This window comes from Nocardia shimofusensis NBRC 100134, from assembly GCF_001613125.1.
In the GTDB taxonomy this organism is placed as follows: domain Bacteria; phylum Actinomycetota; class Actinomycetes; order Mycobacteriales; family Mycobacteriaceae; genus Nocardia; species Nocardia shimofusensis.
The window spans coordinates 397853-480128 of the sequence record NZ_BDBT01000001.1 but is presented as its reverse complement, the minus strand read 5'-3'; the positions used below and the strand labels follow the sequence as shown (position 1 = coordinate 480128).

General features: G+C 68.9%; 79 protein-coding genes and 1 pseudogene (1 of these 80 only partly in view). 30 read left to right on the top strand and 50 right to left on the bottom strand.

Annotated features, from left to right (window positions below; all coding sequences use genetic code 11):
* Both NS3_RS02230 and NS3_RS02225 read right to left on the bottom strand, forming a co-directional pair.
* Window positions 1-309 (bottom strand): annotated as a pseudogene (locus NS3_RS02230) (SDR family NAD(P)-dependent oxidoreductase); the annotation flags it as partial.
* On the bottom strand, window positions 296-1072 hold the full coding sequence (locus NS3_RS02225) for a 2OG-Fe(II) oxygenase (protein ID WP_084494957.1): 777 nt from the start codon (window positions 1070-1072) through the stop codon (window positions 296-298). The gene NS3_RS02225 and the pseudogene NS3_RS02230, both read right to left, overlap by 14 nt.
* 82 nt (window positions 1073-1154) lie before the next feature.
* Here NS3_RS02225 and NS3_RS02220 point away from each other — a divergent pair, with 82 nt between their 5' ends.
* Window positions 1155-1760, top strand: a complete 606-nt coding sequence (locus NS3_RS02220) for a GDSL-type esterase/lipase family protein (RefSeq protein WP_067852692.1) — start codon at window positions 1155-1157, stop codon at window positions 1758-1760.
* Between the two features lie 57 nt (window positions 1761-1817).
* The gene (locus tag NS3_RS02215) at window positions 1818-2822 is read left to right on the top strand and encodes a DUF5996 family protein (protein WP_067852690.1); all 1005 of its coding nucleotides are present in this window, start codon (window positions 1818-1820) and stop codon (window positions 2820-2822) included.
* A 6-nt stretch (window positions 2823-2828) separates the two neighbouring features.
* Here the strand turns inward: NS3_RS02215 and NS3_RS02210 are convergent, their stop codons facing one another.
* From NS3_RS02210 to NS3_RS02195, 4 genes are all read right to left on the bottom strand, one after another.
* Window positions 2829-3947: an NAD(P)H-dependent flavin oxidoreductase gene (locus tag NS3_RS02210; RefSeq protein WP_067852688.1), complete on the bottom strand. Its 1119-nt coding sequence runs from the start codon at window positions 3945-3947 to the stop codon at window positions 2829-2831.
* Between the two features lie 268 nt (window positions 3948-4215).
* A complete protein-coding gene (locus NS3_RS02205) occupies window positions 4216-4839 on the bottom strand; it encodes a class I SAM-dependent methyltransferase (RefSeq protein ID WP_067852686.1) in 624 nt (207 codons plus the stop codon).
* Window positions 4840-5051: 212 nt separating this feature from the next.
* Window positions 5052-6869, bottom strand: coding sequence for a cutinase family protein (locus NS3_RS02200; protein WP_067852684.1), 1818 nt, complete (start codon window positions 6867-6869; stop codon window positions 5052-5054).
* Between the two features lie 230 nt (window positions 6870-7099).
* Entirely contained in the window at window positions 7100-7768 is a 669-nt protein-coding gene (locus NS3_RS02195; protein WP_084494978.1) for a TetR/AcrR family transcriptional regulator, read from the bottom strand.
* A 210-nt stretch (window positions 7769-7978) separates the two neighbouring features.
* On the opposite strand from NS3_RS02195, the gene NS3_RS02190 reads away from it, so the two are divergent.
* The 3 genes from NS3_RS02190 (at window position 7979) to NS3_RS02180 (ending at window position 12231) form a co-directional block, all read left to right on the top strand.
* Window positions 7979-8599, top strand: coding sequence for a hypothetical protein (locus NS3_RS02190; protein ID WP_067852832.1), 621 nt, complete (start codon window positions 7979-7981; stop codon window positions 8597-8599).
* A complete protein-coding gene (locus tag NS3_RS02185; protein ID WP_067852680.1) occupies window positions 8596-9405 on the top strand; it encodes an SDR family oxidoreductase in 810 nt (269 codons plus the stop codon). The genes NS3_RS02190 and NS3_RS02185 overlap by 4 nt, the downstream gene beginning before the upstream one ends.
* Before the next feature lie 93 nt (window positions 9406-9498).
* Window positions 9499-12231 (top strand): HAD-IC family P-type ATPase, encoded by a 2733-nt coding sequence (locus NS3_RS02180; protein ID WP_067852678.1) that lies wholly within the window; start codon window positions 9499-9501, stop codon window positions 12229-12231.
* Between the two features lie 39 nt (window positions 12232-12270).
* Here the strand turns inward: NS3_RS02180 and puuE are convergent, their stop codons facing one another.
* From puuE to NS3_RS02165, 3 genes are all read right to left on the bottom strand, one after another.
* On the bottom strand, window positions 12271-13206 hold the full coding sequence (puuE, locus tag NS3_RS02175; RefSeq protein ID WP_067852831.1) for an allantoinase PuuE: 936 nt from the start codon (window positions 13204-13206) through the stop codon (window positions 12271-12273).
* Window positions 13203-14219 carry an allantoicase gene (gene alc, locus NS3_RS02170; RefSeq protein WP_067852676.1) on the bottom strand — a complete coding sequence of 339 codons (1017 nt, stop codon included), beginning with the start codon at window positions 14217-14219 and terminating at the stop codon, window positions 13203-13205. Before alc ends, puuE begins: the two co-directional genes overlap by 4 nt.
* Before the next feature lie 99 nt (window positions 14220-14318).
* On the bottom strand, window positions 14319-15251 hold the full coding sequence (locus NS3_RS02165; protein ID WP_067852674.1) for an AraC family transcriptional regulator: 933 nt from the start codon (window positions 15249-15251) through the stop codon (window positions 14319-14321).
* 129 nt (window positions 15252-15380) lie between these two features.
* Between NS3_RS02165 and NS3_RS02160 the strand changes: the two genes are divergently transcribed.
* Both NS3_RS02160 and NS3_RS02155 read left to right on the top strand, forming a co-directional pair.
* The gene (locus tag NS3_RS02160; protein ID WP_245649424.1) at window positions 15381-16073 is read left to right on the top strand and encodes an NAD(P)H oxidoreductase; all 693 of its coding nucleotides are present in this window, start codon (window positions 15381-15383) and stop codon (window positions 16071-16073) included.
* Between the two features lie 107 nt (window positions 16074-16180).
* Window positions 16181-17170, top strand: a complete 990-nt coding sequence (locus NS3_RS02155) for an NYN domain-containing protein (protein WP_084494956.1) — start codon at window positions 16181-16183, stop codon at window positions 17168-17170.
* Window positions 17171-17327: 157 nt separating this feature from the next.
* Here the strand turns inward: NS3_RS02155 and NS3_RS28805 are convergent, their stop codons facing one another.
* From NS3_RS28805 to NS3_RS02125, 8 genes are all read right to left on the bottom strand, one after another.
* Window positions 17328-17885 carry a hypothetical protein gene (locus NS3_RS28805; protein ID WP_157101113.1) on the bottom strand — a complete coding sequence of 186 codons (558 nt, stop codon included), beginning with the start codon at window positions 17883-17885 and terminating at the stop codon, window positions 17328-17330.
* Window positions 17882-18415 carry a hypothetical protein gene (locus tag NS3_RS28800; protein WP_157101112.1) on the bottom strand — a complete coding sequence of 178 codons (534 nt, stop codon included), beginning with the start codon at window positions 18413-18415 and terminating at the stop codon, window positions 17882-17884. The genes NS3_RS28805 and NS3_RS28800 overlap by 4 nt, the downstream gene beginning before the upstream one ends.
* Before the next feature lie 82 nt (window positions 18416-18497).
* Window positions 18498-18965, bottom strand: a complete 468-nt coding sequence (locus tag NS3_RS02150) for a DinB family protein (RefSeq protein WP_174550417.1) — start codon at window positions 18963-18965, stop codon at window positions 18498-18500.
* Between the two features lie 126 nt (window positions 18966-19091).
* The gene (locus NS3_RS02145) at window positions 19092-19505 is read right to left on the bottom strand and encodes an arsenate reductase ArsC (RefSeq protein ID WP_067852668.1); all 414 of its coding nucleotides are present in this window, start codon (window positions 19503-19505) and stop codon (window positions 19092-19094) included.
* 14 nt (window positions 19506-19519) lie between these two features.
* A complete protein-coding gene (locus NS3_RS02140) occupies window positions 19520-20191 on the bottom strand; it encodes an arsenate reductase ArsC (RefSeq protein ID WP_067852666.1) in 672 nt (223 codons plus the stop codon).
* A gap of 39 nt (window positions 20192-20230) precedes the next feature.
* Window positions 20231-20653, bottom strand: coding sequence for an arsenate-mycothiol transferase ArsC (locus NS3_RS02135; protein ID WP_067852664.1), 423 nt, complete (start codon window positions 20651-20653; stop codon window positions 20231-20233).
* Window positions 20650-21717: an ACR3 family arsenite efflux transporter gene (gene arsB, locus NS3_RS02130; RefSeq protein ID WP_174550424.1), complete on the bottom strand. Its 1068-nt coding sequence runs from the start codon at window positions 21715-21717 to the stop codon at window positions 20650-20652. The genes NS3_RS02135 and arsB overlap by 4 nt, the downstream gene beginning before the upstream one ends.
* A 35-nt stretch (window positions 21718-21752) precedes the next feature.
* Window positions 21753-22160 (bottom strand): ArsR/SmtB family transcription factor, encoded by a 408-nt coding sequence (locus NS3_RS02125; protein WP_067852660.1) that lies wholly within the window; start codon window positions 22158-22160, stop codon window positions 21753-21755.
* Between the two features lie 63 nt (window positions 22161-22223).
* Between NS3_RS02125 and arsD the strand changes: the two genes are divergently transcribed.
* Both arsD and arsA read left to right on the top strand, forming a co-directional pair.
* A complete protein-coding gene (gene arsD, locus NS3_RS02120; RefSeq protein ID WP_067852658.1) occupies window positions 22224-22622 on the top strand; it encodes an arsenite efflux transporter metallochaperone ArsD in 399 nt (132 codons plus the stop codon).
* A gap of 52 nt (window positions 22623-22674) precedes the next feature.
* The gene (arsA, locus tag NS3_RS02115; protein ID WP_067852656.1) at window positions 22675-24471 is read left to right on the top strand and encodes an arsenical pump-driving ATPase; all 1797 of its coding nucleotides are present in this window, start codon (window positions 22675-22677) and stop codon (window positions 24469-24471) included.
* Window positions 24472-24919: 448 nt separating this feature from the next.
* Here arsA and NS3_RS02110 read toward each other — a convergent pair whose 3' ends face one another.
* The 7 genes from NS3_RS02110 to rpsF all read right to left on the bottom strand — a co-directional run bounded on the left by NS3_RS02110 (window position 24920) and on the right by rpsF (window position 30997).
* Complete coding sequence (locus NS3_RS02110) at window positions 24920-25450, bottom strand: hypothetical protein (protein ID WP_067852827.1); 531 nt, start codon at window positions 25448-25450, stop codon at window positions 24920-24922.
* A gap of 54 nt (window positions 25451-25504) precedes the next feature.
* Window positions 25505-25894, bottom strand: a complete 390-nt coding sequence (locus NS3_RS02105) for a hypothetical protein (protein ID WP_067852655.1) — start codon at window positions 25892-25894, stop codon at window positions 25505-25507.
* 65 nt (window positions 25895-25959) lie between these two features.
* Window positions 25960-28620, bottom strand: a complete 2661-nt coding sequence (locus NS3_RS02100) for a replicative DNA helicase (protein ID WP_067852653.1) — start codon at window positions 28618-28620, stop codon at window positions 25960-25962.
* Window positions 28621-29270: 650 nt separating this feature from the next.
* The gene (rplI, locus tag NS3_RS02095) at window positions 29271-29726 is read right to left on the bottom strand and encodes a 50S ribosomal protein L9 (protein WP_067852651.1); all 456 of its coding nucleotides are present in this window, start codon (window positions 29724-29726) and stop codon (window positions 29271-29273) included.
* A gap of 17 nt (window positions 29727-29743) precedes the next feature.
* Window positions 29744-29995: a 30S ribosomal protein S18 gene (rpsR, locus tag NS3_RS02090; RefSeq protein ID WP_067852649.1), complete on the bottom strand. Its 252-nt coding sequence runs from the start codon at window positions 29993-29995 to the stop codon at window positions 29744-29746.
* Window positions 29996-30062: 67 nt separating this feature from the next.
* Entirely contained in the window at window positions 30063-30605 is a 543-nt protein-coding gene (locus tag NS3_RS02085) for a single-stranded DNA-binding protein (RefSeq protein ID WP_067852647.1), read from the bottom strand.
* Between the two features lie 104 nt (window positions 30606-30709).
* Window positions 30710-30997 carry a 30S ribosomal protein S6 gene (gene rpsF / locus NS3_RS02080; protein ID WP_067852645.1) on the bottom strand — a complete coding sequence of 96 codons (288 nt, stop codon included), beginning with the start codon at window positions 30995-30997 and terminating at the stop codon, window positions 30710-30712.
* A 242-nt stretch (window positions 30998-31239) separates the two neighbouring features.
* Here rpsF and NS3_RS02075 point away from each other — a divergent pair, with 242 nt between their 5' ends.
* Together NS3_RS02075 and NS3_RS02070 are read left to right on the top strand one after the other, a co-directional pair.
* A complete protein-coding gene (locus tag NS3_RS02075; protein ID WP_084494977.1) occupies window positions 31240-32664 on the top strand; it encodes a glycosyltransferase family protein in 1425 nt (474 codons plus the stop codon).
* A 59-nt stretch (window positions 32665-32723) separates the two neighbouring features.
* Window positions 32724-33686, top strand: coding sequence for a DUF389 domain-containing protein (locus NS3_RS02070; RefSeq protein WP_067852643.1), 963 nt, complete (start codon window positions 32724-32726; stop codon window positions 33684-33686).
* 71 nt (window positions 33687-33757) lie between these two features.
* Here NS3_RS02070 and NS3_RS02065 read toward each other — a convergent pair whose 3' ends face one another.
* Complete coding sequence (locus tag NS3_RS02065; RefSeq protein ID WP_067852825.1) at window positions 33758-34876, bottom strand: DUF475 domain-containing protein; 1119 nt, start codon at window positions 34874-34876, stop codon at window positions 33758-33760.
* 183 nt (window positions 34877-35059) lie between these two features.
* Window positions 35060-35635 carry a TerD family protein gene (locus tag NS3_RS02060; protein WP_067852641.1) on the bottom strand — a complete coding sequence of 192 codons (576 nt, stop codon included), beginning with the start codon at window positions 35633-35635 and terminating at the stop codon, window positions 35060-35062.
* Between the two features lie 144 nt (window positions 35636-35779).
* On the opposite strand from NS3_RS02060, the gene NS3_RS02055 reads away from it, so the two are divergent.
* From NS3_RS02055 to NS3_RS02040, 4 genes are all read left to right on the top strand, one after another.
* A complete protein-coding gene (locus NS3_RS02055) occupies window positions 35780-37000 on the top strand; it encodes a hypothetical protein (RefSeq protein ID WP_245649422.1) in 1221 nt (406 codons plus the stop codon).
* 60 nt (window positions 37001-37060) lie between these two features.
* Window positions 37061-38272, top strand: a complete 1212-nt coding sequence (locus NS3_RS02050; RefSeq protein ID WP_174550416.1) for an HpcH/HpaI aldolase/citrate lyase family protein — start codon at window positions 37061-37063, stop codon at window positions 38270-38272.
* Entirely contained in the window at window positions 38269-40971 is a 2703-nt protein-coding gene (locus NS3_RS02045) for a phosphoribosyltransferase (RefSeq protein ID WP_084494954.1), read from the top strand. The genes NS3_RS02050 and NS3_RS02045 overlap by 4 nt, the downstream gene beginning before the upstream one ends.
* Before the next feature lie 65 nt (window positions 40972-41036).
* A complete protein-coding gene (locus NS3_RS02040) occupies window positions 41037-41834 on the top strand; it encodes an HAD family hydrolase (protein WP_067852817.1) in 798 nt (265 codons plus the stop codon).
* A gap of 49 nt (window positions 41835-41883) precedes the next feature.
* Here the strand turns inward: NS3_RS02040 and NS3_RS02035 are convergent, their stop codons facing one another.
* Genes NS3_RS02035 through NS3_RS02025 form a run of 3 tightly spaced genes read right to left on the bottom strand, consistent with a single transcriptional unit; the run spans window position 41884 to window position 43979 of the window.
* Window positions 41884-42645 (bottom strand): AIM24 family protein, encoded by a 762-nt coding sequence (locus tag NS3_RS02035; RefSeq protein ID WP_067852640.1) that lies wholly within the window; start codon window positions 42643-42645, stop codon window positions 41884-41886.
* A gap of 4 nt (window positions 42646-42649) precedes the next feature.
* A complete protein-coding gene (locus NS3_RS02030; RefSeq protein WP_067852638.1) occupies window positions 42650-43345 on the bottom strand; it encodes an AIM24 family protein in 696 nt (231 codons plus the stop codon).
* A gap of 10 nt (window positions 43346-43355) precedes the next feature.
* Window positions 43356-43979, bottom strand: a complete 624-nt coding sequence (locus tag NS3_RS02025; protein WP_067852636.1) for an AIM24 family protein — start codon at window positions 43977-43979, stop codon at window positions 43356-43358.
* 207 nt (window positions 43980-44186) lie between these two features.
* Here NS3_RS02025 and NS3_RS02020 point away from each other — a divergent pair, with 207 nt between their 5' ends.
* Window positions 44187-45482 (top strand): TerD family protein, encoded by a 1296-nt coding sequence (locus tag NS3_RS02020; protein ID WP_067852634.1) that lies wholly within the window; start codon window positions 44187-44189, stop codon window positions 45480-45482.
* Between the two features lie 28 nt (window positions 45483-45510).
* Window positions 45511-47046, top strand: a complete 1536-nt coding sequence (locus NS3_RS02015; RefSeq protein WP_245649420.1) for a TerD family protein — start codon at window positions 45511-45513, stop codon at window positions 47044-47046.
* A gap of 13 nt (window positions 47047-47059) precedes the next feature.
* Here the strand turns inward: NS3_RS02015 and NS3_RS02010 are convergent, their stop codons facing one another.
* The 3 genes from NS3_RS02010 to NS3_RS02000 all read right to left on the bottom strand — a co-directional run bounded on the left by NS3_RS02010 (window position 47060) and on the right by NS3_RS02000 (window position 52324).
* Complete coding sequence (locus NS3_RS02010) at window positions 47060-48775, bottom strand: glycosyltransferase family 87 protein (RefSeq protein WP_067852813.1); 1716 nt, start codon at window positions 48773-48775, stop codon at window positions 47060-47062.
* Between the two features lie 96 nt (window positions 48776-48871).
* Window positions 48872-51322, bottom strand: a complete 2451-nt coding sequence (locus NS3_RS02005) for a transglycosylase domain-containing protein (RefSeq protein WP_373865271.1) — start codon at window positions 51320-51322, stop codon at window positions 48872-48874.
* Window positions 51323-51904: 582 nt separating this feature from the next.
* Window positions 51905-52324 carry a DUF5318 domain-containing protein gene (locus tag NS3_RS02000; protein WP_169811580.1) on the bottom strand — a complete coding sequence of 140 codons (420 nt, stop codon included), beginning with the start codon at window positions 52322-52324 and terminating at the stop codon, window positions 51905-51907.
* 180 nt (window positions 52325-52504) lie between these two features.
* On the opposite strand from NS3_RS02000, the gene NS3_RS01995 reads away from it, so the two are divergent.
* Window positions 52505-53062 (top strand): PadR family transcriptional regulator, encoded by a 558-nt coding sequence (locus NS3_RS01995; protein ID WP_067852807.1) that lies wholly within the window; start codon window positions 52505-52507, stop codon window positions 53060-53062.
* On the top strand, window positions 53055-54152 hold the full coding sequence (locus NS3_RS01990; RefSeq protein WP_067852632.1) for an inositol-3-phosphate synthase: 1098 nt from the start codon (window positions 53055-53057) through the stop codon (window positions 54150-54152). The genes NS3_RS01995 and NS3_RS01990 overlap by 8 nt, the downstream gene beginning before the upstream one ends.
* Before the next feature lie 202 nt (window positions 54153-54354).
* On the opposite strand, the gene NS3_RS01985 is transcribed toward NS3_RS01990, so the two are convergent.
* From NS3_RS01985 to NS3_RS01960, 6 genes are all read right to left on the bottom strand, one after another.
* Complete coding sequence (locus NS3_RS01985) at window positions 54355-54780, bottom strand: GyrI-like domain-containing protein (protein ID WP_067852630.1); 426 nt, start codon at window positions 54778-54780, stop codon at window positions 54355-54357.
* A gap of 9 nt (window positions 54781-54789) precedes the next feature.
* Entirely contained in the window at window positions 54790-55248 is a 459-nt protein-coding gene (locus NS3_RS01980) for a GyrI-like domain-containing protein (protein ID WP_067852629.1), read from the bottom strand.
* Between the two features lie 203 nt (window positions 55249-55451).
* Window positions 55452-57815 (bottom strand): transglycosylase domain-containing protein, encoded by a 2364-nt coding sequence (locus NS3_RS01975; protein WP_067852628.1) that lies wholly within the window; start codon window positions 57813-57815, stop codon window positions 55452-55454.
* Between the two features lie 108 nt (window positions 57816-57923).
* Window positions 57924-58829 (bottom strand): carbohydrate ABC transporter permease, encoded by a 906-nt coding sequence (locus tag NS3_RS01970; RefSeq protein ID WP_245649416.1) that lies wholly within the window; start codon window positions 58827-58829, stop codon window positions 57924-57926.
* Window positions 58829-59776, bottom strand: coding sequence for a carbohydrate ABC transporter permease (locus tag NS3_RS01965; RefSeq protein ID WP_067852805.1), 948 nt, complete (start codon window positions 59774-59776; stop codon window positions 58829-58831). Before NS3_RS01965 ends, NS3_RS01970 begins: the two co-directional genes overlap by 1 nt.
* 125 nt (window positions 59777-59901) lie before the next feature.
* A complete protein-coding gene (locus tag NS3_RS01960; RefSeq protein ID WP_067852627.1) occupies window positions 59902-61203 on the bottom strand; it encodes an ABC transporter substrate-binding protein in 1302 nt (433 codons plus the stop codon).
* A gap of 203 nt (window positions 61204-61406) precedes the next feature.
* Between NS3_RS01960 and NS3_RS01955 the strand changes: the two genes are divergently transcribed.
* On the top strand, window positions 61407-62276 hold the full coding sequence (locus tag NS3_RS01955; RefSeq protein ID WP_245649414.1) for a DUF2786 domain-containing protein: 870 nt from the start codon (window positions 61407-61409) through the stop codon (window positions 62274-62276).
* 87 nt (window positions 62277-62363) lie between these two features.
* A complete protein-coding gene (locus NS3_RS01950) occupies window positions 62364-62876 on the top strand; it encodes a TIGR04338 family metallohydrolase (protein WP_067852625.1) in 513 nt (170 codons plus the stop codon).
* Between the two features lie 78 nt (window positions 62877-62954).
* Here the strand turns inward: NS3_RS01950 and NS3_RS01945 are convergent, their stop codons facing one another.
* On the bottom strand, window positions 62955-63926 hold the full coding sequence (locus tag NS3_RS01945; protein ID WP_067852624.1) for an o-succinylbenzoate synthase: 972 nt from the start codon (window positions 63924-63926) through the stop codon (window positions 62955-62957).
* A 116-nt stretch (window positions 63927-64042) separates the two neighbouring features.
* On the opposite strand from NS3_RS01945, the gene NS3_RS01940 reads away from it, so the two are divergent.
* Both NS3_RS01940 and NS3_RS01935 read left to right on the top strand, forming a co-directional pair.
* Complete coding sequence (locus tag NS3_RS01940; protein WP_067852799.1) at window positions 64043-65083, top strand: magnesium and cobalt transport protein CorA; 1041 nt, start codon at window positions 64043-64045, stop codon at window positions 65081-65083.
* 67 nt (window positions 65084-65150) lie between these two features.
* The gene (locus NS3_RS01935) at window positions 65151-65555 is read left to right on the top strand and encodes a hypothetical protein (RefSeq protein ID WP_157101110.1); all 405 of its coding nucleotides are present in this window, start codon (window positions 65151-65153) and stop codon (window positions 65553-65555) included.
* Window positions 65556-65652: 97 nt separating this feature from the next.
* Here the strand turns inward: NS3_RS01935 and NS3_RS01930 are convergent, their stop codons facing one another.
* Window positions 65653-66822 (bottom strand): thiolase family protein, encoded by a 1170-nt coding sequence (locus tag NS3_RS01930; protein WP_067852620.1) that lies wholly within the window; start codon window positions 66820-66822, stop codon window positions 65653-65655.
* Between the two features lie 101 nt (window positions 66823-66923).
* Between NS3_RS01930 and NS3_RS01925 the strand changes: the two genes are divergently transcribed.
* Complete coding sequence (locus NS3_RS01925) at window positions 66924-67433, top strand: winged helix-turn-helix transcriptional regulator (protein WP_067852618.1); 510 nt, start codon at window positions 66924-66926, stop codon at window positions 67431-67433.
* A gap of 62 nt (window positions 67434-67495) precedes the next feature.
* Here the strand turns inward: NS3_RS01925 and NS3_RS01920 are convergent, their stop codons facing one another.
* The 3 genes from NS3_RS01920 to NS3_RS01915 form a co-directional block, all read right to left on the bottom strand.
* Window positions 67496-68119 carry a hypothetical protein gene (locus NS3_RS01920; RefSeq protein ID WP_157101109.1) on the bottom strand — a complete coding sequence of 208 codons (624 nt, stop codon included), beginning with the start codon at window positions 68117-68119 and terminating at the stop codon, window positions 67496-67498.
* Window positions 68116-68370, bottom strand: coding sequence for a hypothetical protein (locus tag NS3_RS29880; protein ID WP_084494950.1), 255 nt, complete (start codon window positions 68368-68370; stop codon window positions 68116-68118). The genes NS3_RS01920 and NS3_RS29880 overlap by 4 nt, the downstream gene beginning before the upstream one ends.
* 270 nt (window positions 68371-68640) lie before the next feature.
* Entirely contained in the window at window positions 68641-69711 is a 1071-nt protein-coding gene (locus NS3_RS01915) for an ABC transporter ATP-binding protein (protein WP_067852614.1), read from the bottom strand.
* A 190-nt stretch (window positions 69712-69901) separates the two neighbouring features.
* Here NS3_RS01915 and NS3_RS01910 point away from each other — a divergent pair, with 190 nt between their 5' ends.
* Complete coding sequence (locus tag NS3_RS01910; RefSeq protein ID WP_067852797.1) at window positions 69902-70345, top strand: nuclear transport factor 2 family protein; 444 nt, start codon at window positions 69902-69904, stop codon at window positions 70343-70345.
* 11 nt (window positions 70346-70356) lie between these two features.
* Here NS3_RS01910 and NS3_RS01905 read toward each other — a convergent pair whose 3' ends face one another.
* Together NS3_RS01905 and NS3_RS01900 are read right to left on the bottom strand one after the other, a co-directional pair.
* Window positions 70357-71208, bottom strand: coding sequence for an alpha/beta fold hydrolase (locus tag NS3_RS01905; RefSeq protein WP_067852612.1), 852 nt, complete (start codon window positions 71206-71208; stop codon window positions 70357-70359).
* Between the two features lie 88 nt (window positions 71209-71296).
* The gene (locus NS3_RS01900) at window positions 71297-71749 is read right to left on the bottom strand and encodes a hypothetical protein (RefSeq protein ID WP_067852795.1); all 453 of its coding nucleotides are present in this window, start codon (window positions 71747-71749) and stop codon (window positions 71297-71299) included.
* A gap of 94 nt (window positions 71750-71843) precedes the next feature.
* Here NS3_RS01900 and NS3_RS01895 point away from each other — a divergent pair, with 94 nt between their 5' ends.
* Window positions 71844-72638: an LLM class F420-dependent oxidoreductase gene (locus NS3_RS01895; protein ID WP_067852609.1), complete on the top strand. Its 795-nt coding sequence runs from the start codon at window positions 71844-71846 to the stop codon at window positions 72636-72638.
* 99 nt (window positions 72639-72737) lie between these two features.
* Here the strand turns inward: NS3_RS01895 and NS3_RS01890 are convergent, their stop codons facing one another.
* On the bottom strand, window positions 72738-73130 hold the full coding sequence (locus NS3_RS01890) for a MerR family transcriptional regulator (protein WP_218018179.1): 393 nt from the start codon (window positions 73128-73130) through the stop codon (window positions 72738-72740).
* 25 nt (window positions 73131-73155) lie between these two features.
* On the opposite strand from NS3_RS01890, the gene NS3_RS01885 reads away from it, so the two are divergent.
* A complete protein-coding gene (locus tag NS3_RS01885) occupies window positions 73156-73959 on the top strand; it encodes an aminotransferase class IV family protein (protein ID WP_067852607.1) in 804 nt (267 codons plus the stop codon).
* 31 nt (window positions 73960-73990) lie between these two features.
* Here the strand turns inward: NS3_RS01885 and NS3_RS01880 are convergent, their stop codons facing one another.
* From NS3_RS01880 to NS3_RS01865, 4 genes are all read right to left on the bottom strand, one after another.
* On the bottom strand, window positions 73991-75247 hold the full coding sequence (locus tag NS3_RS01880; RefSeq protein WP_067852605.1) for a CHAT domain-containing protein: 1257 nt from the start codon (window positions 75245-75247) through the stop codon (window positions 73991-73993).
* The gene (locus tag NS3_RS01875; RefSeq protein ID WP_067852603.1) at window positions 75244-76767 is read right to left on the bottom strand and encodes a tetratricopeptide repeat protein; all 1524 of its coding nucleotides are present in this window, start codon (window positions 76765-76767) and stop codon (window positions 75244-75246) included. Before NS3_RS01875 ends, NS3_RS01880 begins: the two co-directional genes overlap by 4 nt.
* 243 nt (window positions 76768-77010) lie before the next feature.
* Window positions 77011-78108: a hypothetical protein gene (locus NS3_RS01870; protein ID WP_174550415.1), complete on the bottom strand. Its 1098-nt coding sequence runs from the start codon at window positions 78106-78108 to the stop codon at window positions 77011-77013.
* Window positions 78108-79673: a hypothetical protein gene (locus NS3_RS01865; protein ID WP_067852600.1), complete on the bottom strand. Its 1566-nt coding sequence runs from the start codon at window positions 79671-79673 to the stop codon at window positions 78108-78110. The genes NS3_RS01870 and NS3_RS01865 overlap by 1 nt, the downstream gene beginning before the upstream one ends.
* A gap of 172 nt (window positions 79674-79845) precedes the next feature.
* Here NS3_RS01865 and NS3_RS01860 point away from each other — a divergent pair, with 172 nt between their 5' ends.
* From NS3_RS01860 to NS3_RS01850, 3 genes are all read left to right on the top strand, one after another.
* Window positions 79846-80379, top strand: a complete 534-nt coding sequence (locus tag NS3_RS01860; RefSeq protein WP_067852598.1) for a lipoprotein LpqH — start codon at window positions 79846-79848, stop codon at window positions 80377-80379.
* A gap of 114 nt (window positions 80380-80493) precedes the next feature.
* Window positions 80494-81315 carry a hypothetical protein gene (locus NS3_RS01855; RefSeq protein WP_067852597.1) on the top strand — a complete coding sequence of 274 codons (822 nt, stop codon included), beginning with the start codon at window positions 80494-80496 and terminating at the stop codon, window positions 81313-81315.
* A 206-nt stretch (window positions 81316-81521) separates the two neighbouring features.
* Window positions 81522-82276, top strand: partial view of an MFS transporter gene (locus NS3_RS01850; protein ID WP_067852791.1) — the 5' portion only. 517 nt of this gene lie beyond the right edge of the window; 755 of the gene's 1272 nt are visible here — the first part of the coding sequence; its start codon is at window positions 81522-81524; the stop codon falls past the right edge of the window.

Below are 82276 nucleotides of genomic sequence, written 5' to 3'. Positions count from 1 at the left end.
GGCCGTGGCGGCGTTGACCAGCAGGTCCACCCCACCGAACCGGGCCGCGGCCAGATCGGCCACCCGCTCCGCCTCACCGGGGATCGTGAGGTCGGCGTGCAGCACATAGACCGGGAAGGCGTTCTCCGGCAACGCGGCGCGCGGTGCGAACGGGTCGACGAACCACTCGTGCTGCGAGGGTGCGGCGGGCGTGCGGTCGCGGCACACGGCCACGATGTCGTAGCGGCTGCGCAGGGCCTGGCAGAACGTGTCACCGAGCGCGCCGCCGGCTCCTGTCAGCAGACAGACCCGCCGGTCACCGTCGGCCATGCTCGTCTCCTTCTGTGTCGTGTGGGCGGCCTGTCTCATCCGGGCGGTGCAGATACATCAGCACGCTGTCGCGCGCGCTGCTGTTGCCGCCGAGGTAGCGGTGCCGGGTGTAGGGGGTGCATTCGAACAGCACCAGCGAATTGCCCAGCGGCGGAACGAGAGCGGGCGTTCGGTCACCCGCGACCGGATACAGCGCGGTCTCGCCGCCGTCCCCGCGTCGCCACTGCTCCGGTCCCAGATGGAACAGCAGGGCCGACGTGCGGATCGTCACCCGGCCCTGCGCCGTCGCGGCGATCGCGGCCGCGCCGGACCGTTCCGCGGCGTCGCCGGGTATGTTCCGAACCGCGCCGACCTGGTGGCCTGCTGCCTCGTCGAGCGTGTCGCCCGGTTCGCCGTGCGCCGGAAACACCGTGCGCCGCAGCCCGGTACGCGGCTGCTGTCCTGGGCTGTTCACGGGGTGATGCCGCAGGTGGCCGGTGATGTCCCCGGTCACCGGCAGCTCGGTGAGCCCGGCGAGCAGATCGTGCCACTCCCGCGAGGTGAACAGCGCCAGCGGCCCGTCCCGCAGCGCCCACAGCGAGATGTCGTCGGTGGTGCCCGCGCGCACCCGCACGGCCTCGGCGCGCAGATGCTCGTAGAACGCGGTCGTGAACACCTCGCGCGCGTAGATGTGCGGAAATGGTTCGGTGCGGCGAATCCAGCGCCGATGCGCGAACAATTGGACGAACCAGGCAGGCGCGGGACGCGCCGTTTCCCCTGACAAGACGACTCCCTCCCGATCGACCTTCCCGATCCTATTGCGCCGCCGGTCACCCGCGAACGGCCCGGATGCAAGGATCGGCCCCATGGTCGAGGATCTGCGTCTGTGTTTCGCCGGGGACTCTTTCGTCGCCGGGGTGGGTGACCCGCACCGGCTCGGCTGGGCCGGACGGCTGGCCGCGGCCGTCAGCCCGGCGATCCCGTTGACGGTCTACAACCTGGGCATCCGCGGCCAGACCGCCCCCGAGATCGAGGACCGCCTGATCACCGAATGCGCACCGCGGCTGCCCGAGTGGGCCACCGCCGCGGTGGTGCTCTCCTTCGGCGCCAACGACACCGCGTGGGCCGCCGGGGAACCTCGTGTCGCTGCGGCGGAATCGGCGGCGGCGCTGACCAGGATGCTCGACGCGGTGGCCGCGAGGGGGTGGGCCGCGCTGATGGTCGGCCCGCCCCCGGTGGCCGACGCCGAGCACAACGAACGCCTCGGCGACCTCGACGCCGAGTATGCCCGGCGCTGTACGGCGGCCGCGGTCCCGTACGTGCCGGTCCTGCCCGCGCTGTCGGTCGACGAGGTGTGGATGCGCGAGGTCGCCGAGGGCGACGGCGCGCACCCCGGCGCGGCCGGGTACGAGGCGATGGCCGCGCTGATCGCGCCGGCCTGGGAGACCTGGTTCGGCGCTCTCGCCCGGTAGCCGCGCGATTCGGCCGAGGTGCTGGCATACCCCGCGCACCGGTCGTACCGTGGCCCTATGACCGAGTCGGCAGTACCCGAGTCACCCGCCGTCGATACCGCGGAGCTGCTGCCCGCGATCCCGCTGGACTCCTGGCGACCGACGAAAGAGACGCTGCACCGGTTCGCCCAGGTCGTCGGCAAGGTCGCGCTGGCCAAGGGCATCCGCCGCAACCACTGGTGGCATATGACCTTCCGCCTGACCGCGCGCGGCTGGACCACCGTTCCCCTCGGCGACCCCCGCGTCGGACCGGTGTTCACCTGCGCGTTCGACTTCTTCGACCATGTGCTGCGCATCGCCACCGACGAGGGCGTCCAGGTCGAGTTCGACCTGCCGGGCAAGTCCGTCGCGACCTTCTACACCGATGTGATGGGCGGCCTCGGCGACCTCGGCATCGACCTGGTGATGCATCAGCCGCATCCCTTCGACCTGCCCGACGCGGCCCGCTGGTTCGAAGAGGACACCGAGCACGCCGACTACGACCCGGACAAGGTGTGCCGGGCCTTCACGGTGCAGAGCCGGGTCGGCCGCATCCTCGAGGAGTTCAGCGCCGGCTTCTCGGGCAAGGTCAGTCCGGTCCACCTGTTCTGGCACACCTTCGACCTGGCCGTCCAGCGGTTCTCCGCGCGCCGCATCGACATGCCTGCCACCGTCGACCCGGTGACTCGGGAGGCCTATTCCCGCGAGGTCATCAGCGCCGGGTTCTGGTTCGGCGACGACAAGGTCCCCGAACCCACCTTCTACTCCTATGTCGCGCCCGAGCCCGCGGGCCTCACCGCCCGCCCCCTGCGGCCCGAGGGCGCCCGCTGGGTGCCTTCGGGTTCCGGGCATTCGGCGTACTACTCCTACGACGCCGCCCGCGCGACCGGCGACCCGGTCGGCGCGGCCCTCGAGTTCTTCGAAACGGTCTACACCGAGGGCAGCGCACTGGCCGGGTGGGATGCCGACGCGCTGGCCTGTCGTGGCGGCATCACCGATCCGGTGCTCGAGCAGCGGATGCCCGAGCACCGGCGGGAGTCGTGACCCGACTCAGCTGTTCAGCTTGTTGAGCCGCTCGCACGCCTCGACGTACTGGTTGACCAGCCGTTCCATCACATCGGCGGAACGCTCGACCTTCTGCATCATCCCGACCACCTGACCGACCGGGTTGAAGTTGACGTCCTTGGCGGCCTCCGGGTACCGGTGCCCGCGCTTGACGCCGTCGAGCGCGACCATCATCTGCAGCGGCATCGGCAGCGGATCGGGGTTCTCGGGCTGCTCCCACGCCTCGGTCCACTCGTTGCGCAGCATGCGCGCCGGCTTGCCGGTCCACGCCCGCGAGCGCACGGTGTCGTGGCTGGAGGCGTCGATGAGCGTCTGCATCTGCGCGGGCGGCACATTGGCCTCCTCGACGGTCAGCCAGATCGAGCCCGTCCACGCGCCCGCCGCGCCCATCGCCATCGCCGCAGCGATCTGACGCCCGTCGCCGATGCCGCCTGCCGCCAGCACCGGCAGGTCGCCGACCGCGTCGATCACCTGCGGCCACAGCACCATCGAGGACACCTCGCCGCAGTGGCCGCCACCCTCGGTGCCCTGGCAGACCACGAAATCCAGCCCGGCTTCCTTGTGCTTGAGCGCGTGCTTGACCGAACCGCACAGCGCGCCGATCAGCCGCCCGGAATCCTTGATCTGCTCGACGACATCCTCGGGCGGGGTGCCGAGCGCGTTGGCGACCAGCTTGGCCTTCGGGTGCTTCAGGATCACCTCGACCTGCGGACCCGCAGTGGTCGCGGTCCAGCCGAGCAGCTGATTGTGGTGTTCGCCCTCGGGCAGCTTCGGTACCCCGTGATCGGCGAGGATCTTCTCGGCGAAGTCGCGGTGGCCCTGCGGGACCATCTCGGCGAGCTTGGCCTCGAGCTCTTCGGGGCTCAGCCCGTCGATGCCCTTGCCCTCGTACTTGGAGGGGATCACCAGGTCGACGCCGTAGACGCCGTTGACGTGCTCGTCGAGCCAGGCCAGTTCCACTTCCAGCTGTTCGGCGGTGAAGCCGACCGCGCCGAGCACGCCGAGGCCACCGGCATTGCTGACCGCGGCGGCCACATCGCGGCAATGGGTGAAGGCGAAAATGGGGAACTCGATCCCCAGCCGCTCGCAGATTTCGGTACGCATCGGGTGCTGGTCTCCCTTACCTGTCTCGCGAACAGCTCACGCGGCCCGCGAATGCTCTAGAACGGGTTGCATAGTCGCCGTCTCGTGTTCCCGTGGAAAACGGCTCGATGACACCGGAAACGACCGATTCCCCCGCATACCGCGAGCATCGCCTCGCCTGTGCGGCGCGGGGAACGGCCGGTGAGTGCACCATGTTATGACAGTAACACGTTCTAGTTTTGTCGCGGGATACCCAATTTCTCTTCCCTCAGGTCGCGAGGCGGCGGCCTCACGCGACGCGGACCAGCTTGCGCAGCAACAGGCTCGCCTGATCGAACCGTTCGCCCGGCCGCGGCGCCCGCACCATCCGCATCAGGACCTCGAACCCCGCCGCCTCCGCCGCTGCACCGAGCCGCTCCGGCCACCATCGGTACGCCTCGACGACCGCGTGGTCGAAGGCGACCGGATCACCGTCGGCCCCGGCGGCCTGGAATCCCAGCAGTGCGTGCCCGCCGTCGCGAAGCACCCGGGCGAACTCCGTCAGCGCGTCCGGCACGCGCTCCGGTGGCAGATGGATCAGCGAATACCAGGCCACCAGACCGGCGAGCGTCCCGGACGGCAGCCCGGTGTGTACCAGCGAGCCCACGTCGAACCGCACACCCGGATGCCCCGCGCGCGCCAGCTCGATCATGCGCGGCGAGAGATCGATGCCGGACACGTCCAGTCCGGCCTTCGCCAGATATCCGGTGATCCGGCCCTCCCCGCAGCCCAGGTCCGCGACCGGACCCGCGTCCACGCACTCGGCGAACACGTCGAGCGGCGCGCGCTCGAACGGGTTGCCCGCCAACGCGCCGCGCGCGAATTCGGCGTATTCCCCGGCCATTCCGTCATAGGCATCGCGGACTGCATCCATGAGCACGATCCTGCCAGCGGGTGCGCCGCCCGGTGTGGACAGCGTTCGGCATGCGGTCGCACACCTGCTCGTTCGGTCGGTTGTCGACCACAAGTGTCGGCACGGCCCCCCCACGACCTGGGCCGCAGCTGTCCACCTCGTCCTCGAACGCCGGACGGCCCCCGCCTCCACTACCTGGGTAGTGATGGCGAGGGCCGTCGGTGCGCGAAGGGCTAACGGTGGGCGCCCGGCTCCTCGGTGGGAGTGGGGACGGGCGTCGTGGTCGTGACCTGGGCGCTGTCTGCGGCGGTGGGCCGCACGGCCGGCGGCGCGACAGCATCGTTGGTCGTCGGTACCGGGGCCTGGGCCGGCTCGGGCGCCGCCGGAGCGATCTCCGTCGGCTCGAGCGCGGTCGGTTCCTGAGTGGCCGACTCGGGAGCGGTCGCTTCCGGCGTGGTGCTCGGCGCCTCGGTGGTGGTGCCCGGCGCCGTGGTGGTCGCGGCGATCTCTTCGGCCGTGCTGGAAGGGCTCGTCGTCGGCGCACCGCTGGTGGTGGTCGGCGCGGGCGACTTCGTGGTCGACGGCTGGGTCGACGTCGCGGCGGCCGCCAGGTAGGCGTTGCGCTCGCGCTCGACCTCGGTGACGTTGACCTTCATCTCTTCGTAGGCCACGGCCAGTTCGGCGGGCTCCGGGGCGACCTGGGTGTTCACCGGCTCACCTGCCTGGGCCTGCTTGGCCAGGTGGGTCAGCCACGCCGCGGCGTACTCCGCCGAGGTCAGCGGCTTGCCGGCGGAGGTGTCGGCGTCGTCCCAGTAGTCGAAGTGGTGACCGCTGTGGTTGGGGCCGAGGGTGAGGTTGTACGGATCGCTCATGATCACCGGAATGGTGTTCTGGTTGGTCACCAGCAGGCCGACGACCTCGTTGAGCAGCTTCTGCGGCAGGTAGGCCAGCGGGGAGATCTCCTCGGTCTCGATCGAGTCGGCCACCGGCGCGGGCTGATGCTCGCCCGGCACGTACTCGGGGTCGGAGACCCGCAGCAGCACCTCGAGGAACGTCTCGTCACTGGCCATCCAGTTCGGCTGCGAGGCGATGTCGGAGAAGGCCGCCAGCGCGATCTGCCCGAGCACCATCGCGACGTCGCCGCCGGTCGCCGGGGTGAGTCCCTCGCGTTCGAGGGTGTCCACATTGAGCTGCCTGCCCACGTTCACGACCAATTGCAGCAGCGAGATGTTCTCCGGCGCCGCGCAGGTCAGGTCGCCTTCGGAGCAGAAGGAGGCGATGCGGCCGTTCAGCGCGCCGAAGTCGCCGCCGGTGCCGGGCAGCGCGCCCTGACCGGGTGTGCCCTGCGAGATGTTCTGGTACTGCCGGTCGAAGCCGTCGGGATTGGCGAACGGATCCTCGGCGCCGATGAACGGGCCCTCGCCGGCTCCGCGACCCGAATCGGCCAGGATCACCACACCCACGACGTTGTTCGGATCGACCACGTCGTAGCCGTCCGCGGACTCGTCGTTGCCGATGCCCATCGCGACCCGGCGCACCACATCGGCGCCCTCGCTGTAGCCGACGATGGCGAAACGGGTGTCCGGGCAGGCCTGCGAGATCTCTCGCATGACTTGCTGGGTGTTTGCCACACCGGTGTTCACGGCCTGTTCGTAGGACTCCATATTCGCCGGGTAGGCGATGTACACAGCCCGGTACGAGTCCGGATCGACCGCGCCGTCGGGGGCGTTGACGACCGGATCGAGCCACTCGCTGTTGTGATCACCGGCCATCGCGGCCGGCAGCGGGTTGCCGTTGGCATCGACGAGCATGAGGGTGGAGCCCTCGCGCGGGGTGTCGTTGCGCCCCGCCACCGAGATCGCCACCATGTCGTGACACTCCGTCACCGAGGCCTTGAGTTCGGTGTCGACGCTGGTAGGCGGCGAAGTCAGCGCCCACGTCGCGCCGACCACGACCGCGGTGCCGACAATCAGCGGTGCGGCTGCGGTGGAGACGATCTTGTGGCGGGCGGCGAAGGCTTTCTGTCGGACGAACAACTCTCGAAGAGCCATGTCCCGTTCCCCAATCCATGTGCAAACGAGCTGGAAGGACTGGCCCCCCGACGGGCCGTCTGTCACCTAGCACGTCGGAACCGGCATCAAGATCGTTACCGCCGTGCAAACGAGATCACAGTCTCATTCCGGCCCGGCCGTACCCCTCGGCGATCCCGCTCTCGGTGCTCCGCCGATAGCGCGCCCCGGCGCGCGGAATCCCACCCTTCGCCGGAGGCGATGTCCGCGATCTATTCGGCGCTGTCGCGTTCGGCGAGTCGGCGGCCTGCCAGTTCGGCGGCGCCCTGGTCGAGGATGAGCCACAGGGCGGTGATGTCGTCGACGAGCCGGTCGCGATCGACCGCGAGATCGCCGGTGGCCCAGGAGAGGATGGCCTGAACGGTTCCGCCGATGACGAAGGCGGGGGCGGTCGCGGCGAGGGAGTCCTGTTCCAGCGCCACATCGTGGGTGGTGCGGGCGTGCGCGATCAGGGCGGCCGTCAGTCCGGTGATGACCGCGGTGCGCTTGTCGTGCGTGGCCGGGGCCGCCGGGACGCCGCCGAGCAGGACGAGGGCTTTGCGTGGGTCGTCGCCCAGGACGTCGACCACGGCGGCGATGGCGGCGCGGGCCTGGGCTTCGACGGGCTCGCCGAGCAGTGGGAGATAGGCGCCGACCGCGGCTGCGGTGAGCTCGTTCGCGATGGTCTCGACGACCGCGTCGGCGAGAGCGTCGAGAGTGGGGAAGCTTTCGTAGAAGTAGCGCTTGTTGAGCTTGGCCGCCCGGCACAGCGAATCCACTGTGGCGGTGCGCCAGAGCTTGCCCGCCATGGTCGTCAGGGCGGTGTCGATCAGGGTCGCGCGCCGACGCTGGATGCGCGTGGCGGCGGAATCTCCCGCGTAGTTGCGCTCGGCCGACGACACGCACGCCATTCTCGCACCCGCGCCACGCGGCTGTTGACACCGCCGCAGCATTTCTGGCACGGTTCTGTACCAGATCAAACTGGTGCGAAGTGGTACCAGATAGGAGTCGGAGATGGTTCGGAGGCGGCAATGGTGACGAAAGCGACGAGGTCGACGGAGGCGGCATCGGTGACAGACACACAAGCGGCGAACACGGAATCGGCGCCCCTGATGATGCTGGCGGAACTGCGCGCGCACGCACGGGCGCAACCCGTGTCGGCGCGTGCGACGGCATGGGCGTATCTGACCGAGCTGGGAGCTCGGAACGACTACGCCGCGCTGGCGGAGCTCTTCGCCGAGGGCACGGCGCCGGACGGGCCGGACGGGAAGATGGAGGGGTTGATCATCGGCGACCTGTTCGGTATTCCGGAGGCGCGCCTGGCGAACCCGCTGATGCGGATCGACCCGACCTGGCGTGGGAAGACGTTCGACCGGGCGGCCGGAACCGGCTGGAACAGGCTGTCGCCACTCGCCCGGTACGTGATGCCGATCGTGACGGCAGGCTACTTCGGGCTGCGGCGCGTGGGCGCGGAGATGGAGGGATTCGACTTCACCCATGCCGTGGAGCCGGGCCTGCTCGAGCCGCGGCGGATGGTGCGAGCACTGAACTACGGCGTGCCCGAACACCGCAATCCGAGTGTGCGCACCTTCCCGATCGCGCGTACCAGGGACGAGGTGGTCGAGCTGATCCCCGGGGTGTATCTGGGCAGGGCGCTGCTGCGGATGCCCGACGGGGAGATCCGGCTGATCGCCTACTTCGGCCTGCGCGAGCCGATCGGCAGCCCGCTGTGATCGAGGTGCGCGGCGCGCGGGTGTGCGTGACCGGTGGCGCGCGCGGGATCGGACGCGCCACCGCCGAGGCGCTCGTGGCCCGAGGCGCGCGGGTGTGGATCGGCGATCGCGATATGCCCGCCGCCGAGCGAACAGCCGCCGAGATCGGGGCGGTGGCGCATCCACTGGACGTGACCGACGAGGCGAGTTTTCGTGCCTTCCTCGCCGCGGCCGAAGCGGACGGCCCGCTGGACATGCTGGTCAACAACGCCGGCATCCAGCTGATGGGCGGCTTCGCCGATCAGGATCTGTTGTCGCTGCACCGGGAGCTGGCCGTCAACCTGGGCGCGGTGGTCACCGGCATGCACCTCGTGATCCCTGGTATGCGGCTGCGCGGGCGCGGGCACATCGTGAACGTCGCCTCGATGGCGGGAAAGGTCACCACTCCGGGCATCGCCACCTACTGCGCCTCCAAATTCGGGGTGGTCGCGTTGTCGCGCGCGGTGCGGGCCGAACTCGCGGGCACGGGTGTCACGGTGACCGCGGTGCTGCCCGCGGCCACCCACACCGAACTCACCTCCGGAGTGCGATTGCGACTGCAACCCACGTTGGAGCCCGAACAGGTGGCCGCGGCGATCGTCGACAGCGCCCGGCACGAACGCGGCGAAGTGACCGTGCCCCGCTGGCTCGCACCCGTGGGCCTGGCCGAGGAGCTGCTGCCCGCGCCGCTGTTGTGGCGGCTCAAACGCTTCGTCGGTGGCGCCGAGTACGGCGGATACGACCAGGCGCGACGCCGGGCCTATCTCGACAGAGTGTCCTCGCCGTGAGCGCGTTCACAGCGGGCGCGGTTGTGCTCGGACGGCATTGTCCTACGGTGGGGAGGTGATCGACGGCTCTGCCTCGACGCCGAGAGGACAACGATGACCGTGCAGGTCGGTTCCACGACGCGAAACACCCATCACGACCTGACAGCACACGAGGTCGTGTTGCTGCACGAGACCGACGCACACCGCGGCCTCACCGCCGCCGAAGCCGAATCGCGGTTGCGGCGTTACGGTCCCAACGTGCTACCCCCGTCGTCGGGGAACGGTCTGGCGCGGCGGATTCTGCGCCAGTTCAACAGTCCGCTCATCTATGTGCTGATGGCGGCCGCCCTGGTCACCCTGTGGCTCGGGGACTACGTCGACTCGACCGTGATCGCACTGGTGGTGCTGATCAATGCCGTCGTCGGGTTCGTCCAGGAGTCCAGGGCAGAGGCGGCGCTGGACGCGCTGCGCTCGCTGGTGCGCACCCAGGCCACGGTGATCCGCGACGGGCGTCGACGCTCCCTGCCCTCCGACGATCTGGTGCCCGGCGACCTGGTCGTACTGGAGGCAGGTGAGAAGATTCCCGCCGACCTGCGCCTGGTACGCGTGACCGAGTTGCAGGTCGACGAATCCGCGCTCACCGGCGAATCCGTTCCCGTCGTCAAGGACGAGGTGGTGCTGCCCCAGCCGACCGCTGTGGCGGATCGCCGCAACATGGTGCACTCGGGCACCTTGGTGACCGCGGGGGCGGGCGCCGGGATCGCCGTCGCGACCGGTGACCGGACCGAACTCGGCGAGATCCACCGCCTGGTCGGTTCGGCCGATGTGCTGGCCACCCCGCTGACCGCCGAACTGGCCGCGTTCAGCCGGATGCTGACGGTCGCCATCCTCGCCCTCGCCGCGGTCACCTTCGGCATCGGGCTCGCCCGCGGACAGGAGGCCGCCGAGACCTTCACCGCCGCGGTGGCGCTCGCCGTCGGCGCGATCCCGGAGGGCCTGCCCGCGGTCGTCACCATCACCATGGCCATCGGCGTGACCCGGATGGCCAAGCGGCGCGCGGTGATCCGGCGGCTGCCCGCCGTCGAAACCCTCGGCAGCACCACCGTCATCTGCTCGGACAAGACCGGCACCCTCACCACCAACCAGATGACGGTGCGCGAACTGTGGACCCCGCAGGACCGCTATCCGGTGTCGGGTTCGGGCTACGCCCCCGACGGCGCGGTCCGTGACTCCGCGGGGAGCATCGCCGAACTCGGCTCCGATCGTGCCCTGGAGTGGACGCTGCTGGCGGGCGTCGGCTGCAACGACGCGCATCTGGACCGGGTCGACGGGCGCTGGTCCATCGTCGGCGATCCCACCGAGGCCGCGATGCTGGTCGTGGCGAGAAAGGCGGGTCTCGACCTCGACGAGCTGCGCGTCCAGCGTCGCCGTGTGGGCACCATCGCGTTCAGCTCCGAGCGCCAGTTCATGGCGACCTTGCATGTGCACGAGGGGACCGGGGAGCGGGTCGCGCTGGTCAAAGGCGCGGTCGAACGCGTCGTCGACCGGTGCGCGCACTGTATGGACGCCGATGGGCAGCATCGTCCGCTGGACCGCGGCGCGGTGCTCCGCGCCACCGAGGAACTCGCCGGACAGGGGTTGCGCGTGCTGGCGACCGCGATGCGCCCGGTCGACAGCGACACCGAATTCGATCTCGCCGTGATCGACGAGCTGGTGTTCACCGGCTTGCACGCGATGCTCGATCCACCCCGCGCGGCCGCCGCCGACGCGGTGCGCGCCTGCCACGTCGCCGGAATCCAGGTGCGGATGATCACCGGCGACCACGGTGCCACCGCCGCCGCTATCGCCGAGCAGCTGAACCTGATCGGGGAACACGACGGCGAACTCGTCCTCACCGGCCGAGACCTGGACACGATCCCCGAAGACGAGCTCGCCGACGCGGTCGATCGGGCTCGCGTCTTCGCCCGGGTCTCGCCCGAGCAGAAACTCCGCCTCGTCGAGGCGCTGCAAACCCGCGGCCACGTCGTCGCGATGACCGGCGACGGCGTCAACGACGCGCCCGCGCTGCGCAGAGCCGATATCGGCATCGCGATGGGCGAGGGCGGCACCGAGGTGGCCAAGGAAGCCTCGGACATGGTCCTCACCGACGACGACTTCGCCACCATCGAAGCCGCCGTGGAGGAAGGCCGCGGTGTTTTCGACAACCTGACCAAGTATCTGGTGTGGGTCCTGCCGACGAGCCTCGGTCAGGGCCTGATCATCCTGGCCGCCATCGTGTTCGGCGCGACTCTGCCGATCCTGCCCACCCAGATCCTGTGGATCAACATGACCACCGCGGTGGTCCTCGGCCTGACGTTGGCCTTCGAACCCAAGGAACCGGACACCATGACTCGCCCGCCGCGCGAGCCTGGACAGGCATTGCTCTCCAGTGCGCAGGTCCTGCGGGTCCTGCTCGTGTCCGGGCTCATCCTGGCCGGCGCGTGGTGGCTGTTCGAGTGGGAGCTGGGTAATGGCGCAGATCTGGCTGTGGCGCGCACGGCAGCGGTGAACTTCGTCGTCGCGGTGCAGGTGTTCTACCTGTTCAGTTGCCGTTCCCTGACCGTGTCGCCGTGGCGGATAGGCTTCTTCAGCAACTGGTGGATCATCGGTGGCGTGACCGCCCAGGTCCTCGCCCAGCTGGCCATCACCTACATACCGGCGATGCACACCCTGTTCGACACCGCCGCGATCGACGCGCAGACGTGGTTGCGCCTCGTCCTGCTCGCGGCACTGGCCACGCTGATCGTCGCTGTCGACAAATTCCTGCGCACCCGATTCGGGGCCCCTTCGCCCGAACCGCGAGCGTAGGTGCTCCACCCCCGGCCCGAGGCCGCGGCGGCGTGATCGTCAGCCCGTCGGCCTGCTCGCGGGATGTGTTCGCCGCCAATGGTTCGCGATGTCGATACGCCGGGTGATCCACACCTTGTCGTGGCCCTGGACATGATCGAGGAAGCGTTCCAGCGAGGCCAGGCGCGCGGGACGCCCCACGATCCGGCAGTGCAATCCGACGCTCAACATCTTCGGCGCCCCCTCCGAACCCTCGGCATACAGCACGTCGAAGGCATCGCGCAGGTGCGCGAAGAACTGCTCCCCGGAGGGGAATCCGGCGGGGGAGGCGAAACGCATGTCGTTGGTGTCGAGCGTGTAGGGCACGACCAGATGGTTGTCCACCCGGCCGTTCGCGCCGTGCGGAACCCGCACCCAGTACGGCAGGTCGTCGGCGTAGGAATCGGAGTCGTAGGCGAAGCCGCCCGCCTCGACCACCAGGCGGCGGGTCTGCGGGGAGTCCCGGCCGGTATACCAGCCCAGCGGCCTGCTGCCGGTCAGTTCGGTGAGAATGTCGATCGCCTCGCGCAGGTGGGCGCGCTCGGTCTCCTCGTCGACGAGCTGATACGACTGCCATTTGAGGCCGTGGCAGGCGATCTCGTGACCGAGCTCCAGGAACGCGGCGGTCGCTTCCGGATTGCGCTGCAAGGCGCGCGCCACCCCGAAGACGGTGAGTGGCAGTCCGCGTCGCTCGAACGTCCGCAGCACCCGCCAGACGCCCACCCGCGAGCCGTACTCGTAGAGCGATTCCATCGACATGTGCCGATCGGGGAACGCCTGCGCGGGCGTCATCTCGGACAGGAACGTCTCCGACGCCTCGTCGCCGTCGAGCACGCAGTTCTCCGCGCCTTCTTCGTAATTGAGCACGAACTGCACGGCGATGCGCGCGTCGCCGGGCCACTGTGGATGCGGCGGACGCGGGCCGTAGCCGATCAGGTCGCGCGGATACTCCGTCATGCCGACTCCCATCGCCGTTCCAGTTCCGCCCACCCCGCCTCGGTCGGCGCGCCGAACAGCCGCAGACGGGCCAGACCGCCGTCCGGGTAGACGTTCAGCCGGACCTCGGTGACCGGTGCGCTCGGCGCGGGCAGGAAGCGGTGCCGGGTGTCCGGCCGCAGTGCCGTGCGCGCCAGGATCGGGACAGCCGTACCGTCCCTGCCGATCCCGACGATCTCGGCCTCGCCGGGCGCGTTGCCCAGGAAACAGGAGGTGTCGACCTCGGCGAGCGCGATGGTGCCCTCGGTCGCCAGCCGCACGTGCACCCAGTCGTTGCCCTCGTCGCGGCGGCGGGCGGTCTCCCACCCTTCGCCCATCGTGCGGGCCGGGCCGGGCATGAGCAGATTCTGCGGCGCGGAGTAGAAGCGGTTCGAGCAGTCGGTGACGTAGGCGCCGTTCTCCAGCGCCGCCAGATCGACAGGTCCGAACCGCAGCAGTGCGGGATCGGGCCTCGCCGCACCGTGCACCCGCAGCCGGGCGACGCCGCCGTCGGGGAAGATGTCGAGCCGCACGTGGGTGAAGGTGCGCGCGTCGTCGACGCTGTACAGATTGCGGGTGTCGCCCCGCGCGGCGGACCGCGCGACCAGGGTGACCCAGTCCTCGCGCGCGGCCAATTCCGCTGCGTCCGGATACCCGTCCACCCGCAGACCGTCCAGAGAGATCTCCGGCGGGTAGTTGCCGCGGAACCAGGCCGTGTCGACCACGATGCCGTGGATCACGCCGGGCGCGCCGAGCCGCACGATCGCGCTGTCGTGGCCGGGGGTGCGCCTGCGCCGGGTCTCCCAGCCGTCGTAGATCTGGCCCTTCCCGCCGAACGTGGCCGGTGAGTAGTCCGGCTCGCCGGGCCGGACCAGCGCCTCGCGCTCGGCGAAGAACTCGTCGTTCGCCCACACCACCGCCCCGCCGAGCGAGCGGACCGCCAGGTCGGGGAGGGCGAGGAAGTCGGCGATGTCGGGAGAATCGGTGCCGTTCACGGGGTCTCCTGGTCGTGGTCGATGCGGGAGTTGCCTCGCCTCGGCCGTGCGGCTTCTCGCGTCATCCAGGGAAGCGTCGTCGGCGCCGAGCAGGTCCGCTCACGCGCTCAGATCGCGAGCGCGGAAATCGCTGGGGCGCATACCCCGATGCCGTTTGAACGCGGCGCTGAATCCGAAGGCGTCGGCATAGCCTACGGCTTGGGCGACCTGCGCCACGGTGCGACTTCTGTCGGCCAGGAGTTCCTCGGCCTCATCCATGCGGCATTCGGTGAGATAGGCCAGCGGCGATTGCCCCATGACCTCGGTGAAGCGCCGCGCGAACAGCGCCCGCGACACCCCCGCCACGCAGGCCAGCGCCGCGACCGTCCAGCCGGCGTCGAGGCGTGCGTGCATCGCTTCCAGCGCGGGCCCGACCACCGGGTCGGCGGGCCCGCGATACCAGCCCGGCGCGTCGGCGTGCTGTCCTTCGAACCAGTCGCGCAGCGTGCAGACCAGTGCCCAATCGAGCAGCCGGTCCATCAGCGCCTGCGCGCCGGCGGGGCGCGCGGCCGCGTCCGCGGCGACCGATTCCATCCAGGCGCACACCTCCACCTCGTCCGACACCACCAGAACGGGTGGCATCGCGCGCAGCAGCCGTTCATGACGCCGGCCCGAGGCCCGGTAGGCGCCGACGATCAGAGCGGTCTCACCGGCGGGGTCGTTTCCCCAGCGTCCACCGTCCAGACCGGACGCGCACTCGGCATCCGCGGTGAAGCAGGCGATTTCGTATCGCTCGTGGGGCAGGTCGACCGAATCCGCGCGGTCGGCGAGGAGGAACGCATCAGGACCCCGCACGATCGCGGTGTCCCCCATCTCGATCCGGCGCTGGGCGCCGTCGGGCAGCAGCAGCGTGCCCCCGCCGCGCAGCACGGTCACCATGGTCAGCGGCGCGCGGTCGGCGAAGCGGATGGTCCACGGCGCTTCCAGGATCGCGTGGGTGAGTACGGCTCCTTCGGCACGGATACCGCCCAGCAGGCGACTCAAGGGGTCCACACCACCGAGCGTAGACGAACTCCTATCGAATGAAGAGCTTTGCCCATAGATCGTCCATCGAATCGGCGGTGGAATGAGAGCTGACCGCAGAACCGATCGTCCGGAACCCGGACCGCCATGGAGGACCCCGTGCAGCTCAACCAGATCGAGGACACCGCGACCGCCCGGACCGCCCTGGTCGTCGTCGCCCATCCCCGCCCCGACTCGCTCACCGCTCATATCGCCCGGCTGACCGCGAGCCGCCTCACCGCGGCCGGCTACCGGATCGACCTGCTCGATCTGCACGCCGAGGATTTCGATCCCCGCATGACCGTCGCCGACCTGCCGGATTGGGGCAACCGCGACAAGGCCTACTCCGCCGAGGTCGAGAGCCATATGCGCCGAATCCTCGCCGCCGACCTCATCGTCGCGGTGTTCCCGGTGTACTGGGTGCAGGTCCCGGCCATGCTCAAAGGCTGGATCGACCGTGTGTGGAACTACGGATTCGCCTACGGTCGCAGCAAGCCGCGGCTGGCGGGCAAACGGGCACTGTGGCTCGGGCTGGCCGGTGCGGCGGACGACGACGATGTCGTCGACATCATGCGGCAGTCTCTGAGCGCGCAGCTCGACGACGGTCTCGCCTACTACTGCGGCCTGACCCAGTCCTCGGTGGGCCTGTTGCCCGGCGCCGAGGAGAAGCAGCAGCGCCTCGACGCCGAAGGCAATCTCCTCTTCGACGATGCCCTCGCCGGCGCCGAACGCGCGGCCCACTACACCGCGCTGGAGAACCGGGCGATGGGGATCGTGGACGACTTCCTCGCCCAGGACCGGATTCCGGCCTGAACGGCGGGTCGACCTGCGCGGTCGGGAAACCGGGACATCGAGTCGATACCTGGACCTTCCGGTCGATCCGCCCCGTAACGGCCGACCGCCCGTGCCATAGTGAGCGCATGCGGTCGACGTGTTCCCTCTATGTAGACGCCGGTTATCTGCTCGCGTCCGCCGCGACGCGCGTCACCGGCACCTCGCTGCGCAGCGGGATCCACGTCGACTACGCCAAGCTGATCAGCTCACTGGTGGATTCCGCGCGAGCCCGGTCGGGCATGCCGGTGTTGCGGTTGCACTGGTACGACTCGGCGCGCAACGGCGTCCCGGACGCGCAGCAGGAGCGCATCGGCGAGCTCTCCAAGGTCAAGCTCCGGCTCGGACGGTTCGGCGTCAACGGCGAGCAGAAGGGCGTCGACCTTCGTATCGGCCTGGACCTGGTGGCCCACGCGCGCAACGGCGCCTCCGACGTGTTCTTCCTCGTCTCGGGCGACGACGACCTCACCGAAGCCGTCGAGGAGGCCCAGGTCCACGGCGTTCAGGTGGTAGTGCTCGCCGTGCCCACGGCCGCCGGGAAGTCGCACGGAGTCAGCAGGCACCTGATCCGAGCCGCCGACGAACTCGACAATATCGACGGTGCGGCAGTGGACGCGGCGGTTCTGAAAGTCGATCGCCCGCCGACGCCCGAGCCGGTCGCTGTGCCACCGCCGCCCGCCCCGGCTCGGCCGGCGAGCGTCCCGGCTCGGCCGACCGTCCGTACTCCGCTCGATCTCGCGGCCGCTGCGCAGAGCCCGGCCCCTCGACCTCCGAAAAGCGTGCTCGCCTACAGCGTTTCGTCCGGGTCGCCCGGCCGGGTGCTCCCCGGGTACGACAGCGGCGGCGACGAGCAGGAACAACTGATCGACGAGGTCGTGACGCGGGTGCTCGCCTCGTTCCGGGAAAGCGCTACCGCTGCCGAGAAATTGGATCTCCAGCGCGCGCGGCCGTCGATCCCGCGCGAGATCGACGGCGCGCTGCTGCTCGACGCCTCCGACGCCTTGCAGATCTACGACCTGGACGAGGGCATCCGCTACCGCCTGCGGTCGCGCTTCTGGGAGAAGTACGACGAGACCTGATCGACCGCGCGGTCCGTGACGGAAGCCGCCATACGACGACTGGCGCCTTCCAATCCGTGTCTCCGTAGCCGTAGCCGTAGCCGACCAGACGACCCACCGATTCGCGGCAGTGCTGGCGTGACGGCGAGGCTCGCAGCCACACAAGATGTTGTGAATACTATGACGTCAAGCTTTTCGTCAATTCGATCAGGAACTCCGATGCCACACGAATCTGATGGTCGGAAACCTCGAATTTCGGTTCCTCTCCAACATTGTTGATCTGGTCCGAATTGTAGTCCAGTGTTCCTTGCCAGCCGTCTACCGTTGTGACAATGCGAACCGAACCTCCGGCCTTGTTCAGCCACACTTTCTCGTCATATCCAGTTTGAGCGATATAGTTCGGGTCGCCTTTGATCAAGGCGGGTTCCGACTCGTTTGGTAGCATTGCTCGAAGCCGAGTTTCGCCCACTCCGACCAGCGATGCCTTTATCAGCGTACATGTCGCTCCTCGGCCGATTTTATCCTCGGGTTCGATGGATCCGTACTCGATGGTTAAATCGGCTATTCCGAGATCGTTTTCGAAGAACGTGAGCGTTCTGTCGCATTGGTCGCGAATTGCGTGGCTGGATTCGGTCGTTGTGGCGCTGTTGTTGCCGAGCAGTCCGCAAGCAGGGATGAGTGCGAGGGAGAGGATCGATGCTGTCACGACAACAGCGCGCCTGGCGATCCCACTCATTGTGTCACCCTATCTGTATTGACTGACCATCTGTTTGTGCCGTCCGAGACGGTTGCGTCATCGAACTTGGAATTGTCATCGACAGCCATAGGCGGCCATTTGTTATCGGGCAGGTCGTCGATATCCGAACTGGCTTGCGCAATCTTGTTGCCGTTGATCATGCTGTTCTGGGCAGACGAAGCGACGCTTCCAAGCTCGGGAAGTTTGGTGCCAGCGTCCTCTGTATACTTCAGTACCTTGTCCCGCTCGTCCCAAAGTCGGTCGATGACGGCTTCGGCAGCAGCTCCTCCAAGGGCGAATAGGCCCCAGTCAGTGAGGCGAACAGCTAAGACGATTTTCCCGAATGCGACGTCGACTCTATCCGGCCGACCCTCGAGTTCCTCCGCCTTGGTCTTGATTGCTTCGATATTGGTGGTCAAATCTGATCTTGTTTGCGGATTCTTGTCCTCGGCCACGCCGTGTCCCCCCTGGTAGAGATTGTTCAGTGCGTGTGCGTTCTGTGCATCTTCGGCCTCGTAAGTGTCTGCCACGTGGCGAAGTGTCGCAGCAATCTCATTGCATACCACAATCCCTTCCGCCATTCTCGTGGCGACCGCTCGCATTCGATGATTTTCAGTGTGAAATGTCCGCGGCCAGGATCTGCTCGACCAGGATGTCGGCGTGGCCCGCGTGGCGGCCGAGTTCGGCGATCATGTGCAGGCAGATCCAGGCGTAGGTGACCGACCCGAGCAGACGGTGCTCGAAGACGTCGTCCATCGCTGTCGTCTTCGCGATCTCCCGCGACCGTGCGCACGCGGCCTCGAATTCGGCGATCACCTCGGCGAGGGTCTGGCTCTCGGGCACCATCCATCCACCGTCGTCGCCCCGGGCGTAGCCGTCGCAGCGGGATTCCTCGATGCCGCCGATCGTGCGTTGGAACCACACGCGTTCGGCGGCGGCGCAGTGCTTCAGCAGGGCGATCGGGGTGGTCAGGGAGGGCACGAGCCGTCGGCGGCTCTGTTCGTCGGTGAGCGGTTCGACGGCCCGGACGAGCCCGGCGCGGGCACGGTCGAGGGCAGCTTCCAATTCCGTTCGAATCACGTGACCCAGGGTATTCCGATGTGCGCGAAGGAGAGTCGTCTGTCGGTGAGCAGGCGACGTCGATGAGCGCCGGACGTACAGTCGCCGGATCGCGAGGCTGTCAGCGGCTCTCGGCTCGACGAGGAATCACGCGCGGGTCGGCGCCAGCTCGGCGATCAACGCCTCCACCCTGGTTCGGATCTCGTCGCGGATCGGGCGCACCGCGTCGATGCCCTTGCCCGCGGGGTCGTCGAGTTTCCAGTCGCGGTAGCTGGTGCCGGGCAGGACGGGGCAGGCGTCTCCGCAACCCATGGTGATCACCACGTCGGCGGCATCGACCGCCTCGTAGGTCAGCTTGGTGGGCGTACGGCCGGAGATGTCGACGCCGACCTCCGCCATCGCTTCGACCGCGGCGGGGTTGATCCGGTCGGCCGGAGCGCTGCCCGCGGATCGGACCTCGATGGCTTCGCCCGCGAGATGGGTGAGGAATCCGGCGGCCATCTGGGAACGTCCGGCGTTGTGGATGCAGACGAACAGCACGCTGGGTTTGGCGGTGGTCATCGTGAGGTGGCCTTTCAGGCGGTGGGGATGTCGAGTTCGGTGAGCAGGGTGCGCACCCGGGTTTCGATCTCGTCGCGGATGGGCCGCACGGCTTCGACGGTGAGTTCGGCGGGGTCGGGCAGGGCCCATTCCTCGTAGCGGCGGCCGGGGTAGAGGGGGCAGGCGTCGCCGCAGCCCATGGTGATGACGACGTCGGCGGCCCGCAGGATTTCCTCGGTCCACGGCTTGGGGAACTCGCCGGTGATGTCGATGCCGATCTCGTCCATGGCCGCGACGACGGCGGGATTGATGTGCTCGCCGGGCTCGCTGCCGCCCGACCAGGCCACCGCGTGCTCTCCGGCGAGATGGGTGAACAGGCCCAGGGCCATCTGGGAGCGTCCGGCGTTGTGGGTGCACAGGAACAGCACCGTCGGCGTGCCGGTGCCTGCCCTGCCTTCGACGCGGGCAAGGGCCTGTAGACGCTGGCGGGCGAAGCGCTCGGCCAGCAGCGGCAGGTAGTTGACGACGGTGGCGCGGCCGGCGAACTGGTCGTAGGAGGAGTGCAGGAATCGTTCGATGGTCTCGACGCCGAAGATGCCGTCGAATTCACGTTGCAGGCGGGTCGCGGCGGTCTTCAGCGCCACCTGCTGGTCGATGGTCAGGTCCGCACGGGCGTGGAAGGCGTGCGCGACGGGGCTGTCGGTCATGGAAGGACTCCATCGTGGGCGGGCGAGCGCGAGAGTGGATCAGTGCACGGGAGTGGACAATTCGGTGAGCAGGGCGGATACGCGGCCGGCGATGTCGTCGCGGATGATCCGCATCCGTTCGATCCCGTCGATCCCGCGGTCGGAGGGCTCGTCGGTGTCCCACACCTGCACGCGAACTCCCGACGGCGGATCGACGCGAGCTTCGCGGCCCAGGACGACGATCACCTCGGCCTGGGCGGCCACGGCGGCGTCGATCGGCTTCGGATACTCGTCTGTGGTGTCCGCGCCGACTTCGCCGAGGACCTGGATCGACAGCGGGTTCAGCGCGGTGCCGGGGTCGGTGCCCGCCGAACGCACTCGCACCGAACCGGCAGCGTCTCGGCGCATCAGGGCGGCGGCCATCTGGGACTTGCCGCTGTTGCGCACGCACACGAACAGCACCGACGGCGTCGTCGCGGTCACGATCGCTCGCTCCCGTCCGCACCTGCCACCGGGGCGGGAACATCGATAGGACGAAAGCGTTTGCGCAGGGCGAGGGAGACATACACCAGAGCGACGAGCACAGGCACTTCGATGAGCGGTCCCACCACGCCGGCCAGTGCTTGGCCGGAGGTCGCGCCGTAGGTGGCGATGGCCACGGCGATGGCGAGTTCGAAGTTGTTGCCCGCGGCGGTGAAGGCGAGGGTGGTGGTGCGTTCGTAGCCGAGGCCGATCGCCGCACCCAGGGCGTAGCCGCCACCCCACATGATGGCGAAGTAGGCCAGCAGGGGCAGCGCGATGCGGACCACGTCCAGCGGCCGGGAGGTGATCTGCTCGCCCTGCAGGGCGAAGAGGACGACGATGGTGAACAGCAGCCCGTACAGCGCCCACGGCCCGATCGTCGGCAGCAGCCTGGACTCGTACCAGTCGCGGCCCTTGGCCCGTTCGCCGAGGCGACGGGTCAGGTATCCGGCCAGCAGGGGAATGCCGAGGAAGATCAACACCGACTTCGCGATCTGCCACGGCGAGGCTTCGATGGTCGCCTGTTCCAGCCCCAGCCAGCCGGGCAGCACCGACAGGTAGAACCAGCCGAGCACGGCGAACATGAGCACCTGGAACACCGAGTTCAACGCCACGAGCACGGCCGCGGCTTCGCGGTCGCCGCAGGCGAGGTCGTTCCAGATGATGACCATGGCGATGCAGCGGGCCAGGCCGACGATGATCAGGCCGGTGCGGTACTCGGGCAGGTCCGGCAACAACAGCCAGGCCAAGCCGAACATCAGCGCTGGTCCGACGATCCAGTTCAGGACCAGGGAGCCGAGCAGCAGCTTACGGTCGCCGGTGACGGTGTCGAGGCGGTCGTAGCGGACCTTCGCCAGCACCGGGTACATCATGATCAGCAGCCCGATCGCGATGGGCAGGGAGATACCGTCGATCTCGATCGCGCTCAGGGCATCACCGAGGCCGGGGATCAGCCGCCCGAGCAGCAGTCCGGCGAGCATGGCCGCGCCGATCCAGAGCGGCAGGAACCGATCCAGGGTCCCCATCTTGCCGATGACCGCGGGATGTTCGGTCGTGGTGGTCACGCGAGCGTCCCTTCGAGGTGTCCGTCCGGAGCGCAGGCGCACGCCGAGCCGGGCAGTACGCCGGATTCGACGGCCAGCACCGCGGACAGTTGTTCGAGCGCCGAGGGGATCACCCGGTAGTACACCCACGTGCCGCGGCGTTCGCAATCGAGTAGCCCGGCCTCGCGCAGCACTTTGAGGTGGTGCGAGATGGTGGGCTGGGACAGGTCGAAGGCCGGGCTGATGTCGCACACACAGCTTTCCCCGCCCTGGTGGCTGGCGATCATGCTGAGCATGCGCAGGCGCACCGGATCACCGAGGGCCTTGAACATCCGAGCCAGGTCTGCGGCCCAATCGGAGGTGAGCGGCGCCTGCGAGAGCGGCGCGCAGCACAGCTCACCCTCACTCGACGGTTGATTCGACATTCGCCTATATTGACTTGTATCGATCCAGCCGTCAACCGGGTGTCCGACAGATCAGGAAAAAGCATGACCACCATCGCAGTCTTCGAACCGGCCCTGTGCTGCAACACCGGCGTGTGCGGCGACGACGTCGACCAGAACCTCGTCACCTTCACCGCCGACATGGCCTGGCTCGCCGAGCAGGGCGCGGCCATCACTCGCCACAACCTGGCCGACGACCCGCTCGCCTTCGCGCAGAACGAGGCGGTCAAGCGGTTCCTCGAACTGGCCGGATCGGCTGGTCTGCCACTCGTGCTCGTCGACGGAGTCACCGTCGCCACAGGCCGTTACCCCTCCCGGCCCGAACTCGCCAAGTGGGCCGGGCTCGACGCGCCGGCCGCCGTCGCACCGTCCGGTGTGACGATGCTCGGAATCGCCGACGCCGGCGATGCCTGCTGCACGCCGAGCGATTCCACCTGCTGCTGACTCCGGTTCGCACGTCAGCCCCTGTCCCGCCCCGAATAGGAGTACCGCTTCCATGGCCACCGCCGATCCGAAGTTCCTGATCGCCCCGCCCCGCTTCCTGTTCTTCACCGGCAAGGGCGGCGTCGGCAAGACCTCGATCGCCTGCGCCTCGGCGGTGCGCCTCGCTCAGGCGGGGAAGAAGGTGCTGCTGGTTTCCACCGACCCTGCCTCGAACATCGGACAGGTCTTCGGTCTCGGCATCGGAAACACGATTACGGCGATTCCCGTGGTGCCGGGATTGTCGGCGCTCGAGATCGATCCCGAGCAGGCCGCCGAGGCCTACCGTGAACGCATCGTCGGCCCGGTTCGCGGACTGCTGCCCGAGGCGGAAATTGCCTCGATCACCGAACAGTTGTCCGGTTCGTGCACGACGGAAGTGGCCTCGTTCGACGAGTTCACCGCACTGCTCACCGACGCCGACGACAGGGTCACCGGCTTCGATCACGTGCTTTTCGACACCGCTCCCACCGGCCATACCATCCGGCTCCTGCAACTGCCGGGGAACTGGACGGAATTTCTCGCGAACGGAAAAGGCGACGCGTCCTGTCTCGGTCCGCTGGCCGGACTCGACAAGCAGAAAGCCATGTACGCCGGCGCGGTCGAGGCGCTGTCGGATCCGGGGCGTACTCGCTTGGTGCTCGTCGCGCGTGCCAACCGCTCCGCCTTGGCCGAAGTCGCGCGAACGCACGAGGAGCTCGCCGCCATCGGGATGACGCGACAGTATGTGGTCGTCAACGGCGTGCTGCCCGCACCGGCCGACGACACCGATCCGCTCGCCACAGCGGTGTACCGCCGAGAACAAGCGGCGCTGGCCGCGGCTCCCGCCGGGATCACCGTGCTACCCACCGATCTGATCGCCCTCAAACCGGTCGACATGGTCGGCGTCGACGCGCTGAGCACGCTGTTCGACGACTCCGCAACGCCCCCCGTCGTCGAAACCGGTCCAAGCGTCGGCACATTCACCGACGCGCCACTGGCCGATCTGGTCGACGCGATCGAGGCGGACGGTCCCGGGCTCGTGATGTGCATGGGCAAAGGCGGGGTCGGCAAGACCACTGTCGCCGCGGCCCTCGCGGTGGCCCTCGCCGAACGCGGGCATCAGGTGCAGTTGACCACCACCGATCCCGCCGCGAACCTGACCGACACCGTCGCGGGCGAGATCGAGAACCTGCGCGTTTCACGCATCGATCCGCACGAGGCGACCCGCGCGTACCGGGAGCGAGTGCTTGCCACCAAAGGCGCCGCCCTCGACGAGGCGGGCCGCGCCACCCTCGCCGAGGACCTGCGCTCTCCGTGCACCGAAGAGGTCGCGGTGTTCCAGGCGTTCTCCAAGGTCGTGCACGAGTCCCGGAACATGTTCGTCGTCGTCGACACCGCCCCGACCGGCCACACGCTGCTGCTGCTCGATGCCATCGGCTCCTACCACCGGGAGATCGCCCGGCAGTTGGGTGACGGCGCGCACTTCACGACCCCGCTGATGCGCCTGCGTGACCCGGCCCAGACCAAGGTGGTGATCGTCGCCCTCGCCGAGACCACCCCCGTGCTCGAAGCCGCCGCCCTCCAAGCCGACCTGAAGCGCGCGGGCATCGAACCGTGGGCGTGGGTGATCAACAATTCCCTCGCCGCCGCCGAGCCCACCGCGCCGTTGCTCCGGCGTCGGGCTGTCGCCGAAGTCGAGCAGATCGACAAGGTCCGCACCGATCTCGCGGGCCGATATGCCGTGATCCCGCTGTGCCTTTCCGAGCCGGTCGGCATCGACGCCCTGGCCTCGCTGGCCAAAACCCGCTGCGAGCGGTTGCCGGTGCACTGACCGGCCGACGCATCGATCGCCAGGCCCCTCCACCGACAGCGTCAGTCGCAGGGACTGCGGCGTTCGAGAAAACCACGTCGTGCCATGTGCCGTCGAGGTGGAGCAGGCGTTCGCGGATGCCGACCGTGCGGAATCCGGCGGAATGGTGCAAGGCCGGCCCGGGAGTTCACCGACAGTGATGCCGCCGGGCCGGGCGGCGACCTGGTGCAGCAGCCGCACCCGCACCCGCACCCGCACCGGCCCCGACACCGCACCGATCGGCCGGTTCATCGAATACCCGCCCACCACACCGGTGTTCGACACCGGCCACTACCAGGCCGCCCTCGCCGTCGGACGACCGGCCGTGCGCCCGATGTCCACCGCCCTCGACGCGACGTCCGCGCTCTGGCCCGACGGCACGGCAACCCCGTCGACACCGTCATCACCCGACGTCAGGAAACGGGCGAGGTCACCAGATATCAACCCACACTGGTCTTTTGGGGATGTCGAGCAACGCCGAGTTCCGGTGAACCATCAACGGGACCGATGAGCCGACGTGCAGCCGCTCGGCCAGTGCTCGCGCTCGCTTCTCACGAAATTGCGGAAACAAGTACCGCTTCTGCACCCGGCTTTCCTCGGCCGATTCCGGATGAGAGAACTGCACTTCGACACGTACCTGCCACAAATCGAAATCCAGTAGCCCCTGAGCGTGTTTGCACCGCAGGTCTGAGGCGATCACCGTCCCGTCCACTGCTGCTCCCACACGCCGAAGGCAATTCCGACGCAGCCGCCAGGCGCCTGCCAATACGAGCAACCACCCGACCAGACCCAGCAAGACGCTCACGGGGATGAACAGCGCCATCGCAGCCGACGATCCCGTCCGTCGAGCGATCGAGCTTCCCGCGTTCAGCGCACCGGCCATGAAGGCCACCGACCCGATTGCGACTCCCAGCGTCCAAACCAGCGACATCGGGCCGATCATCTTTCTGGGCCATCTCATACCGAACTCCTCGATCCGAAGAGCACCGTGCAGGACCATGGCATAACGTGGCTCTCAGTACCAGCGCCGGTCGTCGGGATGTTCTTTGAACTCGTCCGGCCAGTCGCTCGGGCCGACCACGGTCTCGCTCGATCGAGAACGACGGGTCGGCGGCTCCGGGGGAAGCCACGAGCCCGCAGGCGGTGAAGTCGGCGTATGCGGAGATTCCGGCGTCCAGTTCCATATGAACAGTGGCGAGCTCTTCATCTCGGTGACTTCCGGTGGCACGGGATCGGCGGAGGATTCGATATCGCACCAGCGACATGCACCGTTGCCGACACGCTCGGCGTATACCTTGAGTGCCGGAGACGCAGAATCCATGCCAGCGACCATCGAGATGAATTCTTCGGTAACCTCGGTGGGCCCGTCGAAAAGTTCGTCGATATCGATACGGGCCACACGCATGCTTCCCCATTGCGGTCTCATCATTACGCGTTCTCCCATGGGGCGGTACCTGCGCCGACATCCACTTATCCGCGGGCCATGTCGACAAATCGGCTCAGATGCAACTGATGGGCGACGGTGATCGTCGCGGTCGGACCGTTGCGGTGCTTGCCCAGGATCAGGTCGGCTTCACCGCCGCGTGGGTCGTCGCGTTCGAACGCGTCGGGTCGGTGCAGCAGGATGACCATGTCCGCGTCCTGCTCGAGGCTGTTGTGGACCGAAATACCCTGGGCGACAAAGTTGTGCGTACCGGGCACGGTGCCGTCGTAGACGTCCTGCTCACCGAGCGAGGTGATCTCGACGATCCTGTCCCAGAACACGTCGTTGGTCGCGAACATCTCGATGTCGGCGTCATCGAGGATGGTGGCGACGCGGGCCAGCCGGGAGCGGCTCGGCGAGCGCTTCCACATCGTGGAGCCGCAGAAGCGCGAACCCATCGCCGCGGAAAAGTCGCGGTGGGTCATATGCTTGGCCGCGAGCAGAGTGCGGACCTGGTTCCACACTTCTTTCGGCACGGTGTCGACATTGGTATTGCGAACGAGCGGCTCGAGTTCGGCCAACGCGGCTTCGGCGGCGGCGCCGCGTGCTCCATGAACCCCGATGTCCCGGAGGAAGACGGTCTGGTTCTCCGCGCCGTCGATGCCGAGGTGCCAGCAGTCCCGGTAGCCGGTCTTTTTCACCCGCTTGATGCGGGCGTGGACGCCCAGGCGCAGCAGCAGTTGTGCCAGGTCGTCGACCAGGCGGCGGCTTGTGGAGGCGTAGTAGATCCTGGCCTGGCGTCCCTTGGCGTCCCAGCGGACCGAGCCGTCGGTGGCCCACAGATGTCGGATGAACAAGGCGACTTGGTCGTTCGGTAGGCCGAATACCCGGTCTGGCACGAACTTTTCGTAGCTGCGCAGGCCGAACAGCCCTAGCTCGTCCAGCCACGCGGCGATCGGGTTGCGCTTGCCACGGGTGAGTCGATAGGGGGCAGGCAGGCGCAGCGTGGTGACTCGGGCCGCGGCGTACTCATCGCGAATGGGCGTCACGCCGAAGTGGCCGGCGGCGGTGGATACCGCAGCCAGGTTCTCCTCGTCGATGCTGGCGTAGCGAATCGGCTGCCTGCGTACACAGGAGCCGTCGCCGATCATGTGGGCGAGCATCACGATCTCGGCCTCTGCCATGGGTTCGGTGTGCACAGGCTCGGGCACCAGACGGGGCGTGGCAAGCCTGTCGTCGACCTTCAACTTCGCGAGCGGAATCCATCCGTCGACGGTCAGGAAGGGATGGTTGGCCGTGGCCTCCACCTCTCGTCCGGAAGCCAAGCGCAGGCGGAACACTTCCTTGCGACCGCTCGGGAACACCTTGACCATCGGACGCGCCACCATCCGCATCCGCTCGTCCAGAGACCACACCAGCGGCTGTTCTCCGCTGTCGAGGAGTTCACCCAGGGTGACCTCGGTACCGGTATCGGCCCGCAGGATTCGAGTCGACGCAGGCAGACATCCCGATTCGCGAAGGTCGGAGACCATCGGTCGTTTATCTGTCCGCTGTTCCGGACCACGGTTCAGCTGACTGATCGCGACGACCGGAACTTCCAATTCCTTGGCGAGCAGTTTCAGATTTCGGGAGAAATCCGAGACTTCCTGCTGACGGGATTCGACCTTCTTGCCGGAGGTCATCAGCTGGAGGTAATCGACCACGACGAGCTTGAGGTCGTGACGCTGCTTGAGTCGCCGTGCCTTGGCGCGGATCTCCATCATGGTCAGGTTCGGGGAGTCGTCGACGAACAGCGGCGCCTCGCTGATCTCGCTCATCCGCCGGGCCAGCTTGGTCCAGTCGTCGTCGCTCATCCGGCCGGAACGCATATCGCCGAGTTTGATCGCGGCCTCGGCGGAGAGCAGGCGCATGACGATTTCCGTGCGGCTCATCTCCAGCGAGAAGATGACGCTCGGGAGGCCGTGCTTGATGGAACAGCTGCGCATGAAATCCATGCCCAGGGTCGATTTTCCGACGCCAGGTCGGGCTGCGACGATGATCATCTGACCCGGGTGCAGACCATTGGTGATTTCGTCGAGATCGGAGAAACCCGTGGGGACACCGAGGGAAATGCCGCCGCGCGAGGCGATGGAGTCGATTTCGTCCATCGTGGGCTGGAGGAGTTCCTCGAGGGGGAGGAAGTCCTCGGTGGTGCGGCGTTCGGTGACCTCGTAGACCTCGGCCTGGGCGCGGTCGACGACTTCGGCGATGTCCTGGCCGTCGGCGCCGGCGTAGCCGTATTGGACGATGCGGGTGCCCGCTTCGACGAGGCGGCGCAGGATGGCCTTCTCCGCGACGATCTCGGCGTAGAAGCCGGCGTTGGCGGCGGTGGGGACGGTCTGGGTCAGGGTGACCAGGTAGGGGGCGCCGCCGATGCGCTTGAGCTCGCCGCGGCGTTCGAGGCCGGCGGCGACGGTGACGGGGTCGGCGGGCTCGCCGCGGCCGTAGAGGTCGAGGATGGTGTCGTAGACGGCCTGGTGCGCGGGGCGGTAGAAGTCGCCGGGGCGCAGCACCTCGATGACGTCGGCGATGGCGTCCTTGCTGAGCAGCATGCCCCCGAGCACCGACTGTTCGGCGGCCATGTCGTGGGGTGGCTGACGGCCGAAGTCCTCGCCGGGGGGCTCGGCCGGGAAGTCGCCGCGGTGCCCGCGGTCATCGGTGGTCGTCACCTGCTCGACGTCCTCTCTCCTCGACGATCAGGCCAGCTCCACGATCGGGTTCCACCGCTCTGGATGCCTCGTGTCTACTCCCTTGCACCGACAGATTCGTGAGGCGCCGGTCGGCTCAGCAACCCCGGCGCACGGTGCCGGAACGCGACGGCCGAAGGGGTTGCGTTGTGGGCAATGCGTGGACACTAGCGACCGGACACGCCGTCGCCAAACGCACCTGTGCATGAACCTGTGGATAACTTGTGGACTGTTTACCTGGTGGTTGTGCACCCCCTGTGGACAACTTGGGGAAAAACGTGCGCAGACACGCCGAAGCCGCTGATAGATGCTTGTTTCTGCATCTATACAGATGTGGATAGATAATTCGCGGCGTGTCGCCTCAGGTGAACAACCGGGCGTGTCAGGTAAACGGCATGGGTGTTCGATATGAACTACGTCACAGTGAGGGCGGTTGGTTTTCGTAGTCATCCACCGGTGATCCACAGGACATCGCGGACATGGAGGTATCACGGCACTGGTTATGCGCGCCGGGTATCGAGCCCGAGCGAATGAATCATGGCAAATGCCGTGCAACCGGTCCGCAGAGCAGCCGTCGTCACCCCCGCGCGTACAGCGGGGGGTGACGACGGCCGAGCAGAACGGACTGCCGCTCAGGAAGCGGCGTCGACCTGCAGGTCGAACTTCGCGGTCACATCGGGGTGCAGGTGCACCGCGATGGTGTGCTTGCCGGTCGCCTTGATGTGCGACTTCGGCAGCTCGATGCTGCGCTTGTCCAGCACGGGGCCGCCGGCGGTCTTGACCGCGGCGGCGACGTCGGCCTGGGTGACCGAGCCGAACAGCTTGCCGGTGCCCGCGGTCTTCACGCTCAGCGAGACCGACTCCAGGCCCTCGATGGCCTGCTTCAGTTCGTTGGCGTGATCGAGGTCGCGCACCCGGCGGGCCTCCTGCGAGCGACGGATGCCCTCGACCTGCTTCTCCGCGCCACGGCTGGCGACGATGGCCAGACCGCGGGGCAGCAGGTAGTTGCGTCCGTAACCATCCTTGACCTCGACAGTGTCGCCGGGGGCGCCGAGGTTGTCCACGTCAGCAGTCAGAATCAACTTCATTTGCGTGCCTCCCTTGCTCAGCGAGCCGTCGACACGTAAGGCAGCAGCGCCACCTCACGCGAGTTCTTCACGGCGACGGCGACGTCGCGCTGATGCTGCACGCAGTTGCCGGTCACCCGGCGAGCGCGGATCTTGCCGCGATCACTGACGTACTTGCGCAGCAGCGCGGTGTCCTTGTAGTCGATCGAAACGGTTCCGGACTTGCTTTCCTTGCAGAAAGTGCAAGCCTTCTTCTTCAGCACCTTTTCGCGCGCGGGCGCCTTAGGCATGGTCTTCTACCTTCGTTTTCTGTCTGGCCCGCGTCGAGGCGGGCCGGTGAAGCCGTTCGAGACCAGCTCAGAACGGCGGTTCGTCATCCATGCGGCCGCCCCCGAAGGAGCCTGCCGCGGGCGCGCTGCCCCACGGGTCGTCTTCTGCCGCACCACGATTGCCGCCACCGGCGTTGGCCGGAGCCGAGGAACCGGCGTAGTTGCCGCCTCCGCCGCCGCCGAAACCACCACCGCCGCCGCCACCACGGCCGGCCTTGTTGACCTTCGCGGTGGCATAACGCAGGGAGGGACCGACTTCGTCGACCTCGAGTTCGACGACCGTGCGCTTCTCACCCTCGCGGGTTTCGTAGGAGCGCTGCTTGAGTCGTCCGCTCACGATGACGCGAGCGCCTCGGGTCAGGCTCTCGGCGACGTTCTCCGCTGCTTCACGCCAGATGTTGCAGCGCAGGAAGAGCGCTTCGCCGTCTTTCCACTCGTTGGTGTTCCGGTCGAACACTCGCGGGGTGGACGCGACGGTGAAGTTCGCAACCGCCGCTCCCGCGGGCGTGAAACGCAATTCGGGGTCGGCCGTCAGGTTTCCGATGACCGTGATGACCGTGTCGCCTGCCATGTGGGTTCCTCCTGGTGAGTCGCGGACACACTCGCTGTCGCGCTAGAGCCTAGAGTCAGGCACCGACGCTCACGAGGGACATGCGCGGACCCGGGGTAGCGGCCTTACTTGCCGTGGCGCAGAACCTTGGTGCGCAGCACGGTCTCGTTGAGACCCAGCTGGCGGTCGAGCTCGCTCACGGTCGCGGGGGACGCGGTGAGATCGACGACGGCGTAGATGCCTTCGGCCTGCTTGCGGATCTCGTAGGCGAGACGGCGGCGGCCCCAGATATCGACCTTGTCGATCTTGCCGCCCTCGTTCTTGACGACGGCGAGCAGGTTATCCAGGGACGGACCAACGGTGCGCTCGTCCAGGCTCGGATCGAGGATGACCATCACTTCGTAATGACGCACGGACCAATCACCTCCTGTGGACTAGGAAACGGCCACGGACGGTCCGTGGCAGGAGGGTTCGTTGCGTCAGCAACCCGACAAGGCTACATGAGGGCCTGGTGAGCAGCGAAATCGGGCGGCGAGGCCGACATGACAGCGTCGGCGGGCCGCACTCGGCGAGCCGGTGGGGCCGAGGTGGCAGCCCGGCCCGGGCGGACAACCGTCGCCTACCGAGCGGCCGACCGGCGCCTAGGGTGGTGACCATGGCGACCGGAACCGCCCCCAGCGCGTTGCCCGCAGGCCGTGTGCCCCGCCGGAGCGCCGTGACGGCGGTGGTGCTGCTGCTGTGCGGCGCCACCTTGGCGCTGGCGTATCTGAACAAGGCCCGCTGCGCCGGACCGCCGTTCCACGAGGACGGCCGCAGCGTGGCCTTCGACATCGCCAAGGACGCGCGGGTCTGCTACTCCGACATCCAGTACCTGTGGCTGGGCCGGGATATCGACAACCACGTCTTCCCCTACATCCACGGGGCCATCACCTCCGACGGCTGGCTGACCGGCGGCAGTGTCGAATACCCGGTGCTCAGCGGACTTCTGATGTGGTTGGGTGCGATCGGCGCGCACGACGACGCGGCGTTCCTGGCGCACTCGGCCCTACTGCTGGCTCCGTTCGCGCTGCTGACCGCGTGGCTGCTGGCCCGGCTGGCGGGTAGGTGGGCGCTGTTGTGGGCGGCCGGGCCGCCGCTGGTGCTCTACGCCTTCCACAACTGGGAGCTGCCGGTGGTGTGCGCGGCGGTGGCGGCGGTGTACGTGGTGACGGTGCCGACCCGATACTCCCTGCGCACCAGGGGGATCATCGCGGCGGTGCTGCTCGGGCTGGGGTTCTGCCTGAAGATCTATCCGGGCATCTTCGTCCTGCCGCTGATGCTGCTGGTGCTCACCAGAGGGATCGGACGCGGGCACTCCGCACCGGACGGGGCCGGATCGGGCGAGCGCGGGTCGGATGAAGCGCGAGCGGATCGGCGAGGGTACGACGTGCGCGGCGCGCTGCTCACCGCCGGGGCGGCGGTCGCGACGGTGGTGCTGGTGAACCTGCCGTTCGCTGTCGCGGGGTACGAGGGCTGGCGGGCGTCGTTCACCTTCCAGCAGCAGCGTCAGGCCGACATCACCACCAATTCGATCTGGTACTGGAGTCACCACCTGGTGTTCGGGCGCTTCGCCGAGATGGAGCAGAGCTGGCACGAGGGTGTCGGGCTGGCCTCGCCGTTGCTGATCGCGGCGGCGTTCCTGGCCGCGGCGGGCATCGGCCGGCAGCGATACGCGGCGGGCGAGGTCTATCCGTGGGTGGCGGTGAGCGCGGCGATGCTGTGCGGATTCCTGGTTTTCCACAAGGTGCACTCGCCGCAGTACACGCTGTGGCTGATCCCGTTCTTCGTGCTGCTCGCGGTGCCGTGGCAGGTGGTGGTGGCCTACCTGTTCGCCGACATGGCGATCGGCGTCGGGGTGTTCCGGTACTTCTACCTGCTGGGTTCCGGCGAGCCGAGTGAATGGGCCGAGGTGGTGGTGGAGTTCGGGGTGTGGGGCCGGGCGTCGCTGCTGGTCTGGCTGTTCTTCCTGTTCGCCTACGCCTCCCCGCGCGTAGCGGGACGACGGGCCCGATCGCGGACGGAACCGGTGCACGCCGGGTGATCCGTGGCGGCGCGCCGATTCGCGCGGCGAACGCCACCGGCACGGGCGACACTGGGTGAATGCTGCAGTTGAGGGTGCTCTCACCCGCCGCCTTGACCGAGGGCGTACTGGCGACGATGACCGAGGATCCGGCGGTGAGCGGGCTGGCACTGGTCCGGGGCGCCTCCCTGAAACCGCCGGGTGACCTCGTCATCGCCGAGGTGGCGCGGGAGGCGGGCAACGATGTGATCGACCGGTTGCGCGAGCTGGGGGTGCACAAGGACGGCAGCATCGAGATCGATCAGGTGCGAACCTGGTTGTCGCGCGGTGGTTTCGAGGCCGAGGTGCGCACGCCGGGCAGCAGTGCCGACACGGTGGTGTGGGCGGAGGTCGCGCAGCGCTCCTACGAGGAGTCCGAGCTGAACTGGACCTACCTGAGTTTCATGACGCTGGCGACGATCATGGCGGCGATAGCGATCGTGCTCGATTCGCAGATCCTGGTGATCGGGGCGATGGTGCTCGGCCCGGAGTTCGGTGCGATCGCCGCGCTCGGCGTCGCGCTGGTGCGCAGGCGGTATGTGCTGTTCGGGCTGGCCTTGCGCACACTGGTGATCGGCTTCGCCGCCGCGATCGCCGCCACCTTCGCGCTGGCGCTGCTGGCCAGAGCGGCCGGCTGGATCACGGTCGCCGATGTGACCGGCCCGCATCCGAACACCGAGTTCGTCTACAGCCCGGATCGGTGGTCGCTGGTGGTCGCGGTGATCGCGGCGGCCGCCGGGGCGCTGGCGCTGACCTCGGCGAAGTCCGGCGCCATGGTGGGGGTGTTCATCTCGGTGACCACGGTGCCCGCGGCGGGCAATATCGCCCTGGGCGCGGCATTCGGGGCCGGGTCGGCGGTGTGGGGGAGCCTGGTGCAGCTGTCGGTGAATCTGGCCGGGATGGCGCTGGCGGGCTGGGCGACGCTGGCGTTGCAGCGGGCGGTCTGGACGCGGGTGTCGGTGCGCCGGGCGAAGGCGCTGCATCTGCCCTACCGGATGGTGTAGGGGTCGGGGAAAGACAACGGCAGCGATCCCTCCGCACCGGAGTGATCGCTGCCGCGTGTTCGCAGGAAAGGTCAGGAGACCGGGGTCACGGACTTCTCGTCCTCGATCTCGCCCGCTTCGTTGCTGTCACCCTCACGCCGGTTGCGCAGAATGCTGCTGATGAAGGCGGCGCCGATGAAGGCGACGCCGACCAGACCGGTGATGACCTCGTTGATGTGCACGCCGATCGAGATGATCAGGATCGCCGCCAGCGCGCCGATGGCCCAGTGGGCGCCGTGCTCGAGGTAGACGTACTCCGAGAGGGTGCCCTTGCGGACCAGGTACACCGTGATGGACCGGACGAACATGGCGCCGATCAGGCCAAGGCCCAGCGCGATGATGATCGGGTCGGAGGTGATGGCGAACGCGCCGATGACGCCGTCGAAGGAGAACGAGGCGTCGAGCACTTCCAGGTACAGGAACAGGAAGAAGCCGGCTTTACCGGTGGCCTTGGCCAGTTCCGACGGGCCGCTGTGTTCCTCGTCGAACTCCTCGGTGTGGAACATCGAGCCCAGGCCGTCGACGGCGATGTAGACGATCATGCCGAGCAGACCGGACAGCAGCACCGTGGCGCGGACCTCCTCTTCGGCGAGGAACTCCGCGGCCAGCACCAGGCTGATACCGGCCACCACGACCGAGAGCATGTCGAGCTTGCCCGCGCGGGCCAGCGGGCGCTCCAGCCAGCTCAGCCAGGTGATCTCGCGCTCCTCGAAGATGAAGTTCAGGAACAGCAGCGCCAGGAACATGCCGCCGAAGGCCGCGATCGAGGGATGCGCCTCGGTCAGCAGCGTCTCGTAGCTGGGGCTGCCGTCCTCGAACCGCGGCGCGTCGTTCGCGGGCGGGTTCAGCGCCAGGTCGAACGCCTCGACCGGGTTCAGGCCCGCCGTCACCCACACGATCGCGAGGGGGAACACCAGGCGCATGCCGAACACGGCGATCAGCACGCCGATGGTGAGGAAGATCTTCTGCCAGAATTCGCTCATCCGCTGCAGGACGGTGGCGTTGATGACAGCGTTGTCGAAGGAGAGGGAGACTTCGAGGATGCCCAGGATCGCGCACAAGAACAGCGCGGTGGGGCCGCCATAGAGGAACGCCACGACCAGCGACGCCACTGTGACGAGGCCGGACAGGCCGAAAATGCGCAGGACCACGCGGGGACCTTTCATGGATGGGTGGTGAATCGGCTACATCGAGTTCCAGCGTGGCCGGTCCTCGCGGGGATGTCCAACGCTTGTGGCCGCCTCTGCCGACGAAGAGGCGGCCACAGGACAGGTGGTGACCACAACAGGAGGGGGCTCGTCGCCGCGAGCCCCCTTCCTACGGGTGAAGATCTGTCAGACGTTCACGCCGTAGTCGCGGGCGATGCCCTCGAGGCCGGAGGCGTAGCCCTGGCCGATGGCCCGGAACTTCCACTCGGCGCCGTTGCGGTAGAGCTCGCCGAAGACCATGGCGGTCTCGGTGGAGGCGTCCTCGGTGAGGTCGTAGCGGGCCAGCTCCTCGCCGTTGCTGCGGTCGACGACGCGGATGTAGGCGTTGCGCACCTGGCCGAAGGACTGCTGGCGGGTGGCGGCGTCGTAGATCGAGACCGGGAAGAAGATGCTCTCGATGTTCGGCGGGGTGCCTGCCAGGTCGACGTTGATGACCTCGTCGTCGCCTTCGCCCTCACCGGTGCGGTTGTCGCCGGCGTGCTCGATGCTGCCTTCGGGCGACTTCAGGTTGTTGAAGAACACGAAGTGCTGATCGGAGACGACCTTCTTGTCCGCGCCGGTGGCGATCGCGCTGGCGTCGAGGTCGAAGTCGGTGCCGGTGGTGGTCCGAACGTCCCAGCCGAGGCCGACGGCAACGGCGGTCAGGTTCGGCGCCGCCTTGGTCAGCGAAACGTTGCCGCCCTTGGACAAACTGACACCCATGCGGGAATCCCTTTCCTTAGTTCGTCTGTGGTCCCAGCATGTCCGGATCGCCGGGTACGACTTACGACAGTAGTAGGTTTCGCCGAACTTGCGTAGGAACTGGGGTCGACCCCGGTGAACAGCCCGATCTCCTACCATCGGGGCGTGGCTGGGCGCATGCGGGGATGGTTTCGCTCCTCCGGAAACAACGAGTGGATGCAGCAGGCCCGCACCAGGCTTGCGCAGGCGTTCCTGGATATGGACCGCAGGCAGAGCGCGGCCGAGGCCGCCGTGCATGCCGCGCGGCAGATCTTCCCCCGCCAAGATCACGCCCGGGCCTGGGAGCCCGTGCGGGCTCGATGCTATGCCGCCGCCGACGCCTATCTGAGCTGGTCGCAGGAGCTGGAGGCGGCCGAGCGGGACAACACCTGGCTACCGGCGGGGCAGGCCCGAACCGATGCGGTGATCGCCCAGCTCGCCGACGCGGCCGCCGGGATCGACGCCTTCTACCGGCAGCGGCAGCACACGCTGGAAGAGGCGGTGGAGCTCGCGCGGATGGTGCCCAGGCTGGCCGAACGGGTCAAGGCCGATGCCGCCCGGGTCCGCGCGCAGGCCGCGGCGTCGGAGTTCGCCGGATACCCCTCGGTGCGGCAGCGATCCGGCGCGCTCGATGAGGCGATGCTCACACTGGAAGCCCTGGATTCCGGTGCCGAGGCAGGCCGGGTCCGCGAGGCCGCCAACCGGGTCCAGGCGCAGGTCAAGGAGCTGTCAGAAGCCTTGGCGCAAGCTCCTTTTCGCAAGCCGGCCGCGACCAACGCGGTGGCCTCGGTGACCACCAGGCTCGATGCCGTTCGCACGCGCGCGCGTGGGCTCGCGCCCGCGTACTCGGCGCTGCTGCGGGAATTCCATGCTGCGAGTTCGGCGGATCTGACCAACAATGAGCGGGAAAGCCAGCGAGCGATCGATGCCGCCGCCGATGCCCTTGCCCGGGCCCGTGCGGCATTGCGCGAGAACGACCCGGAGACCGCCCTTGAACTGACCTCCACCGCGCGGGGTGGCCTCGGCGAGGCCGAACAGCTGATCGACAGCGTCACGGGCCGGCTGGCCATGCTCCGATCCGTGCGTGCGGACCCCGCAGAAAAGGTTAAGGACGTACGATTCCGGCTGCGAGACGCGCAAATGCTCGCGGTCAGCCGGGACCTCGTGAGCGAATGGGGCTCTGTGCTGGACGCGCAGGCCGAACGCATCGATCGGATCAGCGCGACACTGTCGGGACGCCACCCCGACTACTGGGCGTATGTGACGGAACTGGATGCCGTCACCGAATTCATCGCCGGTGTGGTGGAGCGAATGAGAAAACAAGCAGGACGACCCAGACAACAGTGACTTCTGAGCTCGGACTTTTCGAGTTCCTCAGATCATTCAGCCCATCAGAATGGAGCTTCGATGACCGCTTCCGTCGCCCTCCGGCAGGAAGTCTCCCTGCGGAAGCGACTGCCGCTGCGCCACTTCCGGCAGCTGCAAGGCCCCGTCGCCAGAACACTGTTCCATCGCCAGCCCGAACCCTTCGGTGACCTGCTCGATCGCGAACTGCTGGCCGTCGCCCTCGGGGCCACCCTGTACGTCCCGGCGACCAGAGCCGACCTGGCCGACACCATTCGCAGACGCGCCGAACGCGGCGTGTGTTCGATGGTGATCGACCTGGAGGACGCGGTCGCCGACCACGAGGTCGAATTCGCCAAGAGACAGGCCGTCGCGACGTTGGACGAGCTGGCAGGCGATCGGGATGGCGCCCCGCTGTTGTTCGTGCGGGTGCGCGACGCCGACACCATCGGCGAACTGGCCGACCAGCTCGGCCCCGGCGTGGCGGCGCTGGCAGGCTTCGTGTTCCCGAAGTTCGACAGCGTCTCCGGGCAGAAGTACCTCGACGCGCTCGCCCGCGCCGGTGAGCGGCTCGGTCGCACGGTCTTCGGGATGCCCGTCCTCGAGTCGCCCGCCCTGGTGCACCGCCAGACCAGGGACGCCGAGCTGACCGATATCGCGGCGATGCTCGCCGAGCACCGGGAACGGATACTGGCGGTGCGCATCGGCGCCACCGATATGTGCTCGACCTTCGGTATCCGCCGCGACCGTGACCTGACCATCTACGACGTGCGGGTGGTCGCCGACGTGATCGCCGACATCGTCAACTACCTGGGACGCGCCGACGGCACCGGGTTCGTCATCACCGGCCCGGTGTGGGAGTACTTCGCCGACCACGAGCGGATGTTCCGGCCGCTGCTGCGGACCGCGCCGTTCGAGGAGTCCGACGCGGTGCCGTTCCGGCAGTACCTGGTGAGCCGGGATCTGGACGGGCTGTTGCGCGAGATCACCCTGGACCGCGCCAACGGCATCCAGGGCAAGACGGTCATCCATCCCTCGCACGTGGCGGCCGTGCACGCGCTGTCGGTGGTGTCGCACGAGGAGTACTGCGACGCGCTCGACATCCTGCACGCCGACGTCGGCGGGGTGGCGGCCTCGGGCTACCGGAACAAGATGAACGAGATGCGCCCGCATCGCAGCTGGGCGCACCAGACCATGCTGCGCGCGCGGGTGTTCGGGGTGGCGAACAAGGGAGTGTCCTTCGTGGATCTGCTGACGGCCGCGGTGGCGGGATGAGCGCGCCCTGGGCCACGCGAACGCTGGGGCTGGAGCTGCGGGAAGCGACCGCGCCGCCCCTTTCCCCCGGGGCGTTGCCGCCTATCGGGGCGCTGGTCACGCCGGGTTTGCGGCGCAATCCGCGGCGCGCGCACCTGCTGGTCTCGACGGTGCTCGGCAAGCATCTGCCGACCGACCCCCGGGTGGTGATCGCCGCGGGCGACCGGCTCGGCGACCAGGTGCGCGAGGCGCTGGTGCGTGCCGCGAACCGCGAATCCGGCCCGGCGAGTTCGGTTTCGGCCGCGGTGGTGTTGGGTTTCGCCGAGACCGCCACCGGCCTCGGGCACATCGTGGCCGCCCGGATCGGCGCGCGCTGCTACCTGCACTCGACCCGCCGCGACGTGCCGACCGCGCGCACGCTGACCGGTTTCGAGGAAGGTCATTCGCACGCCACCTCGCATCTGCTGCAACCCGAGCCGGCCGAGATCTTCGCCGGTGACCTGCCGCTGGTGCTGGTCGACGACGAGATCTCCACCGGCGCGACCGCGCTGGACGCGGTGCGCGCTCTGCACGAGTTCGCGCCCCGCGCGCACTACATCCTGGCCTCGCTGGTGGACATGCGCACCGAGGCCGACCGCGAACGGTTCGAGAAGGTGGCCGCCGATCTCGGGGCGCGCATCGACACCGTCTGCCTGGCCCAGGGCGCGACGGTGCTGCCCGAGAACCTGATCGGCGCGGTGCGGGCGTTGCCGGAACCGCTACTCAATCCGGTCGCCGCGCAGCGCGGTTCGTCGCATCGGGTGGAACTGCCCTGGCCCGCCGATGTCCCCGAGGGCGGACGGCACGGGATTCTCGACACCGACACCCCGGCGTTCGAGGCGGCGCTGGCAGAGGCGGACGCGGTGCTGCGCGCCCGCTTGGCCGAGGTCGCCCCGGGGCGTCCGGTGATCGTGCTCGGTCACGAGGAACTGATGTATCTGCCGCTGCGGCTCGCGGATTCGCTGGCGGCGGCCGGGATCGCCACCCGGTTCCAGACGACCACCCGCTCCCCGGCCTATGTGCTCGACGAACCCGGCTACCCACTGCGTCGCGGATTCCGCTTCCACGCCCCGGAGCCGGTCGACGAGGTGCCGCGCTACCTCTACAACGCGCAGTGGATCACCGCATACGACGCCGAGTTGGCGGCACTGTTCGGCACGGAACCGGTGGACACTGCCGCATCGGTGGACACTGCCGGATCGGTGGACACTGCCGGATCGGTGGACACTGCCGGATCGGCGGACGCGGCGGCCGGATCGAGCGCCGCCGCGGGGCTCTCCCGGGCGATCGAGTCCGGCGGGATGCTCGAGGCCGCGCCGGTGCTGGTGCTTGTCGTCGACGGTCCGGCCGATACGTCGGAGCTGGTCGCCCCGGGTGGCGTGGTCGATGCGCTCACCGCGTCGGGCGCCGACGTGCTCGTCGCGGTCGTGCCGGGCGCGGACCCGGTGGCGCTGCGCACGACGCGTGAGACGGCGGAGGCAGCCCCTGCGGCGCCGACATCGGCGGACCAGACACCGGCCGCGGGGACATCGGCGGCAGGGACGGCCCACCGAGGGTTTCCTCGTCCCCTGCACGGTCCGGAGTTCGGATCGTATGCCGCGCACGAGGTCTCGTGGCTGTTGAAGGATCTCTCCGATGTGGATCTCGAGGCCGATGTCGCCGAGCGGGAGCAGCGCATCCAGGCAGGCGAGGCGCACTACGCGGAGTCGCTGCCGATCGAGTACCAGCCCGACGCGCAGTATCGCGAGCTGTTCGAGACGGTGCTGGCCGACAGCGCCGAGCGGCTGGCGCTGGCGGTGGCGACGGTGGCGGAACTGGTGGTCGCCGAGCGCGGTCCGGACGTGACGCTGGTGTCGCTGGCCAGGGCGGGGACACCGATCGGTGTGCTGATGAAGCGGTGGCTGGCCTATCGGGGGCGCTCGGGTGCGCCCGCGCTCGACGTGCCGCACTACGCGGTGTCCATCGTCCGCGATCGTGGGATCGACGCGGTGGCGCTGGACTACCTCGCCGCTCACCATGATCCGGCGTCGGTGGTCTTCGTCGACGGCTGGACCGGCAAGGGCGCGATCGCCAAGGAACTCGGCGAGGCGCTCGACGCCTACCACGCGGCGGGCGGGGCGCGTTTCGACGCCGACCTGGCCGTACTCGCCGATCCGGGCAGTTGCGTGCGCACCTACGGCACCCGCGACGATTTCCTCATCGCCTCGGCGTGCCTGAATTCGACGGTCTCCGGACTGGTCTCGCGCACCGTCCTCAACGACACCCTGATCGGGCCGGGCGATTTCCACGGCGCCAAGTTCTATCGGCACCTGGCCGATCAGGACGTGTCGGTCCGGCTGCTCGACAGCGTCGAAGCGGCGTTCGAGACCGTGGCGGACCGGGTGCCCGCGGCGCTGGCGGCGGTGCGTGAGAGTGACCGCACCCCGACCTGGTCCGGCTGGGCCCAGGTCGAGGCGGTGCGCGCCGAATACGGCATCAGCAGCGTCAATTTCGTCAAACCCGGCGTGGGGGAGACCACCCGGGTGCTGTTGCGGCGGGTCCCGTGGCGGGTGCTGGTCCGCGACCTGCACGCGCCCGAGCACGCCCATATCCGATTACTGGCCGCGGCCCGCGAGGTCCCGGTCGTCGAAGTTCCCGAGCTGGCGTATTCCTGCATGGGATTGATCAAGGAAGTGCGGTAACTGCTGTGATCTCGGATCGAAGACCCCGGCCGGAGGCGTTGGTCGCCACCGACCTCGATCGCACGATGATCTACTCGCGCAATGCTTTCAGCACCACCGCCGAGGTGCCGACCGTGTGTGTGGAGCATTTCGAAGGCGCGCCGCTGTCGTTCATGACCACGGCCGCGGCGCTGGGGATGCGTCATCTCACCGAACCGGCGGCGGTCGTCCCGACCACCACGCGCACCATCGAGCAGTTCCACCGGATCCGGCTGCCCGGCGCGCCCTGGCGCTATGCCGTGACCAGCAACGGCGGCAATATCCTCGTCGACGGCATCCCGGACAGGCACTGGCGCGTCGACGTCGACGCGAAGGTCCGTGCGGGCGGTACCACGCTGTCGGAGGTGAGCGCCGAACTGCGCGGGCGCATCGACGAGAGTTGGGTGAGCAAGTTCCGCGTCGCCGACGATCTGTTCTGCTATCTGGTCGTCAGGCTCGAGGCCGTGCCGGACGGATTCCTGGCGGAATGGGATCAGTGGTGCCGGGAGCGCGGCTGGTCGGCCTCCCAGCAGGGGCGCAAGATCTACACGATGCCGCGAGCGGTGTGCAAGAGCGTCGCGGTCGCCGAGGTGCGCCGTCGCCTGATCGAATCGGGTGAGCTGGCGCAGGATTCGAGCACGCTCGCCGCCGGTGACGGCGCGCTGGACGCGGAGATGCTGCGCGCCGCCGACAAGGCCATCCGGCCCAGGCACGGGGAACTGGAACAACTGAACTGGACCAGCCCCAATCTGACCGTCACCCAGACCAGCGGCATCCTGGCGGGCGAGGAGATCATCGACTGGCTGATCGCCGAGTCGCGACCGGCCGATCGGGCGGTGGCGTAGCGCGACCGCCCGGCGCCCGTCTCGCTTCGGCGGGGCGGGCGCCGTCGCGTCAGTAGCCCTGCTGCTGACCCAGCTGCGCGGCGATGGTCGCTTGCAGGCGTTGCAGGCCGCCGACGGTGAGGCCGCTCTGCAACTGGCCCTCGATGGTGCGCACCAGCACCGAATCGCTCATGACCTTCTCGCTGGACTGGATGAGCACCGTGCCCGCGCCGGTGAATTCGAACTGGCGCTCCTCGCCGGAGTTCACGCCGAAGCGCGCCGCGCCCGCCGCCAGGAAGCCGTTGATCCAGCCCTCGTCGTAATGGTGGCTGGGCGAGGGGCAATCGGCCCAGCCGACCAGCGATTCCGGATCGACCCGCAGCGGCGGCTCGGCGAACATGACCGGGCCGTTGGAGGAGGCCAGGAACTTGCCGGTGCCGATCAGGGTGAGGAAGCCGGGCACGATGGACTGGTTCAGCGACAGACCGGGATCGAAGGCGAGCAGGTTCGCCGCGCGGATGGTGAGGTTGCCGTCCTCGAGATCGTAGGAGTTGATGTCGTAGCCGCGGTCGCCGATGACGAGCTTGCCGTGGCCCTCGGCGACGACGTAGTCACCGGTGAACAGCGGCGCGGAGAACTTGCGCGACACCATGTGCATGAGGTGACCCTCGAGGCCGTGGCTGAGCGCCTTGAACGACATCTGCCCGTAGTAGGCGATCATCGCGCCCTTGCGCATGAACCACGGCTTGTTCAGGTCGATGCAGTAGGCGTAGCTGTTTCCCGGGATGTTGTCGCTCTCACCGAGATTCATCGGGTTCAGGATCTGGGCCATGGGCTCACAATTTCTCTTCGGAGGCCTGCACGTAGACCACGCCCTGTCCGGTGCACTGCAGCTGCATCGCCTCGCCGGACCCACGGCCCACGGCATCGCGCCAGCTCAGGGCGGCTTTCAGTTCGGTGTTCACATTGCCGTAGGCGGCCACGAAGGCCTGCGGGTCCACCACCACCGGATTCGGCCCGCCCACCTGCAGTTCCAGGAAGCCGCCGTGCGCGAGCAGCACCGCCGAGCCGTGCCCGGACAGCTGGGTGGTGAACATGCCCTGCCCGGTGAGCGCGCCGCCCGCCGCGCCGCGCAGCGCGCCCATGAGACCGCCACCGCCGCCTCCGCCCCCGGAACTGGCGACCGACACGATCGAGGACTGCAGCCCGGCGGTGTTGGCCAGCAGGCGGGAGGCTTCCACGCGCAGCGCCGCGCCGGGCTGCATGTGCACCACGTGCACCTCGAGTCCGGCGAAGCCGTAGTGCACCTGGCCGTTGCCCTGGGCGAGCATGGTGCGTTCGTGCTCGCCCGCCATCATCCGGCCCGCCATGCCCATCAGACCGCCGCCGCCCATGGCCTGGGCGCCGGGAATCTGGTGCGGGGCGAACGCGACATCGCCGGTGTAGAACAGCATCGCGCCCGCGCGCGCGACCACACCGCCCGCCGCGCCCACGTCGACTTTCACGACTTTGCTGTTGACCTGTTCGAACATCGGCGCTTCCCTACCGTTCCGCCGGCTGGATCAAAACGACGCCCTGACCGTCCCAGCGCAGCGAGAACGCCTCGCCGCCGTCGGAACCGGCGAAGGTGCGCCAGGACACGTCGGTGACGAAGGAACTGCTGACGTTGCCCTGTGCGGCGACGAAGGCGTCCTTGTCGACCACCAGCGGATACTGCGGGGAGACCTCGAGATGGATCAGCGGCCCGCCCGCCGAGAGCAGCGCGACCTGACCCTGTCCGGTGACCGTGGTGGTGAACAGCCCCGCGCCGGAACTGGCCCCGCCGACCCCGGCGAAACGCACGTCGGTGCGCAGGTTTCCGGCGAAGGCCAGCAACTGCTGCGACTCCACCTGCAGGGTCTCGCCGTTGAGGTTCACCACGGTGACGTTCTGGCCGTTGACGGCGAAGAAGACCCGGCCGTTGCCGGTGCACTCCATCAACGACAGTTTCTCGCCGGTGGCGCGCTGCTTGAGACCGGCCAGCACGCCGTCACCGCCGCCGAAACCGGCCGACTTGAACGCGACATTGCCTTCGTAGGCGATCATCGATCCCGAGATCGCGCGGATGCTCGTCCCCGCGAGGTGGGCCTCGATCACCTTCTTCGAGTGTTCGAAAAGTTGCGCCATGAGGGTGTTGCCTGCTGTCTGGTCTGCCGATTACGGGGCGCGACCACCCGCGCCCCGTCCATGTGCGGCACACACTAACCGATCGATGCCGCGCGCGGACGGCGTGCGCGCGACGACGGGTTGCGGACGCGGCGTTCAGCCCGGTCCGCGCCGCGCCGCTTTCTCGTAGAGTGGCAGTCGAACGCACCGACGAGCGAAGGGTCCGCCTTGTCCGCAACACTCGCCAAGGGACAGAACGGTCCGCTGGGCACCGACGGCCTGGTGATCTCCGTGCAGTTGACCGCACCGGCGGATCTGTCCGCCTTGCTGGTGACCGATCGGGGCAAGGTTCGCACGGACGCGGACTTCGTCTTCTACAACCAACCCATCGGGCCGGGCGTGCGTCTGGTGCCGGGGACCGCCGGGCAGGCCGCCTCGTTGTCGATCTCGCTGAGCGCGATTCCCGCCGACATCGACCAGATCCGGGCGGTGATCACCCTCGACGACGCGAACGCCGGCTTCGGCGCGTTCGCCCCGCCGACGGCGATCGTCTCCGACGCGAACGGCAACCGGCTCTACGAGTACCGCATCGAGGGGCTCGACCGGGAGTCGATCGTGATCGCGCTGGAGGTGTACCGCAGGCAGGGCGCGTGGAAGGTGCGCGCGGTCGGTCAGGGGTACGCGGGTGGATTCGCCGCGCTGGTCACCGATCACGGGGTGAACGTGGACGCGCCGTCGTCCGGGCAGGCCCAGCAGACCCAGCAGGCTCCGCCGCCGCCCCCGCCGCCGACCCAGCAGGTGCCGCCGCCGACCCAGCAGGTACCGCCGGCGCAGTACGGGCACCAGGCCGGGTACGGACAGCAGCCCGGCTATCCGCCGCCGACCCAGCAGTTCCCGCCGCAGGGACAGCAGTCCGCCGCGCCCACCGGTGAGGTCAGTCTGAGCAAGGACCGGCCGGTCAGCCTGCAGAAGGGGCAGCGGGTCACCCTGCGCAAGGAGGGCGGCGCCGCGCTGACCTTCGTGAAGATGGGCCTGGGCTGGGACCCGGTGACGACCAGGGGCATGTTCGGAAACCGCACCGTGGACATCGATCTGGACGCTTCGGTGATCATGTTCGCCGACGCCAATCCGGCCGACTTCGCCTACTACGGACAGCTGTCGTCCAAGGACGGCTCGGTGCGCCACCAGGGCGACAACCTGACCGGCGAGGGCGAGGGCGACGACGAGGTGATCCTGGTCGACCTCACCCGCGTGCCCGCGCACGTCACCACGTTGCTGTTCATCGTGACCTCCTACAAGGGACACACTTTCGAGCAGGTCAAGAACGCCTTCTGCCGGTTGATCGACGGCTCCAACAACGCCGAGCTGGCCCGCTACACCCTCGCGGGCGGCATGCCGTTCACCGCGATGGCGATGGCGAAGGTCTACCGGGCGGGCGCGGAGTGGAAACTGCAGGCGCTGGGTGAGGGATTCCAGGCCAAGCATCCCGGCGAGGCCATCCCGCAGCTGGGCCGCTTCCTCTGACCTGCCCCGCACGGACATCGGAGGGGGAGTGGTGATCGGACTCCAGGCGGGCCAGAACGTGGCGCTCACCGCGCGGACGGTGGCCTTCCAAGCCCAGGCGGACACCGCGCTGGACGTGTGCGCGCTGGTCGTCGGCGAGGATCTGCGCTGCGCGAGCCACGCGGATTTCGTGTTCTACAACCAGACCGAGACCGCCGGGGTGCGGTTGTCGGGCGCGCGCCTCGAGGTCACTCTCGCCGACCTGCGCGCGGCCGCGGCCGCGGTGCTGCTCGTGGTCAGCGCCGAGGATCCGCGGCGCGCGCTGGGCCGGGTGCGCACGGTGCTGACCGACGGCGTCGCCGCGCTCGTGCAGTTCGAGATCGAACCGGCCGCGGGGGAGAGCGCGCTGATCTGCCTCGAGCTATACCAGCGCGGTACGGACTGGAAGGTGCGCGCGGTCGGTCAGGGGTACGCGGGCGGTCTGCCGGTGCTGCTGCCCGCGCACGGTGTCGAGGTCGACGAACCCGAGCCAGGCCAGGACGCGAGCCCACGGCGCACCCACATTCCCGAGGGCGGCGGCCCCGCGGTGGAGGTCGGCTACGGGCTGGAACGACTGTGGATGATCTTCGAGGACGCGGCCCGCTCGGCGGCCGCGCTCGTCGCCGCCAGGGATTACGCCGCCAAACGCCTCGATGACGAACTGTCGGCGGCGGTCTCGGACCCGGCCACCCGCAACACCCCTGCCGCCGAGCAGGCCAGGCAGGCCGCGCAACGGCGTGCCGAGGAGCTGGCGGGTACCGCCGAGGACAATCACCGCAAGGACAGCGAGCACCTCGTGCGCGAGCTCGCCGAGGCCGAGCTGCGGCTGCCGCCCGCGCTGGCCGCCTGGCACTCACCGGCCTGGCAGGACCCGCCCGCGCCCGCCGACGGCATCCGGATCGGTGAGCTCTACGCCCCCGATCGGGGCACGCTGCGCATCCCGTACTGCGTGCCCGTACCGCTGACCCGGCCGCTGTGGATCGACACCGACGTCCCGGCCGCCGCCGCGCCCGTGGTCGGCGCGCTGCTGGCCCGATTGCTGGCCGTCGAACCGGGCAAGCGCACACGCATCGACGTCATCGACCTCACCGGCGCCTACACCGCGCTGCTGCCCGCGCTCGCCCCCGTGCTGAACGGTCCGCCGATCACCGACCACACCCTGATCTCGGACCGCCTGCGCGCTCTCGCCGAGGCCGCCGAGCTGGCCGAAATGGCGTATCAGGGCGGCGCTTTCACCCCGCCGGCCGAGCATCGAGTGCTGGTGGTCTCGGATTTCCCGCACGGCTACCAGGCGATCGACGCCGCGCGTCTGCTCACGCTCACCGGCTGCGGCGATCTCATCGGGCTGTCGATTCTCATCGTCGGCACCGACGAGATCGCGGTGCCCGACGACACGGTGTCGGCGCTGTCCCAGCACGCCAGGCATCTGCCGACCATCACCGACACCCCGATGTTCGACCCGTGGACCGGCAGCGCCTGGCAGCTGCAACTGGATGTGCTGCCGCGTGATCCGCAGCGGGCGTCGCGTCTGTTGCGCTCGGAGTGATCGAGTCGCGGGCTCAGGTCACCCGCAGGGGAGCCACCCGCGGCCGCAACCACTGCGGTAGCCAGGGCAGCAGCGGATCGGGCGCCCGGTCGAGGATTCCGCCGACCGGATCGTCCTGCCAGTCCCGGCGCACCAGATCCTCCTCGGGGCGGTAGATCTGCCGGATGATCAACGCGCACAGGCCGATCACCGCGAGGTCGCGCACAATCACCGTGCCGGTGAACCACTGCTCGGGCAACCCTTTCGCGCCGGTGCCGAGGTAGTAGAACATGCGCGGCGCCCAGACCAGCGCGTCGATGGTCATCCACGCCAGCAGGATTCGCCGATGCGGGACCGCCAGCACCGCCAGCGGCACCAGCCACAGCGAATACTGTGGGCTCCAGACCTTGTTGGTCAGCAGGAACGCGGCCACCACCAGGAAGCACAGCTGGGTCAGCCGGGGGCGGCGCGGTGCGGTCAGCGCCACATAGGCGATCAGCGCGCAGGCCGCGACGAACAGCAGCAGCGAGACCGCGTTGAGCACCGAGGGCGTCTCACCGTGGGAGAGGTGTCCGTCGAATCCGGCCCAGCCGGTGAAGGAGCTGATCACGTTGTATATGGAGTCCGGGTCGGCGTGCCGGGAGGTGTTGAGGCGGAAGAACTCCCGCCAGCCCTGCGGGTACAGCGCGGCGATGGGCAGGTTCACCAGCAGCCAGGTGACCGCGGCGCCCGCCACCGCCACCGCCGCCGCGCCGAGCGGGCGCAGGCTCCAGAACCGGATCCGGTAGGGGATCTCGCGCAGCCAGTCCAGCACGGTGCCGAGGCCGTCGATATCGCGCAGGCCGGTGGTCCTGCGCAGGCGTGGCAGTCGCTGCATCTGCTCGGCGCGCACGCACAGGATGACGATGGGGCCCAGCAGCAGCAGCGGATACAGTTTCGCGGCCCCGCCGAGGCCGAGCAGCACGCCGGCCAGCAGCGGTCGCTTACGTGCCCAGGCCAGCAGACCGGTCGCGGCGAAAGCCGTTGCCAGGGGGTCGAAATTGGTGAACGCGTGCACGATCACCAGCGGCGAGCAGGCCAGCAGCGCGACATCCCAGATCCGGCGCCGCGCCAGCATCGCCGAGGCCCACACCGTGACCAGCCACGCCATCGCCAGACCGACGGCCACCACATTGAAGTAGATGACCACCTGGAGCGCGCCGGGGAGCGGCAGCTCGTCCCAGGTCTTGGCGATCTGCATCGAGACGTACTGGTAGAGACCGGAGAGCACCGGATACTCCATGTACCTGGTCTCGGTGCCGCCGTCGGGGGTCTGCTCCTCCCAGGACTTCTTGTACGGGAACGCGCCCTCGTCCAGGCGTTCGGCGCCATAGAGCGGGACGGTGTCGGAGTAGCACATGGCGACGTATTGACGGCCGTCGTACCAGTCCAGCGCCAGAGCGCCGTCGGCGGTCTCGGTCTGCTGCAGGCAGCCTGCTTTGCTCGCCCAGCCGAGAGCCAGGAAGACCACCGTGAACAGGAACAGCACCCGCAGCGGCGTCCAGAACCTGACCCGGCCGATCAGCGCGTGATCGCCCACCGGGCCGCCGATGAGCGTGCTCGCCTGCGCGGTCAGCGAATCCGTGCGGCTGGGCCGGTCCCGTTCGTCATCCGAACGCAGGTCCGCGGCCAGGGGCGCGGGCGAGGCGGGCCGCGGCCCGTCCGGCGGTGTCCCGACCGGCCCGGCGCCGCCCCCGCGCTCGTTCACCATGTGCTGATCGGTCACGTCCACCGAGGCTACCGGCCCACCGGCAGTCGTCGTGGATCGACCGCCGGTGCGACCGGCGACCATGTCCCCCGCCCCGGGTCAGCGACCGGACGGGGTGGAGTCGTCGGTGTCGTCGGCGCCGGGCCGGGAATTGCCGCCGGTCGGCGCGACCGGCTGACCGGGCAGCGGGCCGGGATCGTCGTTGCGCGGCGGACTCTGTTGCTGGGTCTGCTGCGGCCGCTGCGGCGCGGGCGCGACGCCGGGCACCGGAATGGTGATGCCGGGCAGGATCTCGACCTGCGACGGTGTGATGACCACCGGCGGCAGCAGCGGCGGCGCCTCGGTGGTGGACGGCGGCGTGTACGGCGCGGTGAAGTCCGGGACACCGGCCTGCCCCTTGATGGGAGCGGGCTTGGGGAAGGACTCCTTCGGGGTACCCTCCAGCGCGCCGTCCATCGTCTCCTTCCAGATGTCGGAGGGGAGGCTGGAGCCGTAGATCATGGCGCCCGAGAAGTTGCGCAGCGGCGAGTTGTCCACCGAGCCGACCCAGACCGCCGTCGACAGCGACGGGGTGTACCCGACCATCCAGGTGTCCTTGTTCTCGCCGGTGTCGCCGAGCTGGGCGGTGCCGGTCTTGGCCGCGGACTCGCGACCGCCCGCCAGGCCGTGATTACGGGACCAGGCGGCGATGGGACGCATGGCGGCGGTGACATTGTCGGCGACAGCGGAGGAGACCACCTGCTCGCCGGGCACATCGCCGCGGTCGAGCAGCACCTGACCGTCGGCGGTCACGACCCGCGAGACGAAGTGCGGGGCGTGGTAGACGCCGGAGGCGGCCAGCGTGGCGTAGGCCGAGGCCATGTCGATCGGGCGGGCCTGGTACTGGCCGAGCACGATGCCGTTGTTCGGGCCCGCGCCGTCCGGCTCGGTCAGGGTCGCGCCGACGCCGGGCAGTTCCTTCGGGATGCCGAGGCGGTGACCCATGTCGGCGATCTTCTCCGGGCCGTTCTGCATGTCCAGCTGCATCCGGTAGAAGCTGGTGTTCAACGAGCGCTTGAGCGCTTCGGCGATGGTGCAGGTTCCGCAGTCCTCGCCTTCCACGTTGGTGATCTTGATGCCGTGCACGGTCAGCGGTGAGCTGTCGTACATCTGGGACAACGGGATGCCGAGTTCCAGGTTCGCGGCCAGGCCGATCGACTTGAACGACGAACCGGTCTGCAACGCCGCGTTGGCGTAGTCGTATCCGTTGCCGTCGGGGCCGCCGTAGTAGGCGCGCACCGCGCCGGTGTGCGGATCGATCGAGACCACCGCCGTCCGCAGCTGTTCGGGCTCGCCCTGCAGGTTGGAGGTCGCGGCCTCGACCGCGGCCTGCTGGGCCTTGGCGTCGATGGTGGTGGTGATCTGCAGGCCCGCGGTGTTGAGCTGCTGTTCGCTGATGCCCGCCTCGGAGAGCTCGCCGAGCACCTTGTTCTTGATCAGGCCCTCGGGACCGGAGTTCAGGCCGGCTTCCTCCTGGGTCGCCGCCAGCGAGACCACGGTCGGGTACTGCTGGCCCGCGCGCTCGGTCGCGTCGAGATTGCCGCTGGAGACCATGCCGTCGAGCACGTAGTTCCAGCGGGTCCGGGCGCCGTCCGGGTTCTGCTCCGGGTCCAGCAGCGAGGGCAGCTGGATGGTGGCCGCGAGCACCGCGCCCTCGGCGACCGTCAATTCCTGTACGGGCTTGCCGAAGTAGGCCTTCGAGGCGGCGTCGATGCCGTACGCGCCGCGGCCGAAGTAGATGGTGTTGAGGTAGGCCGCGAGGATCTCGTCCTTGCTCCACTGCCGCGCCATCTTCGCCGAGATGACCAGCTCGTGCAGCTTTCGGGTGAGCGAGCGTTCGTCACCGACCAGCGCGTTCTTCACGTACTGCTGGGTGATGGTCGAGCCGCCGCCCGCGCTCTCCTTGCCCAGGAGGTTGTCGCGGGCCGCGCGCGCGAAGCCGGAGATGGAGAAGCCGGGGTTGGTGTAGAAGTCCCGGTCCTCGGCCGCGATGACCGCGTTGCGCACGTGCGGCGGAATCTGCTCGATGGTCACGTCGGTGCGGTTGCCCTGCGGCGGAACCACTTTGCTGATGACGGTGGTGCCGTCCTGGGCGAGGATCGTCGCGACCTGGTTGGTCTTGAGATCGCCCGGCTCGGGGACCGAGACGGTGGAGTAGGCGACCAAGAAGATCGCGCTGGGCACCACGATCGCGAGTGCCACCAGCACGTAACAGACGCGCCGGACGGCCTTCCACGGGAACTTCCTGCCCGGTCCGCTCGAGCCGGAGCCGCCCGCGCCGCCGCGGCCACCGCCGCGGGTGGGCGGCGGTCCCGAGGGTGGACCGGACTGCGCGCGGCGCTCGCCGGTGGTGGCCGCGCCGGCGCGGCGCGGGCCGTCGGCTCCCGGGCGAGCGCTGTCGGCTCCCGGGCGATCGATCGCGGGTCGTGGCCCGGTGGCGGTGCGCGCGGTGGCGGGTCGCGGACCGGTGCCGGGGCCCGAGCGATTGCGTTCGGCGACTGCGTCGCTCAGCGAGTTCGGCCGTGCTCCGGGGGTGGCCGTGCCATGCGCTGGGTGGCGCCGGCCGCGCCCGCCGCGGCGGCCGGAACCGGGCGTCCCGCTGGCGGCTGGCCCTGCGGCGGCCTACCCGCCGCCGGGCGGCCACCCGGAGCCGGGCGTCCCGCCGACGGCTGTCCGCCCTCGGCCGGGCGCCCCTGGGCGGGTCTGCCCTGCGGGGGCCTGCCACCCTGCGGCGGCGGTCCGGAACGCATCGGTGGCCTGCCGCCCTGCGGGGCGGTGCCGTTCGGACCGGCGCCGTTCGGACCGGGTCGCTGCCCGCCCGGCATCGGCCCGCCCTGGCCGGGACCGGGGCGCGGCCCGCCCTGCTGGGGCCGCGGCGGGGGCTGACGCCGGGGATACGGGTTCGGATCCGGTTGTGAACTTCGCTGAGCACGGCCACCGTGCGGGTCATCGCCGTAGGGGGAAGTCTCGTAAGGCGAATTCACTGACAAGATCTCCATAACTCGTAGCGGTCAAGCGTGGTCGGTGCCGGGGCGTGATCGACGGGCACTCGCGGGCGCCGAGGACCACCCGCCCGATCGACGACCGAGCGCATCACTCGGCGGCGGTCCGTCGGCCTGCCCGGCCGCCGGAGCGGCGACGGGTGGGCGCGGGGGTGGCGCCGAGCACATAGGACTGCACCAGGTGGTTCCAGCTGCAGCTGCGGCAGACCTCGACGACGTGCACCGAGAACTCCTCGCGGGTCTCGGCCAGCCGGATGAGCTCCTCCGGTGTGCGAGCCGAGCCCGCCACCGGTCCCAAGCCGTCTCCGTAGACCCACGACACCAGTGTCAGCTGCTCTTTGCGGCAGATCGGACACGTGACCTCGCTCCCCCGGCCGTGGAACTTCGCCGCCCGCAGCAGGTATGGGTTGGCGTCGCACACCTCGGCGACGTCGACGCGGCCCGCATAGACGTCGGCCAGCAGCGATCGGCGCCGGAGCGCGTAGTCGACCACCTGCCGCTGGATTCGCACGCCACCAGAGTAGCGGTGCGCGCCGCCGCCCGTGTCGGGCTGTCGCGATTGCCACGGCGGGCGCTGCGGCGACGACGACCGCGAACTGTGCATAGATGTATCGCTCCGATATAGTAGGTAATCGTATCCATCGGTTAGGTCTTATCGGTCAGGTCCGAGACACGTCAGGGGGTGAAGCCCGTGCTCGAATTGGCGATTCTCGGGCTGCTCCTCGAGTCGCCCATGCACGGCTACGAGCTGCGTAAGCGGCTCACCGGTCTGCTCGGAGCGTTCAGGGCCTTCTCCTACGGGTCGCTCTATCCCACCCTGCGCCGCATGCAGGTGGACGGACTGATCGCGGAGGAGATCCCCGACGGCGCCACCACGCGCCGGGCTCGCCGGGTCTACCAACTGACCGACGCGGGACGGGAGCGGTTCAACGAACTGCTCGCCGACACCGGCCCGCAGAACTACACCGACGACGGCTTCGGCGTTCATCTGGCCTTCTTCACCCGCACCCCCGCCGAGGCGAGGATGCGCATCCTGGAGGGCAGGCGGCGTCAGGTCGAAGAGCGCCGAGAGGGGCTCCGGGAGGCGATCAAGAAGGCCAGTGGCTCACTGGATCGCTACACCCGGCAACTCCATCAACTCGGACTCGAATCCAGCGAGCGCGAAGTGCGCTGGCTCAACGAGTTGATTGCGGCGGAGCAATCGACGAACGCGGCACCACAGAAAGAGGGAAACATCGGCCATGACTGACATCACAACGGCTGAGAACGCCACCGAAGTTCGCGTGGCCATCGTGGGCGTGGGCAACTGCGCTTCCTCCTTGGTCCAGGGCGTGCAGTACTACAAGGACGCGGACGAGACCGCGACCGTGCCCGGTCTGATGCACGTCAAATTCGGCCCTTACCACGTGCGCGACGTCAAGTTCGTCGCCGCTTTCGACGTCGACGCCAAGAAGGTCGGCTTCGACCTGGCCGAGGCGATCTTCGCCAGCGAGAACAACACCATCAAGATCTCCGACGTGCCCCCGACCGACGTCGTGGTGCAGCGCGGCCCGACTCTCGACGGCATCGGCAAGTACTACGCCGAGACCATCGAGCTCTCCGAGGCGCCTGCCGTCGACATCGTGCAGGTACTGAAGGACGCGAAGGTCGACGTCCTGGTGTCCTACCTGCCGGTGGGCTCGGAAGAGGCCGACAAGTTCTACGCCCAGTGCGCGATCGACGCGGGCGTGGCGTTCGTCAACGCGTTGCCGGTGTTCATCGCCTCCGACCCGGTATGGGCGCAGAAGTTCACCGACGCGGGCGTCCCGATCGTCGGCGACGACATCAAGAGCCAGGTCGGCGCCACCATCACCCACCGCGTGATGGCCAAGCTGTTCGAGGACCGCGGCGTGCAGCTCGACCGCACCATGCAGCTCAACGTCGGCGGCAACATGGACTTCAAGAACATGCTCGAGCGTGAGCGTCTGGAGTCGAAGAAGATCTCCAAGACCCAGGCCGTCACCAGCAACCTGAAGAAGGAACTGGGCGCCAACGATGTGCACATCGGCCCGTCCGATCACGTGGGCTGGCTCGACGACCGCAAGTGGGCCTACGTCCGCCTCGAGGGCCGCGCCTTCGGCGACGTGCCGCTGAACCTGGAGTACAAGCTCGAGGTGTGGGACTCGCCGAACTCGGCGGGCATCATCATCGACGCGGTGCGCGCGGCCAAGATCGCCAAGGACCGCGGCATCGGCGGACCGGTCATCCCGGCCTCGGCCTACCTGATGAAGTCCCCGCCGAAGCAGCTGGCCGACGACATCGCCCGCGAGCAGCTCGAGGCGTTCATCATCGACGCGTGAGCCGATGAGTTCGGCGGCGTGAGTCGATGAACCCCGTGGCGTGAGCCGATGTACTCGGTGGCGTGAGCTGCTGACCTCGGCGGGCGTGAGCCGAGGGGCGCAGGCGGCGTGAGCCGGACAGCGAAGGAGCCGGAACCCGAATCGGGTTCCGGCTCCTTCGCGATTGTCGTCCGCCCCCGACCGCCGGTCCCGGGCCGCCGCGTCAGTCCAGGGAGACGTACACCTCGACCGAGGTCGGACCGGTGTAGCGCTCGACCTCCGCGCGGTGCGAACGGGTGATCACACCGGTCGCCTCTGCCTTGGCGACCTGGGCCCACGCGGTGCGCAGCAGGTCGTAGGGTTTGTCGGAGACGACGAACCTGGCGTAGCGGCCCTGCGGGATGCGGGTGAGCACATCGCCCGCGTCCAGCTCGTCGAGTCCGGTGATCTCGTAGCCGAGCACGGCGACGGCGTGGTCGTCCTGGCCGACATAGGCGGCCACCCGCGGCACCGCCTTCTCCCGCGCCAGGTAGCGGTCCCAGGTGAAGTTCACCAGATCGAGGTCGCGGGCGGTCACTTCGCGACCGGCCAGCGGGATGGTGAGTCCGGCGACCAGGCTCTCGTCCAGGGTGACGATCTCGAAATCCACAGTGCGTTCCTACCCGTCGTTCGGCTCGTCGGCCAGCGACACGAAGACTTCTACGGTGCGGGCATCGGGGTAGTGCTCCACGTCCCCGGTGTAGGCGCGCACGAACCGGCCCGCCGCTTCGGCGTCCCAGACCGCCCGCCAGACCGACACGATCGTATCGCCGAGGTCGTCGCCGCTGGCGATGAATCGGGCGTAGCGCCCGCCGGGTACTCGGGCCAGCACGTCACCGGGCATCAGGTCGTCGAGGCTGCGGCACTGGTAGCCCACGATGTGGGTCAGATACGAATTGATCTCCGGGGCGTGGTCGACATAGGCGGTGGTCGGGGGGCCGGGTAGTCGCTTGGACAACTTGCTTTTCCAGGCCTGCTCCACCTTCACTCGTCGCGGTCCTTCCACGGCGAGTGCCGGGCTGCGTAGAACTGTGCCCGCCACCAGCGTCTCGGGTCGGTCAACGACATTGAAATCCACCGGCGTAGCCCCTAAATCTCGTGTGTTCTCATCGGCGGCGCTGTTGCGGCGACCGCGCACGGCGGTCGTGGTCGCTCGTCGCGCCCATCCTTGCGTATTCCCACGCGCGACGGGTGCCGACCCCGGCCACCGCCACCGATGCTGCCACGTCCAGCGGATCCGGGTGGGCAGGCGGTGGCCGGGGCCGGCCCGCGTCGCGCCGCTCAGCCCGGGATCGGGACCGTGATCCCGGGGAAGATCTCGATCTGGCGCGGCGGCGGCGGCACGGGCGCGGGAGCGGGTGCGGGTGCGGGGGCGGGGGCCGGTGCGGGCGCGGGGGCTTGCGGCGCCGGTGCGGGCTCGGGTGCGGTCGGGAAGACGATGATCGGGCCCTGCGGTTGCGGCGACTGCGGCGGATTGAGGATGTCGTAGGGATTGCCGTTGTTTTCTCCCCCGTTGGTGTTGCCCCCGCCCTGCGGCGAGATGATCTGCGGATCCCAGGACGACGACTCCGGGCCGGGGAACTGTTCGATGGGCTCGCCCGCGTGCCCGCCGTCCATGGTCGCCTTCCAGATGGCCGCGGGCAGTCCGGAACCGTAGATGCGGGCGCCACCGGCGGTGCGGATCGGCAGCGACTGCTCGGTGCCCACCCACACCGCGGTCGACATCTGCGGCGTGAAGCCGATCATCCACGCGTCCTTGTTCTCCCCGGTGTCGCCGAGCTGGGTGGTGCCGGTCTTGGCGCCCGACGGGCGACCGCCGGCGAGGGAATTGCCGTTGGAGTACGACGCGATCGGCAGCATCGCCTGGATCGTCTTGTTCGCGATGTCGGGCGAAATGCGCTGTTCGGGCTCGGGCAGTTGCTCGCCGATCGGGCCGTCGGGGCCCGCGCGGTCCAGCAGCACCCGCCCGTCGCCGGTCACCACCCGCTGCACGAAGTAGGGCTGGTGGTACATCCCGGACGCCGCGATGGTCGCGTACGCCGAGGCCATGTCGATCGGACGCACCTGGTACTGACCGAGCACGATGCCGTTGTAGGGCGTCTTGCCGAACTCGGTAAGCGTCTCGTGGTCGAGGCCGGGGATCTGCTCGGGGATCCCCGCCTGGTGTGCGGCGTCGGCGATGGACTGCGCACCGTTCATCATCGACATGGTCAGCCGGTAGAAGCTGGTGTTGAGCGAGCGCTTCAAGGCCTCGGCGATCGTGCACCGGCCGCAGGTCTCGTTCTCGACATTGGTGATGGTGGTGCCGTGGTCGGTGATCGGGGAGGAGTCCATCACCCGGGTCAGCGGAATGCTCTGCTGCTGGGCGGCGATGGCGGCGAACACCTTGAACGCCGAGCCGGTCTGCAGCGGCGCCTGGGCGAAGTCGTAGCCGGTGCCGTCCTCGCCGCCGTAGTAGGCGCGCACCGAGCCCCAGCGCGGATCGATCGAGACCACCGCCGCGCGCAGTTCCGGCGGCTGTCCGCTCAGCCGGGAGCGCACCGCTTCCATGGCCGCCTGCTGGGCGCGCACGTCGATGGTGGTGGTGATCCGCAGTGCGCCGGTGTCGATCTCGAGATCGCTGATGCCGTACTCGCGCAGTTCGCGCAGCACCTGGGTGCGGATCAGGCCCTCGGGTCCGCGTGCCGCGCTGTCTTCGGGCAGGTCGGCCAGCGGCGCGATCCGGGGGAAGACGACCACGTCCCGGTCGCCGGGGGACAGCACTCCCATGATCACCATGCCGTCGACCACGTACTGCCAGCGTTCCTTCAGATCGGCGAGATGGGTCTCCGGGTCGAGGATCGAGGGCGTGCGGATCACCGAGGCCAGCACCGCTCCCTCGGCGAGGGTCAGGTCGGCGGGCGGCTTGGCGAAGTAGGCCTGTGCGGCGGCGGCGATGCCGTAGGCGCCGCGGCCGTAGTAGATGGTGTTGAGGTAGGCGGCGAGGATCTCGTCCTTGGTCCACTGCCTGGCCATCTTGGTGGCGATCACCAGTTCGCGCATCTTGCGGCTGATGGTGCGTTCGGAGCCGACGAAGGCGTTCTTCACGTATTGCTGGGTGATGGTGGATCCGCCGCCCGCGTCCTCTTTGCCGAGCAGGTTGTCGCGGGCCGCGCGCAGGAACCCGGAGGTCGAGAAGCCGGGGTTGGAGTAGAAGCCGCGATCCTCGGCCGAGAGCACGGCGTCGCGCACGTGCTGGGGAACTTCGCTGAGCGGGACCGGTGTCCGGTTACCTTCCGGCGGCACGATCGTGGCGATCACCGTGGCGCCGTCCGAGGCGGTGATGGTGGCGATCTGATTGGTCCGTACCGCGGAGGGATCGGGGATCTCCGAGCGCCAGTACACCAGCGCGAACAGCAGGGCGGGCACGCCGACGAAGATCACGAACAGCGCCAGCGCGAGCCGCCGCCAACCGCGCGCCCGCGCGCTACCGGGTCTGTCCTGGGGTTCGGCAGGCTCCTCGGCCTGCTCCTCCGCCGGATCTCGCTCCGGTTCTTGCCACCCCGCGAGCGTGGCGTAGGGTGCCGCGGGTGCCGCGGGTGCCGCGGGCGCCGCGCTTCCGGCCTCGCGCTGCCCCCGCCGCTTGCCGAACGCGCCCACGAGCATCTCCCTTCGGAGCGTCGGTTCCACACGAAACGATCGAGCCACCCTGCACTTTACAGGGTGGCTCGATACGTTCCGGGCTTCGGCAACGCCTCAGCTACCGATACTGGGTCAGCTCTTGACGCCGCCCGCGGTGAGACCGGAGATGATCCGGCGCTGGAAGAGCAGCACCATGATCACCAGCGGAATGGTCACCAGGGTGCCCGCCGCCATGATCGCCGCGTAGGGCTGCACCAGCGGATTGTTGCCGGAGAAACGAGCGATCGCGACGGTCACCGGCTCGGTCTTGCCACCGGAGAGCAACCGGGCGAGCAGGTATTCGTTGACCGCGGCGATGAACGCCAGGATCGCGGTGGTGAACACCGCGGGCGCGGCCAGCGGCAGCATGACCAGCCGGAACGCCTGTGCCTTGGTCGCGCCGTCGATGCGGGCGGCCTCCTCGAGTTCCCACGGCAGCTCGGTGAAGAAGGAGGCCAGGATGTAGACGGTCATCGGCAGTACGAAGGAGATGTTCGGGATGATCATCGCCTGGTACTGGCCGATCCAGCCGAGGCTGGTGAACAGCTGGAACAGCGGGGTCACCAGCACCACGACCGGGAACATCGAGGCGCTCAGGATCAGCCCGGCCACCATGTACTTGCCCTTGAACACCAGCCTGGCCAGCGCGTACGCCGCGAACACGCCGATCACCAGCGCGATGATCGTGGTGATCGAGCCGATGATGACGCTGTTGACCATCGCGCGGCCGAAGTCGTTGCCCCGGCTGGTGTCGAAGACGTCGCGGAAGTTCTCCAACGTCACGTGGGTGGGCCACGGGGTGTTGTCGAAGGTGTACTCCGGGTCGCGGAAGGCGGTGATCGCCATCCAGTAGAACGGGCCGAGACCCCACAACAGCACGATCAGCGCGCCGACGTAGATACGCAGGCCCGCGATCTTCTTGGTCCACGGCACCGGGTTCACGTTCGGCTTCTTCTTCGGTGCGGGCTCGGTGCGCGGGGAAGGGGTTGTCGTGGCCATCAGTGCGCCTCTCGCTGAGCTTCCTGGGTTCGCACCGCGTTGGCGCCCAGGAACTTCACCATCACGAACGCCACGGCGAAGATCAGCAGGAACGTGATCGTCGACAGCGCCGCCGCGCTGTTGGGGCCCTGCCTGACCTGATCGACCACCAGGATCGAGATCGTCCGGGTGTCCGGGTTGTTCAGCGTCAGGATCGCGGGCAGGTCGTACATCCGCAGCGCGTCCATCGTGCGGAACAGGATCGCCACCATCAGCGCGGGCTTGAGCAGCGGCATGGTGATCTGGGTGAACCGCTGCCAGGCCGAGGCGCCGTCGACCCTGGCGGCCTCGTACACGTCGTTCGGGATGACCTGAAGCCCGGCCAGGATGAGCAGCGCCATGAACGGCGTCGTCTTCCACACGTCGGCGACGATCACCGCGAACCGGGCCGCCCACGGGTCCGAGGTCCACAGGATGTGGGTGCCGAGCACCCGGTTGACCACGCCGTCGTACTGGAACATGAACTCCCACAGCCGTGCGGTGACCGCGGTGGGGATGGCCCACGGGATCAGCACCGCCGCGCGCAGCAGCGCCCGGCCGGTGAAGCTCTTGCTCATCACCATCGCCATGATCAGGCCGAGGGTGGCCTCCAGCGTGACGGTGACGACCGCGAAGAACAGCGTGATGCCGATGGCGGTCCAGAACTGCGAGCCGAGGTTGCCGGTCGGGCAGGCGATGGTCTCGCCGGTCGGCAGCGTGCACTGCTGCAACAGCCAGTGCAGGTAGTTGTCGAAGCCGGCGCTGCCGCCCTCGACGAACATCCCGGTGCTCGGGTCGAGCCCGGAATCCTTCTGGAAGGACATGTACAGCGCGCGCACCACCGGGTAACCGATGACCACGGTCAGTGCCAGCAGAACGGGCGTGACCAGCAGCCACGCCCGGCGCGAGGCGCGCAGTTCGGCCCCCAGCCCGCCGAAGAACCCGCGCTTCGGCGCGAGGAATTCGTCCTTCGACAGGGGTGGGGCCGCGTTCGGGGGAACCGACACCGTTATCTCTCTCCTACGGGTTGGTCGGGTCCGGTGCGCGTTACCGCCTACGAACCGGCGGTCTCGATGCCCTTCTGCATGCCGACGATCGCGTCGTCGACGGACTTGGCTCCGGTCAGGGCAGCATAGGCGTTGTCCTGGATGGCCTTGGACACCGCCGGATAGAACGGGGTCACCGGACGCGGCACGGCGCCGGCGATGGATTCCTTGAGCGCGGGCAGGTACGGCATCTTGGCGATCAGGGCGGGCTCGTCGTAGAGCGAGGCACGCACCGAGGGCAGCGCGCCCGAGGCGATGATGTGCTGCGCGTCCTCGCTGATCAGGAAGCGCAGGAAGTCCAGCGCGGTGGCCTTGTTCTTGGAGAACGAGCTGATCGCGGCGTTGTAGCCGCCCAGGGTGGAGGCGCCGACGCCGTTCTCGCCGGGCAGCGGCGCGACTCCGAACTTGTCCTTCACCAGTGAGGACTCCGCGCCCGCGTCACCGAAGGTGGACGGCCAGCCGCGCAGGAACATCAGGTTGCCCTGGGTGAAGGCATTGGCCGACTCCGGCTCCTTGAAGGTGATGGCTTCCTTCGGGATGTCGCCGTTGTTGTAGGCGTCGACCAGAGTGGTCAGGCCGGCGCGGGCCTGCGGGCTGTCCACGGTGGCGGTCTTGCCGTCGGAGCCGACGAAGGTGCCGCCGAAGGCGTTGATGACCTCGGAGGTGTTCACCGTCAGGCCCTCGTAGGGCGCGAACTGACCGGCGTAGCAGCCGATGCCGTTGTCCCGGGCGATCTGGCACTGACCCAGCATCTCGCCCCAGGTCTTCGGCGGTGCGGGGACCAGGTCGGTGCGGTAGAACAGCAGGCCGCCGTTGGTGTTGCGCGGCGCGGCGTAGAGGGTGTTGTTGTAGGTGGCGCTGGCGACCGTCGGCGACAGCAGCGTCGAGGTGTCGAGCGAGAACGAGTCCTTCAGCGGCTGGATCCAGCCCTTGGCGGCGAACTCCGCGGTCCACGGCACGTCCAGGGCGATCACGTCGTAGTCGGACTGCTGGGAGCGCATGTGCTCGACCAGGTCGTCGTACTGCTGGGAGGCGTCGTTGGACTGCTCCTTGAAGGTCACCTGCTCGTCCGGGTGCGAGGCGTTCCAGCGCTCGATGAGCTGCTTCACCACGCCGGTCTCGGTGGTGTCCTTGCCCTCGACGTAGGTGATCGGGCCGCGGCCCTCGAGATTCTCGGTGGTGGGATTGCCGCCGCTGTCGGTCGAGCAGGCGGTGGCGAAGGTGGCCGTCAGCAGCGCGGCCGAGGCGGCCACCATCGCGGCGCGCGGTACGACCGATGAACGTAGGGACGACACCTTTTTCCAAGCCATCGCGGACACTCTCCAAAGATTTACGACGTCTGCGGGTTGCCACGTGAGCGGCAGCACACCGAGGCCGGTGCATCACGCAAGATACATGGTGTCGACCGGCCGCGTCCGATCATGCTCGGGAATCGATCACCCGCGGGTGGGTCGCCCTCCGGGGCCGGGCTGCCGGATCGACGGGCGAGCCGCCGTGGCTAGGCTGGCTCGCGATGAGTGCGCCGAACCAGGTTCCCGAGCGGATGCTGACCCGCATCGGCGGGTTGCTGCGCAAGGCCGAGGCCACCGACAACGAGCACGAAGCAGAGGCGTTCCTGGCCGCCGCGCAGCGGCTGGCGACCCGCTCGTCCATCGACCTCGCGGTGGCTCGCGCGCACGTCGCCGGACGGGAACGCAGGGTGACCCCGGTACAGCGGATCATCCCGATCGGCGAGCCCGGCCGCAAAGGGCTGCGCACCTACGTCCAGTTGTTCGTCGCGATCGCGCACGCCAACGATGTGCGCTGCGATGTCGCCCGCACCTCCACCCAGGTCTACGCCTACGGGTTCGCCGCCGACATCGACCTGTGCGAGGCGCTCTATACGAGCCTGCTGGTGCAGATGGTGCGCGCCGGTGACCACTACATCAAGTCCGGCGCCTACCGGGAGGCGACGGTGGACAAGATCGTCACCGAGCGACGTCACGGCGCCGTCGTTCGTCGCCGGGTCCGTGTCCCCGCCGCCGCGGTGACCGCCCGACTGAACTTCCAGATGGCCTTCGCCGAGCGGATCGGGCGCAGGCTGGCCGAGGTCAAGTCTTGCGTCGAAGCCGAAGCCCTGGAAGCTGATGCCATCGCGGGAGACGCGTCGGCGTCCGTCGGCACGGCGGTCGCGTTACGGAACAAGGAGGTCGAACTCGTCGACTTCTACCGCCGCACGTCCGAAGCGCGCGGCACCTGGCGCGGCCCCGCGGCCTCCACCGGGCACTCGGCCGCCGCCAGGCAGGCAGGTGACCGGGCGGGCCGGGTCGCACGTCTGGGTCTGTCCCCGGAACTGGGCGCCGCCCGGGGCGAATTGGCGCCGGGCGGCGGCGCGGGCGAATGAGGCTCGCGGCCGCAGCGGTGTCCGTGGTGGGAGCGCTTCTGCGTCCGAGGGTGGAATCCGGCGGCGGGAGCGAGGGGGCCCGGCATCGTGCCCGCACGTGACGCTCAGCGCGCGCGGGTCTACGACGCCGAACAGCTGGTGCGGGGCATGTTCGACCGAGCGGGCGAAGCCGGTCACCGCACCGTCGAATTCCACGGCTCCCTGCTGACCCTGCCCGTCGAGCGCCGCTTCGCCTCGGTCGAATCGGTGCAGACCTACGCCGATCGCGTGCTGGCGCTGAACTGGGTTCGCGCACAGTGGGATCGCGCGTCCGCGCCCATCCGGGTGCGTTCCCGGGCGGGCAGCGCCGCCGCCCACTACGACCCGGCGGGCGCGGTGCTCGCCGTCCCCCTGCACACCGGCGGCACGGGCTGGGCGCTGCGCGAGCTCGTCGTCCTGCACGAACTGGCCCACCACCTCGCCCCCGAAGCGGATGCGGCGGCCCCGCACGGTCCCGAATTCTGTTCCCGCTACCTGGAATTGGTCGACGGCGTCATCGGCCCCGAAGCCGCTCTCCTGTTGCGCGCGACGATGCTGGGCTGTGGGGTGCGGATCGGTTAGAGCGTGATTCGCGCGGAGCGGCCGAGGGCTGATCCCGGTCGCCGTGTGCGCCCCTCTCCCGGCTGCGGTCGGGGCCTGTCAGTTCGTGTCGACCAGTGCCCGGACCCGGCGATACCTGTCCTGCCACCACGCGACCCGCGCGGGGTCGCGATGGCGATACCGCTCCAGCAGGGCCGGATCCGGATCGCGCGGGCGCAGCGGCACCGGCAGGTACCCGTCGACCGGGAACAGCGGCTCGGTCACCAGATCGCCCTCGAACAGCGAGGCCGTCCCCAGCCCGCACGCGAAGTCCAGCTCCGGCAGCGCACCGGCGAGCGCGAGCTGCGCCCCCAACCCGATACTCGTCTCCAGCGCCGATGACACCACCACCGGCAGCCCGGCCGCCTCGGCCACTCGCAGCGCCCGCCGCACCCCGCCCAGCGGCGTGCACTTGATCACCGCGATGTCGGCCGCCTCGGCGACCGCCACCCGCATCGGATCCTCCGCCCGCCGGATCGATTCGTCGGCGGCGATCGGCACGTCGACCTTCCTGCGTACCGCCGCCAGCTCCGCCACCGTCCGGCACGGCTGCTCGACGTACTGCAATCCACCTGCGGCCTTGTCGATCTCGGTGATGTGCGCGACGGCGGTGTCCACATCCCACACCGCGTTCGCGTCGACCCGCACCGAGCCGTCGGCCCCGAGCGCGTCCCGCACCGCCGCCACCCGCTCCAGATCCTCCGGCAACGACCCCGGGTGATCGGCCACCTTCACCTTCGCCGTCCGGCAGCGGGAGTCGAGCACCATCCGATGCGCCCGCTCCGCCTCGACGGCGGGCACGATGCAGTTCACCGGGATCCACTCCCGCACCGGTTCCGGCCAGCCCTGCTCGGCCTGCTCCAGCGCCGTGGCCAGCCATCCGGCGGCCTCCCTGTCGTCGTACTCGGGGAAGGCGCAGAAGTCCCCCCATCCCCGCGCGCCGGGAATCACCATCCCTTCCCGCACGGTGATGCCGCGAAATCGGGTGCGCATCGGGATCGCGTAGACGACGGGCTCGGCGGGCAGGGTCATCCCGCCACGATAGGTCGCACCGAGACCGACCGGCCACAGCCGTCCCGATTCGTCCTCGGCGAGGCGCGGGACGGTGCGGCTAGGCTGCGGCCGTGGCGAATCAGGACGGTCGGGACGTGGCGGCACCGCAGCGCGGGAGGCCGCTGCGGATCCCCATTCCCATCGCGCGGTCGATCGTGGACTGCGCGGTCTACCGCGACGGCAGGCGGGTGCCGGGGCGCTTCAGCCACAGCGAGGCGTTGAAAGCGGTGCGCGGGCCCGAGGGCGGGTTCGTCTGGATCGGGATGCACGAACCCGACGAGCGTCATCTCGGGGATATCGCCGCGGAGTTCGGCCTGCACTCGCTGGCGGTGGAGGACGCACTGGTCGCGCGCCAGCGCCCGAAGCTGGAGCGCTACGACGACGTGATGGTCGTGGTGCTGCGCACGGTCGCCTATGTGGAGCACGACATGAACAGTGTCAGCGAGATCGTGAAGACCGGCGAGGTCCTGGTATTCGTCGGACCGGATTTCGTGGTCGCGGTCCGCCACGGTTCGCACTCCCAGCTCAAGACGGTGCGCGCGAACCTGGAGGCCGATCCCGAACGGCTGGCGCTCGGCCCCGGCGCGGTGCTGCACGCCATCGCCGATCACATCGTGGACACCTATCTCGAGGTCACCGCGGAGGTGGAGGACGACGTCGAGGAGATGGAGGAAGAGGTCTTCACCCCGGGCGCCCGGATGCACGTCGAACCCATCTATCAGCTCAAACGCGAGATCGTCGAACTGCGCCGCGCGGTGTTGCCGCTGGCTGCCCCGCTGCAGGCGCTGACCAGGCCGGATTCCGGGCTGCCGAAGGAGATCCGGCACTATCTGCGCGATGTCGCCGACCACCACACCGTCGCGGCCGAGCACATCACCGATGTCGACGACGCGCTGTCGGCACTGGTCAACGCCTCGCTGACCAAGATCACCGTGCAGCAGAACACCGATATGCGCAAGATCAGCGCGCTGGTCGCGATCGCCGCGGTGCCGACCATGATCGCCGGCGTCTACGGCATGAACTTTCAGCACATGCCGGAGCTGACCCACGAGTGGGGTTACCCGATGGTGCTGCTGGCGATGTTCGCGATCTGCGGCGGTCTGTTCGTCGCCTTCCGCCGCAACGGCTGGCTCTGACTCCCTGAGCCTTCAGCCCGTGGGACTCCGCAACCGCGCGACAGCGGCGCGGCCTGAGCCTCCGCACGTGGCCGAGGGGATCAGGTACAGCCTGCCGACCCCCGTAAAGCCGGGGCTGTCGCGGACCGGCATCGTCGGCCGACACTCTCGTGAAGCTGTCGTCGTTTCCATAGATGGAGTTCACATGCGTATGCAACGAGCAGTCGCGATCGCCGTCGTATCTGCCGCGCTCACGACATCGGCGGTGTTCGCGACCGCGCCCGCCGCAGTCGCGACCCCCGTCGTATCTGCCGCGATCACGACATCGGCGGTGTTCGCGACCGCACCCGCCGCAGTCGCGACCCCCGTCGCAGCTGCCCCGGTGGCCGACAGCGGTTCGTCCACCGGTTCGGTGTACCTGAACGACGCGATCCAGTTTCTGGTCTGCCTGTTGAAGGGCGAGTTCGTCGGATCGAAGTACCCGCTCTGTTGAGCAGTCCCCGCACGAACGCGACGCGGGCCGTACCTTTCGCGAAAGGTACGGCCCGCGTCGTCGTCCCGGAGGCAATCGGTTCGGGTGAGCAAGCTCGTCAGATCCGTTCGAACACCGTCGCGTTCGCCAATCCGCCCGCCTCGCACATCGTCTGCAGTCCGTACCGCGCGCCGCGCTCGCGCATCGCGTGCACCAGCGTCGTCGCCAACCGCGCACCCGAGGCGCCCAGCGGGTGACCGAGCGCGATGGCTCCGCCGTTGACATTGACCTTGCCGAGATCCGCGCCGGTGTCCGCGGCCCAGGCCAGCACCACCGGGGAGAACGCCTCGTTGATCTCGATCAGATCGATGTCGGAGAGCTGGAGGCCGGCGCGCTGCAACACCTTTCGGGTGGCGGGGATGACGGCGGTCAGCATCAGCAGCGGGTCGTCCCCCGCGACGGCGAAGCTGTGCACCCGGGCCAACGGTGTCAGGCCCAGTTGCGCGGCTCGCTCACTGGTCATGATCAGCACCGCGGCGCTGCCGTCGCTGACCTGGCTGGCCGAGGCGGCGGTGATGCGCCAGTCGATCTCGGGGAAGCGGGCCGCCATCGCCGGATCGTAGTAGGCGGGACGCAACGCCCCCAGCGTCTCCAGTGTGCTGCCGACGCGGATGCCCTCGTCGGTGGTCAGGCCGGCGATCGGGGTCAGCTCGGCGGTGAACAGCCCGTTCTTCGTCGCCTGAGCGGCCTTGTCGTGGCTGGCGAGGGCGAATTCGTCGAGCCGGGTGCGGCTGAGCCCCCAGCGGGCCGCGATGAGTTCGGCGCTGATGCCCTGCGGGACCAGACCGTCGGGGTAGCGCTCGGCGAACCCGACGCCGGAGATGTCGCCCACACCGGCGACGTTCGCGCCCATGGGAATCCGGCCCATCGACTCCACCCCCGCCGCGACCACGATGTCGTAGGCGCCGGCGATCACGCCCTGTGCGGCGAAGTGGATCGCCTGCTGGCTGCTGCCGCACTGCCTGTCGACGGTGGTGGCGGGCACCGATTCGGGATATCCGGCCGCGAGCGCGGCCCGCCGGGTCATGTTGGCGCCCTGCTCGCCGACCTGCCCGACCACGCCGCCGATCACATCGTCGATCAGCGCGGGGTCGATGCCGCCGCGTGCCACGACCTCGCGCAGGCTGTGCGCCAGCAGGTCGACGGCGTGCACATCGTGCAGTGCCCCGTTCGGCTTGCCCTTGCCGATCGGCGTGCGGACGGCTTCGACGATGACCGCGTCTCTCATGGGGTTCTCCTCTGAACCGCGAGCCGGACCCTTCGATCTGACTCTACTTTTCTATAGTCAGACTAACGTCTGGATATGGTCGACTCAAGTCAGAGATTTGTATGATGTGCCTCATGGCAGCGGTGATGGAAGGCCCACTGGCGGATCTGAGCGCGTGGAAGACCGACGAATGCTCGATCGCCAAGGCGATGGACCTGGTCGGCACCCGCTCGGCCATCCTCATCCTGCGCGAGGCCTACTACGGCACCCGCCGGTTCGACGGCTTCGCCGCCCGCGTCGGCATCACGCCCGCCGCGGCCGCCGCGCAACTACGCAAGCTGACCGAGGCGGGCCTGCTGGAGAAGCGCCCGTATCGCGAGGAGGGCAAACGGACCAGGCACGAATACGTGCTCACCCCGATGGGTCGCGACCTGCTCCCCGCGGTACTGGCCCTCATGCAGTGGGGCGATGCCTACCTGCAGCCCGGCCCGCCGCCGCTGCAACTCGTCGAAGCGGCGACCGGCGCGCCGGTCCGCGTGGAGGTACGCAGCGCGACCGGCAAGAAGATCGAACTGGACGAGCTCGGCGTCCGAGTGAACGAGGACTACCTGCGCACGCGCCGTCGCCGCTGAACGCACAACCGCCACACCGGGTGGGGCGGCCCGCTGTGGGATGAGGGTGTCGGTGTCGTCGACTACGACTTCCGTGCCCGTCTCGCCGCTGCTCCCGTCGAGTTGGGCTCCCGAGGCGGTGACGTGGTCTCGGTGACGAATCGTCTCGGGGGTGTGGACCTCACGGCGGAGGTTCGGAGTTCGGACACGCGCGGAATCTCTTCGTCGCGTGTGTCCGAGGCTCGACGTCCCGGTCGCCGATCCCATCTGGTGGCGAATGCCTCGATCGCGCGGGCATCCCAGACCGGACCGGTTCGCAAGCGGTACAGCGGCTCGGGAAATCCTGCGGTGCTCTGCAGTTGATGCACCCGTTGCCGGGAAATGCCCAGATGGTCTGCAACCTCCGCCGCGGAGACCAACTGAGGGAGATTCGGCTGGTCCGCCTGGTCGAGATGCGTCTGCTCGTCGACGGCCTCCACCGCCATCGGACTCCGGCGGGTGACCGGCTCCGCGACCGAAGCGGCCACCCCGACCGCCTCGACGGCGCCATCCGCCTCGACGTAGACCGTCAAGGTTGCGGCGATATCGGGAATCCGCCCGGCCGACGCGTCGACCTCGGCGAGCGCATCCTCCCAGGCGCCGAGCGTGGTGCCGTCGATATCCGTGAGGTCATAGCGCAAGGTCACAACCCAGATCAATGAACTCACGCTCCTTCCATGGATGTGCGGCGCATTGCGCGCTGCTCCTTCTTGCTGGGTGGCGGAATCCGTAGTCCAGCGTTCTTCAGTGCCACTTTCAGATCTGCCATCCGCCGCCGGGGATTGCTCGGCGTGGCCGGATAGCGGGCGACGTACTCCCCGCTCGGATCGAAAAACTGGGTGTATCCACTAGCAGTGTCTTCCACCTTCCACCCCTGAGAGCGAGCCCAGGTTGCAAGGTCCCTGATGTCACTGTTCATGAAGTGCTCTGAGTCCCCTCCAGATTGGCCTGAATATTGCGATACGTCAAGCTTTGGAGACTCTACAACGTCAAGGGTTGTCGTTGGGCCGTGTCGCGAGAAGGGGTGCGAGCTGAAAGTGGAGCGGGGCGCACCCGGGTGGGGGTGCGGCCCGCTGTGGGTGCAGGTGCCTGTGTCGGTTACAACATCGCCCCGCTCCGGTGCGAATCGAAAGCAACGGGCCGCACCCCGATGAGTCGGTGATGCGGCCCGTTCGTTCGGGATAGACCGTCAGTTCAGACGACGGCCGTCTTCCGGCGAGAAGAAGTAGGTGCGCTCCGGCGCGGTCGACAGGAACAGGCGATCACCCTTGGCGGGCGGGTTGCGCCAGTCCGCGCGCGCGACGATCGTCACGCCCGGCCCCTCGCCGAGCGTGCGGCCGTAGACGTAGGCGTCGGAACCGAGTTCTTCGACCACGTCGACTTCCATTTCGATGCCGGCCCGGCCGAGCTCGAAATGCTCGGGGCGGATGCCGACGATCAGGTTCGGCCCCGCCACGTCGGTCACCGAACGCGGCACCGGCAGCCGGAAGCCGCCGAGGGCCACCGCGCCGTACTCGATCGGCAGCGTGAACATGTTCATCGCGGGCGAGCCCATGAACCCGGCCACGAAGGCGTTCGCGGGATCGCGGTAGAGGTCGCGCGGGCTGGCGCACTGCTGCAACAGCCCGTCTTTGAGCACCGCGACCCGGTCGCCCATCGTCATCGCCTCGACCTGGTCGTGGGTGACGTAGACGGTGGTGGTCGACAGCCTGCGCTGCAGTTGCGCGATCTGGGTGCGGGTCTGCACGCGCAGCTTCGCGTCCAGGTTCGACAGCGGCTCGTCCATCAGGAACACCTGCGGCTGGCGCACGATCGCCCGCCCCATCGCCACGCGCTGGCGCTGACCGCCCGAGAGCGCCTTGGGCTTGCGATCCAGATACGGTTCCAGATCCAGCAGCTTGGCCGCCTCGCGCACCCGCTGCTCCCGCTCGGCCTTGGCGACCTTGGCCAGCTTGAGCGCGAAGCCCATGTTCTCGGCCACCGTCATGTGCGGGTAGAGCGCGTAGTTCTGGAACACCATCGCGATATCGCGTTCCTTCGGCTCGACGTGCGTCACGTCCTTGTCGCCGATCAGGATGCGCCCCCCGTTCACCTCCTCCAGTCCGGCCAGCATCCGCAACGAGGTGGATTTTCCGCATCCGGACGGACCGACCAGCACCAGGAACTCGCCGTCGGCGATCTCCAGTTCCAGTTCGTCGACAGCGGGCTTGCTCGCCCCCGGATAGAGCCGGGTAGCGCGCTCGAAGGTAACCGTAGCCACGGCGAATCATTCCCTTCACCGGCAGGAACGTGCCGGACGATCCGAGTTACAGGGGTCGGGGGGACTCTAGACGACGCCACCGGGTTCGCGTCGGGCGAGCGGACCGGCCCGGGCCACCAGGGGGCAGGGGCCGATCGTGCCGTCCGATTACCGCCGGACAGCCGTGGACCGCAGCTCGATACTGATCGACATGACCGAATCCTGCGAGCCCCGACCCAGAGTTGTCCTGGAACGCATGTACCAGGCCGAGGCCGAGTACCTCGCTGCCGGCGGCCCCGGCGCGGCGTCGTTCACCACGCTCGCACCGTTCTTCGACCCCGATGTGCGGTTGTGGCAGGCCGACGCGCTCCCCTACGGGGGACTCTGGCGCGGCCACGACGGAATCGAGCAGTTCTTCCTCGCCATGAGCGCGACGTGGGATCGCTTCGAGATGGCCGAACAGACGTTCCTGTCCGAGGTCGACCCGCTGGTCGTCCTGACGCACGTGAACGCGCGCTCCCGCGTCACCGGTCGCGAGCTGAGTTTCCCCATTCTGCAGACGATCACTGTGACCGAGGGGCTGATCACCGAGGTGCGGCCCTTCTACTGGGACACGGCGGCTGTCGCCGATGCCTGTTCTGCCGCTGATCGTTGACTCGGCCGGGTTCACCGGAGCAAGAACTCGAGGGTCACTCGTTCGAATGCCTGCTTCGCTTCGATCATCACCCAGTGTCCGCACTTGGGGAAGATGTGCAGTTCGGCGTCGGGGATCATCCGCATCGGGATCATCGCCATGTCGGGCGGGCACTGCCGGTCATCGCGGCCCCACGTCAGCAAGGTCGGGCAGGCCACCTTGCCGATCATCGACCAGTAGGGCGGAACACCGGAATCGGCCATCGCCTGCTGCTGCGCCTCGAACGCCTTCGAGCCGTACATCGCGGCCAGCGTCTTATGGGATTCCGGATCGGCGGCGCCGGCCCAGCGTTCCTCGATCCGCTCCTCGGTGATCAGCGCGCGGTCGTAGACCATGGCCTCGAGCCAGCGCACCAGCTTGTCGCGGCTGGGCGCGTCGGCGAAGTCTTGCAACAGGCGTGTGCCCTCACTCGGGTGCTGGCTGAAGATGTTGGGACCCACGCCGCCGATCGTGACGAGCTTGCGTACGCGCTCGGGATTTCTCATGGCCACATTGACTCCCACGACCCCGCCCATCGAATTGCCGATCATCGCGGCCGATTCGATACCCAGCGCGTTCATGAAGCGGATCACCGACGATCCCGCCGTCAGCACGGGATGCCCGTCGATGGGATCGCTCACGCCGAACCCGGGGAACTCGAGGATGTAGCAGTGGAAGTGCTCGGCGAAGACATCCAGGTTTCCTCGATAGTTCCGCCACCCGCTGACTCCGATCCCGGAGCCGTGCAACAGCAACAGCGGGGGCCCCTCTCCCGCCTCGTGATAGCGCAGCACCCCCTTGTCGGTGGCGATTTCCCTCTTGGTTCCCTCGTAGGTCACGTCCATGACGCCACACTAGAACACGTTTCAATTCTTGGGTCGTCGGCTGAAGCGTCGTACGAGAGGGGACCTGGTATCTCGCGACACCGCTGGATCATCGCGCCCATTGCCGCAAGATGGTCCAGCGGGCCACGGCGAAGCCGAGCAGGCCGCAGTAGACGGCTTTGAAGACGAGCATCTGCGTCAGGCCCACACAGGTGAGGCCCAGGAGGCCGAGCAGCAACGCCGCGACGACGATCCCCGCGGCCGCGCCGACCCCGAGCAGCAATCCGAGGCGCCAGGAACAACCGGGCAACCGGGTGAACCAGCCCGGGCGCACCTGCCGGGCGGCGGGCCTGCGCCACGCACCGTATCCGGTGATGATCGCCACCAGCACCGACAGCACGATCGACGTCACGACGAGGTTCACCACCGCTCCCTCGCTGCCCCACAGCGGCTGGCAACCCTTCCCTCGACGCGACGACCATTCGATCAGCGGGTTGATCACCGCGTTGACCAGCCCGGTGACAACGGCCTGGCCGCGCACATACCTCGCATCTGTGGTCATTCGCGTGATTCTCCTCGCGTAGTGCGACGCTGCCGGGCCCATCCTGCCGGTAGCCTCGGTGCGGATCAGCTGCATCGACGAGGAAGGGCTTGTCATGAGTCGACCGGTTCGGATCGGACTTCAGCTGCAGCCGCAGCACGCCCCCGACTACGGCCTCATCCGCGACGCGGTGCTGCGCGCCGAGGACGCGGGCGTGGACATCGTCTTCAACTGGGACCATTTCTATCCGCTCGCCGGCGACCCGGTCGGCGCGCACTTCGAATGCTGGACCATGCTCGGCGCTTTCGCCGAGCAGACCGAGCGCGTCGAGATCGGCGCGCTGGTGACCGGCGGCGGCTACCGCAATCCCGAACTGCTCGCCGACATGGCGCGCACCGTCGACCACATCAGCGGCGGCAGGCTCATCCTGGGCATCGGCGCGGGCTGGTTCAAGAAGGACTACGACGAATACGGCTACGAATTCGGCACCGCCGGAACTCGTTTGGCGCTGCTCAAAGAATATCTGCCGCGCCTTACCTCCCGGCTCGGCAAGCTGAATCCCCAGCCCATCCGCGACATTCCGATCCTCATCGGCGGCGGTGGTGAGCGCAAAACCCTGCGCTTGGTCGCCGAATACGCCGACATCTGGCACAGTTTCGCCGACCTGGACGCGCTGGCGCACAAGAACCGGGTCCTGGCCGAGCACGCCGCCGAGGTCGGCACCGACGAGAAGCGCATCGAGCGCTCGCTCCCGTGGCCCGGCCTCGACCAAGCGCAGGCATACCTCGACGCGGGCGTCACCCTCTTCACCGTCGGTTCGTCCGGCCCACGCTACGACCTCGAGGAATTGAAGACGGCGATCCGCTGGCGTGACGAGGTCAACCCGGTGGACGTGCGCGGAGGATCTTAGGAGTACCGACCGGGGCACGTGCCGATTCGGTCGCGGGTTTCGTCAGGTGTGGAAGGGTTCCGCAGTCGACCGGTCGGGGGCTCGGGAACTCACGCAGCGTCACAGCGGTGGATTCCCGCTCGGTGCGGGCACCGACGCGTCGATGAGCCCCTGCAGTGAATGGCGAGTGGCGACGAGCGCGGCGATCCGTGCGTCGTAGTCCCTGAGGTGTTCGACAAGGACGGGGACGGCGCAAGGTTCGATGCGGCCGGGCTCGTGGATGCAGTCGATCAGTTCACGGATCACACGGATGGGCAGGCCCGCGGCGAGGAGTTCGCGGATGTAGTGCACCTGTTCGACGGCGGTGCTCTCGAACAATCGCTGCCCGGTCGAGGATCGTTGCGCGGGAAGGAGTCCCTGGCTCTCGTAGTGGCGCAGCATCCGGGCGCTGGCACCGGTGCGAGCGGAGAGTTCCCCGATCCGGAGCAGACCGTCCGCGCTTGCCCTTGTCACTGGTGTCAACTCCTACGGTGCGAGCATGTCGATCTCCCATACGTACTTCAACGGTCAGCCTGCCACGGCAGACGACCTTGCTCCGCTGGCATTCGCGGGATACGCGCACTTCACTGCCATGCAGGTGCGGGATCGGGCGGTGCGCGGGCTCGATCTGCACCTCGACCGGCTGCGGGAGGCGAGCGACGAGCTCTTCGGCCGCCATCTGCCCGACGAACGGATCCGTGGGCTTCTTTCGTCCGCCGTCAGGTCCGCGCCGCCCGAGGTCTCCCTCACCTGCTTTCTCGGTTCGCGGCCCGGTGAGTTCATGCGGACCGATGGACCGGTGGAGATCGACGTCCTGATCCGAGTCACGGACCCGGCCGCGCCGCCGACCGGGCCTCTGACGCTCGATGTCGTCCCGCACGAGCGACACCTCCCGCATATCAAGCACGTGGGCGAGGTGGCGAAGACCCAGCTCCTGCGCCGCGCGAACGCACGGGGCTTCGACGACGCTGCGTTCACCGACGCCTCCGGGCATTTGAGCGAGGCGACGATCTGGAACATCGCGTTCTGGGACGGCAGGTCGGTGATCTGGCCCGAAGCTGCCGTTCTCCCCGGTATCACCATGCGGATCCTGAAACGGCGACTCGCCGCTCGCGGCGTCGACCAGCTCACGCGAGCGATCCGGGTACCGGACCTGAGTGAGGGACTCGCGGGCGTGGTGATGAACTCGTGGAGCCCGGGCATCCCGGTGGCGCGGATCGGCGAGCAGGCGCTCGGGGCGGCCGATGAGCTGGTGAGTCTCCTGCATCAGGCATACGCCTCGGAGCCACCCGTCGCCTTGTGAGCACGGGCGCCGCATAGTGGTGCGCGATCGTTCAGGTGGCGAAGGTGGCCAGGGCGGACCAGAGCAAGGGAGAGTGCTCGACAGCGCCGGTGGCGCGCCAGGCGTCGAGGTGGGCGCGCTGCCGGCTGTGCAGGGCGGCGAGCGGGTCGTCCTGATCGTGGGCGGCGTCGACGGCGCAGACGGTGTCCTGGAGGGGGAGGGCGTGGGTGGCGCCTGCGAGGCGCTGGACGGCCAGGTCGGTGGGCAGGGGCCAGCGGGTGGCGGTGACGAGTTCGGCGCCGCCGTGGATCATGGCGGCGACGAGGCCGAGAGACTCGGTGAAGCGCAGGTCGCCGCCGCTTTCGCAGGCGATCAGGGCGACACGGCTGGGGATCGGCCACAGGTCGGGGCCTGAGGCTGGGTCGGGGTGCAGGGTGTGGGTGCCGAGCAGGAGGTCCTTGGCGGAGAGGGGGCGGTGGGTGCGCTGGGGGGCGGCGAAGCCGGTGGTGTCGGCGGTGCAGGCGAGGTGGAGTTCGGCGTTCTCGCTCTGGCCGGACTCGGGGACGGCGGCGGTGACGTGGCCGACGTAGAGGAGGCGGGACGCGCCCGCGCGCAGGGTGTCCGAGAGCCAGGTGCGGTCGAGGTCGGTGCGGCGGAAGACCTGATAGGGGTTGTCGGCCTCGGGGCGAAGACGGTTCAGGGCAAGGTGTTCGGCGACCCGTTCGGTGAGCGGGGTGGGGGTGGTCAGGCGGCCCAGCACCGAGCCGAGGGCGGAGTCGGCGCGGAAGCCCGGGACGCGGGGGTCGAGGACGGCGACGACGGGCAGGTCGCGATCGGCGGCCCAGCTCCGGGGCGCGCGGGTGGGGGCGTGGACGATGCCGGAGGGGGCGAGCAGGCTGAGATCGGCGATGTCGAGCAGCCGCAGGGCGGGGTCGGGCGCGAGGATCTCCCACGGCACCTGGGCGACGCGCGGCGAGGGTTGTATACGCAGGTGCGGACGGATGCCGCGGGTGTGCAGGTCGTGCAGTTCCACGGCGAGCCCCTGTGGGATCAGTGCGCGGGAAAGCTGCTGGGCCAGAATGTGTTCGCGATCGGCGACCGCGAGATCGCCGGTGGTCAGGGATCGTTCGAGCGCTCCGGGGACCGCGGGATCGGGAAGTGCTTCGGCGAGTGCGCGTACGGCCGCGCCGACCGTCTCCCCGGGCAGGGCGGTCGCACCGCGGCGAGCGGGATCGTCCACCCTTCGCCAGGACATGTAGAGGTCGCCCGCGTCGGCCATGCGCACGATGATGGTGGGACGCGCGGTCATGCCGGGAGCACCTGACCGGTGCGGACGGGGCGGCCGTACTTCCGTTCTGCCGCCGCGATGTAGTCGGCCAGGGCGATGTGTCCGTCCGGGGCGAGAGCCAGGCGTGGCGGCGGGCTGACGGGGAGTCCGGCGGCCGCGGCCACATGTGCCAGCGCCGCGCCCAGATGCAGGGTGGGAGTGTCGTCGATGGGAGGGGTGACCTCCGGCTCGAGCGGTGTCAGCGGAAGCTCAAGGCGGCGTTGCGGTTCAGCGCGGGACATATCCAAGGTCGTTCCCGCGCATTGTGTTTCGATGAGGTCGGCGACGAGTGGTCCGTCGCCGCAGAGGGTGGCGAAGCGGAACGCCAGTCGCACGGCGGGGTCGGCGACCTCGCGGTTCCACTGTTCGCGCTGGTTGCCGTTGGGCAGGCTGTAGCGGACGGCGTCGATGGCGATGGCGGCGGGGGCGGCGAGGGCGCGGCCCAGGGCGAGCAGTCCGGGCGGCGGTTCGGCCATGTCGTCGACGACGACTTCCAGCAGGGCGGCGTGCCAGTAGTCCAGTTGGGCGCAGTGCAGGCCCAGGCCGTGGTCGGCGTAGGTGCGGTAGGCGGCGGCGAGCAGGTCCTGGCCCGCGCCGATGTCACCGTGGAGGTAGGCGAGGGTGGCCTGGCGGGTGCGCACGGCGGCGGCATCGACGACGGCGCCGGAGGATTCGAAGCAGTCCAGCGCGCGGCGGTAGAACTCGCCGGCGCGATCGAGGTCGTGGCGGCGTTCGTGGAGGAACCCGAGGTTTTTCAGGCCGACCCCGGCGCGGTAGGCGAAGCCGGCGCGTTCGAAGTGCTCCTGGCTGATTGTCAGCAGGTCTTCGGCCTCGTCGGGGCAGTTCAGCCGCAGCAGCAGGACTGCCAGGTTCTGCTGGGTTTCGGCGATGGCGTTGAGGTCTCCGGCCGCCTCGAAGGCCACCAGCGCCTGCCTGGCGAAGTCGATGCCGAGTTCGTGGCGACCGGTCTCGAAATACGCGCCCGCCAGATTCATCAGGGGATGACCGCTCGATTCGGGGGCGAAGCGGACGGCGGCGTCCAGCGACTCCGTGGCCAGCTCGATCACTCGCGTCCATTGCGAGCGGTGGAAGGCGACGGCGGTGAGCGAGAGCAGGCAGGCGACCCGCAGCGAGCCGAAGGTGTCCTCGCCCGCGATGAGTGCACGGGCTTGCTCGAGCGCGGCCTGGGCCTCGTCGAGCGCGCCGACGTGCTGCCAGGCCTGTGAACAGTTGATCAGCGCCGATGCGCGTTTCTGTGTGGCGTCGGCGGGGATCTCGGTCAGCGCCTCCCGGTAGCGGGTGATCGAGCCGTGGTGGTCGCCGAGTTCGTCGGCCATGGCGGCGGCGTTGATCAGCGCGCTGACCCGCACGCCGTCGGTGGTGGTGCGCGCCGCGTCCTCGAAGATGCGCAGCGCTTCGGCGACCTCGCCACGCTGGTAGGCGGCGGCGCCGGCATGCAGCAGCTCGAGACCAGGGGGATCGACGGGGGCATCCTGCGTCATGCCGGTAGTCCGCATCTTCTTCGGCTGTGGAGACCCAGGCGATGCCGCGGCGTCGGCAGCTCCGGGTCGCTTTCGTGCGACAGTTCGCGGCTCGGCGAACCGGCGCGCACAGCTCGGGCTGTCGCGCGAGTCCGAAACTTCGGTGGTGGAGTGGAATTCAGGGATTCGGTCGCTCCGAGCGGCCTGGTGTCGGCGCGCAGCGGGTTCGGGACAGAGGGATGTGCGGGCGTGTCGAGGGACATGTCAGAAATCCGAATCTTCCGCGGCCGCGGCGATCTCGGCGAGCAAGGGAGCGTCCTCTGCGTCGTCGGAGTCAGCGGCGCCGCTGGTGTCGGCGCTGCCGCTGGTGACAGCAGTCTCGCGGCTGTCGGCCGAGTCGCCCGTGGTGGGTTCGGCGGCGCGGCGCAGACGCTCGGCGGCCAGCGCGCGGATACGCCCCCGGGTTGCCGGTTCGACCGGATCGGCAGTGACCGGTCCGACGCCAGGTACGTACACCTCCACACGCGCAACGGCTTGCGCGCCGATCTCGGCCAGTCCCTGCCAGGTGTCGCCGAACAGCTCGAGTGCGATGTCGACGGTGCCCTCGCCGGTGTCGATCGCGGCGTGCGGTCGCAGGTAACCCGGAATCGCCGCAGTGATGCCGGGCGCCGCCACCGCACGCACCCGCACCGCCGTGAGACCGCCGGTGCGTGTCAATTCCCAGGAGACGGCCTGTTCGGAGGCGTCGACCAGGCCGGGCGGGCAGCGCCGCCAATCCCAGCCGCCGCTGCCGCGTGCGAAGGTCAACGCGCCGCGCTGGTCGCCGGCCGACTCGCCCGCCGCGAGGGCATAGTCCTCGGCGCGGGCCGAGGCCGGGACGGCGGCGAGTTCGCGGACCGGCGGCCTGGCGTCGTCGCCGTCGACGAGCAGGTCGCATTCCTCGGTGAGGGTCGCGATCTCCTCGTCGAGCAGGCGTTGGTCGAGGGCGGGGATGCCGTCGAGCGTGGAAGCGGGCCACCAGCGGGCGGCCCAGTGGGCATAGGCGAGTCGCCTTGCTGCCGTGGCTGTTTCGGGTAGGTGCGGGTCGGCGGAAAGTTCCACCGGCTCGGTGTGGTCGTTCAGCGCGACGGCCACCGATTCGCCGTAGATCGCCCACAGCCAGTCCTGGGCGGAGGTGGGATCGTGCAGGATCGCGGCGGGGAGCCGTTGCCCGGACAGCAGACTCCAGCTCAGGTGGCCGCCGACCACCTCGAGGACGGTGGTGTCCAGAGCGGGCGCGGGGTCGAGAACCGTCGGCGCGCCGGGTGGGGCGATGCTCCACAGATCCGGCTCGACGCGGCGGATGAGGACGGTGCCCGGCATCAGCTCGCCCTCGATTCACTCGTGTCGGCGATCGGTGCGAGAGCGGTGGCACTGAGCGCGTTCTTCACCCTGGTGCGGTGGTCGAGGATGACCGACCGGGCTACGCCGTCGAGCAGATCCCACAGCTCGTCCGGGGTGTCCATCGGCAGCCCGCGCACGTCTCTGCCGTGCAGTCGCACCCAGAGCCTGCGCAGGTAGGGACGCCACGGTGCGTGGAGTTCGGCGGCGATGAGGGGCAGCGGGTCGCGGTCGGGCGGTGCGTCCGCGATGGTGTGCACGGCCAGCCTGCGCGCTTGCAACACATAGGCTTCGCGCCGCCAGCGCGCGTTGACGACGCGGTGGGCGGCGGATTCGCCGGCTTTGCCGCCGGGGCTGTCGCCGTCGCGGTGGCTGTGGCTGTCGCTGTGGCCGTCGGCGTAGCCATGGCTGATGCTGTCGGCGTCGCGAGCCCTGGCCGAGGCGATCGGCGTGATCCGCGTGAGCTGCGGGCGGTCGAGCGGGGCCAAGCCGGTCGCAAGGATGGCGCCCACCGCCGCTGTCGCGCGCAGCGACTCGTCGAGCAGCGCCCACGGCGCGCAGCTGCGCGCGATCTCGTCGGTGACCAGGTCCGGGATGGTGGGCAGCTCGGCCCGCTCGGTCGATGCATGCAGGACGGTGAAGACGCGCTCGTGGATGCTGCGGTCCAGCGGCAGCGCCAAGGTGGCTGTGGCGGCTGAGGACCCGACCTCCGGGCGCGGCGGCAACACCTGTGCGGTGAGCCCCAGCTCCCGGCCGGAGCCGCGCGCGATCCGGCCGGGGTCTTCGGCGCTCCGATGCGGAATCACCGTGTCGTCGCCGTCGAAAACCGTGTACCACAGGGCGATTCCGGTGTGCGTGCCCACATTTCCCGCGACGGCCGCATCGAAAAGGTCCGTGGCCGAAGCCGTTCGATCACGGTGGGCGTCTCCGTCGCCGCGAGGGTGGCGCCCGTTCCCGCCGGTTGCGGTGCGACCCTCCACGGCGGCGTCGAGCAGGTCGCGCAACAGCGGCTCGTGGTCGGGCGCGGTGATCGGGCCGGGCCGGCGGGCCCACGCGGTCTCGATCAGCGCGCTCAGCCGGGCGGCGGTGGCGGGATCGGTGACGTGCTCCTTGAGCGCCTGTGTGGTGCGACCGGCGGCGAATTCGTGGATCTCGCGCAGCGTCGCCTCGGCGCGCAGCCGGTCCCTGTCCGGATCGGGATGTCCTCGGGTGACGGCCAATTCGAAGCAGCGCTGGAAGTACAGGTCCTGGGCATTGCCCTCGGTGATGCGCAGCGCCCGGCGCACCTGTTTGAGCAGGGTGAACCAGGCCGCGGTGGCGCGCAGCCGGTCCGCGGCGGCATGGACGCGGCCGGCGAGCAGGGTGGCGCCGTCGTCGGTGAGGATCGCGCCCGCGCACGTGGGATATTGCACCGGCCGGATGACCAGCGGATCGAGGATCAGTTTGACGGTGCGGCGCAACGGCCCGCCGTGCGGGCCGCTCAACGCCTCCACGCCGTCGAGTCCGCGCCACACCTCGTCGAGCACAAGGGCGCGGGGTCGTCGCATCCGCTCAGGCTAACGGGTCCGCCCCCAACGGGGGAGTGGCTGTCGTCGCAGCTCGGTGACCAGGGGCGATGCCGAGAAGTTGGGATCGGTAGGCGCGGCGGCGTTCCTACCTTTCTCTCAACGGCCCGGACATCGGAGGCCGCACCACTCCGGACAGACAGGAACGAACACCATGAGCACCGACAACAAGACCTTCCGCACCGTCGCTCTCGCCGCCTCTGCCGCCGCCCTCGCGCTGCTGGTCACCGCCTGCGGCGACGACGCCGAGACCACGGCTACCCCGCAGAACGGCCCCTCCGCCGCGCCGACGGCGCCGGCGAGCGGGTCCGCCGCCAGCGTCGACGGCAAGGTCCTCGAGGCCACCTTCGACACGACCTGTGCCAAGCAGGGCGACACCCTGGCCCTGGCGCTGACCGACAACGCCAACGGCGCCTACGGCCAGCTCTCGGTGAGCGCCACCATCACCGGCGACACGGTTCAGGCGGTCGGCATCGCAGGCACCAAGGGCGGGGCCTCGGGCGCCCCGTACGCGGTCGGCTACGGCAACGGTCAGCCCGGCGGCTCGGCGAAGCTGACCAAGGAGGGCAACACCTTCAAGGTGACCGGTGAGGGCGTGGGTGCGCTCGACCTCACCAACCCGCTGGCCGGTCCCAGCACCGCCACGTTCGACATCACCTTCGCCTGCTCGGACATCGTCGGCGCCTGAGTCGCGTACGGGTCCGAGCACCCGGCTCCCCGTCGTCGCGCATCCGCGTCCGCGACGACGGGGTGGCCAGGAACCCGGAACCACCGGTCCCCCACCACTGTCGAGGAGTCCCCCATGATCCGCGCCCTGCGCCTCGCCGTCGTTGTCGCCGCCGCCCTCGCGATCGGCGTCTACCTCTGGCACGGTCTCACCTACCAGCCCAGCTCGCCGTGGGAACCCGGCGTCGTCGCCTGGGCCAACGGCTATCTGGCCCTGCCGATCCTCGCGGTCGTCGCCGTGAGCATGGTCTTCGCCTTCACCTCGCTGCCAGGGCTGTTCGGCGGCGACCTGCTGTCGGCTCTCGCCGGCGGCAACACCGGCGAATTCCGCGACGCGCACCTCGGTATCGGCACCGTGCGGTCGATCGGCCGGACCGGCGTGCAGGTCAACGATCAGCCGATGGTCCACATCGATTTCAGCGTCGAGGGCGCGGACGGGAAGGTGTTCCCCGCCTCGGCGCGGATGGTCGTCCCGCTCACCGAGCTGTCGCTGCTGCGGCCGGGCGTGGTGCTGCCGGTTCGCTACCTGCCGCACCGGCCGGGCAAGGTCCAGGTCGATATGTCCGGCAACAGCGTCGCGGCGCAGCAGGTGATGAACCAGTCCATGCTCCGCAAGGGCTTCACCACCCAGGCCAAGCTCGACATCGCCGCGCGCGGTATCGCCGCCCAGGCGGTCGTGCAGTCGCTGTCGGTGCCCGGCGAGATCCGCGACGGCCACTCCAAGGTCGAGATCGGGCTGGTCGTCACCCGCCCGGACGGCAGCACCTTCACCACGCGGACGGACAAGTTCCTGCCGCCGGTCGCCGTCGCCAACGTCCAGGTGGGCCGGATCGTGCAGGTGCACTATCTGCCCGGCAACGAGCAAGAGGTGGTGCTGGCGGTCCCCGTCAACGCCTGAGAACCGGCCCGTGAGTGGACCACCCGAACGCTGTACCGAAGGCCCGGCGCACCCACGCCGGGCCTTCGCGTGTGCGGTCGTCGGGATCGACTTCGGGTGGTCGACGTGACCACCGGATATATTCCAAAGTTCTATGGAATATTCTTGGGCGATTCGCGAGGCGCGGCGATGCGCGCTTGTTCCTGCTGTCGGATGGAGAGCTCGACGTGCCACCCAGTGCCGCTGCCACCAGCTTCGACTCCACCCTGCCCGATGTCGCCGGAATACAGCGGCGCACCCTGCGGGTGCTGGTGGCTGCCCAGATTCTCAGCGGCGCGGGTCTGGCCGCGGGCGTCACGGTTGGGGCATTGCTCGCCCAGGACATGCTCGGCTCGACCGGGCTGGCCGGTCTGCCGAGTGCGTTGTTCACCGCCGGGTCCGCGGCCGCGGCGATCGCGGTGGGCCGGATTTCGCAGGCGCGTGGGCGCAGGCCGGGGCTTGCCGCCGGGTATCTCACCGGCGCGATCGGCAGCGTCGCTGTGATCGCCGCCGCGGTGCTGGACAACCCGGTTATGTTGTTCACGGCGTTGTTCGTCTACGGCGCGGGCACGGCCACCAACCTTCAAGCCCGTTATGCCGGAGCCGATTTGGCCGTTGCCTCGCATCGTGGCCGGGCGGTGTCGACCGTGCTGGTGGCGACCACTGTCGGTGGCGTGGTCGGCCCCAACCTCGCCGCCCCGGCCGGTGAGCTGGCCCGTGCGCTGGGAGTTCCGTATCTGGCCGGCCCGTTCATCCTCGCCACCGTCGCTTACGCCCTGGCGGCTGTTGTCCTCGCGGTGTGGTTGCGGCCGGACCCGCTCCAGCTGGCACGAACACTCGGCGCCGAGGACGCGCAATCCGTGGATCCGCGGACCGAACTCGACACGGACCCTTCAGGCGAAGATCACCGCGCCGGTGTCGCCGCGGGTGGCTTCGTGATGGC

Excerpts from the sequence above, each read along its gene's own strand:
- NS3_RS02220 (WP_067852692.1), top strand. The coding sequence starts at position 1,155 with ATGGTCGAGGATCTGCGTCTGTGTTTCGCCGGGGACTCTTTCGTCGCC.
- NS3_RS02215 (WP_067852690.1), top strand. The coding sequence starts at position 1,818 with ATGACCGAGTCGGCAGTACCCGAGTCACCCGCCGTCGATACCGCGGAG.
- NS3_RS02210 (WP_067852688.1), bottom strand. The coding sequence starts at position 3,947 with ATGCGTACCGAAATCTGCGAGCGGCTGGGGATCGAGTTCCCCATTTTC.
- NS3_RS02205 (WP_067852686.1), bottom strand. The coding sequence starts at position 4,839 with ATGGATGCAGTCCGCGATGCCTATGACGGAATGGCCGGGGAATACGCC.
- NS3_RS02200 (WP_067852684.1), bottom strand. The coding sequence starts at position 6,869 with ATGGCTCTTCGAGAGTTGTTCGTCCGACAGAAAGCCTTCGCCGCCCGC.
- NS3_RS02190 (WP_067852832.1), top strand. The coding sequence starts at position 7,979 with ATGATGCTGGCGGAACTGCGCGCGCACGCACGGGCGCAACCCGTGTCG.
- NS3_RS02180 (WP_067852678.1), top strand. The coding sequence starts at position 9,499 with ATGACCGTGCAGGTCGGTTCCACGACGCGAAACACCCATCACGACCTG.
- puuE (WP_067852831.1), bottom strand. The coding sequence starts at position 13,206 with ATGACGGAGTATCCGCGCGACCTGATCGGCTACGGCCCGCGTCCGCCG.
- NS3_RS02155 (WP_084494956.1), top strand. The coding sequence starts at position 16,181 with ATGCGGTCGACGTGTTCCCTCTATGTAGACGCCGGTTATCTGCTCGCG.
- NS3_RS28805 (WP_157101113.1), bottom strand. The coding sequence starts at position 17,885 with ATGAGTGGGATCGCCAGGCGCGCTGTTGTCGTGACAGCATCGATCCTC.
- NS3_RS02145 (WP_067852668.1), bottom strand. The coding sequence starts at position 19,505 with ATGACCACCGCCAAACCCAGCGTGCTGTTCGTCTGCATCCACAACGCC.
- NS3_RS02140 (WP_067852666.1), bottom strand. The coding sequence starts at position 20,191 with ATGACCGACAGCCCCGTCGCGCACGCCTTCCACGCCCGTGCGGACCTG.
- arsB (WP_174550424.1), bottom strand. The coding sequence starts at position 21,717 with ATGGGGACCCTGGATCGGTTCCTGCCGCTCTGGATCGGCGCGGCCATG.
- NS3_RS02125 (WP_067852660.1), bottom strand. The coding sequence starts at position 22,160 with ATGTCGAATCAACCGTCGAGTGAGGGTGAGCTGTGCTGCGCGCCGCTC.
- arsD (WP_067852658.1), top strand. The coding sequence starts at position 22,224 with ATGACCACCATCGCAGTCTTCGAACCGGCCCTGTGCTGCAACACCGGC.
- arsA (WP_067852656.1), top strand. The coding sequence starts at position 22,675 with ATGGCCACCGCCGATCCGAAGTTCCTGATCGCCCCGCCCCGCTTCCTG.
- NS3_RS02110 (WP_067852827.1), bottom strand. The coding sequence starts at position 25,450 with ATGAGATGGCCCAGAAAGATGATCGGCCCGATGTCGCTGGTTTGGACG.
- NS3_RS02105 (WP_067852655.1), bottom strand. The coding sequence starts at position 25,894 with ATGCGTGTGGCCCGTATCGATATCGACGAACTTTTCGACGGGCCCACC.
- rplI (WP_067852651.1), bottom strand. The coding sequence starts at position 29,726 with ATGAAGTTGATTCTGACTGCTGACGTGGACAACCTCGGCGCCCCCGGC.
- rpsR (WP_067852649.1), bottom strand. The coding sequence starts at position 29,995 with ATGCCTAAGGCGCCCGCGCGCGAAAAGGTGCTGAAGAAGAAGGCTTGC.
- NS3_RS02085 (WP_067852647.1), bottom strand. The coding sequence starts at position 30,605 with ATGGCAGGCGACACGGTCATCACGGTCATCGGAAACCTGACGGCCGAC.
- NS3_RS02075 (WP_084494977.1), top strand. The coding sequence starts at position 31,240 with ATGGCGACCGGAACCGCCCCCAGCGCGTTGCCCGCAGGCCGTGTGCCC.
- NS3_RS02070 (WP_067852643.1), top strand. The coding sequence starts at position 32,724 with ATGCTGCAGTTGAGGGTGCTCTCACCCGCCGCCTTGACCGAGGGCGTA.
- NS3_RS02060 (WP_067852641.1), bottom strand. The coding sequence starts at position 35,635 with ATGGGTGTCAGTTTGTCCAAGGGCGGCAACGTTTCGCTGACCAAGGCG.
- NS3_RS02050 (WP_174550416.1), top strand. The coding sequence starts at position 37,061 with ATGACCGCTTCCGTCGCCCTCCGGCAGGAAGTCTCCCTGCGGAAGCGA.
- NS3_RS02045 (WP_084494954.1), top strand. The coding sequence starts at position 38,269 with ATGAGCGCGCCCTGGGCCACGCGAACGCTGGGGCTGGAGCTGCGGGAA.
- NS3_RS02040 (WP_067852817.1), top strand. The coding sequence starts at position 41,037 with ATGATCTACTCGCGCAATGCTTTCAGCACCACCGCCGAGGTGCCGACC.
- NS3_RS02035 (WP_067852640.1), bottom strand. The coding sequence starts at position 42,645 with ATGGCCCAGATCCTGAACCCGATGAATCTCGGTGAGAGCGACAACATC.
- NS3_RS02030 (WP_067852638.1), bottom strand. The coding sequence starts at position 43,345 with ATGTTCGAACAGGTCAACAGCAAAGTCGTGAAAGTCGACGTGGGCGCG.
- NS3_RS02025 (WP_067852636.1), bottom strand. The coding sequence starts at position 43,979 with ATGGCGCAACTTTTCGAACACTCGAAGAAGGTGATCGAGGCCCACCTC.
- NS3_RS02010 (WP_067852813.1), bottom strand. The coding sequence starts at position 48,775 with ATGGTGAACGAGCGCGGGGGCGGCGCCGGGCCGGTCGGGACACCGCCG.
- NS3_RS01990 (WP_067852632.1), top strand. The coding sequence starts at position 53,055 with ATGACTGACATCACAACGGCTGAGAACGCCACCGAAGTTCGCGTGGCC.
- NS3_RS01975 (WP_067852628.1), bottom strand. The coding sequence starts at position 57,815 with ATGCTCGTGGGCGCGTTCGGCAAGCGGCGGGGGCAGCGCGAGGCCGGA.
- NS3_RS01970 (WP_245649416.1), bottom strand. The coding sequence starts at position 58,829 with ATGGCCACGACAACCCCTTCCCCGCGCACCGAGCCCGCACCGAAGAAG.
- NS3_RS01960 (WP_067852627.1), bottom strand. The coding sequence starts at position 61,203 with ATGGCTTGGAAAAAGGTGTCGTCCCTACGTTCATCGGTCGTACCGCGC.
- NS3_RS01955 (WP_245649414.1), top strand. The coding sequence starts at position 61,407 with ATGAGTGCGCCGAACCAGGTTCCCGAGCGGATGCTGACCCGCATCGGC.
- NS3_RS01945 (WP_067852624.1), bottom strand. The coding sequence starts at position 63,926 with ATGACCCTGCCCGCCGAGCCCGTCGTCTACGCGATCCCGATGCGCACC.
- NS3_RS01930 (WP_067852620.1), bottom strand. The coding sequence starts at position 66,822 with ATGAGAGACGCGGTCATCGTCGAAGCCGTCCGCACGCCGATCGGCAAG.
- NS3_RS01925 (WP_067852618.1), top strand. The coding sequence starts at position 66,924 with ATGATGTGCCTCATGGCAGCGGTGATGGAAGGCCCACTGGCGGATCTG.
- NS3_RS29880 (WP_084494950.1), bottom strand. The coding sequence starts at position 68,370 with ATGAACAGTGACATCAGGGACCTTGCAACCTGGGCTCGCTCTCAGGGG.
- NS3_RS01910 (WP_067852797.1), top strand. The coding sequence starts at position 69,902 with ATGACCGAATCCTGCGAGCCCCGACCCAGAGTTGTCCTGGAACGCATG.
- NS3_RS01905 (WP_067852612.1), bottom strand. The coding sequence starts at position 71,208 with ATGGACGTGACCTACGAGGGAACCAAGAGGGAAATCGCCACCGACAAG.
- NS3_RS01900 (WP_067852795.1), bottom strand. The coding sequence starts at position 71,749 with ATGACCACAGATGCGAGGTATGTGCGCGGCCAGGCCGTTGTCACCGGG.
- NS3_RS01895 (WP_067852609.1), top strand. The coding sequence starts at position 71,844 with ATGAGTCGACCGGTTCGGATCGGACTTCAGCTGCAGCCGCAGCACGCC.
- NS3_RS01885 (WP_067852607.1), top strand. The coding sequence starts at position 73,156 with ATGTCGATCTCCCATACGTACTTCAACGGTCAGCCTGCCACGGCAGAC.
- NS3_RS01880 (WP_067852605.1), bottom strand. The coding sequence starts at position 75,247 with ATGACCGCGCGTCCCACCATCATCGTGCGCATGGCCGACGCGGGCGAC.
- NS3_RS01875 (WP_067852603.1), bottom strand. The coding sequence starts at position 76,767 with ATGACGCAGGATGCCCCCGTCGATCCCCCTGGTCTCGAGCTGCTGCAT.
- NS3_RS01870 (WP_174550415.1), bottom strand. The coding sequence starts at position 78,108 with ATGCCGGGCACCGTCCTCATCCGCCGCGTCGAGCCGGATCTGTGGAGC.
- NS3_RS01865 (WP_067852600.1), bottom strand. The coding sequence starts at position 79,673 with ATGCGACGACCCCGCGCCCTTGTGCTCGACGAGGTGTGGCGCGGACTC.
- NS3_RS01860 (WP_067852598.1), top strand. The coding sequence starts at position 79,846 with ATGAGCACCGACAACAAGACCTTCCGCACCGTCGCTCTCGCCGCCTCT.
- NS3_RS01855 (WP_067852597.1), top strand. The coding sequence starts at position 80,494 with ATGATCCGCGCCCTGCGCCTCGCCGTCGTTGTCGCCGCCGCCCTCGCG.